Here is a 115,343-nt window from a genome sequence, read left to right on the forward strand (position 1 = left end):
GTCCAAAAGCGAAGATACCGTTCAAATGCTGAACACAGGTCTCTCCCCACTCAACATAGGCATGCAAGAGTACTTCCGTATCTGAGCATGTGCGAAAGCGATGGCCGTAGCTTTCCAGCTCGCATCGCAAGTCACGAAAGTTGTAGATTTCTCCGTTATACGTGATGGCATAGATTTTCTCTCCTTCTTGATACACCATTGGTTGTGCCCCGGTTTCTGGATCAATCACGATCAGGCGGCGGTGTGCCAGGGCGGCATGTGGAGCAAGCCATTGGCCTCCTGCATCCGGCCCACGGTGATTCAATGTATCCGCCATACGGTTTATTATTGTTCCCTGGCAGGTTAGATCATGCTGCCAATCAATCCATCCAACGATACCGCACATATGCTGTCTCCTTTTCTGTGATAATGCTTTCAACTGTTCTTAAATCATTGATTGTAGATACGCTGGTCGAGAATGACAGGTTTGTTAGCCTTCCCGGCGTCGCTTTTCTCTCGTGCGTCGCTATAAACAAGGTAACCCAATTTTCACGGGGAGACATCGGTGAAATAACGTATCATGGTACGTATTTTTTTGCCGGAGCCTGAGTGGCGTGGAAGACCTCTCTATTTTCTCCTACACAGAAAGCAAAATCATGCATACTGCTTCCCATCGATGTTTCTCGCCATCTTGCTGATCCCGGCGGATTGTGGCACAATAGGTTTACGGACATAAGGAGTTAATCATGCGTAAGATTGATGCATTCGCGCACATCCTGCCTCGTGCGTATCTCGAGCGGCTGGAGCGCCAGCTCGAGAAAACCATGGCTCCAGGCCAGCTCGACTACTACCGCCAGGGCGTCTTCTACTTCGATCCGGTGCTGACCGACCTGGACGCGAGGTGGCGCAAGATCGAGCCGTACGGTGATTATGCACAGGTCCTGGTGCTTGCCGTGCCGCCGCTGGAAGAGGTCGGGCCACCGCCGGTTGCGGCGGAGTTTGCGAGCATCGCCAATGATGAGATGGCGGCACTGGTCCAGCGATTTCCAGATCGCTTCGCCGGATTCGCCGCCGCGCTGCCGCTCTCGGACGTCGACCTGGCCTTGCGCGAGCTCGACCGTGCGCTGACGCAACTCGGCGCGCTGGGTGCGCAGTTCTACACCAACGTCCTGGGCATGCCGCTTGACAATCCGCGCTTCGAGCCCCTGTTCAGCAGGCTCGAGGATGCTGGCCGCGCCGTATGGCTTCACCCGACGCGGAGCGCGGCATGGGCCGACTATCCGGTCGAGAGTAGGTCCGACTTTGGCCTGTGGTGGTCAATCGGCTGGCCCTACGAGACTGCTGCCGCCCTGTCACGCCTCGTCTATTCCGGGCACATGGAGCGCCACCCGCGCCAGTTCGTGATTGCCCACCATGGTGGCGGCATGGTGCCACACTTCTCCGCACGACTCGCGATGGGTCCCGGCTACCGGCAGGTCAAGGACATCCTGCCGCAGCCGCCACTCGAGTATTTCCGCAGGTTCTATGTCGATACGGCACTTTTTGGCGCGCCACACGCGGTCCGCTGCGTCCTCGAGTTCTTCGGCTCAGGGCACGTACTCTTCGGCACCGACATGCCACTTGGACCCTCGAATGCGGTCGAGGCAACGATCGCGGATATCGACGCGGTCGGTCTTTCCAGCGAGGACATGGCTGCGGTCTACGCTGAGAACGCCATACGCTTGCTTGGGCTGAAGACTGGCTAACGGCCATTGCTTTTGTCCGCCGGGCGGCTGGTGTTCCCGGACGCCATCCGATTACGCGCGACGCGAATCCGACCGAGCAGACGTAGTCCCTGGACCGCAAAGCTCATCTAGAGGATGCATTCTTTTTTCCCGAGCCTTGAGAGGATATACTGAGAGAAAACTCTAGAAGTCGGGAAGGAGTGCCTCTGCATGAAACGTTCTTTTCGCGTGAGCAAGGTCGTGTTTCATCCCTCGACCCTGGCTGTGTTCTCTGGATTACTGGGTGCGGTCATCGGCTTTCTCCTCAACCTTGCCAGTGGAGGGAGAACCTCGCAACTGATCTGGATCGCGCTCATCTTTGCCATATTGTTTAGTCTGAGTATCACTGCCTGGCAAATGTACACGCAGGAGCAGACCGGGAAGCAATGGATGATGATGCTTCAGGAGATGGTCTTCCAGACCTACTTCCTCACAGTTCTGGCCGACAAGCCAGAGATCTCTCAGATTGCACAACAACGGCTGGGCCAGGTGTTGAAACCCTTGGCTGGCGAACAGCAGGTCAGTATGTTGAAGTTTTTCAGCCACAATGGCCTGTCCGCGACGTTTATCGGCGATGCCTTGCAAGGAAGCTCCGGCCTGATCGGAGCAGACCTCCAGCAGATTGAACTGCCTCAAATCCACTTAGAACAGGCGAATTTGAGTCGCGTGAATTTCAGGGAAGCCAATCTCCGGGAAGCCAATCTGAGCGAAACGATCTTATATCGTGCCGACCTCTCTGGTGCCAATCTATCCCAGGCTCGCCTCAACAGAACTGACCTGAGAGGGGTTAATTTACGGGGTGCCAATCTCACCGGTGCCGATCTGAGTCAGTCTCGCATGGCGATGGAAAAAGCAGCACGTGACGCTTCCAGCCTGCTGCAAGTAGGAGCTGTTCGCTATCCAGTTCTGAGGGCAAATCTGTCGCACGCTCTTCTCTCTGGTGCCAGGCTGCGAGATGCCAATCTCACCGGCGCTGATCTGAACGGGGCGAATTTGCAGGGCGTTGATCTTACCAGGGCCAATCTCAGCTATGCGAATTTGCAAGGGGTCGATCTCACCAGAGCAGTGCTCACGGGAGTTGCTTTGATAGGCGCGAATTTGCAGGGGGCTGATCTCACCGGTGCGACGCTGACCGGTGCGATCCTCGATGAGGCCGATGTGCGTGCCGCCAAAGTGACTGAAGAGCAATTGCAGGCGGTTCTCTCCGGGAGGAACGTGAAGCGAGAGCTTTGAACTCGAAGCTGATGTCAAGAGTGCAACGCGCTGGTGGAGTTTTGACCATTCTTCTCGCGAGAAAGTTTCCCCTCCTTGTGCTCCTGCCATCTCTCCCCCTTATTTACCTGCTTCACCTGATGCGCTCATGACAAAAGAACAGCGAGTTTATCAAACAAAGTATTGTAATCGAAATAGTACCTTGACAGACATAGTACTATGATGTATAATCCAACTACGAGGTGATGATATGAATGAAAACAAACTGACCTCCGACCTGCTACGTGGGCATACCGATACGATGATTTTGCGGCTCTTATCGGAAGGCGACCGCTACGGCTACGAGATTGTCAAGCTGATTGCTGAGCGCTCGGGTGGTGAATATGAATTAAAGGAAGCCACCATGTATTCTAGCGTGCGGCGGCTTGAGATGGACGGTGATATCGAATGGTATTGGGGCGATGAATCGCAAGGTGGAAGGAGGAAATACTTTCGGATTACTGAAAAAGGGAAAGCAACGTATGATCGCAACAAAAGCAACTGGGAGTACGCGAAGCGCGTGCTGGATAACCTCTTGTAAAGGAAAGGTGTTTTTATGAATGAGAAATTGACCGACTATGTCAACGGTGTTTTTGCTCCATACGAGGGGGTAAAAAGCGCCGCCGAATTAAAGGCGGATCTGCTCTCCGATTTGCAGGAGCGCTTCCATGAACTCAAAGCCGAGGGCAAGGATGATGAAACCGCCTTTGAGATGACCATTGAGAGTATCGGCGACATTGAGCAAACTGTCCAGGAGGTCGCCAACCTCACACACACACTGGAGCGCCAGGTATTGGTAAACCTTGGTGGGAGCAATTTGCCACACAGCGACTTTGCGGGCGTAATCGCGCATCAAGGAAAGTTTCATGGGAGCGCGTTGCAGGGCTCGGACTTTTCGGGCGCAGACTTGACCGGCAGCTCGTTTTATGGCAGTGACGTACGTGAAGCCAATTTTGACCGCGCCAATCTGACCGACTGCATCTTTTCCGCAAGTGATCTTGCGGGTGCGAGCTTCCGCGAATCAATCCTGGTGCGCACCACCTTCAAAACATCGGGGCTGGACGGAGCAAAATTCATCGGCGTCACGCTGACGGATGTCAAATTCGATGTGACCGACTTGCGAAAAACGACCTTTGAACGCTGTACCTTTCTCGGCGTGGACTTCCACTATTCCGACCTGAGCGGACAGCGACTGGATGGACAGACCTTTATCGGCATCACGTTTGGCATACCGTCACTGAGGGATGTGTCGTTTCAGGGCGCAACCCTTAAAAATGTGTCTTTCCGCCCGGTGGGTATCTGGTCTCAGAAGCGTGCCATCCAATCCATGCACTTTGACGGCGCGCTGATGGATAAGCTCACGTATGCCGCGCTCAAAGGCATAGGAGCCGATGTATCGAAGGTGACTGTGCTCTCATAAGGAGGAGAATGTGCAAACCATTTCAATTCAGGTAGCAGATCTACAAAAATCATACAAGGATCTTGCTGTCTTAAAAGGCGTGAATTTCAGCGTGGAGCGGGGCAGCATTTTTGCCTTGCTTGGCTCCAATGGCGCTGGCAAGACAACGATCATCAAAATTCTCACCACGTTGCTCAAACAGGACGGCGGAACTGCCATCGTCAACGGATTTGATGTGGCGTCAAGGCCAGACTATGTGCGGCAATCAATCAGTCTGACCGGGCAATTTACCGCCGTGGATGAGGTGTTGACCGGGCGGGAAAATCTGGTCATGATCGCCAGGCTCCGGCACATCAAACAGCCTCGTCAGGTGGCCGACGATTTGCTGACCCGCTTCGGTTTATCCGATGCTGCTAACCGCCGGGCGTCGACGTATTCAGGCGGGATGCGCCGCAGGCTTGACCTGGCGATGAGCCTTGTTGGAACACCGCCGATCATTTTCCTTGACGAGCCGACCACCGGGCTTGACCCAGAGGCACGCCTCGAGGCGTGGAAGGCGGTGAAGGAGCTTGCTAATGGTGGCATCACCGTCTTCTTGACCACGCAATACCTGGAAGAGGCCGAACAGCTTGCTGATCGCATAGCCATTCTCCACGAGGGAAAGATTATCGCCAGCGGCACGCTCGCGGATCTCAAAAAGCTGTTTCCACCTGCTCAGGTGGAGTATGTAGAAAAACAACCAACATTGGAAGAAATCTTTCTTGCCATCATTGGCAAAAAGGAGCAACAGTAAATGGAAATGATACAGAATACCTACTCAGAAACCCGGATACAGAACCACTTTTTCAGCGATCTGAGCGTGATGCTTGGTCGTTCCATGCGCCATATAGTCCGCAGTATGGATACCATCATCACAGTAACAATCATGCCGATTGCATTTATGCTGCTGTTCGTGTATGTGTTCGGTGGCGCCATTCAAACCGGGACAGCGAATTACGTCAATTACCTGTTGCCTGGGATCTTACTGATCGCGATTGCGAGCGGGATATCCTATACAGCTTTCCGTTTGTTTACCGATGTACAACGAGGGATCATTGAGCGATTTCGCTCCATGCCTATTGCCCCTTCTACCATACTATGGGGACATGTGCTGACCTCGCTGGTCTCCAACGCGATTTCAGTGGTGGTCATCATACTCGTCGCATTGATAATGGGCTTTCGTTCGTCGGCTGGCATCCTGTCGTGGCTGGCCGTCGCCGGCATCCTCGCGCTGTTTACCCTGGCGTTAACCTGGGTGGCAGTGATTGCCGGACTGACTGCCAAATCGACAGACGGGGCAAGCGCCTTTTCGTATCCGCTGATCTTCCTGCCCTTTATCAGCTCGGCATTTGTTCCCACCAAATCGATGCCGCTGGTCGTCAGGGTCTTTGCCGAGAACCAGCCAGTGACGGCGATAGTGGAAAGTATCCGTGCGTTACTGTATGGACAGCCAGTGTCTCAGGATATCTGGGTTGCGCTTGCATGGTGTGTCGGCATTCTGGTGGTGGCCTACATCTTTGCGATGATGGCCTATAAAAAGCGCGCGTGAAAAGAGGGCAGTCTCAGGGAATATGCAGGCATGCCACATCTTCTGCAATGAATACCAGTATGTCATGCAGCATCTATAAGCTATTCGACATCGGTAGTACTTTGCCAGGATGTGATATCTTGTGAGCGAACGATGAAGAGTGCTGTTCAGATTTGGAAGAGGTACTCACCCGGTCAGTTAGCGTGAGGAGTGTATCTGATGCAAGACATTTACCAATCAACCGAGTCACAAGAAGTGCATGACCCGGATATCCTTGCACAGGCAAGAGCTATCCTGGATGCCTGCCGCTCTCCCCAGGACATGCAGGAAGCGGTTCTGGCAGCTGTGACACGCAACGAGGAGTGGCGTGGCAGGCAATGCCTCAATCTGCTCGCACCAGAAGCGCCCACCAGCCCCACGGTTCGTGCGCTCCTTTCCTCAGAGGTGGGCATGCGCGCTGCCGAGGGTCATATTGGGCCGGTCAATCGCTGGTTTGCCGGAACCCAGCATATCGACGAGATCGAAGCGTTGTGTGTCGAACTACTGAAAAAGGTCTTTCGCGCCAGGTATGCGGATCATCGACTGGTCGCCAGTATGATCGGCAACCTGGCCGTCTACACGGCGCTCAGCGAACCGGGCGATGTCATTATGAGCCTCTCTCAGCCCTTTGGCGGCCACTCCAGCAATCGTAACGACGGACCAGCAGGCGTGCGTGGTCTGAAGATCGTGGACATCCCGTTTGACTCGGTTGAACTGGAAGTCGATCTCGACCTCTTCCGCAAACTGGCTCCCCTTGTCCGACCCAGGGTCGTTGCACTGGGCGCCTCGATGACGCTCTTTCCTTTTCCCTTGCAAGCCATGCAGGAGGTCGTCGCAGAGTGGGGAGGACGCATCTTCTTCGATGGCGCGCATCAGTTGGGGTTAGTGGCCGGCGGTCAATTTCAAGACCCGCTACGCGAAGGGGCAGCGGTGATGACGGGATCGGCTGGCAAAACCTTTAGTGGCCCACAAAGCGGCATCATCGTCTGGGATGATCCCAACCTTACCGTCCCCATTACCCATGCCATCTTTCCTGTGCTGGCAGCCACCCACCAGGTCAATCGCGTAGCAGCACTCGCCGCATCAGCAGCTGAGATGCTCGCTTACGGTCAGCTGTACATGGCCCAGATTGTACGCAATGCCCAGGCGCTGGGAGGCGCCTTACATCGTCGGGGCATTCCTATCCTTGGCGCGCACAAGGGCTACACGATGACCCAGCAGGTGATCGCCGATGTGCGTCAGTTTGGTGGCGGGTTGGAGGTGGCACAACAACTGGCACGTGCCAACATCATCACCAATAAGAACCTCATTCCGGCAGATCGACCGGAGCATTGGGATCGTCCGGGCGGGTTACGCATGGGCACCATTGAGATTACCCGTTTAGGCATGCACGAGGCCGAGATGGAGACAATCGCTGACTTCATCGCGCGTGTGCTGGTCGAACGAACGCCACCGGAAGCCGTGAGAGACGAGGTGGTGGCCTTCAGGCAAGCCTACCAGACGCTTTACTATTGTTTCGAGAACGGCTTGCCAGCTGAGAAAGAATCAGCACACGTGCAAGAGGTGTGACTACTCAATCACTGGCGTTTCACCTTCGTCTCGTTTGCCTTGGGGCATTGCTCCTGGGGCAAGAAACTCCAGCAAGGCTTCATACGTTTGCTCAGGCGCTTCTTCGGGTAGAAAATGGCCCCCGGGAAGCGCTTTCCCAGACACTTCGTTGGCTCTTTCACGCCACGTCTCCACAACATCATACGTGCGGCCGACCACCCCTCGCTCACCCCAGAGGACAAGCACAGGACAGGTGACCTTCCGCTCCAGGTCGGCTTCATCATGCTGGAGATCGATGGTGGCTGCGGCCCGGTAATCCTCACAAGTGGCATGAATAGTGGCCGGATTGCTGAAACAGCGGAGATATTCGGCCACCGCTTCGGGGGTAAAAGCCGTGGGATCGGCGCTCCAACTGGCCAGACATCTGCGCAAGTAGTACTCGGGCTGCGAGCCAATCAAGCGTTCTGGCAAGTCAGAGGGCTGAATCAAAAAGAACCAGTGGTAGTAAGCCGTCGCAAACGCTTTATCGGTACGCATGTACATCGTGTAGGTCGGGGCGATATCCAGCACGGCCAGCTTCTTCACACAGTGAGGATGGTCCAGGGCCATGCGATGTCCCACGCGGCCACCTCGATCATGGCCGACGACGAAGCACTCCTGATAGCCCAGGTGGTCCAGGATTTCGACCAGGTCTTGCGCCATGGCTCTTTTCGAATAAGGAGCGTGATCCGGCCCGCTATCTGGTTTCGAACTATCGCCATAGCCGCGCAAGTCGGGTGCCACCACCGTGAACTGCTCGGCCAGGCGAGCAGCAATGCGATGCCACATCACGTGGGTCTCCGGATAGCCATGCAGCAGCAAGAGAGGGAACCCCGTTCCCTGTTTGACCAGGTGGATGCTTGCCCCACTGGTCTCGATCTGCCTGTGTTCAAAGGTATCGAACATCCATATCCTCCTTTGCTCTCGTCATCCCTTTGCCCTTTATATGATCTTCGCGAAAATGATTCGTCCCAAAGTTGAAGCGGAATATCCCATCAACGCAAGGAAAACAGCAGACCGAGCCAGAGGAGCACGAGTCCCACACAGCAGAAAAGCAGGATCGTCAAACCAGATAGCCATGAGAAAACACCCAGTCCTATCGCAGCGAGAGCGACCAGAACAGTGAAAAGACGGACAACAGCGCGTTTGTTCAAAAGGGGAGCAGACTGTTCCTTTGACAAAGCTGGCATATCTCCATCCTCCGCCTGGGCCTCACCAGGAAACGGATGAGCCAGACCCATCCAGGGAGCAGAAGTAGTGTGCTGGGGGCTAGAGGTGAGTAACGCCTGCCAGAATTCCTCGACCGTCTGCCAACGGTCGGCAATTTGGACGGACAGCCCACGCGCAAGTACGTCAGCCACGCCTTCAGGGATATCTGGCTTGAGGAGATTGGCAGGCCTGAGCGGATCGGCTCCCTCGCTCCAACTTCTTGCGATGCGCGATGGCGCATCAATCGGCGCCACACCGGTGAGCAGGGCGTAGACCGTTGCCGCCAGGCCATAGATATCCGTCGCGGGCGTTGTGCCAGTGCGGTATTGTTCGGGAGCGGCATACCCGGGTGAACGGTGGGCGACAATGCTCGTAACCGCATCCGCCCTATATTCTTTGGCTGACCCAAAATCGACGAGCATAGCTTCACCGCCGCCATCAGGGATAATGATATTGGCCGGTTTGATGTCGCGATGCACAATCGGCGGCTCTTGCGTATGCAAATAGATGAGCGCGTTCGCAATCGGATGCAGCAAGGACAGCACCAGCGTCAAAGGAAAACACTGCTCTGGTTGCCTGTTGCGTAACGCTTCCAGATCCTCTCCCTTGATATAGTCCATTAGCACATACATGCGCATGAGTTTGTCATTTTCAAACACACGGTGAACGCGGGGCAGCGCCTTATGATGCAGTCGGGTGAGAACCTGTCCTTCAAAGACAAAACTTGCGCGTTCGCCTGCATTCGGATGAATCACCTCTTTGAGGGCAAACAGCTTATCCGCTTGCGCTCGTTCCCTCACCAGGTAAACCGCCCCCAATGCGCCTTTTCCCAGGACGCGTTCTATCACGAATTGCGTTCCTTGAGGATCCCTGATGACCACTCGCGGCGGTAAAATGAACTGGTCTTGTTGCAACGTTCATGAACTCCTGTCGCTGTTCCTCTGAGAAAATGTGCATCCGTAGTAGTCACGAGCGACGAGTTGACTGGAGATACAGTGTAGACCAGCGAAACGTTGATCCAGGTGGCGATGATGCGGCGGCTCGCCGCTCGTTTGGGGCAGAGCGGCTGACCTCTTCCCGAACTTTCACTTTGCGAACAAGAATTGAGCCGCCTGGAAAGACGCGCTTTCAGGTGGCTCAGGATGTGCTTCTTTATGGCTGTGGACAAGTCTCTGGCTATCAACATTGAGGCTCATTTTTTGCCTCTCTTTAGCCAGAAGAGAGATGCAGCTAACAATAGAATTCAGTGAGCGTGTGGTACATATCATCGGTGTGGGAGAAGTAGTTTCCTACTGCCCAGACATTGTTCGCCGAACTTGCTGCCACCGAATCCAGGAAGTTATCTGCTGAGGAGATGTTTGGACTTGAGACGACGTTCCATTGCTTGCCATCCCATTGTTCGATCAGCGTTTGTCCATTCCCGCTATTATCAGTGTAGTCGCCCACGGCCCACAAGGCGGCATTTGTACTGGGATTTGGGCTTGAGACGATCTTCCATGTCTTGCCGTTCCAGCGCTCGATAAGTGTTTGTGCGGAACTGCTCGAGTCGGGCTGATAGGAGCCAACCGCCCATACCTCTTTGGAAGAAGTGGCTGCGATGCCTTGCAAATCGTTGATGTTTGAGGGAATATTGGGGCTCTTGACGATGCTCCATTGCGTCCCATTCCAGTGTTCGATCAAGGTTACACTTGGGCCTTGCCCTGGAGTAGAGATTCCCACGGCCCACACATCGTTAGCCGAGACCGCTGCTACTCCAGAGAGGACGCTGATGATTGCCTGCGGCGGATTCGGGCTGGCCACAATGCTCCACTGGGTGCCATCCCAGTGTTCGATCAGTGTTTGCCCCATGCCATTAGGCCCGGAAGTGTTACCTACCGCCCAGATATCGCTGGTAGAGACGGCAGCGACCGCGTTCAAGACATTGGACACCGAGGGAACGTTCGGGCTGCTCACAATCTTCCACTGCTTGCCATTCCAGTGCTCGATCAGCGTCTGTGCGGGGCCGAGATTACTTTTAGATATATCACCTACCGCCCAGACATCGGCGGCAGACAGGGCAGTCACACCGAAAAGTCTAGTAAGCCCTGCATCCGCCCCGGGGCTCTTGGCGATGTTCCACTGGCCGCAACTCGCTGCGAGGGCCGCATTGGCTCCTGACGTTCGTAGTAACAAGAGAGCCAGCATACCGCTAAAGATGCCACAGAAAAGATGTGAGTTGAGGAGATTTCTGATGCTGCTCATGTGTTTTCCCCCTGGTATGGTTATAGATGGACAATCGACTGAGGAGACTTCCGCAATACTCCTCTCGTGTGGTGTGCCGCGGGTTCCCATGCTCTGGCCGAGAACTTCCCCTTGCTTCTCGTTGTTGCCGGCATCTCCTTTGAGTATACCTGGAGTGCAGCAATCCTTCCCTGCTTTATCCTGCCTGCTTCACCTTTGCCAGCCACGCTCGCATGTCGGGCTCGTGCTCTTCATGGAAGTGGCCGAAGATGAGGGCACCGCTGAGCCGCTCACCTTCGAGCCAGGGGAAGCGTTGGGGATCGTTGAGCTGTTCATCGCTCAAGGCGTTGATGGCGGCGACCAGTTGCTCGAAGACCTCGCTCGAATCGTTGAGGACCTCAGCGAGCGGGCGGTCTCGGTTGGTCTGGTAGATCCAGGCGTTGATCTGGTCAACGTCGTCGTTCTCATCCAATGCCCCCAGTTCTGCTGGCCAGGGTGGAGTCATGTCTATAGTAGGATCGAGCGCGGCTCGGAAGCGTAATACCGTTCGCTTGCGCCACCCGGTGAGGTGGGCAACGATATCCTTGATCGACCAGCCTCCTGCGACTTCCGGCTGCGTCATGTGCTCCTGGCCGATCTCATCGAGTAATGTCAACCATACCTCCTGCTCGCTCTGCATTTCAGCGAGGAGCTGCTTTTTGCTGATGGGCTGTATGGTGTTTGTGTGGTGGTCCGTCATCGATTTGCCTCCTGTTCTACGGTTCTTTACTCAGAGTTTACCATGAAATGCGGTTAGGATGCACCCTGATAATGGAGATTTCTTCCCGACTGGATTTTCCTCGTGAAAAACTCGTGAGGGGCTCCCTGCTGAGGAACGCTGTGTAAAAAGAGGCGATGGACAAGTGGGACGATGTATTCAGGTCCGATGACCAGGACGACGAACAGGTACAGTAAAGAAAGCTGTATTGGGACTGCAAACTGTAGATGAAGCTGTAAGGCAGAGGTTGAAAGGAATTGGCGGCGAAATAAAACCGCCTGGGAACTGTCTTCCCAGGCGGTCTGCGAGGTGGAGATGGGGGAGAGTCGAACTCCATTTGAGGGATTTTTAGCTGTTTTTCCCGCCGCTTCTCAACCTGGTCGAATCTTCTCCAACCTAAAGATTCCTCAGACTTTGGTGAGGTAATGCGGACACGCAATCATTGGCCCAACGCGTTTGGAAAGGTTCTGTGATTGCTCGCGGCTACTTGCCATGCAACCGAGCAGCCACAGGAGCAAAATTCTCGAACTGCCATTCCTGAACCTGGATATGCGAGAGGCCCAGATGTTCACGCCGCTCCAACAGGAAATCTCCTGCTTGTTCGGTGGTCATGAGCGCACTGATTGAACAAGTGCTGCAGATGGCTGGGCCATCAGTTTGTTGCTGGCCGACGCCCTCTACGCGGATGGACCGCGGTTGGCCTGGTTCAAGTACGACAAGGGCATTGATGCTCTAGTCAGCTTACTCCAGGATCGGCTGCTCTATCAGGACCTCAAAGAGCTTGCCGACGGACGGCTCCTGGACTGGACGCATCATCGCTATGTGCGCACGATCGGTAGCCACAAGCAGGTACGCGAGGTGGAGGTGACGGCGGCTGGGCAGCTGGCGAGTTGGGACGGCTTTACCGAGAAGGCTGCCAGTCCTTGGAAGAGGTTCTCGCCCTGCTGGGTGCTGCTCCGCGGGAGAGGCTGCTGTCCATTTTCGCCAAGCTATCTGCTCCTGACTCTCCCACCTCATTCCTTATCTCCAATTGTCTGTGCGGCGCCACAAAAACTTGACAGATTGTAATCGAAGCGACTATAATTACTGACAAGGTGATACATTCAGTCTGGTAGCCATTCTACCTCTGAAAACTTCTGAACATCACGTACATTCTATGGCGATGAGGCTCGCCTAACGCCAAGTGCTAATAGCCTCTACCACCGAAGAGCAGCATAACCCGGCTGGTAGAGGTCTTTTTCTGCCTATTGATAGCTGTTGTTGATCTAAAGATATCCTCATGCTCTCATGAAGTATCTCTACTAACCCCTACCTGCCGAGACGAGATTGCTCACACTATGCAGTTTGTTTTGTAGTGGTTCGTCTCTAAGGAGAGATCGACATGGTGCAACTGGCACTCTTTCAGGGGTTACAGATACTCACCGTTCTCATCTGTGCTCCACTGCTTCGTGGAATCATCAATCGCCTCAAGGCCATGGTGCAATCCAAACGCGGGCCAAGCATCTGGCAACCGTACCGCGACCTGTGGAAATTGCTCCGCAAGGGAAGTGTCGTTTCGGAACATGCTTCCTGGGTCTATCACGCAGCACCACTCTTCAGTTTCATTACGCCGCTCATCGTTGCCATGCTCATCCCGGTACTGACAGCCTATCCGCTGCCATATGCCTTCATGGGTGATATGCTGGCTGGGGGGTTCATCCTTTCGCTGGGCGGCTTCTTTACCTCGCTGGCTGCCCTAGACACGGCCAGCACGTTTGGTGGCATGGGGAGCAGCCGCGCTCGCGTAGTTTCCCTGCTGGCCGAACCGGTCGTGATCCTGATACTCTTCAGCGTCACGCTGATTGCCCAGGTCACCATTCCATTCGCCGTCAATCAGACGCTCATTTCGACGGCTTATTTATTTAATCCAGCCCACTGGTTGCTGGCCGCGGCCCTGTTCATGGTCATCCTGGCCGAAACGGGGCGCATTCCGGTTGATAATCCCTCCAGCACCTTTGAACTCTCGATGATCGAGTCGTCACGCACGCTGGAGTATTCCGGTCAGGAGCTGGCACTGATGGAATGGGGCGGCGCGATGCGCTTCTTCGTGCTGCTGACGATCCTGCTCAATGTGCTGACCGCGCCCTGGGGGCTGGCGCCTGATGGAGGTACAAATGCCCTTACCGTACTAATCGCGGTAGTCACATTGCTGTTCAAGATGCTGGTAATCTGCTGCGTGATAGTTGTCATCGAATCATCGATCGCCAAGTGGCGCTTTTTCCGCATCCCGGAATTTCTGGGTACCGCGGTCATCCTGGCTGCCCTGGCTATTGTCTTCTTCTATCTAACACGCCTGAGTTGAGGTAATCCAGGAAGGTTGGTATGAATATCTATTCCCAGACAAACACGATACGACAAAAGCATTCACATTCTGAGAGGAGTTAACAACATATGCATCCTTCCGCTTCACTCGTGCTGCTGGCAGCACCTGCCGGCATCTCTACGCAGGTGCTGCAAGTGCTCGGGGCATTACTGCTGCTGACCGCTTTCGCTACTGTAGCCGCGCGGCATATCAATGGAGCTATCGGAATCTATGCCATCCAGTCGTTTGCCCTGGCAATGGTAGCTGTGGTGGTTGGCTACTTCACAGGCAGCAGCGACCTGTACATTGTTGCTGTGCTGACAGTAATCGTAAAGTGCGGAGCGATTGCCTGGATTTTGCGTAATGTGACCAACCGGCTGCACCTGCAGCGCGAAGCACGCCCGTACCTCACTATTCCAGTCTCGCTCCTCATATGCGCATTGCTAACGCTGCTGGCCTTTTTTACTTCTCCGGCAGTGGTAGCGCCGGGTACCTTTTTGAATGAGCCGCCCCTGGCCATCTCTATCGCCATGGTACTCATCGGGCTGTTTCTCTTGAGCAGCCGTCGGCACGCGGTCATACAGGTCATTGGCTTGCTGACCATCGAGAACGGTCTCTTTTCGGGTGCCATTGCCATTGCCTATGGGATGCCGCTTATTGTTGAGTTCGGCATCCTTTTCGATATCCTGATTGCCGTCATTGTCATGAGCCTGCTGGTGACGCTCATCCAGCGCGAACTAATTACAGCTGATACTGCCAATCTGCAACGCCTGAAAGGATAGTACTACATGACACTTACGTTTTTATTGCTTATACCGCTGCTGGTCAGTGGGATATGCTTGATTGCCCCGGGTCGGCGCTGGATGGAAATAGTGACTGTCACGGGTACGGTGCTCATACTCGTCCTCGCCGGTTTTGCCGCGCGGCAGGTAATGCTTACCGGACACGTTGGTGAGCTTGCGAGCTGGCTCTATGCCGATGCCCTCAGCATCGTGACGCTGCTGGTCATCGCCTTCGTGAGCTTTACCGCCGCCCTCTATTCGGTTGGCTATCTACGTGAAGATATGCGCGAGCAGGATGTGACACGTGGCGAGGGATTGCATCACGTGAAGCGCTACTACGTGCTGTTCAATCTGTTCGTCTTTAGTATGCTCGTGGTGCCGGTCAGCGATAGCCTTGGTGTGCTGTGGATCGCTATTGAGGGGACGACGCTGGCCTCGCTCTTCCTGGTGAGCTTCAATAGAACGAGAGAGGCGTTGGAGGCAGCCTGGAAATATGTGATTGTCGGCTCTGTGGGTATTGCTCTCGCGCTTTTCGGCACTATCCTCGCCTACTATTCGGCAGTGCAGGTACTGGGAGCCAGCTATGACCTGAACTGGTCAGTACTGGCCCCGGTAGCGGCAACGTTGAATCCGAATATCATGCGCCTGGCTGTCGCGGCGCGCCCGCATCATTCAATCAGGCAATGTGAACCAGTATGTCGCCTACATCTTTCTCATTGTCCTGATCGTTCTGATCCTGCGAGCTATATAGGAAGGAGGGAGGTGTCATCATGTTTCAGCAATTGCTTGTGGTGCTAGATGGTTCTGAGGGCTCGCTGAGCGACAGATGCCGCTATTGACCTCGCGGGCCGTCTTGGCGCTCAACTGGATATTCTTCCTGCCGAAGAAACGGCGCCTCGGTGAACACGAGGGGCAGGTAATTCTCGACTACAGCAAAGAACAGCATTGCGATCTGCTGGTGCTGGGCCACCAGGGACATTCTGGCGTGTGGGGAGCATTTCTGGGCGGTACAGCAGATAAACTGATCAGCCAGGGTCCAGTGACAGTGCGACAAGTTATGCGGCCACGGCTCTTTGCGGTGACTCCCGCGGCTCCGGTGCTGGAGGCAGTTCGCATCATGTTGGTGCATCAGATCAAACGTCTCGTCGTAGTGGATGATGGTGGTAAGCCTTTAAAATTTGTAGACCGTCAACAACTCCTGCGCTCCTTGATCGAAGGGGCGCCGTTTTGATAGAAATCTGGAGGAGCTGAGAAGATGTATTGCTACGCGTGTTTCTTAGAAACGGGCTGTGATTCCAGTCCTGCCCTGGCTATCTGCCAGCGCTGCGGCGCCGGCATTTGCAGAGCGCATCTCGTAGAATTAACTGTGCCCCCGGTAATTGGCCCGGGAGGAGAAGCAAGGTCTATGCTCATCTGTCGCCGCTGTGTAAATCTCTCGATGACCCGGCTCTACGGGTCAAATAAGAGGTCAGATGAACAATGCAATTCATCACGACGGGGATGGTGGAGGTGGTTCCGGCAGCACCCGCCATCGCCACTGCCGACGCCAGAAGAAGCGGTGGAATCGGTTGAACAGTTTCTTCACCACCAGCAAAGCCAGTAGAAGTTTTTGCTGAGTATACAGAAGAGATACAGATAAGACGAAGGAGTGCTGAACATGGTAGAGCCTGGAACTACTCTGGTTGTCTATCACGGTCATTCTGAAAGAGTAGCTGCCCTGGCGTGGTCTCCCGATGGCAGGCACATCGCCTCGGGCTCCTGGGATAAGACGGTGCAGGTCTGGGAGGCCGCTACTGGAAAGCCTGTCTTCACCTATTACGGCCATTCCGAACGTGTCAATGCTGTAGCCTGGTCTCCTGCTGGAATATCTATTGTCTCAGGCTCCAGGGATACTACAGCGCAGGTCTGGGATGCAGCATCCGGCAGGAATCTCATCACTTATCGTGGGCATCCCAGCCCTGTCCTGGCCCTGGCATGGTCCCCCGATGGAACGCGCATCGCTTCCGGTTCCTGGGATGGTGTTGTGCAGGTCTGGGATGCCCATACTGGAAAGCCCATCCTCACGTATTATGGGCATTCCGAAAAGGTAACGACCGTAGCCTGGTCTCCTGATGGCAGGTACATCGCCTCTGGTAGCGAGGATCGCACCGTACAGGTGTGGGAGGTAGAACATGGAAAGCGCCTTTTCATGTATGGTGGGCACCGGGCCCAGGTAAACGCGCTATCCTGGGCCGCTGATAGCACGCATCTTGCCTCGGGCAGCCAAGACAAGACAGCGCAGGTCTGGCATGCCACTAGCGGACGCCCTGTTTGTACCTACCGTGGGCACCTCTGGAGTGTCAATGCCGTAGCCTGGTCGCCTGATGGTGCGCGCATTGCCTCTGGTAGTGACGATATGACGGTGCATATCTGGGACGCTTCAAATGCAACCAATCTCTTCATCTACCATGGTCATGCTCGTAGCCTGTATGCTTTTGTAGTAGCCGTGGCCTGGTCGCCTGATGGTGCGCGCATAGCCTCGGGCAACGAGGATTGGAAGGTACACGTCTGGACAGCGCCCTGATGATCCCAGATTCAGCGAACAAGTAGAACCGTGCAGGGGACATGCCGGCTCACCTTCTCGGCGGTTGTCCCCAGAAACATCATCCAGGCTCTGGAATGTCCACTACTGCCCAGCACCACCAGGTCGAATCCGCCTTCTCTGGTGAAGTCGACGATCGTGCGTGCTGCGTGACCGGCTCGAATCTCACTCCGTAGTTGAATGCCGAGCTTGAGCGCGCGCAGGTAGGCAACCGAGAGCGCTTCCTGATAGAAGCGATTGGCAAATTCCCTCGCCTCCTCTACCTCGTCAATAGTTGCGGCATAATGCGGCAGTCGCTCTTCGACGGCCAGCGCCCATAGCTCAGCGCCAGAAGCTTGAGTTAGTTCAAGGGCTACGTCTAATGCTCGCTTTGCCCCGGGCGAGCCATCGTAGGCCAACAAGATCTTGCGAAACATCTCATTTCTCTCCCCTTACAGTGTGGCAGGGTCGTTCATCGCTATCGATGTATTCGCCGGGAATAGCCTGTTGGCCTATGCTTTCCAGTATCCTTATCCTAACTCGGAGGTTACTTCCTCAGCCTCCTCAAGCATATCTGTTGCATCCTGAGATGAAGTCAGCTTTGCTTGCTTCGGGAGGAACCACGTCTGAGCGATAAAGGTAGGCACGATGGCTGAACCAATCACGACCGAGACCAGGATCGTGTATTGCGCCTGGTTGATAATGCCGTGTGTGAGTCCATACAGTGCTGAGATGCTGCCGAAGGTAAGACCAGTCGACATGAGCAATGTCGTATAGTTTCCTTCGCGTTTTGACATCTGGAAAGCACGTGTCAATGGCCAGATCCCGACGCATTTGGCGAGCATCTTGACCCCAAGCAACGCGATCACGAGCAGCAGCCCGGTAAGCAGGGCTGGCAGCGAAATCAAGGTTCCGGCTTTAATAAAGAAGAAAGGTGTCAACAGCGCGAAAGCGATGGTGCGCATACGATTGATGAGCACTTTATCGTGGCTGAAGACTCCGGCAATGACCAGGCCGATCAGGTAAGCGGGCAGGACAGCTTCGCTATTGGCGAGTGTCGCCATTCCTCCCAGGAAGAAGAGTACCACAAAGAGAAACTTCACCTCCAGTTCACTGACTCGTCCTCCAAACTTCGTGATAACCCAGCGCGTGATCGGTTGCAATTTCCAGAGGACGACAAGAAGGACTGCAACAAACACGGCCAGCCAGATAGTGAAACTGGCGAATAGCACCCCCAACGCAATGACCGTTCCAAGATCGTTGACGAAGCAGGCGGCAAGGATCAATTTTCCGAGTTCTGTATTGTTCAGCCCCGTCTCTACCATCACAGCATATACAACCGCTACGGAAGTCGTAGACAAGGCGATACCAGCAATTTCAGCGGCATGCAGGTTCCAATGTGTCACAAACAGAGCAAACGCAAATGCGCCCACAAATGGAAAGAGAAACCCAATCCCACCCATAGCCAGGCTAGGCTTGAGATGCTTTCGCAGCGAATCAGGATCGATTTCAGCGCCGGCAAGAAACGTCAAAAGGACGGACCCGAAACTGGCAAGAAAATCGATCCAGGGCGTGGTTTGAAAGTGAAGAAAGTTTCCACCAATCACCCCCAGACATATCTCGATCAAGGCGACCGAGATACCCACACGAATAGAAATGAGACTTGCGAGCAAGGCTATGCCCATCCAGGCAGCAGCAATAAACCAGATGTTCTCCACAAATTCCTCCTATGGCTTTCGATGAATCGCCCAGGTGGGAAAGAAAACAGGAAGCAAAAGAAAAGCTCCTGATTCACGCACCGGGCAGAATCAGGAGCCATTAGCATTGTCGCGGTTTGACCGGGAAAAAATTCCCTGCTGGTCAGGCGGACTCCATCGCCGTTTTGTTTTTAGACTACCAGAAGTATACAGCATCCCGGTGCTGTATGTCTAGCTGCCAAATTCCATCGTGGTACAGATGGTTGAGTGAAAATGTTCTCATTTTGAAATGGAACAGTTCCTTGCATACAATAGAAGTATGGGGTCAAGCTCTATCCTGACATGACACAGTTTTCATGAGGAAGGATAGAGCTTGACGAATTGCTTTGCAAATTGTTGCGCAAAAAAAGCTTCTACTGCTGTCACTCTACCGAAAGGTAGTATAGACAGAAAGTAGAAGCCATTAGCCGTAGCGGCTGTATGCGAGCCTCATCGCAAAACGCAATTCTTTACCTGAATGTAGTATACAAACTGGCATAGTGATCGTCAAGACCCCTCCGTACAACTTGACGCTGCTTGCACAGCATGGTATGGTTAGTGTGAGAACAGTACTTCATATAGCGATGAAGCTCGCGTGATTCGCCGTAACGAAACGGCTGATAGCTTCTACTCGGACAGGAAAACCACCTGTTGGATTATTGTCTGAGCAGAAGTTTTTTTCTGCTCACTTATGATCCAGCGACAGCGAAAGTGAGTGCAAGCAATGGATCAGCCAGATAATGCCGCGAAAAACACTGCCATCATTCAGGGAAGAGCCGTGCGTTCATGCGAACTGCGCCTGGAACGACGCTCAATGGATGCCAATGGGAGAGAACGTGTGGAATACATCTGTGGAGCAAGCGGGGGGCCTGAACAGGGATATATCTTAGCGGTTGCCGGAGATGATATCTCATCAATGGTGGCTATCTGCAACTCCTGCCCCATTCCCGACGCGCTCGCGGCTCCCCAGTCGTGTCTGACCCTGGTTCCAATCCGTCGTTTCTCTGCTGGAAAGCGCAGCCTGCCAGTAATTCAGGCTCATGTACAGCAAACCCAGGAAGATCAAGAGGACGTGCAAGCCGATGTCTTTTTCCCTTGCCGTTGGTTCTATACATTAGATGGACAAAATCAGCCACGGCATACCTATCGCTGCCGGGGCTGCCCATACTGGTTCCCGCGTCCTCCGCTTGAGCTTTTCACCGATTACTGGCCCATCACACAAAAGATGCTGCGTGTAGTAAACGGCGAAGAAATCATCGTAAGACCGCGTACCGGCTTTACCCCCTCGAACAGACAAACCACCAGCAAAACCTGGTGGCGGCGTCTCCTGCAAAAAATCTTCTTTTAACTGAAAACGACAGGGAAGACAGACGGTGAGCAATTATGACAAACGAAGAGGCGATGAGTTATCTTACTGCATCACTGCGTGAGGTTGCCCTGCTCCACTTGCAGCCGGGCGAAACAGTCTTGACAGCTATTTATACTCACCCTACCGATGCGCAAACCAGCAACAAATGGTTGTGGTTCACCTGGTATAAGCCGGTTCATCACCCGGCGCGGGCCTTTATCCTCACACCGCAGCGCGTGCTGGTCGTAGAGGACCCTACGGACCCCACCGTTTCTACTGCCGAGCGCCAGTACCTCTTTGCCTCCTGCCCGCTGGACCACATCATATTCTTCGAGATGCGTTCGCACCTGCTCGACTGTGCATTGACGCTTGTCATGGCGGGACCAACTGGCTTAGAGCGCGCCACCATCGATTATAATGGCGTCGCTGAGCATGCCTTCCTCGCAGCAGTGGCCTGCATGCGTGCCCTGATTGTTGGGCGGCCACTGCCACCCTACACCCGACCCGATGCAACCTATACCCGTGAGCGTTCAAACTCGATCAGCGATTGGCACGTGGCTCTCACCGGACTGCAACTGAGGCAGGAAAACGCCGTAATACATTACCTGGTGGCAGGCGAACAGGTGCGTGAATGGCTCAGTGTACCGGTAATCGACGAGAGCGTTTGGTGGCAACGATTCAGCATAGGGGCGCATGAACAGCCACCGACCGTCGTGGTACGCACTGATCGGCAAATTCTGCTGGTCAAGGAGGTGAAACGGGTAATACGCGGCCAGACCTCCTATGGAACCGAAGCCTGGCTTATGCCTCTGGAACGGTTGCAAGGAGCCAGAGCAGTCCTGGATCAACGCAATGAGGTCTGGCTGACCCTCAAACATATGGGGGTGACTGATGTAGTGCGTCTCCCACTTCCTACGGAGCTTACAGAACGTGCCTTAGCGCTCGTTACGCCGCCTCTTTTGAGAAGCGAACCGTGAAGTAACAGAGATGAAGAATACTGATTCCTTGCATCTCTCAACGCCTCTTATCGGGAGAAGCATGCCACTACTTCCAGGTCAGGCATTTGAACTCATCACAGACCAGGTCTACTGATAGAGAGCCTGATATTTGTACAATGTGTTCGTCGAACACTTCTTGCGCCAACGTCAGTACCTTGTCGATATATTCTAGCGTGTAGCGGGACGTCTGAAAGGCCTCACTCCACGCTTCTAAGGAGAGGTCGCCTCCTTTTTGCAGGCAATATAAGATCTGCCGTAAAAGTTCTGTTTTCAGCAAAGCTGCTTTCAGATACTCATTCATTGCTATCTCTGTTGCGCCAGCAGTTCCTACCTGCTTTTGCGGTGTTTCCTGCATGATCTTCTTCCTTTCGAGAACGAACGAGTTGCACGTCAGTACAGCAACCACTAAGGAATAGCTTATGAAAGCAAACTGCCATCGCATCAACAGTACCCGACCGGTCAATAATACAGTGACCGGAGTTTTTCAAGAGCGTTTTTAATCTCTTGCTCCACCCGTTTAGTGACAACTGGAGGACTCTTGAGTACTTCAAGCGCTTCCCAGCACCCCTTACGGGCGAGTGCTGCCAGCACCTCGACGATAGTCAGTGCTACCACAAGCCCACGAGGCTGAGCCAGCCGTTTTGTGAGTGCATCGACGGCCTGGCAATTTCCAAGTTCTCCCAGGGCTTTGCAGATAGCACAGAGTACCCCTATGTCGGTTTCTTCGGAGAAACGTGACATCAGGAAAGGAATGGCCTGCCTTTCTCGACGTTGTCCTAGCAAGATGGCCGCCAGTTCGCGCGTTTCAGGGATAGGATGCTGGAGCGCCCAGAGCAGTTTCTGATCAAAGAAGACCGGTTCATTTTGAGCAAACGATTCATTACATTGTTCACAGGTGGTCGCGTCGATCACATTCGCGGCCCAGCATTTGGGACAGAACTGCACGAGCGCCATAGATTTCTCCCTTTCGACTATATGCCCATAAAAAAAGCTTCTATAACACGCAAGACCGTGTTATAGAAGCTATCAACCCCGCGGGGTATCTTTCAAGGGCGAGCTTCATCACCCCTACTTATCTCTCTAGGAGTATAGCATATTTTCAGTAGTTACTGCTAGAATTCATCCTTGTGTCCTTGTGTTTTTCTGGACTCAGCAAAACAGATGTGATATACTTCCGAATAGAAAGAAAGCGGCGATGAAGCTCGCCCAACAAATGCCGCAAGGCTGATAGCTTCTATAACGCTTACCAGAGCGTTATAGAAGTTTTTTTATCTCAAGAGGATGAGGGGAAAGGGTTCTACGAAAAACGATGAATTCAGTACGGCCAATAGGAAGCGAGGCATTTGTATGCTTCAGGTAGATATTCCGCATTGGAGAGTTATCCAGCTTCAACACGCAGTATTTGACATCAATGGAACGCTGGCCATCGATGGAAACCCTTTTCCTGGGGTCAGGGATCGCCTTGGACAACTGGCCAACCACCTGACGCTCCATGCGTTGACGGCAGGGACTCATGGGAATATAGCCGAACTGCAGCAACTCCTGGATATTCCCATTCGCATTATCGGACTGGGAGAAGAGAAAGCGCGCTACGTGCAACAACTTGGTGCCGGGCATGTGGTCGCCATCGGCAATGGGAGAAACGATACCGGCATGCTTCGTGCAGCAGCTCTTGGCATAGCCATAGTAGCAGGGGAAGGGGCAGCAGCGGCAGCTTTGCAGGCGGCCGATATTATAGCATTGGGGCCAGTTGATGCGATTGATTTGTTGCTCAATCCAAAAAGGCTCATCGCCACGTTGCGCGGGTAGGTTCAGTCCAAATACGAGCCGGCCCCGGAGGTCCGTTCTTTTATCAGGAGAATTCCCTCCCAGGCGGGAACCTGCCCTTGCCGCCGTAGTTCAAGGATCAGCAGGGTCAGATAGAGATCCAGATAACCGGCAATGGCTTGCTCAAACGCCGCGCTATCCAGGTCGGCATAGTCCTTTCCCCAGAGATAGTGCTGAAACCACCTGGTTACATCCACTGAGAAGAGAAATTGCCCCAATTTGCTCAAGAAGCATGCCATGTGCAGTGTACATGAACGAAGTGCTGCCATCAATCGTATCCTGCCGTCATCGGAATGCAAGTTATCCTCTGCCTTTCGCATAGCGAGAGTATTACTTCTTCCACCGCGTTCAAGCGCCCGCTCAAGTAGAGCCAGCAGATGATGGCTCAGGTCGCTGGCACTCACGAGCAGGCCGGCCAGATCACGCACGTGTGTAAATATCTTTGTTCGCTCACCGGCAGTCGTTGTCCCACTCAGATCGCCTACCAGTGCCCTATGCAGATCGCTGGTATGAGCCAGAGCAAGAACTTGCAAGCGCTCAAGAACGGCGGCCAGAGTATGAGCAAGCGCGAATGACTGCTCAAGATCGCATCCCGTCAGGCGCTCGCGGGCCAGCAACAGGTGGGGAACCAGGTCTCGCTCAAGATCGCACGCAAGAAGGCGCGTCAGTTGATGAGCCAGACCTAGTGGACGAGCGAAGCCAGCAAGATCAGCGGAATGACGCGACCAGTCGCGAGCAACAAGCTCCTGCATTGTACTGTCCATCCTGGCCAGCATGGGTGGAAGGCTACCTTTCCACGTGGCGCCCGATTCCATATCAATCCAACAACCGCTACCTCCCGGAAGCACTGGTGTACCGAGGCAGGCTTCGCGATCTGCCGGCTCGTTCCACTCATCCGCGTTAGGGAGACGGTACTGCCATCCTTCCTGATCCTGTTCGGTCAACCAGCGGCAGAAGGCCCGTGCATCAGAAGCACGTACCCCAAGAACAACTCCGCGGCCCTGCCCCTCCGGCACAGATATCGATTCCCAATGATCTGGCTGGAAGAAACGTCCATAGAGGCGTTGGGCTTCGAGAAATAGCTGATATTCCGTGCAGGTCAGCAGCGAGCTATCCCTATAGCTTCCGTCCCTCAGAGCAATCATAGCATGCAAGCGCTTTCTCAGCCATATCTCCGCTGCTGTCTGTCGTTTTGCCGGATCAGGAGCATCCAGATGCTCCTCTATCAGGCGTTCACAGCGTGCATGCAGAGTAGGCTCAAGGACAGAACGGTGGTGTTCCAGGCAGTGACCGATCAGCGCAAGAACAGAGGCCGGAGTACCGGGATAGTCCAGGCAAGATTGAAGCAAGGAGTGGGCATCAGCCTGGGTACAAAAGAACCGGATGGTCTCATGCCACCAGCTATTGCCAATCTCATTCGCCAGAACCTGTTCCAGGCCGTGTTCTCTGGCATACCAGGCCGCAAAATACTCCTGGACGGCCCGGTGTGTAAAGCGATACCGCTGCCCCTCGCACCACAGAAGGACAGCGCCGCAGGCGCTGATCAGATCCAGGAATGTGCCAGCATGCGGGAAAAGAGAGTCCTGGGCGCTGTACTGAGCAAGAAGATGTTGGGCTTCGCCGGCGGAGATCTCCCTTTTCCCCGCCTCAAGCGCTGACCAGGCAAGAAGTCCCAGGACCTTTTGTAGCTGAGTGACACTACATTCCCACGTGCCGCTCAGCCCTTGTAGCTGATCCTGGAGAACGTATAGGATCTCCATAGCCAGTTGTTCCCATTGTGCTGGAAGCACCTGTCGATACTGATACACAGACAGCAGGAGTAGCAGATGAAGCGGATTGGAAGCAAAAGCGCGTAAGGATGGCGTAGCGCGAAGTTGCTCCAGTAACCCCTGCATCCGGCCTTGCCTGGAAGCTCGTAAAGGCTCTTTGCCCCAGGAATGGCCAGCCACATTGACATGAAACCATTGTTGCGTATACTGTTCGATCTGTTCCATGCTGAACGGGCAGATTTCCACAACTCCCGCCTGATCCACCAGCGTCTCATAGCCCTCCAGAGAACGTAGAGTCACGAAGAATCGATTCCGCCGGTACAGAGACATTTGTTGCTGTACCCAGGTGGTCATCTGCTTGCGCGTATGTTGGTCAGCAACGGCATCCAACCCGTCGAGCAAAATGACGCATTGAGCCGCGGCTACCACCTCTTCTACCCATGGTCGTGGCACTGTTTGATGCCACCATTCCTGCATCTGTTCGCAGATGGCATCAACGAGTGAAAAATCGTTGAGGCTTTCTACCAGAGAGGCATAGGCAGGCAGGGAGAGAAAAACAGGCAGCAGTTTGGGAGTGCCTCGTTGATGTATATCGTGCTTGCTGGCTAGAAGCGAGGCAGCATGGTGTAACAGAGTTGTCTTGCCGCTACCTGGCGCGCCAACGATCAGCCAATGCCGGATGCCAGATGATGCGGAAAGAAGCAATGTCCGAAGAGGCTGCCTCCCCATATAGTTCGACCCAGTTACCTCATCAGTTTCAGAGATGAAGCGCGGTACCGACTTCAAAGTGAGCTTAGGCTCGATAAAGATGGGCGCGAGTGCGAGCCGATCTCGTCTCCATATGTGCAGGAGACCTACTTTGATCGACTTCTTTCTTTGTCCTATGCTCATCTGTCGCCGGTAGCGTTGCCAGAACTTTCTTTGCTTCATCCCTGTTCCTCGTTGCCAGCCTGGACTCGATGCCTCTATCTGCTCCAGCTTCTCTCACCTCAGAAAACCGGTCATACATAAAAGAACATATATTGCGAGCAGGACACATACGTCCCCTAAACTTATCGCCGCTACACGGTTCTTTGATCGGCCATCAGCACACCACCGCGTGCTGCGCGCTCGCCTACCATGAGAACCAGGGCGCGCCGCCATGCATTTGACTCTTCCTGATTCAAGAGCCCACGACGCAGCGCGTCGCGTTTAAGTGTATAGCTATGCAAATCGTCGACAAGATTTTCGAGCCTTCGCACTTGCTCGCGCAGCAAAAACTCGGCGGCTGCGCGGCTCTCGATGGCTCTGATGCGGTTGTCTTCCGAGTGAGCGAGCGCGACCTGCAAATGGTGAAGGCAAAGCCCCGCCGAGGATGTGTAGTCTTCACGGCCTTCAGCAGTGGCCAGATGTGCGAGAAGTTGCTCAACCTGTACAGAGACCGTCTCGCGCATGAGACGGCATGCTGCGCACGACCCGGTACTCGCCAGAAGCTTCTCGACGTGCGCAGCTATGTCCTCAACTCTGGACTCGAGCAGACGTGCCAGCTCACGTGCCAGCGACTCTAAGAGTGGCGCGTACCCCTCACTGATCCCTTGTGGCGATGCCATCTCTTCCAACTGCCAGGTATGGACGGGGCACAGTCCATGCTCAATCGCGAAAGCCTGTTGGGCGGCAGGGTTCGTGGCAAGTAGATACTGCCATTTGGCGAAGAACGCGAACAGTACCTGCCCCAAAGTGGTACAGATCAGACAGGTGCCCGCACGGCTATGTGCCTGCCTGCGGCCAGCCTCTTGCATTGAAGATTGGCTCGCGGCAATTGCCTGCTCAATGACATGTGGATCAGCGGCTACCGGTTCTACTACCCTATGCACTGTAGCGAGCGGCGTTCCGATCAGTAGCGAGTTGCGCAAGGATTCCATGGACCGGCGTAACTCGACTATGTTCTGCTGGGACTCGCCATTGGTTCGGGGAGTGACGGGCGTGGGGTTTTCTGAAGCCAGAAGGAGCAAGGCCCGATCCAGGATAGAGACGAGAAAGGTACGTCCCTGTGCTCCGGCGAGAAATGTTGCCAGCGCCTGTTCGAAGTACGCAAGTCCGCTACGCTGGATGCCCACATCGTCGTGGGTCAGTTTCGCTTTGAGACCATCGCGAGCTGAGAGGGGAAAGAGATGTATTGCTCCCGTCCCCAAAAGCTGCTCCATGTGTGTTTGAATGTAGCCGAGTACTTCCTCGCGTTCCGTTTCACCGAGCAGGTCTATCTTATTCACCACGATGAACAATTGGCGCACCTGACCCCGAATGTCGAGAAGGAAGCGTTCCTCTGCTTCTGACAGCGGCGCCTCGACGCTCGTCACGAAGATGACTGCTGCCATTTGCGGAAGAAAGGCATAGGTGGTGGCGGTGTTCTCTTGCCGCGCTGAGCCGATGCCGGGAGTATCGATGAAGTGCAGGCCGCGCCGCAGAAACGGCAGCGGCAACTCAATGCGTGCTTCGATCAGCCCTTTCTCATTACCGGGATTGCCACGCTCGGTGATATATTCAGCCAGTTCCGTCATTGGAACCTCTTGCTCCAATGTCCATCCCTTGCGACGCAGCACCACCCGTTCTTTCGACCCATAGCAAAGTGTGGTGATCGCCGACGTTAAGGGCAGCAGTCCTGTCGGCAATAAATCGCTCCCCAACACCGCGTTCATCAAGGTACTCTTGCCACGCTTGAACTGGCCGACAACCGCCAGGTTGAAACGGTCTTCCGCAAGCTGAACCACCAGTTCCTGGCAACGCTCGACCTCTTCTTGCGCGCCATGTTCCTGGAAAAATTGCTTGGTGGCACGAACTGCTGCAGCCACTTCCTGCTTGACAAGCGTGTAGTGCCGTAGGGAGTCTTCCTCATCTGTACTAGTGCCTGGCAATACTCGCTCCACAGTATCACCCTCCTCCATAAACAAGAATCATTGCCTGCGTTTCTCGCGATAGGTTCTGAGAGGAGGAGCAACAAAAAAGCTCCTACCACCGCCTTCCTGCGCGAGGTAGAAGCCATTAGCCGCATACATATCTGGCTTGCGGCAATTTGGGCGAGCTTCATCGCCATGCGGGTTAAACCGCTCCTGGACTATTATTGTAGCACCTGTGAGCAATTTGCGTCAACGCCCAGTTTTCCCTTGACGTTCATAACGAGCGTTTCGTATACTATAACAAAAGACCATGATCCTGCGATGAGGCTCGCACAATGCCGCAAGGCTAATAGCTTCTACGCGCTGCTCAGCATCCTGTATTGCTGGTGCCAGCGGTAGAAGTTTTTTTATGTCCGCGAATCGCGGGTCAACCATCAGGGCCGTATCTTGCTAGCAGCAGAACGCAAATGCTCGTATAGCGGCCCAGGAGTTTCTACCATGACTTTCTCTAGCATTCTGTTTCAAAGAACTGAGGACGGCAGAAAAGCGGAAGCAGTTAAAAGGCCCGACTTTTTTGTTGATTTGAATCTCGATCAAATTATCGGTGTCATCATAGCTGGTAAAGAGGAATACAAGTTACAGCCCTTTTTCTCTACTCCCCTGCACGATATTGGCGCCATCACCTATCGTCATGAGATCATGCGCGATCTCGAAAATACGACGCTGTTTGGGCATATACAAGCATTTGCCCAAAAAATGCGTGCCATGCGCGAACACCTGACACGAGTAGAGAAGCTGCACTACCACTATCAGAAGGAACGCTGGTTTCTGGAAGCAGTCCAGATGTACTGTGATGCCGTAGCCGGCCTCGCCCACGATCTGTCCCTGGTCGAGCTACAATCGAGCGGTTTTCTGGCTTTTCGAGACTATGTGACGAACTATGCCAGTTCTGGCCCTTTTACGTCACTTCAGGCAGAAACAAGGAAGCTTCTGGCAGATCTATCGGCAGTAAAATACTGCCTGCTTATCAGGGGCAATAGTGTCAAAGTTCGCAAATACGATGCTGAGAGCGATTATAGCCTGGATGTCGAGGAAACCTTCGCCAAGTTCAAGCAGGGAGCGGTCAAAGATTATCGTGTTGCGTTTAAGCACTGGCAGGAGATGGATCATGTGGAAGCGCAAATCCTTGATCTGGTAGCCAGATTGTATCCCGATATCTTTGGCCACCTCGATGATTACTGCATCAGCAACAGGAAGTACCTGGATGAAACAATCGGTCGCTTTGACCGGGAAGTGCAATTTTATATCGCTTACCTGGAATATATCGCGCGTTTCAAACACAGTGGGTTGAACTTCTGCTACCCGCGTATTTCGGCTACATCGAAGGATGTCCGTGCCTCTGAAAGCTTTGATGTCGCCCTGGCCTATAAACTCATGAAAGAACGCTCGCCGGTGGTCTGCAATGATTTTGCGTTACAAGGAAAGGAGCGTATCATCGTTGTCACCGGCCCCAACCAGGGTGGCAAGACCACCTTTGCCCGCACCTTCGGGCAACTGCATTACCTGGCGAGCCTGGGCTGTCCCGTTCCAGGCCGGGAAGCGCAGCTTTTTCTCTTTGACCGACTCTTTACGCATTTTGAAAAGGAAGAAACCATCAAAGACCTGCGTGGTAAGCTAGAGGATGACCTGGTAAGGATTCATCGCATTTTAGATCAGGCAACCTCCAATAGCATTGTCATTTTGAATGAAATGTTCAACTCCACTACGCTGGATGACGCCTTGTTTTTGAGCAAAAAAATCATGGAAGAGGTACTTCGCCTCGATCTGCTATGTGTATGGGTCACGTTTATTGACGAACTGGCGTCGTTCAGTGAGAAAGTTGTCAGTATGGTCAGTACGGTGGTTCCCGACAATCCTGCGCAGCGCACGTTTAAAATCGTCAGAAAACCCGCCGACGGACTGGCCTATGCGCTGGCTATTGCCGAAAAATACCGGCTGACCTATACCAGTGTCAAGGAGCGCATACACGCATGAAAGCCTTCCTGCTCTATAGAGATCGCGATTTTGACATCCAGCGGCCATTGCCACCGAACGCACCGGCGCTCGTACAAGACCTGGAATTAAGCACCCTGTTCAAGGCCATGGCCCTTGGAGATACGTTTTTATTCGACGTGGTACAGAAAGTGATGCTCAACAGTCTCACCGACCTGGACGCGATCCGCTATCGCCAGGATATCCTGCAGGACTGCCTGAAAAACGCACCTATTATCCGGGAAATCTATACGCTTGCCATAGAAGCAATTGAGGGGGAGAGAAAAAATTATCTTGGCCTGCTGACCAATTATCCTTCCTGGGTTCTGAGTCGCTCGATTGAAGTACTCAAGATGTTTGTGGAACTGCTAAGAAAGCTCAGGCAGCTTGCCGGAGAACACGTGGCCCGCTTCGAGTCAGAGGGATTTACCACATTTTTCGCTATGCTGCAACGAGAACTGAGCGAGGATTATCTTGCCAGCGTCCAGGAGCATCTGCGGGCATTGAAATTCCCTCATGGAGCTCTGATCAGCGCCGAACTGGGGCAGGGCAACAAAGGTACCAATTACACCCTGCGCAAGCCGCCAGATCAGAAACAGAACTGGGTCGAGCGAATCTTCGCGGAAAAACCAACTACCTATGGCTTCACGATTGATGACCGTGATGAAAGCGGTTCCAGGGCATTATCAGACTTAAAAGATCGGGGGTTCAACCTGGCGGCCAATGCGCTCGCCCAGTCCGTAGATCACGTACTCAGCTTTTTTCAGATGGTGAAGACTGAATTGGCTTTCTACCTGGGTTGTATGAATCTCTATGCGCAACTTACCCAGATGGGTGAGCCGGTATGCTTCCCGGTGCCCCTGGCTGCCGGCGAACGCAGTCATGTCTTCCAGGGTTTGTACGATGCCTGCCTGGCGCTTACTATGAAACAAACGGTGGTAGGGAATGACCTGGAAGCCGCGGGAAAAGACCTCGTCATCATCACCGGGGCCAACCAGGGCGGCAAATCGACGTTTTTGCGCAGCATTGGCCTGGCGCAAGTGATGATGCAATCTGGCATCTTTGTTCCTGCTGAGTCTTTCAGTGCCAATGTCTGCGCAGCCCTGTTTACACACTACAAACGTAAAGAAGATGCCAGCATGAAAAGCGGCAAGCTGGATGAAGAACTGAGCAGGATGAGCGCGATCATCGACATGATCACGCCCAATGCCATGGTGCTGCTAAATGAATCATTTGCCGCGACCAATGAAAGAGAAGGTTCAGAGATCGCGCGGCAGATCGTAAGCGCGTTAGTGGAGAGGCGCGTAGAGGTATTCTTCGTGACGCACTTATACGAATTTGCGCATGGCTTTTACCAACAACGAAAAGGGAATGTCCTGTTCCTGCGGGCTGATCGACAAGCCGATGGCAGGCGGACGTTTAAATTAATCGAGGGAGAACCACTTCAGACCAGCTTTGGCGAGGATGTGTATCACAAGGTATTCGGAACAGCGAACTTGTCAGATTTCTCTTGACGTTGCCGGTGAGAGTTTCGTATACTATGAGGGAAGAGAAGAACACGATCCTGCGATGAGGCTCGCACAATGCCGCAAGGCTAATGGCTTCTACGCGCTGCTCAGCATAGTAAGTGCCGGCAGCGGTAGAAGTTTTTTTTGTGTCCGCAAGTCACAGGTCGGTTCGCAGAGCCGCATCCTAACCACCGAGTTTGAGCCATTAAAGGGGGATGCGACTCTGATCTCCTCCTACTTCTTACGGACTGATTGATTATAGCATGTAAGGGATGGACAAACCAGGAGGAGATGGGAGGGAGGGAGTATGCGAAAAGAGGAGGCGAAGATCAGCAATAGATGAGCAAGCATGACGAACTACACGAGGAGAAACAGCCGCGCCAGGAGGGGCAAAAGGTCGCTCAGCATATAGAGATCGAGGTGCGCGTCCGCCGGCCACGCTGTGATTGTCCCATCTACGAATGGGATCGCGAGCTTGAATGCATGCGCTTGAGCGGTGTCTATCGCGCGGAGCCAGGATTGCCTGCCGACCTCGCCACGCTCAGGTTGGAGGAGCAGTTGGACGTACCCGTCCTTTTACTGACCACCTATAGTTCTCCTCCTGAAACGATCGTGCGCGCCCGGCTCATTGGTGCGCTCCATTACATACCCGCCGGGGAAGCGCAGGCAACAGGACTACCGCTGGAAAACTCGGTCTGTATCGCCGCCACCTTGGTAGATACATCCCTATCCGGTTACTGCTCGCTAGAAATGCTACCCGCCTCACAACTTGCTTCCCTGAAGGCATATGTGCAAACAACAGGAGGCGAGGAGTTGCCGCAGGATGCTGTAACGATTGATATGCACAATGCGGAAGCCGCGGCCAGTTTGCTCCGCGAGACACGCCTGGCGCTGAAGAGAGAGCGACGTATGCAGCCGAAAGGCAAGCGCTGGTTCAAACGCGAGGAGGAAGAGCGACCGGTCGCATGGCGCGCTATCGAAGGATTATCAGAGGCGCTGCGCCTGCAAGTGCAGAAAGATGCCCTGCTGCAAGATTCCGGAACTGGCCCGCATGCCCAGGCCGAACACCTGATTCGTTTTGTACACCAGCGCTTTCAGCAGGCGCTGTCCGACCTCTTGCTTGACGATGAGCGCCTGCTGGCATTTGTGGAACGTCCCCTGTTGCGCCATCGTACCGGCTGGTTGGGGATACAGACCTGGCGCTCCAATGAAGGCATCTTGCTTGTCACGGACCGGCAGGTACTCTGGCTGCGCGACTTTCTCTCGCCGGGTAACAACTTCTTGTCTGGAGGGTACATTGCGCATACAGCTCCTTTAGAGCGGTTAGAGCGTATTATCGTCCTGCCCGCCGGCGATGCTCCCCCTGAACTTGCGCCACGCATGGAAACAAAGGATTCGCCCTATATGCGCCTGGTGATGGAGGTAGCCTGCTCTTGCGGCAGCGAACTCTTTGTCGTTGAGTTTCCGCAGCAACCCGAGCTAGAAAAAGCCCTGGCCAGCATCACGAGCATCTTGCGCGCCTTTCTGCCACGACCAGACGGATATGAGGACCGGCGTGTGCGCAGCCTGCCGCAGGTCGAACCATGGTTGCCCCTGGGCTCTGAAGCTGAGCAACTGGAAGGATTGGGTGGAATAGTTCCAGCATCTATTACGCAGCCCCTCGAACAGCGGTTGGCCCGCCTGCTAGATACAGCGGGAGAGGAACTTTTAGCCTCGGCCCTGGTTCCCGCGCTTGAAGACTATACCAGCCCACCACGCCTGGTTGCGCTGACACGCAAGGCTCTGCTTGTCATCGAACAACCACAGGAGAAGCATCGCCCTTTCATCTCTGGACGACCAGGTCAACACGAGCATGTGCGGCGCTACGAAGTGGTCTCTGTCTCCTCTGCGCAGCTTCGCTATTCGTTAGTAGGCTCGAGTCTGAGCATCTTTGTACCCGGCTCGGATGGACACGTGCAGCAACAGGTCGTTCCTTTCCACAGCCCGGCAATTGCCCGCTTTCTGCCGCTCTTTACCAGACTGCGGCTGCTCTTGAGCGAACCATATCAATTGCATTAAGTACATTCTTAATACACGATAGAAATGATGAAAGAAGAGGACATGTTCCATGTTGGGACACGGCAACGAACAACCAGGGAAAGAGGAGCAAGAAAGTCGATCCAGGGCAAGACTCCTCAGTGAAAACCACCGCCGGGTGCTGGCTAATACCCTGCGCCGGGTGGAGTTAGCGGCATGTCGCCTGGAGGAACAGCTCACCAGAGAGACAATGTCGCAGCTTACGCTTACTCGTTTTACGAACCCACCTACGCCGGAGCAGCGTGCAGCACTCCTGCAGCTCGTCAAACACATACGCCGGCAGGTAGTGCAACTTGCCGAGGACTACCATTTAGAGGTGGGGGAGCAGCACATGCTGCGCACCATTATGGGCGAGTTTACGCTCTTATGGTGCGATGTGGAAGACATACGCCCGCGCAAACTGCGGGCCTACGGTGAAGTCCATCCACAATTGCAGGCGGTACTTGATCCCCCACTGAAGCGGCTGATCGAGCTACTGCTTGCTGTTGATGGTGTTGCCAGTGGTACACTGGAGCCAGGACATGTGCAACCGAGCGGCGAGGAAAACAATCTATAGCAGAGAAGCATCGGCAATACATTCTAGAGCGCGCAAAACGAGGAGGTACCGAGCATGAGCTTACTACGGCAGGGCAAGGCACAGGCCCTAACGATCTACCTCGGCGAATCTGACCAATGGCAAGGAACGCCGCTGTATGTCGCCATCATCCAGTATTTACGCGAGCAGGGCTGCGCAGGAGCCACCGTCACGCGAGCCATTGCCGGTTATGGAGCGGGCTCGCGCCTGCATACGACGGAGGGGTTGCGATGGTCATCCGACGCCCCGGTCATCATTCAGGTGGTTGAGCAGCCGGAGCGCTTGCGGCGGCTTTTGCCTCATCTAGAGGAGATGCTACAAGGGGGTGTGATGACACTGCATGAGATCGAAGTACTCAAGTATACACATGCGCGACGCCACGGGTTACCGACGAAGCTGCCGGTGCGTCAGATCATGGAGACCTCCGTCATGACGGTCACTCCCGGGGCACCCGTTGCCCTGGTGATCGATCTGTTGCTGCAAGCGCCGTTCCGGGCGTTGCCCGTCGTCGATGACCGCGGACGTTTAGAAGGCATCATCAGCACAGGCGATCTGATCAATGCCGGCCTTTTACCGGTACGTCGCGGACTGCTACGCACAGCCCTGGAACTGGACAGCCAGACGGCAGAAACTGTTGAGGCCCCACTTGAACAGGCGCGCAGGAGTACTCTCACCGCCGGGGACATCATGAATCGGCAGGTGCGCACTGTGGGGCCTGACATGCCTATCCGCGAGGCGGCGAGAGTCCTGTTGGAGGCCGAATTGCGCCGTGTGCCCGTGGTCGAAACTGATGGTCAGTTGGTAGGCATGTTGACGCGAGCAGATCTACTGCAAGCGATTGTTACCAGTCCGCTCATGAGTCCGCAGGCGAGTAGCGCAACGCAGCCGCTGCAGCGCACGTCTCCCCTGACGGATGTGCCGCCACAGCAGTGTCCTGTCTCGGATTATATGCGTTCAGAGGTCTCCACGGTGGACGAACAGGCGCCAATGGATGAGGTCATCGATGCGCTGATTCTGTCGCCGCTCAAGCGTGTCATCGTCGTGAATGCCGGTCGCCAGGTGCAAGGCATCATCAGCGATGTAGATGTGATCTCGCGCATGCAGGAAGAGGCACGCCCCAACCTCCTCAATGCGCTGGCGGGTTGGGCACGCGGTAAACCCGCGCGACTCCCAACGGGCACATTGCAAACGCACACCGGCACGGCCAAAATTGCGGCCGATGCTATGAATCGCGATGTCGTGGTGGTTGAGGAAACAACCACGGTCCAGCAGACCATCGAGCAAATGATCGTAACGGGCCGCAAGGTGCTGCCGGTGATCGATGCCAAGGGACGGCTCGTTGGGGTGGTAGGACGATCTGACTTACTGCGCGTCTTGCTAGAGGGATGAATAGAGCTATGATCGAGAGAACTGAGAGACAACGCTTGCCCGCCAAAGGGTGCCGCCTGCGTGTTTTTATTGGGGAAGGGCAGCAGTGGCAGGGAAAACCGCTCTACCAGGCCATTGTGGAGGCTGCCTACCGACAGGGCGTAGCCGGAGCAACGGTACTGCGAGGGATCGAGGGCTTCGGCCCGGAGCATCACCTTTCGACGGAGCGTTTGCCGGACATCTCGGACAATCTGCCAATCATGGTAGAAATCGTGGAGAGCGAAGAGCGTATCCAGGGGTTGCTTCCGACCCTCGATCAACTGGTACAGCGAGGCATGATCACGCTCACACCGGTAGAGATTGTCTCTGGATGGAGGGCACAATGACGAGTTCGTCATTGATCCTCGCGCTCCTGGTCGGCCTGGCGGGCGCCTGTGGGGCAGTAGCGCGGTACACGCTCGGACGATCTATCGCGGAACGCTACGGCTCGCAATTTCCATGGGGTACGCTGCTGATCAACGTGACCGGGGCATTCTTGATCGGCCTGGTGTTTGCCTGTGCTGGGCATCATTTCATCAGCACGATGTTCCAGACTGTCCTTGCTACCGGCTTTTTGGGCGGGTACACTACCTTTAGCACGATGACCTGGGAAGGGGTGCAGTTAGCGCGTGGAGGCAGCACCCGCAGCAGCATACGCTATTTCGGCAGCAATCTTGTTCTCGGTTTACTCGCGGCGGCGCTCGGCCTCGCGCTAGGAGGGTGGCTGTAATGCCGGGATCACTTTCGGCCCGCAGGCGCATTCTGGCCGTTTCCGCCGGAGGCTTTTGTGGTACGCTCACCCGCTACCTGGTAAGCATATGCATCACGGGATGGCTTGGGAAGAGCTGGCCTTACGATCTCCTGCTGATCAATATCACCGGCGCCTTGCTGCTAGCGTTTGTGACGACCCTTGCCGATGCGACCTTCCTGGTTGGGCCAACACGACGCCTGTTTATCAACGTCGGTTTTCTCGGAGCCTATACCACCTTCAGCAGCTTTGCCCTGAGCAGCGACATCCTTTTGCAAGGGGGCGAGTGGCTCCCTGCTTTCCTTTTCCTGGTAGTGAGCCTCATCGGGGGAGCACTGGCCATCCTGCTGGGAGATCGAATGGGGTTCTGGTGTGCCAGCAAGGTGAGAGGGGCTATTGCGCGCCCACAAGTAACGCGCAAACTCACACAACCCCTCAACGTGCCGGTTGCTCAACAACACATGAGGACAGATCACCTGGATGTGCAAGATGATCTCCTCTTACCGGATGAAGATCATACACACCAGATCAGGCAAGGGCGTTCTGATAGATAGCAAAAGGACAGGGAAAGAACTACGACGACAGAGGAGATATCTAGGAGCGCTCTTTCTGTTTGGGTCACTTTCCGACCTGGTGGCAGATGAAGGGTTATTGCTGTTACATCTACCGTCTTTCTTCGGCAAATCAAGTTCCAGAGGTTAATTCTGTACATGAGCCTGCCGCATCCTCACTAGAATAAACAATGGGATGGCGACGAGTTCAATAACCAGGCAAAAAGCGATCACTCCCGGTAGTGAAATACCGTAGAGCATGCCGATCAACGCGCTGCCCAGGAACCAGAAGATTCCATAGCCGGCTGTAAAAAGGCCATAGGCCGAGGCACGCCGCTGTACAGGTACCATCGGAGCAACGGCAGCCGGGATGATCGATTCGTGGACGCCCATTCCTAATCCCCATAGCGCCACGCCAACCAGCGCGGCCCAGAAGCCACCGAGAAATACCAGCGGGGCAAATAAGGCCGAGAGCAACGTCAGGGGAACTAGAACGGCGATACCGAAGCGGTCGAAGAGACGCCCGAAAACGAGCGAGCCGATGCCACTCACGCCCATTGCTACCGAATAGAACACCGGTATCAAGACGGATGGCACAGTAGAGACACGGGTAAAGTGGTAGGCGATGAGCGGGAAATCGGCAAATCCTGCCGCGACCAGCACCGCTCCCATCAGATAAAGCCAGAAGACACGCGGAAGCCCGCTCGTCTTGATGTCCGGCGGATTTGCCTCTAATTCCTGAGGCCGCGGGTAGGTCAGGCGTGCGACAAGCAGAATGCTCAAGGTGATCAGTGCGGGTACAAGTAAAACGGCAAAGGCGGTGTGGTAATCGCCACGCAGCGCCAGCACTACGGCAACCACCAGCGGGCCGAATAATGCTCCAAACTGATCGAGCGCTTCATGCACGCCGAACCCCCAGCCATATCCCATCTCCTTGGCAGCATGGGAGAGCATGACATCGCGCGGTGGGTTGCGTGTAGCCTTGCCAACACGTTCGAGAATGATCAACAAGGCCGCGGTCGGCCAGTTTCCTGCCAGCGCCAGCAGTGGCACCGCGGACATCTGGACGATGTACCCGAAAATGGTAATCGGCCAGTACCTGCCGGTCGAATCGCTAAAACGCCCGGAGACCAGGCGCAGGCCATATCCCAGCAACTCGCCCAGGCCGGTAACGATCCCAATGACCGCCGCTCCTGCTCCCAGCAGCGCCAGGTACGGCCCGATAATGCTTCGCGCTCCCTCGTAGGTGAAGTCCGCGAAAAAGCTCATTACGCCGATCAAGAGTACAAATTTGAGTGCCGTCGATTTTACCGTTGCCTGTTTCATCGTTCCTTTCCTTCACTGCTTGCAATAACTGTAGGGACAGCGGCTGGCGCCTGTCCTCGTCCCCATCTAGGACAGGCGCCAGCCGCTGTCCCTACAATATTACCCCATTCGGTTGGCAAAATTCATCAGGGGATTCGAGATTGGGTACGCCGTTTCGGTGCATCCTGCATGGCCTTTCCTGTGAGCCGCCCTATCAGTCGCGGCACCCAGGTCTGTAAATAGACACGCTCCGGCTGATCGATGCGCTTGCCGCCATAGCGTTCCATGACGTAGGCATGCGTCAACTCCTTGAGAATCGCTGTATTCATTGCATCACTGCCGTTCTGAGCAAGATTCGACACGGACTGCATTTCACTTTCAAGATAGGCCAGCAGACGTGCTTCATACTCGGCAGGCGTTTCGGCAGGCTGGCGCGCCAGTCCACCGCGCGATGCGGCCACTGCCTGGAGAACCTCGCGATAGCGGGCGCGGGCCGAGGCTGGGTCAAGCGGCTCGAGGGCATGATGAATAGTTCTATGGTGGCGATTCCACCAGGCGCGCCAGCGCTCGCTCAGCAAGGATGACGCGTCTAAACCCTCGCGTATCTCCTCGACGCCCTGGTCATTCGCCCTGGTGAACCATCGCATCAGGCTGGCTCGGACGACAAAGAAGATCACGATGAGCGCGATGACCAGGAAGACCCAGCGCCCAATCGCGATCACTTCGGGCGAAAGTGTATGCGGACTGATTTTCTGCTGGAAAGGCGACTGAAAGCCCGCCTGCTGCTGTTGCTGCTGCTTGTTTCCATTGTGGGCGAGAAGCCCGAATACGAAAGAGAAAAGGTAATAGAGCGGCGTGAACACGACGATGATGAGCGCATAGAGAATCCAGCTCACTGCCACCCCAAGCGCATTCCATACAGGAGCGAGCGCCGACACGCCCATTTCCAAAACGGAAAAGGAGAAGACCGATTCGACGAGGAAGACAAGCGCCACGAGAATCACACCAAAGAGCGATAGTCCAAGCAACCAGGAACGTGTCGGATCGACCAGCGAATCATCAGAAGAGCGCCGCACGTGACGGATAGCGCCCAGGCGTACCAGCGAAAGTGTGACCAGTCCACTGAGAAAGAACAGTGGTAAGGAAGCGGTCAAATCAGCGCGCAAGGCCTGTAATTGAGGAAATGCGATTACAATCAGCAGTATGCCCAACATGACGCCGAAACTCACCTTGAAAGCGGTGGAAAATTGCTCATATTCGAAACCAGTCTGGGTACGGTGCATATTGCGCCGCCACAGCCACGTCACCAGGATCGTGAGCAAGAGCGAAGCAGGAATACGCTGCCACGTGAGGGTTGCTGGAAGAAAGTAGATGCCCATTGTCAGGCCAAGGACAACGAGCCATCCAATCACATGCAGCCATGCCAACCGCCTGCCCACCTGTGAATGCGAGATACGTGATTCCACGAACATGGCCCACCAGAGCAAGATCAGATTGATAAGCGTGATACCTGTCGTGCCAATGGGTGCAGCTGCGACATTCCTGGCAACCACAAAGGTAAGCAATGCGATCACCAGGGCAATTGGCTGCGCCTCCATGACGCTGATGGTTACAGGAATAGCATAGCGCTCAATCCAGGTAGAGGCTGGTCGAGCTTCGTCCGGCGCTGCCCTGGGTTTCATCGCTTGCGGAAGCAATGAGAGCATGCCACACCTCCCTTCCGCCTGCCCTGTGTACAGGCAAGTCATAGGTCTCTACGTCCACGTTTCTCTCCGGGTCTCCGGCAAGAACCAGGTGAACGGCCGCCCCATGCGACTGCAGATCAATCAAACGCTCAACGGTCGATGGATGCAGCGCCTGAGCAGAGCCAACGAACACCACGGTCGCTCCAAGCAGCAACTGGTTCTGTTCTTCGTCGATCAGCGCGTCCATCGACGAGCCGAAATACGGGATAAGCCGGCCCAACGCCGAGAGCAAGTACACGCTCTGACCGCTGTCGCTCGCCATTGGGACGCGCACGTGGTGCATGAATGTCCTGGTAGAAGTTGCCGACTGTGACTCGTTCTCATCCCCGGCAGGGCTTTCGCCCGCCAGTCCCATCATCAGGCTATTGGCGACCAGTCCAACCGCGTACTTTTCATCGAGCGCCCATAGTGCGATGGAGGCCGCTATCGTGATCGTCAATTCCTGGATATCCGGATCGAGTCCCATCCACGGCTCAACATAGCTATTGATATCTAACAGGATTAGCAGGCGATATTGACTGCTGGGTTCATAGACTTTGCTGCGCAATGCCCCGGCGCGAGCAGTGGCCTTCCAATGAATGCGGCGCGGGTCATCGCCCAGGACATACTCGCGCACGCCCGCAACACGGAGCGGGTCTTCTAATAAGCGACGCGGCGTGGTGTGCTCCCCAAAAGGGTGTCGAGCTGGCAATCCAAAGGCTTCGAGGGGCGCTACCAGGGGATATACGAGTACGGTCTCACGCGCGCTGGCACGCTCCTCGCGTACTAACCAGCCGAAAGGATCACCGGTGCGGAGCGTCGCCGGGCCAAAGGTATACACACCCCTGCCGGTGCAGCGAAGTCGATAGCGGCGTGTCACCCGTTGAAACGACCAGAGCGAAAATGTATGCACAAGTGCCAGCCGGTTGACCTTGTAGGTGGGCATCGCACGCCCTGTCAGCAGCGTCAATTGAACAGGAATTTCATCCTCGACTTCGAGCCAGGGCAAAGGCAGTAACTTCCTGTTCTCGATACTGAGAGAGAGCGCTATTGTCTCACCGAAGAAAGCCCTGTGCTGGCTGACCTGCTGCCGAATGGCGAGGTTGCGCAGGGCAAAACGGTACCAGATCTCGGGTACGATACCAATAATGAGCGTGAAGAGCGCAGCGAGAAAAGCGAGCGGTTGCCGTGTAATCACGCTGAGAAGAAAGAGCGCCACGGCCAGGAAATACCAGGGACGGCGGCTTATCAGCGTCTCGTCTCTAGTATGGTTGAAGGTATCCGTATCCATCACCATTACCTCTTCTGCGGCAAAGCGATTGTTTCGACCGGGACAGGTGTGGCCGCCATGATTTCCTCGATGATCGCTTCACTGGCACTTCCTCGCAGGCGCGCGCGAGTCGTCGTCAGCAGGCGGTGGGCAAGTACAGCCGGGGCCAGGCGTTTCACATCATCCGGCTGCACAAAGTCGCGTCCCTGCATCGCGGCATACGCTTCACAGGCCCGATATAGAGCCAGTGTGCCGCGCGGACTCACGCCTAATGTCACCGCCGGATGAGCGCGTGTGGCTCGCACAATCGCCAGCAGGTAGCGTTCCACTTCAGGCTGCCATTGCACCTGGCGAACCACCTTTTGCAGCATCAGCACTTGCTCAGCAGAGACGACCGGCTGCAAGCGCTCGAACGGCTCATCGTTCTTAAAGCGATGCAGCAGGGCTTCTTCCTCGTCTTCAGATGGATAGCCAACACGAACGCGCAGCAGAAAGCGGTCGAGTTGCGCCTCCGGTAGGGGAAAGGTGCCTTCTAATTCAACTGGATTCTGCGTCGCCAGGACCAGATGCGGCCTCGGCAAGGGCATCGTTTCGCGCTCAACCGTCACCTGCCGTTCAGCCATGGCCTCGAGCAGAGCCGATTGGGTTCGTGGCGTGGCGCGGTTAATCTCGTCTACTAGCAGGACTTGCGCAAAAATCGGTCCTGGCCGGAAGACAAATGCACTGTGCCGTTGATCAAAGAAGCTGACGCCTGTAATATCGGCTGGCAGCAGGTCGGGCGTCCCCTGTATGCGTTGAAACGTGGCCCCAAGAGAACGGGCAAGCGCCCTGGCCATCACCGTTTTTCCCATGCCGGGCACATCTTCGACTAAGACATGTCCATCGGAGAGCAGCGCCACCAGCAGGAGATCAATGACCTCGATCTTGCCAACAATCACGCGCGCAACATTGACACGCACGGCCTCCGCCAGACGCTGTACCTCGCTCAAAGAAAGGTGAGCGGATTCACCTGTCATCGTTATCCATCTCCCTCCTGTCTTCCGATCTCCACAACGGAATAAAAAAAGCTTCTACAACGCGCTCATGTGCGTTATAGAAGCCATCAGCCTTCCGGCATTTTCGGGGCGAGCTTCATCGCCTTGCAACAATGCATACGATCTCTTCTTCTTCTGCTCTAAGCATAGCACAGAATCGCCGGGTAATCCAGTGCTTGAGCAGATACCTCTCCGGCAGCGAGTACTTGCAAATATTGCATTAGCCGATCGCGCTTCGTGTAGCGAGCATGCAGGTCGGGATCCCGCTCCGCTGTATCTATGCGCGCCCGCACATGCTGCAAGCTTTACAGGCGTATAGGCGGCGCAAGCCCCTTGATCAAGAGCGCGAGCTACCCTCTCGGGTAGAGGAAGCCGGGGAACAGATCGAACACGAGGTAAAACGAGCGACCCTGTCTGCTCTCGTCGGGCTGATTTGAGTCTCACCAAAGATACTCAGAAAGTTTACATGCATCCGAACGTGGTTGGACGAGGTCTTAGCACACTCCCGCCGTCAACAACACATGCAGAGAAGTACTATCGAAGAGAAGTACCTGGTCAACATTGAGGCCCTCGCTGCTCAGTTGGACGCTTCCCCAGTGCATTTTCAAGAAAGGTAATTGGGAATGTGGTATACTGAGAGGTATGAGATTACCGATTTTTGTACGCCTTTGAGCGAAAGCGAACGCGAGCAGATCGAAGCGGGCTTGCGTTCGTCGCAAGCTTTTGCGCTTCGTCGCAGCCAGATTCTCTTGGCCTCCGCTCGTGGCGAACCCGTTAAGAGCATCGCGGCGGCTCTCAGTTGCGACGAACAAACGGTTCGCAATGCCATCCATGCCTTCAACCAACACGGACTCAAAGCCCTGCAAGCTGGATCGAGCCGTCCCCACCACCTCCCGACCGTTCTACGAGCAGATGTGACGGCCGAGATGTTCAAAACGGTGTTACATCGACCTCCACGCGATTTCGGCTTCGAGACCAGCTTGTGGACGCTCGACTTGCTCGTCAAGCAGTCGGTTCGTCTGGGCTGGATGGCTCGCCCCGTCAGCATCGAGACCATGCGCCAAACACTGAGCCGCTTAGGGATCAACTGGAAGAGAGCCAAGCACTGGATCACCGGTGTGCGCCGTGTCGGCGCGTATGAGATTTTCCGTGAAACACGGAAGAGGGAGAGAGTGAAGGCCTCTAGGGCAAGAGCTTACCCGGAGCCGAAAGGCAAAGGTGGACAGTAGCATGCTCGACAAGCGGAAGGCGGAAGAAGGCATGTATTTCGCAGATCTGCAAGCCCTGTGTGCATGGTGAGACTGGTCAATTGTCAAACCTCAGTTCCTGCATGATGTCTATCCACATCCGTCAAACCATGTCTAAGATGACGACATCGAAAAACCGCAACCGGGCTGATGTTGCGGCAAACAGGATGCCCCACAACCTGGCAACCTCACACTCTCTTCGATGTATGGCGGGTAATGAACCCGATAAGGAACAAACGGGCACCTAAACACACTACACACGTTTCATATGCGCAAAAGCGGGATCGCCTAAACGTTGCGAGACGCATGGCGACGGAACCCCCATAGTACGCAAAAAGGTATCACGCTCACGGACGTAATGATGATGCTGGAAAGCTGATTACAGTGAAAGCTGTACGATCAGTTTGGAGGGGGGCATTCGGATAAAGTACCGTTTCGGACGGCAACTCGCCGGGTGCCTACCCTACCCCGACCCCTTGTACCAGCAAAAAAAAGGGCTCGCGACCGCTTGCTGAGTTGGGCCTCGCAGGAGAAGCAGGCCGCCATCTGGGCCATTGGGTTTCTGGACGAGGTGTGGTGGAGTCGCTTTGCTTTGCCTCGTACTTATGCCTGACAGACGACTGATGACCCCGTTCGTTTGGTGGAACAGACCTGGCAGAAAGCCGACCCGGATGCCAAAGCCCTGGCTTGCTATGGTGTGCTGTGGCAACGTGGATCCGCTGAGACCCCCATTCGGGACCAAATATCCTTGCGCTTTGTCGATGGGCGTCCAGTCAGTGACATCACCACGCAATTTCTGGACTGGTGCTGCGCTCAACTGGAAGCGCAAGGAAAACGCGCTTGGCTGCTGATCTGGGATAATGCCTCCTGGCATTATAGTAAAACCGTGCGTACCTGGATCCGTGAACACAACCAGCAGGTGAAAACCTCGGGCAAGGGAGTGCGCATTCTGCCGTTGTTTCTGCCCAAACAGAGTCCCTGGCTCAATCCTATAGAACCCAAGTGGGTGCATGGCAAGCGCGCCGTCGTTGAACCCAACGGCTTGCTCTCGGCCAAGCAATTAGCCCAGCGCATTTGTGCCTACTATCACTGTTCCTATGAAGCTCATTTATCTCTCCAAGAAAAGGTCTCTTGAAAATGCACTAGAGACCTGCCCGTTCCACAAAAGTCAGCTAAAGTAAGGGTATGCCAGCAGAAGAAGAACTGACCCAACTGCGACAACAGAAGAGGTGGTTGCAAGAGCAAGTTGACGCGCAAGGCAAAACCATTCTCTTGCAGCAAGAACAGATCAGCGCCCTCATGAAACAGATGCAGGAGTTGCAAGCACGTCTGGCGAAAGACAGCCACAATAGCCACTTACCCCTTTCCTCGGATCGCTTTGCGCGCCAGCCCAGCCTGCGTAAGAAGAGCGGGAAGAAGCCAGGCGGGCAAGAGGGCCATCCCGGCGCGATGCTGACGTTCTCGCAGACGCCTGATGAGGTGATCGTGCATGCGGTGGAACGCTGTGACTACTGCCAGCACGACCTGAAGCACCTTGCTCCGGTCGCCGTGGAGCGGCGCCAAGTGATCGATCTGCCTCCGCTGCATGCTGGTGCGAGAACATCAGGCTGAGTCCAAGTGCTGTCCGCACTGTCAGCAGCGCACGTCGGCTCCCTTTCCCGCCGATGTACGTGCGCCAGTGCAGTATGGGGCGAGCATTGGAGCGCGAGCGGTCTATTTGTCGCAGCAGCAATTGCTGCCGTTTGCTCGCGTCTGTGAAGTGATGGAAGACCTGCTGGGCGTCGCGCTGAATGAGGGAAGCCTGCACGAAGTGATCGCGCGCTGCCAGCAGAACCTGGGGGAAGTGGAGCAGCAGATCAAGCAAGCCCCCAAGCAAGCCGAAGTCCTCCATCAAGATGAGACGGGGGTGTACGTCTGCGGCAAACGCCACTGGATGCATGTAACCGCGACCGCCAGGCTTACCCATTATCAGGTGCATGCCAATCGCGGGCATGAGGCCTTGGAAGCCATCGGGATTTTGCCTGGCTTCACTGGCATCAGCGTCCACAATGGCTTTGGCTCGTACTTTCTGTATGCGTGTGAGCATGCCATCTGCAATGTCCATCTCCCGTGGGAACTGACCTACCTTTCCGAAGAGCAAGGCTGGTGGTGGGCAGCTCGGCTCAAAGCCTTGCTCCTGGACAGCAAAGAAGCCACCGAGCAGGCACGCGCGCAAGGAAAGCGCTGGCTTGATCCGCTGGAAGTGGCCGATTGGGAAACACGCTTCCTGGAACTGCTCACCCAAGAGGATCGCGCCCATCCCCGTGCTCAGGCACCGCCTGGCCAGCGCGGACGAGTCAAACAAAGCGCCGCACGCAATTTGCTGGATCGCTTGGCCAAACACCAGTCTGCTATCCTGGCGTTTCTGGAAGACCTGCGTGTCCCTTTGATAACAATCAGGCGGAAAGAGATCTGCGCATGGTGAAAGTTCAGCAAAAGGTCTCTGGCTGCTTCCGAGCCTTCGCAGGCGCACAAGCCATTGCTCGCATTCGGGGCTACTTGTCCACCTTGCGTAAGCAGGGCATGCCTTTGCTTGCCGCCCTGGAGGCTACCTTGCCTGGCCATCCTGTCCTTCCCTCATTTCAGACAACCTGAGTAGCTACCAGTAGACAGCGAGGACACGAAGCCGAAGTCGAGGGGGCATATAGATATGCTATAGATGCCGGAGATGTTGCAGCCTACAATAATCTTGGACTCCTGCTTGCCAGACAGCCCGGTCGTAAAATTGAGGTAGAGCAAATATATAAATTAGCGATTAAAGCAGGTGTTAACAGTGCTTATATCAATCTGGGGAATTTACTCGCTAAGGAGAATGGGCGTGAAGCCGAAGCTGAACAGGTCTATAAAGATACTACCGCCGAAGGATTTGAGGCAGTTGGTTACTACAACCTCGGTCTGCTTCTGGAAAGACAGCTGGAACGCGGTGTCGAGGCTAAACAACTTTTTCGCATTGCGATTGAGTCTGGATACAAGACAACCTACTTTAGACGTGATACTATCTCTGGTGAAAGGCAGGAGTATGAAGATGAACCTGTGCATGCTTTTCAGGTAATAATAAATGCCGAAGAACAGAGAGATTACTATTATAGTCTCGATGCCCAAATCAGCAGAACTCGCATAGACATACTCGCTTCTACAAACAGGCATCTACTGGCTGCCTACCGTAAGTTCATAAGTGACCTCGGTGGAGAGCATTATTAGAATATTGATATATCACGGTCATACTACTATCTTTTAAGAATTCTCGAGGAAGAGCATTTCTGCAAATTCATAAAGCTCTTCATGAAAGGAGTTCTTCTGATTTTCTGAAAGCCACGAAGTTTTTAAACCTACTAGTCAAATTTACTTCTACTATGGTATATTTATTGTCAAGCATTCAAACACAGAACTAGTATCTGAAGTCTGGTGATTCAGGATACCCAATAAGCAGCCGTAAGAAGCACATATGCAGTCAGTGATAGCTGGTAGTGAAGGATTTTCGAGTATCAATGAGCAATTCTACGCCATTTCATGTAATCTTTCGCCCTCAGGCGCGTCTACTCTCGTTGCTCGGCGATCAAATGATCAGCGACCAGGCTGTAGGGCTAATCGAGCTGGTAAAGAACGCCTACGATGCGACTCGGATCGAAATAGAACTGCTGGGACTTGCCAGCCCTGAAACGACACGGGTGGTGATCCGTGACAACGGCTTCGGCATGACGCGCGAAGACGTCATGCAAAAGTGGTTGAGCCCCGCAATTAACCATAAGGAGCGGCAAAAGAAAGCCAGACAGCGCACGCCACTCGGTCGGCTCCCTATTGGAGAGAAGGGTGTCGGCCGTTTCGCGGCTCAGAAACTCGGTCATAAATTTCAGATGGTCAGTCGAGCAGCGCACTCATCTGAAGTAGTTGTGCAGATCCTGACTTCCCTGCCTACCAGAATATCAGTAACAGTAACATCCTGGACCGCGCTCATTATGTTTTCGCCGGACTGGTTTCGGAGGAAGGGGTGCTCGATTACGAATATTCCTGTCATCATCCAGCCGTTGCTGAACGAGAAGCTGTTGTAGACAACCATGATCTCATGCCGGCAGCAAAGGACGAGATGTCTTCTCCGGGTCACAATAGCGCCGGACCATTTTACCTGAACTTCTATGTGTGGGATCGCACGCAGGAGTTTCTCAATCAGAGCGGAGTATCGCGCGCAGACCTGGATGCACTGGCCGGGGTGTCCATATTTCGGGACGGATTGCGTGTCCTGCCTTATGGAGAGCCGGGGAATGACTGGCTGGACCTGGACAGAGAGCGTATCAATGCTCCATCAGAACGCATCGGCAATCAGCAAATCATCGGTTTCGTCGAAGTGTTTCAGGAGAACGCGCCGGGCTTACGGGATAAAACCAACCGCGAAGGGCTGATCGACAATGCCGCATTTCGTGACCTGCGAGCTCTGGTGAGAGCGGCCATCAACGTCTTTATCTCACAGTGGCTTCAGGGATCGACAGAAAGTGGGGAAACGGTCAAAGACCACCGAGCGAGAGCCTGCTGGAGATGCGCTACGCAAGGCTCGAGTGCTTGCCGAAAAGGTACAGGAAACAGCGCGAGATGATATCGTTGTCAGGATAGAAAAGCCAGCATTGCTGGTACCCGTCCAACCAGCGGGTCTCCAGATGGCATCCGCACCTCTAAAAACTGAACAAACTGAACAATCGTCACCAATATCACAAGCCAATGAGCCGCTTGCCAAGCGGGTCTTCCACTCCCTTGATGAGTTGGAACAGGTCCAAGCCGAGCGCTGTCGCTAGCGGCAAGCCCATCCTGAGTGCATTCGGGGGCGCACCTCCTTTCATTGGTGGCCTGCTTCTTTAGACACGACTTAAACGGATTTGATATAAGAGGCTGTGTGTAAAGGCTTTTCAAGCGGCGCGAGAATGTGCAATCGGCTTGCTGGCGGTATCAGGCGCTCGGGCAAGCCGTCTGAGCATGAGCCGGATCATAGCGAGATAAATCCAGACTTCTTCGCTGCTGGGAAGCACTTCGTAGTCCTTGGCCAGCCGACGCCAGGTGGAGAGCCAAGCGAAGGTGCGCTCAACGATCCAGCGCCATTTGAGGACATGAAAGCCACTGGGGCGGATCTTCTCCCAATCGATCACGGCATCTTTGGGTACCCAGACCGCTCGCAAGCCGCTCCAGGGATGTTGCACAATCTCCACTTTCCAGTCAGAAGCCTCCTTCACCCACTGCACAAAGCCCCCTTTGGCGTATCCGCTATCCGCCCAGATCAGCTCAAGTCGCCCAAAACGACCCTTGAGCGGTTCCAGCAGAAGCTTGCCCCCTTTGTGATCCTGGATGTTGGCCTCATGAACGAGAACTTGCATGATCCACCCATTGGTATCGACGAGCAGATGCCGCTTGCGCCCCTTGACTTTCTTACCACCGTCATAGCCACGCACTCCTCCTTTTTGACTCGTCTTCACCGATTGACTATCGATGATGGCGGCACTGGGAGTTGGCTCACGGCCTTGTTTCACACGCACCTGTTCGCGCAGAGTCGTATGGATGCGTTCCCAGGTACCATCGTTGCGCCATTGGCGGAAGTAGCTCCAGACGGTCGACCAGAGCGGAAACTCATGAGGCACGGCTCGCCATTGCGCACCCGTGCGATTCAGGTACAAGATGGCATTGATGACTTCGCGTATATCGGTCGTACGTGGATGTCCACCTGGCTTGGCAGGAGGAATGAGTGGTTCCAAGATCCCCCATTCCTCATCACTCAGATCACTGGGATAGCTTCTTCGCTTCATCTTCCCACCTCTCTTGCCCTTTTCCTCTTTAATGCCTCTTTTTCTCATTTCTCCCTCTATTCTATCATATTTCCTACTTGCTTATCGTGCCCCTTCCCAAGCCATTTTATGGCCTCCCCTGCTCTCTTTTGGCTTGTCAGGCCTTTGCACACAGCCTCTTAGTTATACTGCGCATTCTGGAAACCCTGGAGCCATCCGTTCACCCCCAGACTGCCGGAGAACAGTGTAAAACCTGATAAGAACGCTTTGCAAGCGAACGAGATATATTAGAATAATCGGCAACGCAGCCACGATTCTCAAGAAGAGTCGATCCTTTATGCCCCATAGTACACGAAAGCAGCCCAATGCCTGGCCGTTTCCAGATAGTCCTCCATGGCTCTCTCCCTGATCTTTTCTCCACCATCACCACCTACATTACCGCTGTCCTCAATTTGCACTACAGCGTCATCTTGCAAACCGTTCCGTTGATTCGACTCATTCAGAGAAAGTTCCGAAGCTTGCAACACCTCACTCACCTCTGGACCCGAAGCAGCATGCCGTGCGCCCACAGCACGGCAATCTTCGCACCAGCCCGGCAGCTGGCGGAGCCAGCGTTGTGCTAACCATAACGCTTCCGCCGGGTCCAAGCGGTCAAACAGGTGCAGTTCGTAAAATTTTTGCATCAACGCGAGCGTCATTCTATCGCTCACCGGCCACAGGCTGGCTACGACCCCTTTTGCCCCTGCTTGCAGCCAACCGGCAGGCAATCCAACGATCTCATCAAGCAGCTCTAATCCTGGCAAGGCCGTTTGACAGGCTGAGAGAACCACAAGCAGTAATTGTTCCAGATACAGAGGGTCGGAATCGAACAGGTGGCGGATCATTAAACGTGCGCCATAGGCAAGTAGCAGGCCAGAAGATTGTGGATCAGCGAGGTCCACGAGTCCGTGGCAGGCAAAATGAATGTGCGTCAGCGTCCTCCTTTGCTTTTTTAGCACATCAAGTACATTGAGAAAAGTAGCGAGTTCATCAGAAAAGGCATGCACATGACTTCCTTCTTTACTAGAGAGAAGGCCGGTGAGAACAACTCCTTCTTCTCTCGCCTGCAACAGCGGACGAACTTCGGGTTCCTGCGGCTGTGGATTGGCTACTACCAACGCAGTAAGTACCTCGTTACCAGTGGAGGGCTTTTTACGCTCGCGGCACACCGCCCAGATATGCGCGCTCGGCGCATAATTCACCTGGACAATATCGGTAAATAAAGCCATCTCCTCATCATCGGGTCCTGTAGACACAAGTGCTATGTGGAGGGGAAGCAGGCCGAACGGCCCGCAAGGAACGACGATCAATCGGCGTATTGCTGAGGCACGACAGAACAGAGCCAGATGCGCCATCACTCCCCCGGCTATTCCCAGTGTTTGCATTACTTCACGTAGTGCCTCGCGCATTTCTGCATGATAGCGGGCACCCGGTTGAATCGTGAGCAGGCCGCCAACACCCGTTTCGGCTTTCCCATCGTTCTCCTTGAGGGAATGTATCAGTAAGCCTCCTAGACGCACATTCGTTAACTTCTCGTCCCACCAGGCCTTGACCTCGGCAATTGCACTGTCCTCACTCGAACCCTGTAGCACAACCGCTATAGCTCCCAACGCCGTACTGGCAACATAGGCCAGACATTCATCAGCCTGGAGTACTCGCTTGACTGCCCCGGCGATTGCTTCTTGCCGCAAAAAGTCCGGTAGAATCTGGCGAATACGCGCCACGATTGTATTGTAGGAGGCGCGAGCGGCTCGGGCCTCTTCGTAGCCAACAAGCGAAGCCAGTAATGCTTCTTTCGCTACCTGCTCATTGACATGGGCATTCTCTTCTCTATCCGCCCCTTCGCCAGGCACCTCCGCGTCTTCAAACCTGCTCGGTGTAAGAGAGGTGCTACTCTCCTGCAATGTGGAAGTGAGCAAGCGGCTACTTGCGCTACGAAAAGCTTCCAGCAGTTCGGGGGCAAGTCGTTCGGCAACGGCAATTTGTGCTTCCTGGCGTGCTATAGCTTCGCCTGTTACTCGCGCCCGGCCTCGCTCAAGAACCTCTGCCGCCTGTATGGCCGCTTCCTCTCCTCGCGACCGGATAAGTGCATACGCGAGGTAGGCATTGAGGCTACGACTCATTCCCAATTCGGCCTGACGCCCATGCAACGTTACCTCCGTTGTGAAAAGCTCATCCAGTGCTTCGAGTGCAGAGGCGAAAAAAGGAATAGCCTGTTCCCACAACTGCTCGCGAAAGAGGATTGATCCCGCCAGCTGGGCGATCATACGATGGTTTCCTGGCAACACCTCTTTTGTATAGACGTGCAGCGCATTCGAATAAGCATCAATACATTGCTGCACTACTTTCTGACGCTCTGAGCCATGCAACCCATCAATCAGTGTGTGGAAAGCATCTCCCCGATTCGCTTCTACCAAAGCCCAATCAAGTGGAGTTTGTTCGCGAGTGAATACCGTTAGCGAGGCATCACAACAGGTAATCGCAGATTGCAACGCCTCATCACGTGCTGCACCTTCGAGTAATTGTGCCAGAGCGATCAAAGCCTTACTCTTGTTGTTTTGTGTGAGGGCCCAGCGGTTCGGCATGCTCTGAGAAGAGAAGAGCGAGAGAACAGCATCATAACAGCTGAGCGCCTGCTGAAGTTTCTCCTTCTGCTCATCTCCGTGCAAGAGACGGGCCAGCGCCAGAAGAGCATTTCCCTTATTATTTTGTGTCGCGGCCCAGCTGACCGGAGCGTCCAGTTGAGACCGCTCGAGGAGGGCAGCATCGTAGCAGGCAATGGCGGCCTGCAATACCTTTGCTCGCTCGGCATATGCTACCACAGCCGCGAGTTCAACAAGGGCTATCCCCTTATTATGCTGCATTCTTGACCATGCCTGGGGCCTACTTTCGCGGGTATATACGTGAGCAGTGGCATCGAGGCAGACAAAGGCCTCGCGTAGTTTTTCGGCTCGTTCCGTACCGGTCAGGAGTAAAGCCAGATTCTGCAAGGCATTACCTTTGGCACTCTGCGTGGATGCCCACTCCGACGGATTGCTTTCGTAGTGGCGCTCAAGTAAAGCCTGATCATAGCAGGTGATTGCTGCTAGCAGTGTTTCTTCACGCTGCTTTCCACCGAGTATTCTTGCCAGATCACGCAATGCAATTCCTTTGTTATGCTGTAAGGTAGCCCAGTAAGGAGGATTGATTTCGCGAGTACAGAGGGCCAGCGCATCGTCATAGCAAGCAACGGCAGCCTGAAGCGTTTTTGCTCGCTCCTGAGTTTCCAATGTGTCTGAGAGATCATGCAGAATCACCCCTTTATTGCTGAGCGTTATGGCCCGGCTATCTGTCCGGCTTTTTACGGTCAGCGCGTTCTCGTAACAAGCGAGGGCTCCGCGCAGCAGCCTGGCACGCTCTACGCCTGCTGCTAATTTTGCCAGCCCATAGAAGGCTGCTCCTTTGCCTTCCTGTGCCATGGCCCAATTTTCAGGAGTTTCCTCGTAGTGATACACGCCCAGTGCTGCGTCATAACTGGCGATAGCTTCCTCTAGTGTCGCAGGTTGCTCACTCGCTCGCAAGAACTCTGCGAGATCAAACAACAAGACGCCGCGATTGTGCTGTGCCGCGGCCCAATCAAGCGCGGACTTTGTGCGATCTCGTCCGCGTATTGCGGTCTCGCAGCAGGCAAGAGCCTCGCGTAACAGTTCGACTTGCTCTGATCCAGAGAACATCGTCGCCAGGTCGCGCAATGCGATCGCCTTGTTATACTGAGACATGGCCCAGTTTGCTGAATCGACCAGCTGATACTCTTCCGAGATGAGGGAGTCATAACAGGCGATGGCGGCTCTCAGGCCTTCTTTTTTTGCTTCTCCGGTACGTAACCCGGCCAGATACCATAATGCGACCCCTTTACTCAGTTGCGTCTTGCCCCAGTATGCAAGATCCTCTTCACGAGCATAGACTGAGAGGGCAGCATCGAAGCAGGCAAGAGCGCGACTCAGTTGTGCCTCCTGATCGCCCCACCGCTTTTGCATCAGTGCATTTCCCAGAGCAAGTTGAAGCTGCGCCCATATATCAGGATCATCTTCTTGCGAGGTCCGGCTCAGAGCGTATTCGAGAAGTATATGCCGTTCTGGAGTCCCTTGCGACAGGTCTAATGATTCGGCAGGGATACGTATTTCCCATGTTCGCCGTGAGGGTATCTTTTTGTTATTGTCGTGCGGCTGCTCATCAGGTCTGTTTTTCAATGCTGGCTCCCCAACGTCGCAAAACTGCTGGCGTCATATCTATTACTGTCTCCAGTATAAAGCATTCCTCAGCTTGAGTATACCTTTCAATTTTTTTGGGCCTGCCCGTTCAAGTGAGCTGCGTCTATCTATTGTCTATCATTTTTTGCTCTGCTATACTCTTGTTCTATAGAGTATAGTGTACCAAACGCATACATGGGAGCATGACACATGGAGGACAAACAGTATTCTATGGTCTCGTTTGCGTTCAAGAATGAGAATGGCTGGATTCCCCCTCACATTGAGGAGCCGTTTGAGGAGGAAGATGAGAACACGCGGGGTTTTATTCCCACGGTAGAGGAGCATTGCCCAAGATGCAAGAGTTCTTGCCTCGAACCATATACCACAAAGGATGGGCTGAACATCCTTCATTGCAAAGGATGCGATTCATTACTCTGCCCAAGGTGTACCAGTCTTTTGTCTGACTCTCATGCTGATGATGGACGTAAGGTGCTTCGTTGTCCAAAATGTGGAATACTCTCGTAGGGTACATCACAACGCTTCTACAAAAGAAAAAATGGTATCTGGCATACCTCGGACTTTTCTTGCTCGTCTGCCTCGGGCTGCTGCTCTGGTATCGATGGAAACAAAAAGAAGAGGGGCAGGCTTCTGTATGGAGGAGGCGAAGGATGGATAGCAACATGCCTGTGCAGGGACGCAGCATAGCACTCTATGGATTATGGAATCGATCCCCTCTTCTCCCGGAGCATTTGCTGCGGTCTGCTGATGTATGGGAGAGACATCGCTCCCTGGGCCTCTGGTATGCGACCCACCTTGTCTGGCTGCCAGATCGACAGGGAAACAGTCAGCACTGGCTAACGGCAACAGAAATCCTTGATGCATTCAACATCTTGCTTAAGCGCCTCAACGAGCTTGAAGCAGCCAACAGGCAGGACCCTCCAACCGGAACAACGCCCCCTTGCCTGGTCTATCGTATTTTCGTGCTAGAGGAAGTGAAAGCGCAGAAGCTCCATCTATACCGGTTTCATCCATTCTGGCAAGGAAAGCAGATGAAACAGGCGGAATTCGATGTGCAGGAGGCTTTTGTGGAGGAGTTACAGCGTCAATTTGGTCTTGTAGGAGAAGACCCGCAAACGGGCTGGGCCGCCAATCGCTTCACTCACTTTGATCGCTACAATCGACGCAAGGGCTGGCTCGTCGTTCACCCCCAATGCGCCCTGGTCGCGGGAGTGGGTGCTACAGAGGCGCGCACGCTTGCCAGCCTGATTCATAGGCGGGACATCGACTGCGTAGGCAAGCAAAAAGGCATTCTTGCTGATCGCTATGAGGATGCCCTGGGACGTATTGCCACGTGGAATAGCACCCAAGACATCGCTGAGACCGTGAGCCAGCTTGAAGACCTCGTTGAAAGCGGAAAACGAACGGTTGATGGACAATTTTTCATCAGCATTGCACTGGCGACGATTGGTGTGCTTCTGGCTCTCTTTGCCTATCCTCACCTCAATCCCTGGCAGGTAGCAGGATTGATCCTGCTGGCCGGAGCAACGGGAGCCTTCTGGCTGCATACACGGTACAAAACCCGGTTCTGGATATGGTCTGGTCTATTGCTGATTCTTGCTGCTCTGGTCGCTGTTTTTGCATCTGCTTCGGTGCTCTCATGGTATCAATCCTTCTTGCAGTTTATACAGGCTCATTTCTAGCGATGATAGGTTTCAGATTGGAGATGCATGAGAATGGATGTGCTTGAGCTGTCGATCACCCTTACTTCACCTCCATCAGATGCACCCGCCAACTGCCTTGCCAGTCTGGTTCTCTCCTGCGAAACACTGGAACTCTCATGCGAGGGTATCTTTCTGCCTGACCCACTGACACGGCAGGAACGTAATGACTTACGCTGGTACCTGGAAGAATACTGGTTGTGGCCCTATGAGGGGTTTGCTCAACGAGGCAAGGAGGTCGAGGCACTGCTTACTGATGTAGGAAAGCGGATGTATCGCATCGTTTTTGGTAGCACACAGGCACTGAGTGTTTTGCAAGCCTGCTGCTCCCAGCCCGACCAGCCACTCCAGATCAGCATTGTCAGTGATATTCCCTCGGCCCTGAGCCTTCCCTGGGAACTGCTCCATGATGAAGAATACTTCCTTACGCTGCGCCATCGTCATCCTATCTCAATTGTGCGCCGTTTGCCTCTCAGCAAACAGTCCGAACGCGAGACGACGTTTACCCCACCCTTGCGTATTCTTCTGATCACGGCCCAGCCTGAAGGAACCGGCTTTGTCGATCCACGCAGTATTGCCCGCGAACTTTTAGATGAACTGGGCGGCCAGATCGAAGCGGGAGTAATTGAACTGGAGTTTCTTCGCCCTCCAACATTGTCGGCCCTTCAGACTCGCCTCAAAAAGCGGAGGAGGCCAATTCATATCCTGCATTTTGATGGTCACGGCACCTTCGGGTTGGGTACAGTCAAGCAAGGCATGCTCGCCTTCGAGGATCAAGAGGGACAGCTTGACCCGGTGACTGCTGAGGCGCTGGCAACAGTTTTACGAGACAGTGGTGTGCGACTCGTTGTTCTGACTGCTTGTCAAAGTGCAATGAGTTCTGAAGAAGATCTTTTCAGCAGTATAGCGGCTCAGTTAGTCAGTTGTGGAATTGATGCGGTGGTTGCCATGAGCGCGAATGTGCTGGTCACAAGCGCCACCCGCTACGCGGAAGCCTTTTATCATGCGCTCGCCGCAGGTATCTCCGTTTCAATGGCCCACGAGCAAGCTCGGCAGGCTCTCCACGACGACCCACGCCGTCACTTTCATCACCGACGGCGAGATGAGGAGGGGATGCCGGTAGAGTTGAGGGATTGGTGGATGCCGCATCTCTACCTGCAACATCCTGTTTTACTCCAACCAGACCGCCCGGTGCAAAGGCGTAAAAGGTTGCGAACCTCTTCCTCCTTATCTCGTATGAACGAGGACATGCCTGGCGAACCTCGTTATGGTTTTTCCGGGCGCGCCCGCGAACTCTTGAGGTTGGAACGCTGGCTCTTGCAGGGCAAGGTAGTGCTTCTTTCGGGCTTTGGCGGGATTGGCAAAACATCTCTTGCGCGTGAAACTGCTTCCTGGCTTACCCACACAAAGATGTATGATGCCGCGTGCTTTGTGTCTTTTGAACACGGTGGAGATGCCGCTCTGCTGTTGAGCGCCCTGGGTCACTTCCTGGGCGTGTATGATAGTTCCTACGACCCCAATGAGATCAAAACAGCTTTTGCTCGTCTAGAAACCGCCTTCAAGAAGAAACGTACACTGATTATTGCCGATAACCTGGAGAGTATCCTACCTGAAGGAGAGGCTCCTCTCGAACCAGAACTACGCAGCCAGTTACGGAGCCTCATTCTCGCACTTGCGAAGATGGGAGCTGGAGTGCTGCTGACCAGCCGCGATGGCACCTTTACAAAAGAAGCAGCGCCTGGTTCTCAGGTTGCCCATCTCTCGCTACAAGGGTTACGCCCTCACGACGCTTATATACTTGCCACTCATCTGTTACATAGATTGGGTATAGATCCACTTCGCGCTCCGTACACTGAATTGCGCAATCTCTTATCCCAGCTTGATCATCATCCACTCGCCATCCAGCTTGTACTCCCCACATTACGCGATATGCCAATCTCAGTGATCCGCACGGAATTTAGCATGTTGCTGCCAAAATTTCTTGATGAGGGAGAGACAGGGCATAACCGCTCTTTGTTGGCTTCGCTAGACTACTCATTGCGAAGGTTGAGCGAAGAGCAGCGCGGCCTCCTGCCACAACTTGTACTCTTTGTAGGTGGAGCAATTGAAGACAATCTTCTAGCAATTACCCGGATTCCAGAAGACGCATGGGCAAAATTGCGCCAGGCGCTTGAACAGTCGGCATTGCTGAGAGTAAAGCGGGTGCATCGAGATAGCTCTGTCGTGTTCTTACAATTTCATCCTGTCCTCATGCCATTCCTCCGCCGGGGGCTTGAAATAGTAGATGCCACTTTATTTGGACGATACATGCAGCGATACTATGATCAGGCCCGTTTCCTGTATACGGAAGATAAGAGCTCTCCTGAGGCTGTCAGAGTACAGGTTCTGTATGAACTGCCTAACTTCCGCCAAACCCTGGATTTTCTCCTGCAAACAGAGGAGTGGGAAGCGGCCTCCTACCTGTCTATATGCCTGACCGAATTCCTGGAAAAATTGGGGTTCTGGCGAGAGCGGACTGAACTGCGCAGAAAAGTTGTGGCGGCCCTCGCCACAGAAACACAAGAGAACCCGCTACTGACAGAAGCAGAATGGCTCTATGAGAGCGGGCGAGGTGATGACGAGTATCAAAATGGAGATATACTGGCCGCTCTTGCGAGATTTCAATCACTCCTTGTACGGATTGAGGCCTTGTCGGAGGATGTGCCTTTCGGTCGAAATTCTTACCAACACTGTGTCACCCTCCATCGACTGGCTCGCTGCTTCAAAACGAATCAGCAACCAGATGTTGCCGAAGAAAAGCTAAACAAGGCATTGACTATCATCGATGCCTTAATAAGCAGACAGCCTGATTACAGGCTCTATCTTCGTCAGAAGAGTTTGCTTCTGGGAGAGATGGGTGATATCGCTCTTCTTCAGGGACACTATCCGCAGGCGCGAGAAGCATACGAGGCAGCTCTGGCAATCGTTACTCCACTGAGAGACACACATGCCCAAGCCGTCCTCATGGGACAACTGGGAATACTGGCAAGCGAGCAAAGGCGCTATGCCGAGGCACGATTACACCTGGCGACTGCACAAGAGATCTTTCATACACTCAACGAACCGGGTACAGAAGCAAATATCTGGTACCAACTGGGTCGCGTAGCAGAAGAACAGGATGAATGGGACGAGGCTAGGCGATGCTATCGCGAAAGCCTCTCCTTAGACGAGCAGCTGGGAAATCTGACAGGGGTAGTGAACACCTGCAATCAACTCGCCCTCGTTGCCCACTATGCAGATCGACCGACCGAAGCCGAAAGCTGGTATAAGCGGGCGATGGAACTCGAAGAACAGATGCGCTCCAGCGATCATTTGTATGCAACCCTTCTGAATAATCTGGCCAACCTTTTATTGAGCGAGGTATGGGAAAGGCGAGCCCCTTTATCGCGGCTTGCTGAAGCCAGAGCGTATGCAGAGCGAGCACTCGCCCTTGAGGAAGGTTTCAGCAACTCCTCGGAAGTATGGACGACTCTGTACATTCTTGCGGTAATTGCCTCCATGGAAGGTCAAGTAGAGAAGGCACAGGCCTATCATCGCCGTGAGCGAGAGGCATTTGCCGCTTTCCCAGGTAACCGCTACCATATTGAGCGTCAGCTCGGTTCCCTGATCGCTGCTGTTGCAACAGCAATGGACAATCCAGATATGCGAGCAGTAGTAGAAGAGGCGCTGCAGCGGATTGAAGCAAAGGGCTGGCATATTACTACTGCTGTACATCGTATCTGGGAGGGCGAGCGAGATTGGCATCTTTTAGCTGAGGGGTTAGACAGACAAGATGCACTGGTGGTACTACGTATACTGGAGACGTTAACATCATCCGCTGGCCCACAACCTGTTGGAGAGCAGGATAAAGTGTAGAAAGAAAGCTTAGACATGTCTCATGAACGACTGGACGAGACCTCTTCTTCAGAACCTTTTGTGCTTGATCAGCTAGTATTACAATTAGAAAGACTGAGGCAATCGAACGGCGTTCCGGCTTATATCTCTCTGTTACAGCAGATACTTCAGCTTCTCGCGCGCGAGGATGATCCGTCCTTGTGGGCAGCCCTACAATTTGCACTTGGGAATGCCTTGTATGAGAGCCAGGAAGGAGATAGGAAAGTTCTGCTTAGCGAGGCTATAAGTTGCTATGATGCAGTTCTTACCGTCTATACTCCTGGGCTTAACGTGGCCAACTATATTGCCGTACAACAGTACAAGAGAAGTACTCTCAGCGATTTAGCAAAGTTGCAGGAAGGCCTGGAGGGCCTGGAAACGCTCCAATCAATTGTTGCTTGTTGCGATACTATCCTTGTGCTATGTACTCGTGAGATGGCTCCAACCAACTGGGCTGTAGCGCACTATCATAAAGCCGCAGCACTCGCTGAAATTGCCGAGGGGTTGAGAGGAGGAGAACGTTTCAAGCTGCTAGAAGATTCTTGTTCTTGTTATGATGCCGCCCTCACAGTCTATACTCGTCAAAACAACCCTATTGAGTGGGCTACTGCAGAAAACGGCAAAGGAACAGTTCTCTATAGGATTGCTCAATCAGGTGAAGGAAAGAATCAGCTGGCCCTCTTCCATGAAGCCATCGCCTGCTACGACAATGCTCTCCAGGTCTTTGATATTGAAGGTAGCAGGCTGTATCATGCCGCTGTGCAGCATAATAAAGGCACCATCTTACTTGATCTTGCAGAGACCGTAGAAGGCCCTTCCAAGCGCGAACTAGTGCAGCAGGCGCTTGTGTGCTTTGAAGATGCTCTCGCCTTCTATCACCGGCACAATGATAGTACTACAGTGCCACTTAGGGCGGAAACGTGGTAGACTGCTTCGGAAGGGTGAAGCAGATGACCACAGAAGAATGACATGACGAACACGAAGCGAACGAACTCAACATAGCGCAAGCAGGGGTCGAAGTGCTGGCTGAAGTCCACGAGCGCATTGGGCCGCGCTTTGGACGAGCCGAGGTGCGAAGCCGGGTGCATCGCTTTTTGCAAGGCTTATTGGCACCTCTCGAGCGCAAGAACGGCTGGCAGCTAGCAGAAGACTTGGGAGAACACGGTCCACGTGGCGTACAACGGTTGCTGGGGGAGGCGGACTGGGATGAGGATGCGGTACGCGATGACCTGCGAGCTTACGTGATCGAGCATCTGGGTGAGCCGCATGGCATGCTGGTGCTCGATGAGACGGGCTTCATCAAAAAGGGCAAGAAATCGGCCGGGGTAGCGCAGCAGTACAGTGGGACGGCCGGGCGGCGTGAGAACAGCCAGATCGGCGTCTTTCTGCTGTATGCTTCCGATGCTGGAGCCGCTTTTGTGGACCGGGAGTTGTACCTGCCGGAAGAATGGACGAGCGACCGGGTGCGCTGCCAGGAAGCGGGGATTGCTGAAGAGGTGGGATTTGCTAGCAAAGGAGAGTTGGCGCAACGCATGCTGGCGCGGGCCTTTGCGGCTGGGATGCCAGTGCAGTGGGTGGGAGGTGACACCGTCTACGGCTACGATGAGATGCGTAGTTGGTTAGAGGAGCAGGGACGCAACTACGTGCTGGCCGTGCCCGAGACGCACGCCATCTGGATAGCCGGGCAGTCCCAGCCGCTCGGGCTGGTGGCGGCCCTCCTGCCTCCAGAGGCCTGGACAGTGCTCTCCGCCGGAGAGGGCCGCCAGGGGCCACGCCTGTACGAGTGGGCCTGGCTTGCGCTGTCGGGGGAAGACGAGGCCCACTCGCAAGGTCGTGGGGCGTGGTTGCTGATCCGACGCAACCTCTCCGACCCAGGCAAGCGCGCCTACTATCGCGTCAGTGGGCCAGGCTCCACGATACTTGAGGAGGCCGTGCGGGTCGCAGGAGGTCGTTGGAGCATCGAAGAGGGGTTGGAAGAGGCCAAAGGCGAGGTGGGACTGGATCAGTATGAAGTGCGCGGCTATCGCGCCTGGTATCGCCACATCACCCTGGCCTTGCTCGCCCATGCGATCCTGGTGGTGACGCGGGCCCAGGAAAAAAAACGGGAAGAGACGAGCAGGCCGTTGAACTGAGTGTGCCGGAGTTGCGTCGCTTGCTGCATCTGCTCGGGGAGTCCGAGGAGCAACAAGCCAGGCATCTCTGGTGGTCGCGCTTCCGACGCCGACATCAAGCGGGAGCCAAACGAGCTCATATGGCTTGGCGAGCCGCCCAACGTCCGGTCGCTGCTCTCCAGCCCTCGTCTGCTCAGCAGGTGATGGGGCTGAGGCCACTCAGCGATGAGCAATGAGAGGGGCTGCAACCCCTGTTCGCGGTTCCACCGCACACTCCTGGACGCCATGAGGCGGATTATCGGCTGATCGTCGAAGGCATCCTGTGGCTCATACGCACTGGCTCGGCCTGGCGTAGTCTGTCGACGCGCTTCGGGGCGTGGTCCAAGGTCCTCTACTAGTAGCGGCCAGGGAAAGCGGATGGCCGATGGGCACGAGTCCTCCAGGCCTTGCAAGGTCAGGAGGTTCCTCTCCGCTCATCGGCTTGAGGAAGTGTCACTGTAGTACTAGAGCCTGTTAGTAATTCAAGCTCAAAAGGTGGTAAAATGAAGGATGACTCCATCACGAAACCCCTATACGACCGATGTGAGCGACGAAGAATGGGCCCTCGTTGCTCCTTACTTGATGTTGTTGCCCGAAGATGCGGGGCAACGCCCGCATGGTCTACGCGAAGTGTTTCATGGCTTGCGCTGGATTGTACGAGCAGGTGCGCGCCTCTCGTATGATGCCCAATGATTTGCCACCCTGGTACGTTGTCTATCAACAATCGAGAGCGCTCGGTTGGCCGCCGGCCGCTTTACTGCTCTGGTTGCTGATCTGCGCTTATTGCTGCGAGAAGCCAAAGGGCGCAATCGGCAGTGATCGCGCGGCCAACTTTGAGAGTCGAACCTTGCAATCGACGCCGCGACCCGTGGCAACTATGCGGGTTATGATGGAGCCAAGAGACGCAAAGGCAGTAAAGTGCATGCAGCCGTCGATACGCTGGGCAACCTGCCTCGCGTCTATTGGTGACTCCTGCCAATGAGCAAGACCGTGCTCAAGTGGGTGAGCTTGCCCAAGCGGTTCAAGAGGCCACCGAACATTCGGTCGAAATTGCCTTCGTCGATGCTGGCTACACGGGTGATGCTCCGGCTGAGGTAGCCAAAGAACACAGGATCCGACTGGAGGTCGTCAAACTTCCAGAGGCGAAACGAGGCTTTGTCCCGGCTTTCGCTACGATGGGTGGTCGAGCGCTTGCACGCGTGGATCAATCGCCCTCGGCACTTATTGGTGCGTTGGGAGAAACTGGATTTCACCTATCAAGCCTTCTGACATCTGGCCTGTGCCTTCATCTGTTTTCAGCACTGTGATCGCTTGCGTTCTCTTCAGGTTACCGGCTAAGCTTTTAAGGGGTATATGGCGGCGCCCCTGTTGGCCGATACTCTAGAAGCAGGACGCGCCCATCAAGAACCCTGGATGAGAGCAAGTCGAAGCCGGTGTCTGGCAATCCTTCAAAGATCGCCTCAAGGCCGGTTTGCGGCAGAACCAGGGGGCAGACGACGAGTTTGAGGCGGTCCACCAGGCCAGCCGCGAGCAGTTGCCGGACCAGCGACAGACTGCCCAGGGTCCGCAACTCGGGACCGTCAGTGCGCTTGAGTTGGCGCACAAAGCCCACCACGTCATCGCGGACGATTGTCAGACCCGGCCAGTCTGTCGCCTCTAAGAAGCGCGAGAACAGCCAGCCCGGCGTTGTGGTCGTCCGTTGCCATCCTTCGTCCCGCACTTCGGCCGGGAGTCCCTCCAGAGCTTCGTAGGTCCGACGTCCGATGAGCATCCGATGCGGAAACGCCGTGTTGGTCTTGATCCAGTCGGCAAAATCGGGACCAAAATAGCCATAATAAGCAGGTGAACGCTGCCCTCGGGCAAAGCCGTCGAGACTGAGGATGAGTTCACACACAAGATCTGGCATGTGTTTCCTCCATAGCAGTATAACCATGCACGAGTCGACCAGCGACCTTGGCATTCAACAGTACAGAGCGGAGCCATTCATCCGCCACCTGGTTGCGTTTCGATGCCTAAAACCTTCTTCGGAAACTGAAAGTGTTTGGTTTTCCTCTCAGTAAATCACATGGTTTCCGAAGAAGCTCTTAGGGGATGAGAATGTTAGGAATTGATCTATTTTATTTCACCTCACTGGCGAGAATGTAATCTTCATCTTCACGTGGAGGTTGCCAATACATCAGATACGTATCCAACATTTCTCGGCTAATCTGAAACGAGTCTTTCGTGAGCGTATTGTTTCTTCCCACAACCCTTTCTCGTATCGTTTCTATCGGCGTCTCAACATAGTACAGTACCGCCTGAGCACCAACTGTAGTTGTTCTTCTTCTCATCTCATCTCGTTGTTCTTTTGCCCAAAATCCCTCGTCAATAATGACATCAATACCTTTCTCAGCAAGATAGAATGCAAAATCCCTTGATAACCCGATGATCTTAGTATCCCATTCCGCATATCCATCGATTGTGGGATCGTTTCCAATTAAACTGATTGACCACTCATCCTTCGTGATTCTTACTGCACCAGTTTTTTCTTCTAGCTTCTTGGCAAAAGTAGTTTTTCCAGCACCGATAAATCCACAAATGAGATAAACGATAGGTTTTCTTTTCATAAGCGTTATTATACCAGATTCTCAATCAAATGAAGCAACTACGCACAGGCGTTGAGGCTCATTGAGGCTAAAAAATATGTGCTCCCTGACCAGGCTTCGAAATTGAATCACTAACAGACTCTTGCCTTTTTTCTGTTGTAATGCGGGCCAGTTTCATCAAATTTACGTTTTGCTGTCAACCCAGCTTTATGGTCTTTGGTGTACAAAACAAAGCCGCCTGGGAACTGCCTTCCCAGGCGGCATGAGTGGTGGAGATGGGGGAGAGTCGAACCCACTTTACTGCCTCAAATTGGTGTTTTTGGGTATTCTTGGTTGTTCTCTTACCTCTTCTCTCCTGGCTTCACTGCTATTTCATGTTGCCGTTGTTCGTTCGTATTCGTTGGCGTTGCTACATCGTTGCTACATGTAGCAATGGCATTGCAAGCTGCCGAAAGGGGACTCAACCTTTCTTGTCTTCTGCCATCCGTCTTGTGTTACCCTGTGCTTGAAAAGCCGCTTTCTTGTCTATATTGTACCATTATTTTCGCTGCGTGTTGTCGGTGTTGCTGCCTGTTGCTCCGCCCAATCTATGATGCTTGTGTTTGTTTCCATACTCTTCCAACCTTTCGCTCTCTTGTCACAGATTTTCCCACAGGCTGATCAGAACACGGGCTTCGATACCGGCGAGCTGTGCTATTTCATCCCGGCCATCCATGCTAGTTACTTTTACGTGTACCTGGACAGGACTGATACCCAATCCCTCAGCAATGTTGTGCTGCATCTCTGGTAAGCGTTTTTTCATGCGCGGCTGCTCTCCGCACAGAACCGTCACGTCAACAGTTCCTATGAAAAGTTGTCTGGCTTCAATCAGGCGACGGCGCATTTCAGGTAGATAATCGATTGATCGAACCCCCGTTTCGCCAACATCGGGAAACCAATCATCAATATCACCAGTATTGGTGGCTCCGGCTAAGGCCATGACAATGGCATGAGAGACTACGTCTCCGTCGCTTCTCTTCGTGTTTGGTCCCTTGGGGAAGTTCTCAAAAGGTACGCCTGCCAGCACCAGCGTTCGGCCCTCGGCAAACGCGTGAAAGTCTGAAGCAAAAGCCAAGCGCTGCTTCTTTGCTAATGTAAGGGCTATTTCCCGTACTAATTCATCTCTTGTGGTTTTATCGATGGTTGTCATTTGCTTGCCTCCTCATCAATGTCGTATGTATAAGTGAATTCGTGTAAAGCGGCATTCGCCACAATATGACGATACCCGTGTCAGTTCTTGTGATTTTGCTCGACCCGCCGAAGAAAGTCTCTGACTGCCTGTATGTAGCGTTCTGTCTCCTCAAGATGTGGCATATGGGCGCTCTGCTCGAAGATGACTATTTCTGACTGAGGAATCAGGCGATGGTACCAGGCTGTCGTCTCTGGGGTGGCTTCGTCATAGCGACCACATGTGAAGAGGGTAGGGTTGGCTATTTCAGTCAGGTGAGGAGTGCAATCATAATCTAAGAGGTTTCCCGTCATATAAAACTCGGTCGGCCCCCACATGGTGTTGTAAACCATGGTTCCTTCACCGGCGAATGTTCGTTCCAAGGGTTCTGGCCAGGGATGAAGACGACAAAGATAGCGTTGGTAGAATTCCATTGCTGCTTCTTGATAGTGTTCGGAATCAGTCGTGCCGTCGCTTTCATGCTCCTGAAAAACTCTCTGTACTTCAAGAGGGAGGCTCTGCCTGTAGTGTTCCATGTCTTGAAGCCAACGAGGAATAGAAAGCGCGGGACTGGCAAGAATAAGACCTCGAATTCCCTCTGGTTGAGTAAGAATATAATCAACCGCTAACATGCTCCCCCAGGAGTGTCCAAAAAGGTGAATTTGATCGAGATCGAGCGCTTTTCGGATTTGGCTTAGCTCTTCAACAAAGCGCTTCCGTTGCCAAAGGCTAATGTTATCTGGCCTCTCTGACTTGCCGCAGCCTAACTGATCGTAGAAGATGACAGGCCGCTCATCTGCTAGTTGTTCGAGTGGTTCAAGGTAATCGTGAGGAGACCCTGGACCGCCGTGAAGTGTGAGAAGTGGAATACCATTCCCTGGATTCACGATTTTGTACCAGACAAGCCCGCCAGTTACTTGAACGTATCCTTCTTGTATATGATTGATTTGTTCTAGCATGAGTTCTCCCGACTTTGTGTGTGCAGTTACGATGTACTTGCTTCTCGTTCCTTCAAACAGTCCTGGTACGCTTTTATGAGCTTTGATGGGTTCATTTGCAGTGGGTCAAGTTCAAAAGCCTTATGCCCTATATCATATCTCGGCGCAAAAAACAGGTGCTTGATGAGGTTCCATCCTTCATCGGTTTCTGCATAGGCGTAGACTTTGGTGATCCTGATTTTTGGGTATTGCTCACACCAAAAATTGAGAACACTATTGATAAGCGTTCTGAGAGCTGTGTGATGTTCTGATTTGATGACGATTGCATTGACGTAGACGGTATACGCCTTATTCTCTTCATAGGTAAAAATATGATCTGTTCGGATATCTCGCTCATGCATCTCACGGCGGAGCAATTTGAAAATTGTTTCTTCCGCCATAGGAATCATGGTGACATATCCCCATATATCCTTTCTATCCTCGGCGTTATAGAGGACGCGGCACATATAAGGGTTCTTTTTCCACCAGGTGTGCGTGATCGTCAGGTCTACCGCTTCATCGATTCCAAACATCTCATAGTCCAGGGCAAGCAAATAGGGAAGATCGCCTGCTTGAACCCAATCGGTTTTGCCCTGCTCTTCTTTTTTTGTGCGGATGGCTTCTACTCGACGTTTTCTTTTCAGGCGATGAAACTCTATGACTTTGCGAATGTCCTCTAAATTGTAGAGCGCATCTCTTTGTCTCCCCTGTGGCAAAGATTTCCTGATGCGGCCTTCTCTTGCATGGCGGTAGAAAGTGTTTTCTGAAATTCCTCCTTCTGTGTAAAGCCTGATTCCTTCTTCTGAATCAACCCATTTTTCTTGCATGCTATTGCTTTCCTCTGTAGGTGACTTTCATTTATGACAGTTATTGTAACATGGTTGCTTTCAATTGACAAAAGTTGTTATTTCATCTTGACATTAGAAACCGTTGTTAGTTATAATATTATATGATAGTTAATAAAAGTTATTTGTTAGTTATCGCTAGTTATGTTTCCATGATGGTGATCTGGGCCAGGTACACGCAGAACATGAAGCGGTTGTGAAGGCGAAGTAAGCAACAGAGCTTCCTGTTCGGTACTCAATGACAAAGGGTAAATATGTCGGGTGTGTTCCGACTCCTTTCATATCCTACAAACGCGCCTTTCTGAGTAACTACGGAGACTATGTTGGCGGAGAACAGGTAGGACACTTGAGTAGAGAGTTCCGAGCCGCATAGGAGAGAGTGCAATTGTGCGTAGCCGTTCGGGAGAACGCTAGGCCGTGTGTCGCGTGACTTGTCTCCGCGATGCATGTACAGATGAGGGAAGGGAGTAGGAACCCGCGAACCGGCCAATGCCAGGGAAGGAGGGTAGCACATGGCGCTGTCTGGTTTTGTGGGAGCATCGTTCAACCACTCACGGTTGATCCTGCCTGCTCTCGTTCCAACGAGGGAGGGCTGAGCCGGTGAGCCCTTTCATTGGCTTGTGTTGTTCGGTGGTGTGTCTTTGTTGTGCGTTCTTCGTAGTGCTCTGTGTAAAGTCGTCGTTTAAACGCGCATTTTGTGAGGTGTGCCATGGAACAACCGGAACTCGTCGTGTATCGGGAAGCGTGGCTACAAGGGGCGGCTGCCTTTCTGATGGACTACCTGGTCGAGCGAGACTTACCACGTGTGGAGGTACGGGTCTCGTGTGGCTGGCCGGTGCGCGGTGGTGTGAGTCGGCGCAGGACGGTCATCGGGCAGTGCTTTCCTCCCACGGCAAGCCGGGACGGCAAGCCTCAAATCTTCATTTCTCCCCTGCTCTCCGACAGTCTTGATGTGCTTGGGGTGCTGTTGCATGAACTGATTCATGCCTGTTTTGGCTGCCGCTTCGGCCATGGCAAGGAGTTCTCGCAGGCGGCGCGGCGTGCTGGCCTGGCCGGTCCTCCCACGGCTACCACGGTGGGTGATGCCCTGCGTCCGGTGCTGGTTGCCTATGTCCAGCAGGTTGGCTCCTATCCGCATGCGGCGATTACGGTCAAGCCGAAAGAGAAGGTGGGCAGTCGGCTGCGCTTGTACCAGTGCAGTTGTGAGCCTGCCGTCAAAGTGCGCGTTGCCAGTGACCGCTTTCAAGCGCGGTGCTTGGTCTGTGGTGTGCTCTTTGAGCAGGTCATCAAGGACGAGTAGACAGGGAGGAATGAACGATGTCGAGTCTCTGCCAACAACTTGGGCATCAGTGGGTCCCTACTCTGTCGGTGGGGTGGTTTCGCTGTAGCCGTTCAGGCTGTGATGTCTTCGGCATCTGCGTCCAGTGCGTTACTCGCCTGCCTCAACAGGCGCTGCGGATGTGTTGCCTGAGATATCGCTAAAGAGGAGGTGTGATGTATCGTTTGCCGTCGTATTGGAAGACCTTGGCGTTGGTGCTGTTGGTGCTCGTGCTGGTGTGGGTGCTGCTCAATGTCCAGTATGGCAGCCTGCCCCCGTTTCGTCTTCCCTTGTAGTCATGCGTTCTGCCTCTGAAAAGTCACTGTTTAAACGCTCACTTTTTAAAGAGGTGTCTGACACTTGGAGGTAGGGTTGAGACTCCCATCTTTTACCCATGTCTGCATTTACTGTGAGAAGCCTGCCCTGTATCGCTGTGCAGTGTGCGACGCTCCCTTGTGCTCACGGTGTGTGTTGCGTCTCGGGCGGAAGCTCTACTGTCGTTTGTGTGGAAACGCCCGTCGAGGGTCGGGGCGTACATCGTAGGTCGTACTTGTAGGGTGCTGGCTCCTGTCTGCAACACAGAAGCCAGCCGTTGAGTTCCTTGGTTTCCATTGCTGGATGTTGCCAGGTCTCGCCTGTATTGTGGCGTGGGCGGGCCTGGCTGTCAAGTCTTCTCACGCCGCAAGAAGGAGTTACTCACATGGCTGCAAAGTTAGTTGGTATTGTGATGGGTATGCGTGAAGTCGAGGGCGTGACCAAAGAGGGACCCCGCAAGGGCGAAAGCTGGCGCTTCCTCTCCATCGAAGTCAATGATGTGCGCTTTGGACACGTCTGGTCCTGCCAGGTGCGTCATGACGACAATCAGTACCCGGACCTGGTCAATCAGGACCTGGTTGGGCACAAAGTCCAGATGGTCATTAAATCGCAATCAGCAGGTGAGCGGCAGTTGCAAGATGGCCGCAAGGTGATGCAAATTCGCTCTCAGGTGACCAACCTGCGCGACCTGGGTGTCCCTAACGAGGATGAGGACTAAGCCGCATGGCTGCGCCTCGTTCTCCATTCGTGGGTCGGGATGACTCTGTTTCATCTCGACCCATTTCTGTTTTTTGGGGTGCTTTCCGTCAGGCATGAGGAAAGGGTAGCCACGATGTTTGATGCGCAGCTCTACCCGTCCCAATGGCGTGCTATTCGACGGGACAAGCTCCGTGAAGCCAACTATTGCTGTGAGGAATGCGGTGTGAAGCATCTCTCTGAGCGACACAATACCCGCACGGGTGATCGCTATATCGTCTACTTGTCCATCGCACACAAACAGCAATACCAAACTTGGAAGAAAGATGCCGACACCATGGTGTTATGCCAGCGCTGTCACCGGCGCTATGATCGGCAGTTCCGCCGCAAGGGGTTGGTCAAGTCCTATACCCCGGTCGGCTATGCCAAAGTCTATATCGAGTCCGAGGGGAAAGAGGTGTTAGCCGGGATGCCACGCACCTTTGCCGAATTAGTCGATGTCGTGGGGGCCTTGCCGCTTGATGCCCAGTTCTCGGTCCACCTGGTGATGAATGGCGCGCTGGTGGGCCAGGGCCGCTATCGCAAAATGGCGGACGGTATTGAGGTGCTGGCCGAATACGGCGCCTGTCAAGGGCTGCCGTTCTAATCTGTCTCTCCATGAAAGGATGGTGTATATGGGATTGCGAACCTGGCTGGTTGAGCGGCTCTCAACCGGTCGTGACATGCAGGTACCAGGTGCCGGTGGGCCTGGTGCAGCTGCTTCCTGCGAGTTGGTGAGCGGGGAGGTCTTCGAGGATGACCTGATCGACATCGAGCAGACACCGGCCTCGCACGCCTCGCACTTTGAACGCTACCGCAAGTTGATTGATTCCTTTGACGAAGATCGCGAATCGCCCTTTGAGAAGCTGGTGCGCTGGCTTTTTCTCCTGCTGGCGTATACGCTGCCGTTGCTGGTGGCGTATGCGATGGGCAAAGAGATCGGCGATGCCTACGGGGGGCGCTTCGACTGGAATAGCGGCTGGTCGCTGGGCACACACACGGTGGCGCTGGCAGGGGAGTTTGCGCTAGCGATGATGACGCTCTCGGCGGCGACGGCGCTGCGGCGCATGGCCTCTGATGCCAGTTCTGCGCCCAAGTTCTTTGGCTCGCTGGTGTGCTTCCTGCTCTTCTCGCTGGCGTCCGGCCTGGCGCAATGGTTCATTGCCTCGGCGCACATTGTGCCGCGTGACACCAGTGGCATTGCGGCGCTGGTCTTCCGCGTGGCGATGGTGCCGGCGGTCGATATCGCGTCCTTGTTGTTCCTGGCGGTCATGCAGTTCAAGTCGCTCAAGAAGTTCGTGGCTGATCAACGCGTGCGCGCCCAGGCGATACGTGAGATTAACGAGGCGGAACTGGACATCCAGCGCGCCCAATCGGCGGCGGCCCGGCGCGAAACGGAAGAGCGGCAAGACCTGGCGATGAAAGAGCAGCGCAACCAGGTGTGGCTCGAGCTCGACCGGTTGCACGCCCAAACCATGATTGCCGATGCCAAACGTCGCGCCCTGCCCGCAGCTGGTGGCTCGCCGGAAGAGACGCAAAGTGAGGTCAAAATTCGGCGCATTGAGCGCGCTGGCTCCTAGCTCTTTGTGCGCCACGCGCCACGCGCCAGGCTCATGGCTTGCTATGTGCGTGAGGTATGCTGGCTGGTCGAGATGCAGGAAGGAGTGGTGTCGATGATCGAGCGTTCGGTGCTGCTGGCCTTCGCCCGGCGCTTCATCGGGCGGCGCGATGATTACGCCGTGCAACAGCAGAGCGGGCGCTACCGGCGGGTCGGTGCTGCGCTGACGGCGACGGCGCTGGCGCGTCACCTGGCCGGCCAGGACACGCTGGGCACCTATGTGATCGATGAGGCGGGCCGCTGTCGCTTCGCCGTCTATGATGCCGATACGCCAGATGGCTTGGCGCTGCTGGCAACGGTGCAGGCTCGCCTGGCGTCGGATGGTATCCCGTCGTTCCTGGAAGCATCGCGACGGGGCGGACACCTGTGGGTGCTGTTCGCGCCGCCGCTCTCTGCGCTCTCGGTGCGGCGCTGGCTGCTGCCGTACTGCCCGCCTGGGGTCGAATTCTACCCCAAACAAGAGGCGGTGGCAGCGGGCTACGGGTCGCTCATCCGGGTGCCGTTGGGCATCCACCAGAGGAGCGGACGGCGCTATCCCTTTGTCTGGTGGCAAGGGGAAAGGGTGGTGCTGGTGGCCGCTTCGACCTCGGCGCAACTGGCCTGGTGCTGTTCGCTGGAGCCGATAGTCCCCCCGGATGAGGACGCGCTGCTCTCGCCTCAGAGCGCTCCGGGTGTGGCTCCTGCGACCGCATCGATAACAAAAAAAGGTGCCACTGCTGCCACTCCCTCGCAGTTCACTTCGATTGCCGCCTGGTGCGCGGCGCAAGACCCGTTCTCCCTCATTGGCCGCTATGTACGTCTGGACGAGCGCGGCATGGGGCATTGTCCCTTTGGAGAACATCACAGCGATGGGGTCGATCAGCATCCCTCGTTGCGGGTCTACCGGCCCAGCGTGCTCGGTGGCTGTTGTTGGCACTGCTACACCTGGGGGCGTGGTGGCAACGTCTTTAACTTTGTAGCGCGCTATCATCGCCTGGACGCCAAGACCCTGTGGGCACGCATCCGGGCCGGTGGCTCATTCTGATGACAAAGCATGGCTCTCAGCTCCACTCGCAACGTGACCGAGAGCCATGAGCAGGAAGGTCCCGCTGTGGAAAGTATACCACGGCTGGGCGCTTCCTGCGGAAAGGAAGGTCCCTATGAAAACACGTCATTCCTTTAGTAGCATCGTCTTGTTGCTGACCGCGCTCATCTGTCTGCTGTTGGCCCTACTGCTGTACGGGGGCAAACGGTTCTCCTCGCTCTCTGGGCAAAGTCCGCTCAACAGTTTTGTGCAGGTCCAGGGGTCCTATGCAGTCGATGGCCCTCCCACGCTGTCGGTCGGCTTCCTCAACCGTGTGCTCTCGGCCTCTCACTCCCCGGCGGCAGGGCTGGGACAGGCGCTCTACGATGGGGGCGTGCGCTACGGGATTGACCCGGCCTATGCGCTGGCCTTCTTCCAGCATGAATCGAACTTTGGCAGAACCGGGTGGGCCGCCGTGAACCGGAGCCTGGGCAATATTCGCTGTTCGGCGGGTTACGCCTGCCAGGGTGGCTATCGCTCCTATACGAGTTGGCAAGCCGGGTTTCTCGACTGGTATCACCTCATCCGTACCTTGTATATCGACCAATGGCACCTGACGACGGTGGCGCAAATCATCCCGGTGTATGCCCCGGCCAGCGATGGCAACAATGTGGCCGCCTATATTCAAGCCGTTGAGCAGGCAGTGCAACGCTGGCGAGCAGGGCAGGTGGTCTGATGGAGCCGCTACAGGCAGCCAGTAGCAGGATACTGCATTTTCCCTTGGAAGGCGCGCTCCCACCGGGGCATGTGCTGGCGGTGGCCTACCCGCTGGGACTGGTGGCGCATCTGGGGTGTGAAGAGGGTCTGCCGTGCCTGCTGGGAGCAGCCCTCTTCACGCCGACCGAACTGCTGGTGCTGGACCCCGTGGTGGAGTCTTACCCGCACTATTGCCCCTACGAGGTGCTGCTGGCCCGTTTGGCGGGTGGCTCCTCCTCTGATGAGCAAGCGGTGGCACGTGCCAGGCAGCAGCTGTATGAGGCCTATGACGAGGGCCGCGGCGAGGTGCTGCTGCGCCCGCTGCGTAATGTGCTCTCGCGGGTCCGGCTCAAGCTGCATGTGCTGGGCCTGGATGTAGTGGCGATGGTGGAAACGGGCTACCTGCTGCGGGCGGTCAAAGCGAGAACGGGGTCGTCATCAGGTGCCGGGTGTCGCAAGTAAAGCACACCCGGCAAACTACATTTCTCTTTGGTTGGTTGAGTGTTTTTGGTGAAGGTTCTTCGATTTCACTGGTTGAAGCTTGCTTGTTTAGCGTACCGATTGATACACAGAAAGGAAGATGAGCGATGGCTGATTTTCGCCTCCATTTGACCGAAGAACAGTACAACGAATTAGCACAGTTCTGGCATGAGTACATGGTACTTGGCCCGCCTCATCGTGACATGGGGCTTGATCGGACTGGGATTGCTATGAACTTTAGCCAATGGATTGATGTCGATGAGGACGAGCCACGCTATGGCTTGCCAGAGATCATAGCATTCTTTGACGAGAAAGCACGACGCGAAGGAACAGCGGTTACAAATGAATAGTTGAGTCAACCAGTGAAAACGGAGAACCTTGGTGAAAAGGAGGGCACGATGAGCGAGCAAGAGGTCTTCAAGCGGTTGCAACGGATAGCCAGCGAGTTCGGCTATCGGGTGACCATCTACGCGGATTACGTGAATGTGATGCGGGACAGTCGCATCCAGGACGGGAAAAGCTGGGCGAATTTTACCCGTTCGCAGCATGGCTATGAACGGGCGATTGCCTGGTTACAAGCCAAAGCCCAGCGAGGTGAGCTATGAACGAGGAAGCACCCATGGTGCAAGCGATGCATGTGCTTGGCCGTGGCCTGGATACGCTGATTGTCAACGTGTATCCGACCGATCACGAGGGCGAGACGGTCAAGGAACGCTTGCCAGAAGCCTTGGAACAGGAATTGACGCGCTACAAGGAACGGGCGCAAGCCGAAGATGAGGAGGTACCGACCCGCTGGGTCTTTGAGGGGGAAACCCTGTTTATGAAAGACAAGGGCGGGTCGCATTTCAAGTGGATACTGACCTGTCATCAATTCAGCGTGGCGGTGAGTCGAGGCATCAAGATAGCCTTGTGGGGACAGGTGCGCTTCTCCTCGGAATACCTGTGGAAGTGGAATAGTCATCCAGCGAAAGGCATCTCGGACGTGTTGCTGTTCCTGACCAACATCTTCGGGGCCAATATCGCCTTTCAAGCCAGTGAAGTGCATCTCGCGCTGGATTTCACGGGATGGGATATCGGTGCCTGCCAGGTCAAAGAGCACTTCATCCATCGAGCAGTGCAGACGGCTCCTGTGCCTCAGACGGTTGATGCCACGGTGATCGCTGGCCCTGAGCAGGTCATTGAACGCTGGAACCGCGTGACGGGTTTGCCCTTTGGCAAACACACGTCGGCGGTCTCCTGCCTGATCTATGACAAGACACATGAAATCAAGTACCACAGCAAAGAAAAAGGCTGGTTTCATGAGCTGTGGCTTGCGCAAAAGCAGGCGGATGGGTCACCTGCCTGGGATGGGGAAGCGCCGGTGTGGCGGGTCGAGTTTCGTTTCAAGCGTTCGGCTTTAGGGGAGTTCGACCTGGAAAATGTGTACGAGGTGCTTGAGCATGTGCCTGATCTATGGGCCTATGCTGCCGGGCATGTCGGCGGTGCAGATGGCTTGCCGGATGGGTGGTTGCGCTATGTGATGTCATCTGAGGATACTAACCGCTCGCGTTGGCCGGTGCATCCCTGCTGGGAGGTGATACAAGGCGCGTTCTTGCCTTCCGCTCCTGTGCCTGCGTCGGTTGATATGCAGCCATTCCAGCGCAAGTGCAAGCGCACAGTCAACATGATGCGGGCGTTTGCGGCGGTGGCTGGCTATAGCTCCACGGTGGAAGCCTGGCGGCGTGGCTATGCCGATGAGAGGAAGCACGAAGAACCGGAGATCGAGCCAGACATCTCTGACACCTTCCATTTCCTCTACGAGAATGTGCAGGCCTATATCGAGGATACCGGGCGTGATTTCACGCACCTGGTCAAGAAAAAGCGCGTGCTGTATCGATTAGCAGCGGCATCGGCGGCGTAAACTCGGCGTTGAAACGCTGACTTTTAGGAGTGGAGAACATGCAAGAGACAGTACAACCCTTGCTTATTACTATTGAGGAAGCAATGAGACTTCTACGCATTGGGCGTACTAAGCTGTACAGATTGATTAACCAAGAGGGCTTGCCGGTGCATCGCTTTGGGCGTCGGGTGCTGATTGATCCCAATGAGTTGAGGCCCTGGTTAGCACAGCGTAGACAGCAAGCAAGCTAGTTGATTTTGTTAGCTAGCTGTTTTTAACATCTGTAGAATTGAACCGCTTATCTTTTATCGGATAAGCGGTTTTATTTGCCTAAAGGAGCTTATCGGTATGGCAAAAAGAGGCAATGGCGCGGGTTCTGTCTATCGGCGTAAATCAGATGGCAAATGGGTAGGCAGCATTACCCTCGAGAATAGCAAGCGCAAGGTGTTTTATGGTAAGACGCAAAAAGAGGTACAGGATAAAGTAAACGAGGCTCTCTACCAGCAACAAAAGGGAACGCTCGTAACTGCCCCTAATGAGCCTCTAGAAGATTACTTGAGACGCTGGCTAGAGGACGTGTGTATGCCTCCTAATTTGCGGGTGAGTACATACGTGAAGTATAAGAAAACCATTGAAACGTATATAATCCCTGCTCTTGGTAAAGTTCCGTTGCAGAAACTTGAGCCGCTCCATGTGAAGCGACTTTGCAATAATCAACAGAAACGGGGCCTTTCACCCAAGATGGTCGGTGAGATACACGGTTTGCTGCATAAGGCGTTAGACGATGCTGTAAAGTGGGGATTGCTTGCGCGTAACGTTTGCGATTTGGTAGATCGTCCACGTGTCGAGAAAAAAGAGATACCTGTTTTAGATAAAAATCAGGCGCTTGCTCTATTAGAGTCGGTGAAGCAACATCGATTAGGCGTGCTGCTCCTGGTCGTTCTGACGACGGGTATGAGGCGAGGTGAACTGCTGGCGTTACGATGGGCGGATGTGAACCTGGAAAAGGGGGCACTATTCGTGAATAAGACAGTCGATTATATCCCTCACTATGGATATGTTGAGAATGGGCCAAAGTCAAAATCAGGGCGGCGTACAATCAAGATCGCTGCGTTTGTTGTTGAGATACTCAAAGCACATCGAGAGAAACAGCAGGTCTTGAAAGCGAAGGCAGGGTTGAGGTGGGTTGAGAAAGACTTGGTGTTCTGCGGGTTGACTGGCGATTATTTCAATCCGAACTACCTGTTGAGGTTGTTTAAAGAGGTGCTAGTTGAGGCTGGTTTACCTCATATGCGTTTCCACGATTTGAGGCATAGTGCAGCAACCATCCTGTTAGCTATGGGCATTCATCCCAAAGTGGTACAGGAACTTCTGGGGCATAGCTCGTTTCTGATTACGATGAACCTCTACGGCCACGTGTTCCCGTCGATGCTGGATGAGGTCGTAGAGAAGTGGAACAGAGAGTTTAATGCGGAGTAGAAAAAGGCGGTTGTTAGACGGTTGCTACACAGTTGCTACATTTGGAGATATCGGAACAAAAGGGGGCTAAATAAAATGAGGCTATAGGCGCTTCTATAGCCTCATGAGTGGTGGAGATGGGGGAGAGTCGAACTCCCCGTCCAAACGGACCCATCGAAGAATGTACTACAGGTTTAGTCAGTGTTTTTGCTTTGCGCTTCGGACTCCCACCGACCGGATTCCTCAGCGCTGGCCCTCTGGTCTTAGATGACGATTAGAAGGCGGTCCTCGTCATAGCGTCCCGCGTGTGTGACGCCCTGATCTGACCCCACGGGAAAAGGTCAGGAGGACGACGCTTTACTGTTTCTTAGGCAGCGAGAGCGTAAGCAGGTGCCTGTTTGGCATCTATTGTTTGTCGGTTGTTTAACGAGAGTGCATACCGACACCTCGACCTGCAATTCTCCAACCTGTTCGTCTGTCGAAACCCGACATCCCCAGGTAAAATGGAGTTGCATCAAGCTCTATCCATGCCTTGACGCACCTTTATGATACCATATATCTTATCAGATAGCAAGGGAAAATTGGCAGGTTCCGGGGCGATTGAATACCTTTCTGTATCAGTCTTTATTTGTTGTGATTCAAGCGTATTTCAGCTCCATTTCAGAGAGGCAGGTTATAGTTGCTGGAGAAAACAGGTAGGCCAATGATGGTCATCAAATATGGAGTCGTGCCATTGATGCCAGTCTTGATCAAACACCGCAGTTAGTCAATGGGATAATTTACCTCATGACGACAGCGATCTCTTATGAAACTTCTAATACGCCGAGACCGGGAAACTCGCCACAATTCATGTCTATTGGAACACTTGTGTGGCACTACCTTACACAAATCAATTTCTGATCTTTGGATCGGGCTATGAGCGGGAGGATGCAAAACTGTGTGTCCTCCCGTTTTCAATTCGCGGTAATTTTGAATGACCTGCGCGCGGCTATGAATAACAAGAGGCACGTAATCAACAGGATCAAAGCATCGCGTACCGCAATCACCCCGTAATATTTCTCGATATGCGGCAGGTCAACGTAGATGATGGGAAAATCAATTAGCGTCAGCAGGCAAACAACTCCCCAGCTAAGCAGCCAGCGCCAGTTAGCCTTGCCTACATAAGCGATCAGGGGCGTCACCCACATCAGGTATTGAGGGCTGAACACCTTGCCCATCACCATCACTACCAGCAGCGTCATCAGGCTGGCGGTAAAAATATCCAATTTTCCGCGCCATTGCAACCACCATGTGAATAGCAAACCGGCAACTAAAAGACCCGTGCTCAGCAATGATACCTTACTTGATAACGAACTGGTAAAGTTAAGCGACTGGTAGATGAAGGTGTATTGCACCGGGCGACCCGCGAAATTGCCGAGCCACAACAAGACACCGGGCAACGACTCTACCTGAATGGGCCGGTTGAGAAAATAGCTGAAAGGAACCAGCGTATTGGCAACATTCAGCACAAGCGAAATGGCCGTTAGCAGCACGCAAATTCCTACAAATAGCCCCAAAGCCGACCACCTGCGCCAGGCTGTCCATTTTTCGCTGTATTGCACCTGTTGCGCGATGAGGAATGGGATAACAAGCACTACCGGGTAAAACTTGAGCATGGTCGCAAGAGCTAGCAGCGCGAAAGCCCAGTTCCATCTTGCTTTAGCCGCCAGGATCACTGCTCCTAAAGTCAATGCGGCAGTAATCAGATCGAAACGTGTTTCCGCCAGCGCCCAGCTACCGAGCGCCAGGTAAAAGGCGAACGCGATAGCGGCTCCTGTTGAGCGATTGAATTTGATGACGAAATAAATCAGACCTGCTACGAGCGCCATTAAGATTGCGAAGACTACCTGGTACAATGAAAAGGGAGCAAGCAAGGGCAGAGAGAATGCGACCAGGGTAAGGAATGGGTATTCCGGTGGCAAGGCATGGAATGGCTGTGTGGTGGATTGCGATTTCACCAGTGTAATCAGGAAATTGGGGAAGTGCCTGGCCTGCAATTTTGCCGCGAGCGTGGCGGATGAACTATTATCGAGGAAGGCACACTGGCTCTTTGAGTTGGCATCCAATCCCAGCGCGTCAATACCGGCCTTTCCCTGCCAGAAAGCGATGGCATAGCACTGGTAGCGCGTCGCATCGTTATAGTGGTTAGAGAACTGGCTGGTGGCGCCCCAGAATAAAATAGCCCCCATCACCACTACGATACCGATATCTAGCAAATACTTCCAGGAAAAATTTCCTATAGCCATAGGTCTGGCTGTCTGTTCAGTATGCTGCTTGAGTTTTTCCGCGTCCGAACGCGCATGGGCATCATTAATCTTAAACATAGGTCATTCCTGAGATTGCATTCATTTCCTATCAAACAATCAGGAGCCACTCTTCATAAAACGATCCAGGTTGACAATAAAGCGCTCGTGCAGACCTTCGCCGATTTTTCTCTTCTCGTCATAAGCTTCGACCTGAAAAACGAGGCGGCGTCCATCGATCTCAATCAACTTCGCGGTGGCACGCACCTGCTGACCGAGTGGTGTGGCGGCAAGGTGGCGCACGTTGACTAATGTCCCGACCGTCACATATCCCTCATCCAGGTGATCGGCAACTGCTCGCCAGGATGCGTTCTCCATCAAGGCAATCATCATGGGAGTCGCGAATACCTCGACTCCGCCCGCTCCTACATATGCCGCCGTGTTTTCATGCACGACCGTCGTCGTCATCTCTCCCGTCAAACCTAGCTCAAGTGCCATGCTCAAATCATCCTTTCTGTTTTTGCTCGCTGCTTCCTGATGGCATACTATACTACAATGTGGCTTGCGTGGGAAGAAACGGGGTTCTCAGTACTAATGGTCAACCTGATGAGCAGGGGGAACTTTGCTATGATGATACAAATCGGGTTATAGTTTCGTTCAGTACTCAGGACGACGCGAACTTGCAATCGGATGCGGAAATTCATAGTATTATCCAGCATTGAGGAGAACTTATGGCTCGTCATATACAAAAGGTAGCACACCGTGGGGGTGCTGCACTTGCGCCGCAAAATACGTTAGCCGCATTTCGTAATGCCCTTAAGCTACCTATAGATACTATTGAACTTGATGTGCAGATGTCTCGCGATGGACACGTCATCGTATTTCACGATAACACTGTTGAGAAGCTTACCGATGGTTCCGGCAATATACTTGACCTCGATTTTGCCTACCTGCGCAATCTCAATGCGGCGGCTCATTTTCCTGGTGGTTGGCCGGAACCACAGCAGATTCCAACACTGAGAGAAGTCCTCGATCTCGCGAAAGGCCATGTTGGAGTCTATATCGAAATCAAATTCAGTGAGCGAAATGGAGTGTATGGGCGCTATCCTGACATCGCGGAAGCAGTCGTGGGCGAGGTACGAGCCGCCGGTATGCTTGATCAGGTGCTGATCATCTCTTTTGACTGGAAGATACTACCCATCGTCAAGGCGTTGGAACCGGCATTGCAGACCGGAGCCATCGTTTCAGACGATGTCTGGAATCCGCATGCCGAGCATGCGCTGCAAACCCTCATTAATGATGTTTCTTCTCTTGGATGCAACTGGATCAATATGGATAGTCACCTCTTTATGCATGATATGTCCGGAGCCGCACACAAGTATGGATTGCAACTTGGTGTCTGGACGGTCAATTCCATCGCTGAGATGCGCAGTTTTGCAGCGGCAGGGGTAGACTCAATCACCAGCGACCGTCCTGACCTCTTTGCGCAACTGCCACTCCTGATGGATTTTGACGATCGGCTCGAGTAGTCCTGTAGGGACAGCATTTCCAAAATCTTTACCAGGATGTTCCTCAAGTTTTGTTGACCCAAACTACCTAATTCGTCCAAATTCGTGTCCCTTCGGGCATGTTGTGCGTTGTATTAGTGAGAAAGTAGATGCTTTCTCAATAAGGCGTGAGGTATCTACATGTCCTGCATCAAGAGTATGATCTGGTACTATTTTGTGCTGTTCTCGAAGGAGAGTATGCTATAATTGGCGGCAATTGAAGCCCTTAGGCGAATGGAGATATAAACGGCTCCGGTTACTGTATGGAGTATAGTGACAATGTTACAGACGGAAATTTCATCATTACCTGCCCAGAGCGAATTACCAACTTCTGTTGAACCCGAAACTCTTCTAACCTCTTCCTCGCCGCAAGAGGTGGCGATTTCGTTCGTCATACCCGTTATGAACGAGGAAGAGAATATACGACCGTTATATGACAAGCTATCGTCGCAGCTCGATGCCCTTGATCAGAGCTATGAAGTCATATTTGTCGATGATGGCAGTACAGATAAAACGTTTCTTGAACTGAAGAAATTACATGCCGAGCATCCTGGCGTGGTGCGCGTGATTCGTTTCCGCAAGAACTTCGGCAAAACTCCGGCACTGGTGGCGGGCTTTAGCCGCTGCCGCGGTGAAATCATTTTCACCATGGATGGCGACCTGCAAGACGATCCTGAAGAGATTCCGAATTTCCTGGCGAAGCTCGATGAGGGATATGATCTCGTGTCGGGTTGGAAATTCCCGCGCCTTGATCCTATCTCGAAGACGTTCCCGTCGCGCATCTTCAATGGCATGGTCAGCAAAATGACCGGCGTGCATTTGCATGATATTAATAATGGCTTCAAGGCATACCGGCGCGAGGTGATCGAGGATAGCCATATCAAACTGTATGGCGAATTTCATCGTTTTGTACCCGTCATGGCCCACTGGCGCGGGTACAGTGTCACGGAAATCAAGGTAAAGCATCATCCACGCATCCATGGTGTCTCGAAATTCGGTGCTCGCCGTTTCGCACGAGGCCTGATAGACCTGTTGAACGTACTCTTCCTTACTACCTTTTTGCGCATGCCCTTGCGACTCTTTGGGCCACTGGGGTTCTGGACGTTTTTGCTCGGTGTGATAGTAGACCTGTACGTGGTCATACGCAGCTACTTTTTCACCTATGAGCCGATTCACAACCAGCCTATGCTCTTCGTGGGTATCCTGTTGATGATCTTTGGCGTCCAGTTTATTCTCACGGGCCTGCAAAGCGAGATGATACGGCACTATGCTTTCCGCTCGGATGAAGAATACAGTATTCGGCAGGAACTGGATTAATGCAGAAGTCTACTCTGGTAAAAATCGGCAAGCGTGTATTGCAAATTGGTTTGCCCATCGTCGTTCTGGCCTCGCTCCTGTATAAATTGCGCGATTGGGGAAATTGGAATGCGCTGCTTGTCAGTGCTCACTCGTGGAATTACTGGCTGCTGGCCCTGGCATTTTTCGGTTTTGTGCTGCAAGAGTTATCCTTTGGCCTGATCTGGAAGGCAGTGCTGGCCCGTCTCGGTTTCACCTTAGATCTGCGTGCCAGCCTGCGCATCTACCTGGCCTCAGAATTTGTGCGCTACATCCCGGGCAATGTCTGGCATGTTCTCACGCGAATTCTTTGGGTTGGTAAATATGGCGCCTCTCGCACGATTGCTTTTGCCAGCATGACTATCGAACTGATTACCAAGCTGGCTGCCGGAGCATTCATTTTCGCCTTGAGCCTGATTTTCTGGGGAGATATCGGAGCCATTGGTTCTCTGTTCCACGGCTCCCTTTTCATCCTGGTTGGGGTTGCCATATTTCTGGCATTGCTCGTTCTCATCCATCCTCGCATCCTCAACGGTTTGCTTAATCTTGCCTTGCGCGTGTTAAAGCGCGAACCGGTGGTATTGACCGTGAGCTACAGGGATATTCTGCTGGTCACGCTGGCGTGGTGTGGAAGCTGGTTTATCGCAGGCAGCGGATTTTTCGTGCTTTTATTAGCCCTCTGGCCGCACACAACCCTGGCGATGCTCCCTCTCTGTATCGGTATCTACGCGATAGCCTGGGATTTTGGGTTTGTCACCTTTATCACGCCCAGCGGCCTGGGATTTCGAGAACTGGCGATTACCGCGCTCTTTGCCCTTTCTTTACCATCCGTGCCTGTTCCCCTGGTCGCTATCCTGGCGCTGCTCTCGCGCGCCGTCTCCACACTGGCCGAACTCCTCTGTGTCAGCGTCGCCTATCTGAGTGGCGGCCGGGCTGCACGTTCGATACAGCAAGAACAAGAGGCAGATCAACCCCCGCTTGCGAAAGAGGCAAGGCAAGAACAGCAAGAGAATATTTCAGATGAGACTCCGGCAGGCGTCTCTGCTGAAGGAGGGAATGTGGGTGACTAGCACGACCTGGCGTAAACGTTTCGCGGTATGGCGGAGTCGCCTCTATCTCTATCCGCCGCCCGAACCCATGCCCCGTACGCGCGTATTTTGGATTTCAATGGGGCTTGTCGCTCTTCTGGCGGCGGCGTTCTCCGCCTTTTTCATCGCATTTCTCACCAGCCGTCATAATGCATTCCTGACCGGTGCCGAGGATATGGGCATCATGGATCAGGCGGTCTGGGGTATTTTACATGGGCAGCCGCTCCACATGTCTATTTGCAATATCGTAAGCGATACTAATTGTTATAGCTCTGCTGGAGTCTCGCGTTTTGCCATTCATTTCGAGCCGATTCTTTTTCCCATTTCGCTATTATATATTTTCTGGCCCGGCCCCAATACCCTGGTAATTTTTCAAACGTTGGTAGTGGCGAGTGGAGCTTTTCCAGCTTTCTGGCTGGCGCGTTTGCGTTTGCGCAGTAACCTGGCGGCGGTGCCTTTTGCTCTTCTCTACCTGCTTTACCCGGCGCAGCAACAGGCCACCATCTTTGAATTTCATGCTGTTGCCTTGACTGCGGCGCTCCTGCTCTTTGCCCTTTATTTCATGTATACACGCAAAACGGTGTGGCTCTTCGTCTTTGCCATCCTCACTATGGCCTGCAAAGAGGAGCTTCCTGCCGTAATAGCTTTGCTCGGCCTGTGGATGATTCTCTTCCAGCAGCGCTGGCGTGCCGGCCTGGGATTGGTTGTGCTTGCGTTTGGCTGGCTGGGAATTACACTGCTCAGCTATCATTTCTCCAGTCCCACGGGGCATCCACTCCTGGTGTCACGCTATAGCTATCTTGGCAACAGCCCCGTGCAGATTGTGCTGCATGTGCTGCGGCATCCCATCAGCATGTTTAAACAGCATGTCTGGGAGATTCGCCACCGCGCTTATCTGGAGTTATTGCTTGCTCCCGCCGGTTATCTACCGTTGCTTGCTCCCTGGGTACTGGTACTTGCCGTTCCTTCGCTGGCGCTTAACCTGTTTAGTTCTGATCCTAACCAGTATGTGGGCGTTTTCCAGTATAGCGCGGAGATTGTTCCCATTCTTATCTTTGCGACCATCGAAGCTATGGTATTTATCATCTGGCTGGTCCAATGGTATATCAATTATGTGCAAGAGATGCGTCCAAAGGTTCAAGCGACTGAAGCTGTAGCTACCACGGCTGGCCCTATTCGTTTGTTGCGTTCCTCGCGCTGGTTGCACCCTGTCTTGTTGACGGTCTTGATCGTTTTCGCGCTGGCGAGTGTGGTGAATCAGGATTTCACCTATGGTTCGTTGCCGTTTTCACAGGGTTTTCAATGGCCGCAGGTCACCGATCATGACAAGGTGGCGCAGCAACTCATCGATATGATTCCTTCTTCGGCGTCGGTGTCGGCACAATCGAACCTTGTACCACATATCAGCGAGCGCTCGAATATCTATATGTTTCCTTATCAAGACAATTCAGCTGATTACATCTTCCTGGATGTGACCAACAATACGTATCCTCTCTATTCCGACCAGTATACTACGGATGTGAATACTATTCTGCTGGGCGGGAATTATGGGATTGTAGCTGCACAAGATGGTTACCTGTTGCTCAAGCGGGGGCTACCTTCTCCAGGCATTGCTCCTTACTCACCGGCTCAGTCCGGTCCTAATGTTATACCGAATCTGCCGGATAGCTTCTGTTCTTTTACTCAAGTACCGCAACAGCAGGTGACAAACCCGCTGCAGGTCAATTTCACCGCAACTGATGGTTCTAACGATAGCTTGAGCCTGGTTGGCTATAGTTTTTCGCCGCCGGATTCGTTTACTGCCAATGCCAATACCCGTTATATGCAGGTGAATACGTACTGGAGAGTGAATACACCGGTTCTGCCTGCTCTGCGGATACAGGTGCGGCTGGCGAATCAGTCCAACAAAGAAGAGTATTCCAGCACTGATTTTCCGGCCCTGACGTGGTGTCCTACTACTACCTGGAAGCCGGGAACTATCATACTGGCGGCCAGCAGAATCCTCTACATTGGTAGTGTACCAACAGGGTTGGCACATGTATCGATAGCCCTCTTGCCTTTAACTGTTCCGTTAGGTACAATAGCAGCGCAACAGGATAGACTACCGTTACAAATTGTGAACGCTCCTGACACTATTGTTCCTGCACCGGGGACAAATGCCGTGCAGATAGCCACATTCACGATTACCTGAAGATTTCTCCTGGAGAGAGGCCTGAAATGAAAGGGGTGTTGGTATGGGCATTTATCTGAGTCAACTGCCGCCTGCCGAACTTGCGCGCCTGAAAGCTGAATTAGCGGAGACCCTGATAGCCAATTTTTGCTATCCCCGCTTTTTTGATTATCGCACAAATTCGCTGCGCATGCGACCGGTAGATCGCGCGAAACGCCAGGAGGTCTGGCTTTTCCTCGGTAACATGGATTTTACCGCCTGGAATCGCATAGACTTGCTCTCCCCAGAATTTCAGCGCCAGGTTGAGCGCCTGTTTATTCATTTCGTGCAGCGCAATCGGAATTTCTTTGGTGAGCAGGGTCGCAAGCGAATGGCAGATGTGAGGATGCTCATCAATATCTCTTCACAGGCAGTCACCGAAGGATTTCGCGGTCACCTGACCCGCCGTCAGACAACCAATCCTCCTTTCGGCAGCCCGCGTCCTATTTCATCCTGGTCTACAACAAACGCAAGCGGCCAGGCGGAACTGAAATGGGAACAGATTGTCTCCAGCACCATGTTATTGCAGCAGCAATTACAAGAAGCGCGAGGGGAAATCAAACCATCTCTACCCGGCGAGGCGCACCCGGCTGTAGCTGCCCCCAAACGAACACCTCGCGGTGGAACGACGGCAAATGGCCATACAAGTCATGCAAATGGAAGTGTCGAATCTGAGGCGCGTCCTGCTACCGGCCAAAAAGCTGCCCATCTTCCCCAACCGCAGCAATCTCCGGTATCTCAGCTTGCCTCTTTGCAGAAAATCGAAGCACGAGCTGCGGAAGACAACAAAATTGTAACGCCAGCTGCTCCAGGTCCGAAAACGACCAATCCTTTAACTCCGCCATCAGGACCTCTCCATGCAGCTCCTGCTATTCCTGATGTTCCGACTCGCCCGGCAGTTGAAAGTGTCGGGTCGCCGGTTGTAGCTGATCTTCAAAGTCCACCAAAGCAGCAAGACAATCACGTCATCGCGGTAGCCAATACTCCTCTACTAGATGCACCGGTACACAGTGTGGCAAGCGCAACTCCGCCTATTCCTCAGACCCGGCCGGTCGAGGCGTCGCATTCTCCTGCCACGCAAGAACAAGAAACGGTGCGTGAAGTCTCGCGGACGCTTCAACCGGCGCCATCTTCCGTCGTAGAAGTACCCTCAAAACAACCTGAAAACGCTACAGTTATTTTGAGCGATGAGGATATCGTCATTTTTGAACAACTGAGCTACCAGCTTCTTACATGGCTGCGTATTGAGGCAGTACATGCCGGTTTAGAAATCTCCGGTCAAGGGGCCGGCCAGCTTCTTGAGATGCTGAAAGAACAGGGCGAGTCGGATGATACGCACTTGCAAGTCGTCTCCACCTTATTAAATATCTGCAACCAGGTCATTGCCAATGGCCATGCCAGCCTTCTCGACTACAAGCAGGCGATGATGTTTTATTTGATGCACACTCGTCGTCACCACTGATATATCGGTGCCTCTTAAAAATCCATTAAGAATAGTTGTAAGGGCCTAAATTGCCTTACTAACTACTTCCAAACCTGTCTATAGGTATGATATAAACATAAATGTGAATCCGGCAGATTTCCTTCAATCACTTTTGGTTTTTATCTTAGCTAACCGGTTTAGTCTGTTTTGACCCCTTGGTGGATGAGTAGTGCTCAGAATAACAAAGCGTATCACAATTTAGGGGGTATATTGTGCAATGGCAAAAGGCAGAGATTTAACTGCTGAAAGTCTAAAGGATGTACTTGAAGTGGTCCGAGCAAGGCGACAAAGTGGCTCGTTGAGCATAGAGCATATACAGGGAGGTCGGATTGAGGAGGGGGAGATATATTTCCAGAATGGACGTGCTATCCATGCGCAGGTTGGGCAATTAACCGGTCAGGATGCGATAAACTGGCTCCTGACCTGGCATAATGTACGTTTCGCCTTTACAAATGACGCGCCAGAACCATCGGCCAGCGCTGCCCCTGTTACCGGGCCAATCACCACCCCATCGCGCCTCACTCGTCAAGACATAAGTGGTGTTCCTGAAGTGGTCAATGGCAGTTCTTCTAGCGCGGTTATACGCACCTCGCCCGCTCCTTTCCTTCCATCCGCGGGAATGGGACGTATCGTTCCACAGAAGAGGCGGCTGGTGGAAGATGTGTCATCTCTGCCGCTTACCCGCCGCCAGCGCTATATCTACTTCCTGGTTGATGGGCGTCGTTCCATCGCAGACCTCTCTCGCACGACGGGCAAGAGTATTCAGGAAGTGGAGCTGATCCTGCGCGAATTGCAAGAACAGGGACTGATCGCCATTTAATGCCTCGCTGTCAGCGTTCAAGCCGCCGTCGTAATCGCCGGCAGCAATTCGCGCAGTTGCTCCATCCAGTTGGTACCCAGCAAGCGCCGTGGGATGCGGATAACGCCTTGCTGAACGCGCGCCTCGTTGCGGAATCGCCTGTAGAGCACAATGCGATTGGGTACAATCGTGCGTCTCACTGTCAGCACGAATTCATTATCGCGCGCGGAGATGGCCTCGAAGCCAAGCCGAGCAGCTTCTACCTTGAGGCGTACCATCGCCAGCAAATTTCGCACCTGCAAGGGGGGGGGGCCGAATCTGTCTGTCATCTCTGCCTCCATCGCCTCGACCTGTTCAGGCGTACTGAGGTTGGCCAGTCGCTGGTAGAATTTCACTTTAAGCGTGCGATCTCCAACGTACTCGTCTGGCAGGTATGAATCGAGCGGCAGGTCGATAGAGACCGTGGGTGTGACTGTTTCCACGCGCTTGCCCTGCATTTCCTCTACTGCCTCCGCGAGCAGCTTGCAATACAGGTCGAAGCCGACAGAATTCATAAAGCCGGATTGTTCCGCTCCCAGCAGATTGCCTGCGCCGCGTATCTCTAAATCCTTCATAGCGATGCGGAAGCCTGCCCCTAATTCGGTCGCCTCAAAGATAGCGCGCAAACGCTTCTCTTGAGTGGGCGTCAGCTTCGTATCCTTGTTGTAAAGGAAGTAGGCATAGGCCTGGTGCGTGCCTCGTCCAACACGCCCGCGCAGCTGGTATAGTTGCGCCAGGCCGAACAGGGCAGCGTTATTCACGATAATGGTGTTGGCGTTTGTAATATCCAGCCCATTCTCAATAATTGTGGTCGAAACCAGCACATCGTACTCGCCGCTGGAAAAATCTAGCATTACCCGTTCCAACTGGTCTTCGGGCATCTGCCCGTGTCCGATGACGATACGAGCTTCTGGCACGAGTTTTTGCAGCTTCTGCGCAATTACCTGGATGCCATGCACGCGGTTATGCACGAAAAACACCTGCCCGCCGCGATCAATTTCGCGCAGGATGGCCTCGCGAATCAGTTTCTCATCGTACTCGCGAATGGTAGTGCGAATCGGCAGGCGCTCCTGTGGCGGCGTCTCGATCACGCTCATATCGCGTATATTGACCAGCGACATGTGCAGCGTGCGCGGGATAGGCGTGGCCGTCATCGTCAGCACATCGATCTCAGTGCGCAGTTCCTTGAGCCGTTCCTTATGCACGACGCCGAAGCGCTGTTCCTCGTCCACGATCAGCAGGCCAAGATTGAGGAAGACGACATCTTTCTGCAACAGGCGATGCGTCCCGATCACAATATCCACTCTGCCCAGGGCCAGGTCTTCCAATACCTGCTTCTGCTCTTTCTCTGAACGGAAGCGGCTTAATAGTTCAACCCGCACCGGGTAGGGCTTCAGACGCTCTTTGAACGTATTGAAGTGCTGGAGCGCGAGGACGGTGGTGGGAACCAGGATAGCGACCTGGCACTGATCCAGCACAGCCTTGAACGCGGCCCGCAGCGCCACCTCAGTTTTGCCGTAACCAACATCTCCGCATACCAGTCGATCCATTGGCCGCGGGCGCTCCATATCGGCCTTGACTTCTTCAATGGCGCGAGCCTGGTCTGGTGTTTCTTCGTAGGGAAAAGCGTCTTCCAGTTCTTGCAGCCAGGGCTGTTCGGAATCGGGTGGGAACGCGTGCCCCTGGCTTGCCTCGCGCGCGCTATACAGGCGCAGCAGGTCGCGCGCGATGTCCTGCACATTCTCTTTGACCTTCGATTTGGCGCGTGTCCATTCCGACGTGCCTAATTTGCTGAGTGCCGGAATCGAGTCGCCCATGCCGATGTAGCGCGTCACCCGGTCAAGCTGGTCGGTTGGAATATAGAGCCTATCGGTGCCGGCGTAGTGGATCAGCAGGTATTCACGCTCGACGCCCGTGCTGTTCAATTTGACAAGGCCCTCGAAGCGCCCGATACCGTATTCCTGGTGAACCACATAATCCCCTGGATTGACATCGGCCAGGAACGAGGCTGGTGTGACTACTTTACGTCTCTGCGCTCCTCGACGGCGCGACCAACCAAAGATCTCAGTATCCGTATAGACCTGCAATGCCAGTCCGTGCGATTGCCACCCCTCTGGCAGTTGTCCTTGAATGAGCGTCAGGCTACTGCTCTCCGGCAATTCATTGATGTTTGTCCCCGGGCTGACGTGGATCGTCGCCTTATTCAGAATGGATTCGTCACTGAGGACTTCGGCCAATCTGCGTGCCTGGACTGTGACGATGACGATCCGTTCGCGGTGATCCAGCGCCTTACGGCAGTCCAGCACAAATGCGCGTAGTCGACCGCCGTAGGAGTTACTGGCGGTGAAAGCTGGCACCAGGTGTTCCGTACCATGCTGCCCGGCATCGAAATCGCTTTCATCTGCCGAAAGGATATCGGCGAAACGGAGCTGGCGGCGCTGGTGTAACTTTGGTTCCAGCTGATCCCAGCCAATATGCATGGCCCGCAACTGAGTGGGATTCTCGCGTTCACGTTCAAAATGCTCTTTCATCTCCTGGGCCTGCGCGTCCAGTTCAAGGATGCGATTCTGGATGCCTTCGGGATTGTCGAGAACTACCAGCCCTTTTGAACGCAGGTAGTCCAGAATGCTGGCCTGCGCGTGCAGGTAGGGCAGGTAAAAAGTAATATCGTCAAACGAGTGCCGTCCTCGTAATGCTTCCAGGTCGCGATTCCAGCGCTCCTCGGCATCGCGATGCAGCATCGAACTGTTCAATTGGGCCAGTTCTTTCGCGGCCTCGGGTCCGCGCAGTGGCAATGCTTCGCGAGCGGGACTGACCACGCAGAAATCAATGGCATTCAGCGAACGCTGTGTCTCCGGGTCGAAGGTGCGCAATGATTCGATTTCATCGCCGAAGAATTCGATACGCACAGGGCGGGGCAACGTAGGTGGGAAGAGATCGACAATACCACCACGATGGCTGAACTGCCCCGGCTCCTCAACCTCAGTTACCGGCTCATAGCCCAGATTATAGAGGTGTTCGAGCATCAGCGTGAGATCGACTTCCTGCCCGGGTTTCAGGTCATAGAGTGAGGCCAGTAGTTCTTGTGGAGGGATGACAGGCTGGGTAAGTGCTCGCGCTGAACAGACAATAATGGCGTTACGTTCACGCTCGGCCAGGCAAATCAGAGCATTCATGCGCTGCTGGGTTGTTTCGGCATCGCTAATCAAGCGTTCATAGGGTAGCGCGTCGCGGTCGGGCAATAAAAGTACATCCTTTGGATCTTCAACCAGTACCTTCAGCGTGTCTGCTATTTCGTTCGCCTGTTCCTCATTCGAGACAACCACCAGCAATGGCTGTTTGAGGCTCGAAGCCAGAGCCGCAAGCACATAGGGACGTGCTGACTCGGTGATTCCTGTCAGGGCAGGGACTCCTTCAGCATCACGCAGTCGTTGTATCAAGCGGCGAAACTCTGGCCGCTGTGTTAAAAGTGCAAGTAAACCCTTAAGTGTCACTCAATCCTCCAAAATGGGCATAACGAAGCGCCGCCTCTGGAACTGTACCCTCTACTGTCCAGGGTGGCACCCTTTAAATATACCCTTGCCCACAAACCATTGTCGCGATCTCTCGCGTCCTCATTCTGGCCTGTGCGTTTGTTATTCTACCGCATCCACACACTTACTTCAACACTTCGCACATATTTTCTTATTCCACCGAGAGGAAGGCAATAGCGGCAATACCCAGCGCCAGCCCAATTATTTGATACGGACTTACCTTTTCATGATACACGAACAACCCGATCACGACTGCTCCAATACCCGAAAGTACCGAGAACAGCACCGCACCGCGGCTTAACTCGGCACCAGTGCGCAAACTGATGAGCCAGGCAGTATTGGCGGCAATAAAGCCCAGGATGGAGAGAACCGCGAAGACAAATTTGCCACTTACCGCGAACTGTTTGGCCAGGATATCGGCCACCAGTTCGAACGCGACGAGTAGCAGCAAAAAATACAGCCATTTGGGAGGCAACATACGTGTGATGATCCTTTTCCTGACAATTTTTTCGTGAGAGCAAAGTAATAGACGAATTTACTTACGAGGGAGTTTTGCGCGCGCAAGTTTGAAGGTTACTTGATCCTGTTCACGAGACCACATGTAATCAAGATTGAGGGAGGCAGCAATTGGCGCGTAGATATCCCAGATGGCATCTACTTCATCCCTGCTGAGACCCAAAAATTTTAAGCGGTCAGAAGGGGGTAGGTGAGTAAATGTAGCATATGCCATCTCGTCATCTCCTTCCATCGCCACCAGGGTTGCTCCTAGCGAGACGGCATGCAGGGCAAGCATTTCTATAACCACTTTGGGTCCATGTCCTTTGAGATGTTGCCATTCAGGTACAAGAGTTTTGCCGACAAGAGCAAAGAACTGCTGAGGAGAACGGGCCTGCTGTTTGAAGAACACGACGGCGGCCAACAGATAACCAAGTGCGTTCTCCTGGGCTTGATGGCGAATCTGCTCATAAGTGTATTTGGGTCCTGCCACGTTTTTCCTTTTTAGTAGTCATGGTAAGTGAAAACGAACGCAATGTATCACTTCCAATTGTAAGCGCAAAATATCTCCGGTTCAAAGACATGAATTTACCGGGGATATTTTGCATAAACCGCCCGCTACCGTTCAAGTACCTTAAAAGCAAGGTGCCGTCCCTTTTTCTGTCCGATGGCAAGGGCAAACCATATTCCCGTGATACCATCGACAATGCCTACCTGACTAACTCCACCGAGGTAGACGGGCCGCAGCCCAACCGCGGAGATCAACTGCTCAACTATAGGGCGTGAGTCATCATCAGGCCCGCAGTAGAAGAGATCTGCCTGGACGCCATGAAATTCTGGGTTGGCGAAATTCTCGAAGCCATAGGTGTTGAAAGCACGATAAATATGAGCATTTGGGGTATGCTGCTGAAGCGCGGCAAAGCTGTTCATCGTGCTTGCACCCATTCTGTTTGCCGAATCGATAATGATCCTCCCATCAAGCTGGGAAGCGTACTGGGCAATTGTCGGCTCCATCGCTGTGCCAGGAATTGCCATCAGTACAACGGCCGGGTTGCTGTTCAAAGCATCGGCTATCGTGCCAATCTGCGCGCGATCACCCAGCTCGCCACGTAGAGCCTGGGCATTTTTGCCGTTCACGTCGTTTACTCCAAAGATGACCTCGTACCCAGCGTTGATCCATTTGCGTCCGATTGAGCCGCCGATATTACCCGCTCCGAGAACAGCGATAGTTGGTTTCTCTGTTGCCATGAGTTTTTTCTCCTGTCATTCTGAAATACTACGCCAGACTTTGTGCATAGCATATAAAATCTTCCGTTCTTGCTCATCACTTCGCCCAGGTTCTCAACGCCAACCAAAAAACCTGGTACCCGTGTTCACGCCGATTGCTCACCGGTCAATTTGGGAATGGCCTGCCTGTGTACCACCTGCTCGTGGGCGGGCCTTTTCACTGTATCTGCCTCGCTCGATGCCGGGTCATCACAGATCGACGTGTGCGAGGTAGGCACCGGCAGGGTGAACTGACATCTGATCAGTGGCCTGGAGAGCCTCCCAGGCATTGACCAATTCATTCTGTCATATGATCTGTTGCGCTTTCATTCTTCTTTCACCGTTGGAGAGTGTGAAGGATAAAGAAATCTTCCTGGATTGATGGACCTATAATGCAAAACGTATGAAGCGCCTCGCTCATAACAGAGGCACACCCCAGCGAAAGCGATATGCCGGAGACAATATCACAGGTCCCCTTCCCACCGATTTATTTCTAACTCCTTTCCCAATTTGACATTTTGCCTTTTCATACATTAATATTTCAATAGTTGTTGAAATGCTGATATGAATAGGAGGCTTGCAGTGCCTGGTATGCAAGAGGCGTACAAAGCCATTGCCGATCCGACGCGGCGGCGCATCTTAAAATACCTGCGGGGAGGAGAACGTACAGCGGGTGAACTGGCTGAGTATGCGGGCGTTGGACGTACCGCGCTCTCACATCACCTTCTGGTCTTGAAACTTGCCGATCTCGTGCGTGTTGAGCGCCGGGGTCAGTTCCAGGTTTATTCGCTCAATACGACCGTCTTTCAGGATTTGCTCACGGAAATTTTAGGCTGGCTTGGAGGAATGGACGATTCCTCTGTTCAAGAAGGCGCTCCTACACAAGAAAACTTGTCCGAAGAAACATTCAATGGCTGACTGGAGGGATATTATGAATCCATCGGAGAGTAACAGCGATAAAATTACACCGCAGTCCACTTTTTTTACGCCCGCGACTCTTTTTGCGCTAGCTGTAATCGCAGCGCAGATTCTTATCTCGCTCATTACCTATCCTTTTCTGCCTGATACAGTACCCACTCATTGGAATTTGGCCGGGCAGGTTAATAGCTATGCGCCTAAGTGGGTCAATGCCATTCTGTTTCCGCTTATCAGCATAGGCTTGTTTGTGCTGATACGATTCCTGATCGCGGTAGGTCCGAGGTTAGGCTCTCAGAATGCGCGACGAGCCAACCAGGAAGTTGTAAACCTCATTATTAATGGCGTGCTGCTACTGCTGCTGGTGTTGCAGTTGATGGTGACGGCAATCTCCCTTGGAATGAAATTGGATATCAACTTTGTCATGATTCTAGCCGTCTCAATACTATTCATCTTCATCGGCAACTACATGGGCAAATTGCGCCGCAACTTCTGGGCGGGCATACGTACTCCCTGGACTCTTACAAGCGATGTCGTATGGGAACGAACGCATCGTTTAGGGGGTTGGTTGTTCGTCATTGGAGGTCTACTCGGTGTCATCGTAAGTTTTGTCCCATGGCTACGTATCTGGGGATTCATGGTCATCCTGGTTGTAATAATTGCCATTCCCGTCGTGTATTCCTACCTTGCTTATCAGCACTACACTGTCGAGGGACGCGAGCCGCTCTCTCCGCCATTCGACAATAGTGGTCGTGGGTAGTGAAATGTAAAAAATACGAGGAAAAAAGGATTAAAAAATGCCAAAGTTAGTTGGAAGTACTTTGCTTTTGGTCTGTTGATTTTCCTGATCTTCCAGGTACTGACGCGCGTGCCAGCAGTAACCGTTCTTGGGCGAGTACTTGCGCCCGAACTCAACGCTTCAACTGCTTTCCTCTATACCTGGCTGGCAATCCTGGCGTTGACAGCGGGATTGTTTGAAGAAATTGGGCGCTACCTTGGATATCGCTGGTTCATGGGGAAAGAGGAGAAGACCTGGAGCCCTGCTCAAGCTTCCAATTGAGTGTTGGTGGCCAATCATAGTCATAAGCAGCAAAGAGTCCGCCTGGTCGCAGGATACGTGCAATCTCGGTCAGGGTCGAAGTCGGTTCCATCCAGTGAAATGATTGCGCGCAGGTGACGATATCGGCACACCCGCCGGGCAGACCAGTCCGGTGGGCAGCTCCCTCTCGATATTCGATATGTGCCGCGTGTGGATGATGCTCGATCTTGCGTATAGCCTGGGTACGCATGTCTGTATTGGGTTCGATCCCAATCACGCGCTCGGCCCGCTCGCCCCAAATTGCGGTTGACAGCCCGGTACCACTGCCCAGATCCACCAGCAGCGTGGGATGCGGCATGCCAATCAACTGTGTCAGTAGATCGAGCAAAGCCGCTGGTGGTGTGGGGCGGGCCTGGTCGTACCTGGTGGCTTCACCGGTCCAGATTTCACTGGCTTCTGTCATGTTGTTTCTCCGTCGCCCTGTTCCACTTGCCGACGTTCCTCTTCTTCGCGGCGCAAGCGTTCGCGTTCCTGGCGCTCTTGCAGGTGGCGCAGGCGTGCGGCTTCCTTGCGTGCGGCCTCTTCCGGGTCAGTATTGGCCGCGTTCATCGCCCGTTCCAGACCCTGGGTGATCGCCATCTCTATCGCTTCTACAGCTCTATCTTCGCCTGTTTCGAGCAAGATGCGCTCATCTCCAGATGGAGCGCTTAACACGTGGTCTCGTCCCTGTATACGGCTACTTTTAGGATGACCAATACCAACGCGCAGGCGTGGAAATTCTTCAGTATGCAGGTGGCCGATGATATCTCGCAGCCCATTGTGTCCGGCAGCGCTGCCCCTGGCACGCAGGCGTATTTTACCAGTTGGAAGATCAAGTTCGTCGTACACGACCAGAATGTCCTGTGGCGATAGCTTGTACCAGCGCATGAGTTCGCCTGCGGACTGGCCGCTGAGGTTCATGAAGGTGAGTGGTTTAGCGAGTACAACTCTCTCGGAGCCTATCATGCCGCTGGCAAGCACAGCGCGACTACGCCGTTCATTCCACTTCCAACCGTGCTTTGCCGCCAATTTGTCTACTACGCGGAAACCAACATTATGTCGTGTGCGTTCATATTCAACGCCTGGATTGCCCAGGCCAATTACTAATTTCATAACAAAGACCGGTTAGCGACCATAAGCCAGGCGCACCGCCAGGTAGTGTGGCAGGCCCGCTTTTATGATCTTCTCCTGTGTTTTCTCGATTGCGTAGGGGACACGATAAAATTCAAAACCGCGTTCGGTGTCATAGATCATAAACGCAGCTCGCGGATCGTTGTCGCGGGGCTGGCCAACTCCTCCCGGATTAATAATGGCCCGGTAGCCGTGCGGAGCTTCCCAGTGACCCTCCGGCGGCGTAAGCATCTCGTTTGTCACCTGAATCATGCTCTGGCTCAAACCGAGCAGCGCCAGCAGTTCCTCGATCTCGCTGTTCAGACGATCTTCATCAATAACGGCAGATTCTGGCGTAATCTCGCCACCTTCTTCCTCTTCAGGGCCACCATCTTTCTTATAGCCAGAATTATCAGCATCTTGCTGGTCGTCCGAGGCTTCTTCGTCGAGATGGATGTCTTCTTCTTCAACGTTTGTCTCTGTTACTGCGGTCAGCTCTGCTTCTGTGGGCGTTTCATCTTCATTGGATGTATCATGCTCATTTGTAGGATGGTCTATGATGTTAGCGCCTTTTGATGTGGGTGGCTCAGCTTCGGATGCTGTCATTTCTTCGTTGTTCGCGGGTGCATCAATCGGAGCTGTTCCTGAATCAGCCAGGATGTGGTTCTCATTCTCCGGTGTATTCACTTCAGATGGGCTGCTGATCCTGGTTTCATGGTCTGCTTCATTTGCGGTGGTATCTACGGCAGAACCTGTTGCATCTGGAGTGTTCAGATGGCTTTCTATGATTGCGTTTGCCTCTGCCTCGGAGACCGTCAAACCGCTTTCGGGGTCTCTGTAGGCGCTGGGTGCTTCTTGCACCAGTTGAGCGGCAAGCATGGATTGTTGGGGAGAAGGATGGACGGTTACTGTTTTTTCTCCCTCATCGTCCTGGTCAGCAGTATGGTTTTCAACGCCGTTAGACTGGATGGGGAGAACTACGTTCTGTTCTGTGTCTGCCAGGGGAAGAGTTGGTGTGTTAGCGATAGTATCCGGTTGTTGAAAAATTACCGGGACATGCGTATGTCCGACAAAACAGTAACGGGTGCTAAAGTATTGAAAGCTGCGTTCCGCCAGCACTTCGGAAGTTAGATATTCCCAGAGCGGACCGAAAGGGCTGCCGTGTACCAGCGTGACCTCGCCTTTGATCAGGCGTTCGGGCAGATTCGCCAGAAATTCGCGGTGTTCAGGTGTGAGCCGTTCCGCCGTCCATTCTGCCGAGATGCGGGCGTGCGCGCTGAAATCTTCCAGGTCGATCTTGCCTACGGCTGCCCAGTCATGATTTCCGGCAATGATGACACCGGTACGTTCGCGGAGTTTGAGGATGCATTCATTCGGGTTCGGCCCGTAGCCTACGAGGTCACCGAGGAACCAGATTTCGTCAATTGGTTCTGTCTGGGCAATCTCGTCTATTTTTGCAAGGACTGCCTCTAGAGCTTCCAGATTGGCATGTATATCGGTAAAAACGGCGTAACGCATATGTTATTAATCCACTCAATTCATACGAAAATGCATTCAGGTTAGTGTGGCTATTCTATCATGTTTATGCTAAGGTTGCTAGTAGGATGAGACGAGAATTGCTTTCAGGTGATTTTTCCTTTCCCACGTAGTATACTGAGTAGCATAGATAATAACAAGAAGGAGCAAAAAGACTATGGCAGCACCACGTGAGGAATTTCCTATAGAGCAGCGCCTGCGTAAAGATATTCAAGATGCGCAGCGCGCGCGTGACCAACTTCGCCTGGATACCCTGCGGATGGCGCTCGGAGCGATCCACAATCTGGAGGTTGCCAGAACCGACCGCAAAAATGCTGAATACGGGCAGCCCTTGACCGAGGCAGATGCATATAAGGTGTTGGAGCAGGAAGTAAAAAAGCGCACCCAGGCTATTGAACTGTATAAAAAGGGTGGGCGCAACGACCTTGCAGAAAAAGAACAGAAAGAAATGGATATCCTGCAAGCCTATATCCAGGGTGCGCAGATGAGCGATGACGAACTGCGCTCTGTGGTATCGAGGCTGATTGCGGAGAACGGTAAAGATTTCCGGCGTGTTATGCCTCTTGCTATCAAGGAGACCAGGGGGCGTGCCGATGGAGCGCGCGTGCAGCGCGTTGTGAGGGAGATGACAGAGTAGTGAGCCGGTGCCATTTTCAGGATGATCTGGCTCAATCCGAAAATGACCCCGGTTCGCATTCCTACAAAATTAGTGACTCAGCTATATTCGCCTTGACAAAAGCTGATATTGTCTCATACGATATGAGATAGAATGCTTGTTCTTTCAACAAGTTGCTGAGGACGAAAAAGCTGCGATGAAGATCTACAATACCCTGACCAGAACAGTTGAAGAGATTATCCCCATCGAGCCTGGCAAGATCAAGATGTATTCGTGCGGTCCTACCGTCTATCGTTATATTCACATTGGCAACCTGCGTACCTTTACGATGGCCGATTGGATACGACGCGCTTTTGAGTATCGTGGTTATGAAGTGCTGCACGTCAAAAATATCACCGATGTCGGTCATATGCGCCAGGAGATGGTTGATCGTGGCGAGGATAAGATACTGGCCCAGGCCCGCAAAGAAGGCAAGACCTCGGCACAGATCGCCCAGTTCTATACTGAGGCATTTCATGCCGACGAGCGCAAGCTCAATATCGAACCTGCGACTATCTTTCCCCAGGCCACTCAGCATATTCCGGAGATGATCGAGATCATTCAGGGCTTGCTGGAAAAAGGTATCGCCTATGAAGTCAACGGCAATGTGTACTTCGATATCAAACGCTTCCCCGATTATGGCAAGCTTTCGGGCAATCAGCTTGAAAACATGCTGGCGGGCGTGCGCGAAGGAGTAGTGGCCGACCGGCGTAATCCTGAAGATTTTCCCTTATGGAAAGTGGCTGAACCGGGACGCGAGATGGCATGGGATAGCCCCTGGGGCCGTGGATTCCCCGGCTGGCATATTGAGTGCAGCGCTATGTCTATGAAGTATCTGGGGCCACATTTCGATATCCATACCGGCGGCGTCGATAACATCTTTCCCCATCATGAGGACGAGATCGCACAGAGCGAGGGATACACAGGTGAGCCTTTTGCCAATTACTGGGTTCACGCGCAGCATCTATTGGCCGATGGGCAGAAGATGGCTAAGTCCACTGGCAATGCCTATACCTGTTCCGAGATTGAGGCGCGTGGCTTCGATCCCATGGCTCTGCGGTATTTTTATACCACGGCGCTCTATCGCAGCCGCCTGAATTTCACCTTCCGCGCCCTGCAAGCTGCTCAAACTTCGCTCGAGCGCCTACGAGACTATGCCTACCTGCTTTACATGCAGGCCGATAAATCGGCGATGGCCGCGATCAATCGGGCCCTACAGAGTACCGGTGAAGGAGATAGTCTTCCACAAGAGGCTCTGGTTCGTTCCTGGCAGGAAGCGTTTCTAGCAGAGGTTGAAAACGATCTCAATATTCCACGCGCCATGGCGGTTGTGTGGGACATGCTACGCGATGGTGAGCTTGAGCCAACGACCAGAGTAGCGCTCCTGCTCGATTTTGACCGTATCCTGGGCTTTGATCTCAAGGGCTATCTTGAAAGTGATCGCCCGCGGCGAAAAGCCGATGCCCAGACCTACCTGGCCGCGGTTCCTGCCGATATTGCTGAGAAAGTGCGCGAACGCGAATCACTTCGCAATCGCGGTGAATATGCCCAGGCCGATTCTCTGCGCGAAGCAATCGAGGCAGCGGGGTATACGATTCAAGACACTGATCATGGGTCGCTGGTGCAGCCGCGCCGCCTGGAAGACGAATTCACCGTGCTTTCAAGTTCCAGCGATGCACCTGATAACACACGTGCTCCTGATCTATATGAGTTTTCGGTCAATCTGCTGGCGCATAATAGCCGTGGCGACCTGGAACGTTGCATCTTGAGCATTTGTCGCCACACCTACCAGCGCTCAATCGAACTGGTCATCGTCGATAACGGTTCGACAGATGAGACGTTGCCCTATCTGCAGGAACTGGCGCGTCATGGCGACCTGACGGGTGAAAGTGGCCAGCCCATCGGACTGCAGGTCCTGTTTGCCGATCATAATATGGGATTCGCTGCCGGTCGCAACGCCACCATGCGTACCAGCCGCGGCCACTATGTCGTTCTTATGGATACGTCGATTGAGGTCAAGGGCAATGTCTGGGAACCCTTAGCATTGGCTCTGGCAGATCGCAACAATGGTGTAGTGGGCCCTTATGGGTTGGTGACCGAAGACCTGCGCGAGTTTGCAGAAGCCGCAGGGCCAGACGTGGATGCCATCGAGGGCTATCTCATGGCGTTCCGCCGCGAACTGCTGTCAGAAGTGGGCTGGATCGATGAGCGCTTCCGGTTCTATCGCCTGATGGATATCCATTACAGCTTTTTCTTCAAGACCTCTGGCTATCGTGTCCTGACTGTTCCAGAGGTTGCTGAACGCGTCGAAAAGCACCCGCATCGCGAATGGTTCAGCCTGAGCGAGGATGAACGCGCCACGAAAAGTAAGAAGAACTACGATATCTTCCGTGATCGCTGGCACCACGGTCAGAGCCTGCTCGTCGCCAACTATCGTGCCGAGAACATGTGGCGGGGTCACGATCACCCACACCATCTGGAAGGAACGCATACCCATGCCCCGGATGAACTACCTCCTGCTGGCGCCATGCATACCCATATCCACCAGCACTGGCCCGATCACTCGCATGAACATCCTCACTATCATGAGATCCGGCCAGCGTAAGCAAGCAGTTCATCTATTCATCATAAACTCACGTATCCTAAATAGGGTGGTGCGGATGTGTGTTCACAAAGTGATCAGGGAAACAAACTGAGTGCAGGGAAGGCGCTCATAGCTATTGAGTGGCCCGATTTGTTTGCCTGTGTCGTCATACTTGAAATAGCTCATCATAGTCATCAGGAAAAGCACGAGTGCGAACCATGGCACTCGCAACAGGAGACACAACTTGCTCGAAGACGTACAATTGTTCACCACTTCGGACCTACAGCGATTGCACCACCTCGCATCGGATCGTGTCGTCGTGCTGAATGGAGATATTGGACCGCTCACTATTGAACAAGAAGAGGCTCTCTGTGCATTCATCGCGCAGGGAGGTGGGCTGGTGTGTGTAGGTGATGCGGCAGAAGCTTACCATGAAAACCCGCTACTGGGCGAGGTATTAGGCCATATTCATGGGTTCTGCACGCCGCGTACCGAGATTATTGCTCGCGTAGCCACATCCGATCACTACCTGACCCGTCGTTTTGACCCATCCTTCACCGTATTTGAAGCAGTCTACATGCTGGATAGTGTTCCGCCGGATGCCGAGATTCTCTGGCGTAGCTCCTGGCACTATGCGACACACGTCCTGGCCTATGCCCGTACATATGGCCGGGGACGTGTTTTTTGCACCACGCTGGGCAGCGCTCGTGAAACGCAGGAACTGCCAATTTTCCAGCAGATGCTTAACCGGGCGATGCGTTATGCCTCTGGCGTGGAGACGGAGGAGCAGGTCAAACGCGTAGCGATGATCGGCTACGGCGCGATTGGCTTCGAACACGGCACCGCCATCAGCGAAGTACCAGGATTAGCATATACCCTGATCTGTGATCGCAATGAGGAGCGTTTAGAGGCAGCGCGAAAGGCTTTTCCGGGCGTGAGTACCTGCACCGATCTATCCCAGGTGGCGGCAGACCCCAGTATCGATGTGGTCATCATTTCCACGCCGCCCAATACACACGCCGAAATATCCATGCAGATGCTACGAGCGGGCAAGCATGTGGTTTCAGAAAAGCCATTTTGTTTAACAACGTCCGAGGCCGATGCAATGATTCAACTGGCGCAGGAGAAGCAGCTGGCTCTGACAGTGTACCAGTGCCGGCGCTGGGACCCGGACTACCTGGCAATTCAGAAGGTACTCAAGCAGGGAACGATTGGCCCCGTGTTTCACATGGAAACATTCATCGGTGGCTATGCCCATCCTTGTGATTACTGGCATTCACACGAGCCGATCTCTGGCGGCGTGTTCTATGATTGGGGGTCGCATTACCTGGACTGGATTCTGCAGCTGATTCCTGATAACGTGGTGAGCGTGCGTGGCATCGAACACAAGCGTGTCTGGCACGATATCACTAATGCAGACCATTCGGTCGTCTACCTGCGCTTTGCGGGTGGGCAGGAAGCGGAATTTATGCACTCGGATATCGCAGCTGCGATGAAGCCGAAGTGGTATATCCTGGGCGAACGGGGAGCGATTGTAGGACACTGGCGGCAGGAAATCGTGAAAACACGACGCTGGTCCGGTGATCTGATCGAAGAGCGACTGGCGCCATCGGAGGCGTTACCTGAAGTGTTTGTCTATACCCGTGAAACGAGCGGAGCAATCCACGAGCAGCGCCTGATGTTGTCCGAAGCGCCCCGTTATGCCTTTCATCGCAACCTGGCAAACCACCTGCATTGTGGTGAGCCGCTGGCCGTGCTGCCAGAAGAATCGCGCCGCAATATTGCGGTAATGGAGGCGGCCAAGAGGTCAGCTGAGCGCGGCGGGGAGACAATTGCCCTGGAGTGCTAACCCTTCGCTTACTTGTTCGATCTTCATTTTTTCGTTAAGCTATGGTAAGAGATCTGTAGGGACAGCGACTCGTCCTTGTCCTGGTGCAGTTGATATAAAAGGGAAGTGTGTGCCGTAGAAGTAACGTTCGATGTAGAAGTAGGATGATGTTCTTCGTTGCGATAAGCCTCAAGATGGGTCCTAATCATTAGGAGGTAGATTATGGCACTTGAGTTACCCTTGTTCCCGCTGAATGTTGTACTCTTCCCCGGTGCAGAACTTCCCTTGCATATCTTCGAGCCGCGCTATCGACAGATGATTAACGAGTGCTACGAAAAGGCAAAACCCTTTGGAGTAGTGCTGGTGCAGCCGGAGAGTACGCTTTACGAGGAGGAGCCGTATACTGTCGGCACGATGGCCGAGATAGAGGCCCTTGATCGATTACAGGATGGGCGCATGAACCTCATTGCTAAAGGTACGCAGCGCTTCCGTATCCTGAGGCAGCACCGCGAGAAGCCCTATCTTTCAGGGATCGTAGAACTCTATAGAGATGTGGCCGAACCGGAGCAAACATTGCTCAGATATGCTAACTATGCGCGCAATCTTTTCGAATCCTACCTGCAAATTTTGCTTGAAGTGGTTGGTAAGGAGGATATAGAGTTCAATCTTCCTGCCGAGCCAGAAGAGCTTTCGCATTTCATTGCCTACTTTCTTGATGTGCAGGATGAGCAAAAGCAGCGCTTCCTGGAATTGACTTCGACAGTGCAGCGTTTACAAGAGGAAGTACATGTTTTGCGCAAAGAGGTAGCATTCATGCGTGAGATACTGACCATGAGCAACCGCTTCCATACTGATGCTCCCGATCGCAGCATGTTAAATTGAAGCTGTCTCTATTACGCCATCAGATTTCGATCAATTGCAACTCCTTGAGCCTCTGGAGTGACATGTAGACTTCGGTCAGAGAACGCCGTGTAAGCTGGATCAAATCGGCAACTGTGCGCTTATCGTTGATGAGAAGGAAGATGGTTCGATCATAGCGGGTAAGGTTCGTGATTGGGTAGTTCCTTGCCTGTTTGGTGAGAAAGGGGATATGTTTTTCAGGCCCGGCGCTGGCGAGATCGTTCGCCCCTGGAGCCTCTGCTGGCGGCTGTTTAGCGATATCTGAAGAGGGAACGGTGTATGCAATGCCATCCTCATGCACGCTCTGTGTGTAGGGGCTCTCTTCTGGCAGTGGTTTTCTAGTGATAGAACTGGTTGGCATGCTCGCCCGGATAGCGGGAATTGGCCGTGTTATTGAGGATGATGGAATTTGAGCATGAGCCTGTGGATTCTGGTTGCCAGACGGGGTATTTCTGGGAGGTGGTAACTGCCGTTGAGCTTCTTTGGCATAAAATATAAAATGAATCTCGCCCCAACCATTCATCCACCTCAAGATAGATTCGTTCGCATCATCCTCGTAGGTTCCCCAACGCACCCGCACAGGCTGGCCATGCACGATAGCCAGACTCGCTTCTTCTTTACGCGTGCTGCTGGCCCGTCGCACTATGAGTACCCCCGTGAGCCGGTACATCATCAGGTGCCTGATGACAGCTGCCAGTGAGGGTGCAGAATAGATATGGGCCATGGCTTAGGACTCCTCGTCTAGTGTATTTGCACTTGACGTTTTCGGTTTTGGCACCTATACTACTCCCATCAGAGGCGGCAGGGGCCATATCGTTTTCCTTAGCCCGTATAGGGGATTGAAACCTGATTACATCCTGCAACAGACTTGCCGCCCCATATTACCTGAATATGATACACAAGTATATCCTACTGAATTGTATGCATCTACTGCCCATCTGTCAAGAACCGGCTGCTTGAAGATGACTCTTGGGTAATTGCAAAATTAGCTCTGCTCCTCTTCGGAGAGGCTATACATCCCTGGCTCAAGAACATCGGGTCTGTAAATCTCAGTTTCCTCTTCGTTCGGGTCTATAAGTCCTACAGTGTAGGTATCGGAGAGATAGCCCTCTTTAGCAAGCGCCGAAAGCGCCGGAAACAGCGTTGTGAGCGTCTGTTTGAAGTGTTCGGTATCCGTACAACTCCATTCCAGGCCTATATCTGTTCCTGCCTTACTGCTTGCCGGTGTGTATATCTCAACAATGCAAGCGTAGTTTTTGCTCCCATCATCGGAAACGATAATTTTAGGATTAAAGGTCATCGTTCCGCTCCGTTTGCCTTGATTCATCATGCTTTTACCTGCCGTGGCATTGAGTCGCTGTACAACTTTGAAGACTTCCGCGAACATCAGTTCACCTGCCGCGCGATCATTGATAGGTTTTTGAGGAGTTGCCATAGTTTGAATATCCTTTCTCTGTGACATATTTACTTTCTACTTCATATCACATGCAAGCAAACCGGAGCGCAGGTGTAGGGAATTCTCCCTAGACAGGGGTTCGGCCTGGTTGGCTCGCACACCTATGCCCAAACGGGAACCTATACCGTGACCCTGCTGGTAAGCGATCAGGGCGGTAGCCAGGTAAGCAAAACGGTGAGCGTCACTGTCAACTAATGCAAGACCTGGCAGATCGCCATCCGGCCTTTCCATAGAAATGCAGGGTGGCGTCTGCCAGGAGCGAACAGCAGAGCGACATGGAGAAACTATAGAGAAGTGTACACCAGAGGTCATATTGCTGCCGCGTGAAAGAGGATATACTATGGAAGTTGAACAAATGCGATGGGCGCCAGGCAACGGCTGGGAACGTACTCTACAATGAAACGGCAAGCAAAACGATTCAGCCGCTGAAATGTAGAGGCACTCCTTGCGGTGTCATTAGCATACATACATGCGACCTACAGGAGAAAAACGATGGGAATCAGCAACGATGGCCTGTCCTACTGGCAGGCCGAAAGCGGGGGAATTGATCTTCTTGACATGACGATTGGGGATCTGCTTGATCGTCGCGCAAACGAGCATCCTTCGCAGGAGGCGGTCGTCTTTTCGTGTCAAACTGGATTTGAGGGAAGCTCTGAGCTACGCTGGACTTACCAGGAGTACCGCGAACGAGCTAACCAGGTCGCTCGCGGCCTGATGGCCCTGGGACTGGACAAAGGCGAGCATATCGCGGTATGGGCTACCAACCTGCCCGAATGGCTCTTACTGGAAATGGGCGCAGCCAAAGCGGGCCTTGTGTTGGTCACGATCAATCCCGCCTACCGGGCGCAGGAACTGGAGTACGTACTCAAGCAAGGTGATGTGTGTGCGCTCTTCTTGATGGCAAGCGTGCGCGACCATAATTGCCTGGCGACACTGCGCGCACTGGTGACTCCTGGTGAGCAGAACGGCCAGGTGAGTAGCACGCGCTTGCCCATGCTGCGTTCGGTCTGCCTGCTCGGTCCAACCCCAGAAGATGCATTCGGTCAGGAGAAGTGGCGTCCACTTCTCTTTGAGGAGATGGTTGCTGCCGGTTCGCAGATCGACGAGGATGTACTGCGTGCGCGGCAGGTCTCAGTTAATCCGCGGGACGCGGCTCAGATTCAGTATACCTCTGGCACGACCGGTTTCCCCAAGGGTGCGATGCTGCGGCACCACAGCATTCTCAATAATGCCATGATCGTGGCGCGAGAGTGGGGGCTTGACCAGGGTGATCGCTATTGTAATCCCATGCCTTTCTTTCATACCGGTGGTTGCGTCATCAGTGTGTTGGGACCACTGGCGGCTGGCGCAGTTGTGCATCCCCTGCTGTCCTTCCATCCCCTGACTGCATTACAGGTCATCAGTCGCGAACGCTGCACAACCCTGCTTGCCGTTCCTACTATGCTGCTCGCCATGTTGCAACATCCTGACTTTGAGCGGTACGATCTCTCCTCGCTTGTGCGGATCGGTACGGGTGGCGCGTCTGTGCCCGTTTCCCTGATCGAACAGGTGACTGAGCGCATAGGGGCCAGCGTCTGTAACTTCTATGGCCAGACCGAGGCGAGTCCGTTTATTACCAAAACGTTACCGGATGATCCGTTTGAATTGCAAGCCACGACGGTCGGTCTACCGCTGCCACATAGCGAGGTCAAGCTGGTCAGTCCGGCGAACGGCGGAACTGTACCGCTTGGAGCGCGCGGCGAATGCTGCTGCCGGGGTTACCAAGTCATGGCCGGTTACTACCAGATGTCGGAGCAGACCAGGGCGGCCATTGATAGCGAGGGCTGGCTGCATACGGGTGACCTGGCGACCATGGATGCCCGCGGCTACCTCAGCATCGTGGGGCGCCTCAAAGAGATGGTCATTCGCGGCGGCGAAAATATCTTTCCGCGCGAAATCGAGGAGTTTTTGCTGCGCCATCCCCAGGTAGGCGAGGTCTATGTCGTCGGTGTGCCTGACGCCTTCTTTGGCGAGGAGCTACTGGCCGTGGTGCGTCTCAAGGAAGGAGTAGCAGTCACGGAGCAAGATCTGCGTGCCTTCTGTAAAGGGCAGATCAGCCACCAGAAGGTGCCGCGCTACTTCCAGTTCGTGGACGCCTTCCCAATGACGGCCAGCGGAAAGGTGCAAAAATTCATCCTGCGCGAGCGGGCTATTCAGGCCCTGGGATTGCAAGAGGTCGCAAACAACACAAAGGCATAGCGATAGACTGATATTGAAAGGGACAGGTGATGCGATGTCAACACTAGAACTAGAGACGATGCGTTGTGAAGTCAATGGCCTGCTGGCAAGGCTACGACTCAATCGACCGGAGGTACTCAATGCTGCCAACCGTGCCTGGGTTCAGGACCTGGTCACGGTGACCGATTTTTTGACCCACGATGTCCAGGCGCGGGTGGTGCTAGTGAGTGGAGAAGGGCGGGCCTTTAGCAGTGGGATGGATACGAAAGAACTGGCCCGCGAAAACATCACGATCGATTGGTTCGAGACCTGGGAGCGCGGCGTGACGGCACTGGCCGAACTGAATGCCATCACTATAGCAGCCATTCAGGGCTATTGCCTGGGCGGCGGGCTACAACTGGCGCTGGCGTGTGACCTGCGTATTGCCAGCAGCGATGCTATTTTCAGTATTCCTGCCGTTAAAGAGGGTGTAGCGGCCTACATTGCCACAGTGCGCTTAGCTCGATTGATTGGGGCAGCCGCTGCCAAAGAGCTGTGCCTGCTGGGTCGCCGTTTTAGCGCCGAGGAAGCCCGGGCGCTACGACTTGTCACGGAAGTGGTTCCTCTCACCATGCTGGAAGAACGGGCGCTTGCTATGGCGCAAGAACTGCTCAGCATTCCTTTCCCGGCACTTCTCTATACCAAACGCCAGATCGATCGCGCGTTTAGCCAGGATATCGCACTGTTTCAGCACGAGATGACTGCTGTATATGAGGACTGCCTGCGTTCAACCGAACATGCCGCTGTTAAGGCGGAACTAAAGGCGCGTGAGAAAACCCCATAGCCATTTAGTAGAAAGGGGCACTTGTTATCATGCCAGCAAACATTTTTGTATTGCTACACAAGATATCCGCTTCCATATAGAACTTTCTTCCTATATTCCTATTCCGTTTTCCTGTTCCAACTATGGGTAACTCCAGGTTCAATTGATACGATTGTGAGACTGGTAACGCATCCTGATACAGGGATATCTCCTTGCCCGGAGTATTCTCATGCGTGGTATATTGGACATTGGAAGCGGTGATTTCAGACATCTCGCTTCATAATTTAAATTAATGTATATAACAATAATGATTGCCAACAGTAGAAAATACTTTTGGCTCAAGGAGAGACAACCTATGAGCAAATTTATACCAGGGCGCCAGTTGGATAATAATCCTGGCGATCTCAGCGTTCTTGATACCCGGCCTATGCCTCGTGTAGTTCAGGGCTTGAGGAAGGTTCCGGAAATTACGATCTATTTCTGGATCATCAAATTGTTGACTACCGCCATGGGCGAATCAACCTCTGATTATCTGGTTCATGCAATCGATCCGGTGATTGCTGTGGGACTCGGAGGTATTGGCCTGCTGATCGCTCTGATACTACAGTTCTACGTGCGTCGATATGTCGCATGGATCTACTGGTTAGCGGCTCTTATGGTCGCTGTATTCGGCACCATGGCTGCCGACGCTGTGCATATTGTGCTGGGAGTGCCATATGTAGTCTCGACTGTTTTCTTTGCGATTGTACTGGCCATTATCTTCGTTGTCTGGTATAGGAGCGAGAAAACGTTGTCCATCCACAGCATCACTACGCGCCGCCGCGAGCTGTTTTACTGGGCTGCGATCATGGCGACCTTCGCGCTGGGTACCGCTACCGGTGATTTGACTGCCTTTACTTTCAACCTGGGCTTCTTCCCTTCAGCCGTGCTGTTTATGATAGTGATCGCTATACCCGCGATTGGCTACTTTCTGTTCGGCCTGAACGAGATTTTTGCTTTCTGGTTTGCCTATATCATCACGCGCCCGCTCGGCGCTTCATTTGCCGACTGGTTTGGGAAACCGCGCGACGTGCGTGGGCTTGGCCTGGGCGATGGAGTGGTTAGTGTAGTGCTTGCAATTTTGATCATCATCTTTGTAGGCTACCTGACAGTCACTCGTAAGGATATAAAAAGCGACCAGCAATAGCCTCCCATAGCATGGTATAATCTAATCCATAAATTACAGCATGGTTGATAAATAGTGACTTGCACGGGGGAGTTGTTTTATGAAAAACACCTATGCAGCGGCATTAGTGTTCATGGCCATCATTGTACCCATCCCTCTACTCGCAGCGTTCGTTACAGCCATCTCTTATATCATCCTGGGCCAGCAATTCGGTTCGACTACCTGGCTCAACTGGGTAGCATTAGTATCTGGCCTGGGCATAACGCTCCTTGTCTGGCTTATCGCTGCTATCTTCTGTAGAAGGCGTGCCACGGCTCAATATTCAAATAGAATCAGCTATGATGCGATTGTGCAGGAATTAACGCGACTGAAAATCAACTACGACCATATTGACATGAACAACGTCGATGAAGAGCTTGAGGGGAAAGAAATTGTCGAAGCTCTTGTAGCCGGTCAGGCCGTTGAAGTTGTCGATGCTGTGAATGCTGGAGAAACGGCCATAGTTGCACCTGCCGTTGGATCTGCTGGAGTTGCCAGGGCGAACGGAGCGACCGAATCTCCGCAACAGAATAGTGACAACGCGGCGCTTGAGAGGGCCTATGCCGATCTGTATGGTGAGCAGGATGACGATAGTATTGAGGGCCAATTAAAAAAGAATGGCATACAATGGGTACTTGGCAGTGGCTACATCGACATATGGAACAGGCTCCAGGCCGCCGATCAAGAAATGATTGCCGTGCTTCCCAAAGAGACGCTTGTGGCCGATGCAGACTATGATCTGCTGCGCCTGGATGGCTCAACCATTCCCAATAGCCAGCACTGGATTGACGTTATCAATAAGGCAAAAGCAACGCTTGAAAGGGTCGATAAGCAAAAAAAGGCGCAAAAAAAGCCTGCTGACCATACCCAGCAAGTTGCGTCAGAGCAACAACTATTGGGGCAGGCGTTGCTGGATTTGATCAAGGCTACCGTTTCCTCGTCCAAATTGCCACTGGACGATGCCAATATTCCCACAAGTTTGGGGCCGGCGCTCTTCTCACTCCTCAAAAACGCTTTTACGGACCCACAGCCAGAAGTGCAAGAGACTGAGGCACAGGCGCGGGAAGGTCTCCGCCAGGCGCGCATCGCCATCAACTCGTATATTACGAATCGCTGGGCCGGGTTGATAGAGTCCCGTAACCGGCTCATGGGAAGCTCGTTTTTCGCCTCGACCTTCATTTTGATCTTATTTGTTATCGCCATTCTTGGTAATGCGCCGGCGTCATCGCTACTTGCCGGCCTGGTCTTCTTTTTTGTCGGCGCAGTGGCAGGACTTTTTCCACGCCTTACCCCCCAGATGGTTGTGAGTCGTCAACCTTCTGGGAATAATAAATTGTCTTCCAAAGCTAACAATGCATCTGGTAGTGCCGGTGCCCACTCGGCTAAAGCTGCCGGTCAGTCCAACGGCGCCAGGGCCAATGGCAATGGAAAATCAGCGGCTCAAAATGGAAGTGCGCGTTCGAACGGCTCATCGAGCGATGACAGGCCGCCAAGCGATGATTATGGACTGACCATAGCAAGGGTTCTAGTCACCCCCGTTTTCTCCGGCCTTGCGGCTCTGATTGGTGTGGTGCTGGCCAGTATGCTTTCAATTGCGCTCGTTTCCCTCACACCTGTGCAATCAAGCAATAATGCGGTGACCCCAACCCGTTCGGCTGTTGTCGCTACCGCTACTCCGACAGCAGCGTTGGGACCGGCTACGGCCCCGGTTAATCGTGTAGTTCCGAATTATCCCTCACTCGATCAGGTATACAGCCTCACTACGAACGTGCAGGGAGTGATTTTCGCGGCGATCTTTGGCTTTTTACCAAGTCTTGTGATAAACGCGCTGCAAAAGGAGGCAGCACTGATCATGGGCCAGTTGAAGAGTACCGATCCGGGCGAGGATGGTCACGGCTGATACATCCAATAATTTCCGTAAGTTCACGTTTTGGCCTTTATACCGCTTTAAGTTGCTAAGACCCCATTGAAAAATCGTTGCAATCGTCGTTCTTAGTAGGAAGTCGATGAAGAGTGAGTTCCATCGAACTTGCTGATTCTGATCGTCCAATATTAAGAGTGTGAAAAAGGGGTCTTTTTATGAGTATGCCGGGGTATCCATCGGGCCGCTCTGCCAGTCCTGCTATAAGAGGTCGCGTTCTCTCTTTCATCGCAGTATTACTTATCATCGTGCAAATTATCTTCTCGGTGATAACCTACTTTCTTTTTCCTGGCATAGTACCTTCTCATTGGAATGCAGCCGGGCAAGTCGATAGCTCTATACCAAAATTGGGCTTTATACTTATATTCCTGGGCATCAGTCTTGGAATGTATATCCTGTTGCAACTCATTAAGGCCTTAACCATGCTGGACAACGACCCGCAAAAAAGGCAGGCAGCAGCTCTCATTCTTGGTCTCATCAGCATCTTTGTGGTACTTGTTGGGCTGGTTACTCAAGTTATCACAACATCGGTAATCCTTCACTGGTAATAGCCTGTTAAAGGTCGCTGGCTACTCCTTTGACAAGATATGCCAGCGTCCTCATATCCCCTACCATAAAGGTCTCTTTCACTCGACTGGGGCGTCCCCAGCCCTGTCGATTCACCCACACCGTCGTGTATCCCAGCTTCTTTGCAGGCACAATATCGTACTTGAAGCCGAATCCGGCGTGCCATATCTCCTTTACCTTCAATCCTAATCGTTCCCTCGCCAACAGAAAACCCTCGTAGGCCGGCTTATAAGCTTTTGCCTGCTCTGCTGTGATGATATCATCGAACTTGACCCCGATGGTTTGTTCTGTCTGCGCGATAATCTCATCATCTGTATTCGTAATCAGCACAACTTTGACCAGTTTCTGTAGCTCGATGATTGCCTCTCTCGTATCGGGAAATGGTTTCCAATAGCCCATTGATTCGACGAACTCGTCGACTTCTTCCGGGCTGGTGGGGATAGAGTATTGCGCGAATGTCATTCGTAATGTATCGGCCAGCACCTGGCGGTAGGGGCGATATTTCTCTTGAATATAACGAAACTGGATTTCCTCCCAGTCCTCCTGTAGCGTTCGCGGGCTGACAGTGCCATATCCTTTCATACTCAGACTCTCGGCGAAAAACTGCTGAATACCTTTTTCCCAATCGATCAGCGTGCCGTAGCAATCGAAGGTGATGGCTTTGGGAAGTGCAATCATTGAGAACCTCCAGACCTCAAGAAATGTGTGTTGAACAAAACGTCGAATACTGATATACTACACCATACCAACGAAGCAGGATGGGCGTATTGCATAGCTTTTCAGCCTGAAATAGCATAAATACCCTTTAATTTGCGTGGGGTTGCAGATGATTCGTTTCGCTACCTGTTATTTGCACGGATCGAATCATCGCTCGCGTGCTCCTAATCATCTTCCTGAGCGTAGTCGGATGCGACAAAACGCAATAGGCTTAGAGAAGATGGATAGGTGCTAAGATTATCAGGAGGATAGAAGGTTTTATGAAGGTCTATACCGCGGAACACATTCGCAATGTCGCATTGATTTCCCATGTTGGAGCAGGCAAAACGTCTCTGGTGGATGCAGCTCTCTACGATAGCAGCGCTGTCACACGACAGGGTAAGGTAGATGAGGGCACCTCGATCTCCGATTACGACCCTGATGAATTAAAACGCCACATGTCGCTGAATGCCAAAGTTCTCCCCGTTGAATGGAAGAATACCAAGATTAATTTTATCGATACCCCAGGCTATGCTGATTTTGTGGGTGAGGTGAAGGCTGGGCTGCGTGTAGCCGATGCAGCGCTGGTCGTTGTGACGGCTGAAAAAGGCGTGGAGGTTGGCACCGAACTGACCTGGCAATATGCAGATGAGCGCAAATTGCCACGCATGGTCTTCGTCAACAAACTTGATCGTGAGAATACCTCGTTCGATAATGCCCTGGAGTCGCTGCGCAAACAATTCGGCCTCAAGGTCGTTCCCCTGCAGCTTCCCATCGGCGAACAATCCGCCTTTCGAGGCGTCGTCGACCTCGTATCTCAGAAGGCATATACCTTTGAGGGCGGCAACAAGGTACAGGAGATTCCCGTTCCTGCCGAATTGAAAGATCGCATCAGCACCTATCGCGAACAACTGATTGAGTCAGCCGTTGAAAGCGATGACGCGGTGATGGAGAAGTTTCTTGAGGGTGAAGAGCTGAGTGACGAAGAGATACTCTCCGTGATCAAACAGGGAACGCGTACCGGCCAGCTGATTCCGGTGTTATGCGGAGCTGGCAGCAAAAATATCGGCGTGCAGACGCTGCTCGATGCCATCGTCGACTACCTGCCGAGCGCGGCGGAAGCGCTACCTGAAGATGCGAAGGCTTTCGGCGATAATCTCTCGTTGTTCGTCTTCAAGACCGCGGCTGCGCAGGTGGGTATAATCAGCACATTCAGGGTCTACTCTGGAACACTGAAGCCCGATAGTCATGTGTATAACGTCCAGACAAAAGCAGATGAGCGCATAGGGCAGTTGATTATTCCACGCGGCAAGATGCAGGATACGGCAACGGAACTTCCTGCCGGCGATATTGGCGCGGCAGCAAAGTTCTCCAATACGCATACGGGCGATACTCTTGCCGGCAGCAAGGATATTAGCGAGGCACTGGCCCCGATTAACTTTCCGGAGCCGTGTTATACTGTGGCTGTCTTCCCCAAGAGCCAGGCTGACCTCGATAAGATGAGCAATGCCCTGGCGCGAGTCGTTGAAGAAGATCGCACGCTGCGTGTCACGCGTGATCCAGAAACGGCGGAAGTGCTGCTTTCCGGTATGGGTGAGTCGCATATTCAGATCACTATCGAAGGTATCAAGCGCAAGTACGGCGTTGATCTTGAAGCGCGCGATCCACGCATCTCCTATCGTGAGACTATTCGTAAGAAGGCGCGTGCTAATGGGCGCCATAAGCGTCAAAGTGGTGGCCATGGGCAGTTCGGCGATGTATGGCTGGAGATTGAGCCACTGCCGATGGATAGCGAGGAAACCTTCGTCTTCGAAGACAAAATTGTTGGCGGTGTGGTGCCAGGCCAGTATATTCCGGGTGTTGAAAAAGGCGTGCGCGACTCGCTGAAGCGCGGTTTCATCTCCGGCAATCCAATGGTGTATGTCAAGGTGGCCCTGGTCGATGGCAAATATCACCCGGTTGACTCTTCCGCGCAATCCTTCGAAATTGCTGCTTCGCTCGGTATGCAAGAAGCTGTGCCGCTGGCCAGCCCTACCATTCTGGAACCCATTATGACGGTCACTATAACGGTGCCCGAGGGCAACATGGGTGACGTGATGAGCGATATCAACACCAAACGCGGGCGAGTTCTTGGTATGGCTTCCCTTGGAAACGGTATGCAGCAGATTACTGCCAACGTGCCGCAAGCCGAGATGCTGCATTATGCCACCGACCTGCGTTCTATCACGCAGGGGCGCGGCTCGTTCAAGATGGAGTTCTATCAATACGAAGAGGTGCCTGCCAACATACAGCAGGAGATTATTGCCCAGTATAAGAAGTCTCAGTCTGAAAAGTAAGCGGAAAAGGGCGGCCACAAGGGTGCGCCCCTACCCTACACGAGCTTATCAAGCCACTATGTGTAGGGTAGGGGCGCACCCTTGTGGCCGCCCTCCCATCATGGTAAGGGCGTACCACGTGCTGGACCAATCCGCACCCTACCGGTCGCCCTGGTTCCTCTTCCATCGCCTTTTGTTAAGAATTCAATAATGCATCCCAGTGTTCATGAGCCTGCCGAAGCAGCCTCTTCCGGCGCTACATTAATACCTGTTCGCTGCGGGAAAAATGGGCGCAGGATGAGGAAGATGATGATGCTCACTACTGCCCCAAGCAAGTAGCCCAGGCTGGTGCTGGCAAAGATGCCGGTTGCCAGTGGGCCTGTGAAGAAAGAGGATTGCGTAAAGAGCAAACCTACGACGACTCCAACCAGCCAGGCGATACAGGCGGGAATATTGAATCCGCCAGTATAGTAGTAGATGCTGTTGGGACTCAGGTCGACCAGGCTCCGGCTATCATAGCTGCGTCGCCAGATCATATCGACCAGGAAGATCGCGGCCCATACGGTCAAACCGTCGGCCAGTACCAGTAAGAAACTGGTCAGCGCGCCCTGGAAATCATTGCGGATAAGCAACACATAGATGGAGCCTGCGACCATCAGCACGCCATCGATCAGCACAGCATACTGGCGCTTGAGACGGACTCCCATAGCGAGCAGATTCAGGCCGGAAGAATAAATGTCGAGGGCAGCTCCGGCCAGCAGGCCACCAATAGCCGTCAGTAGGTAAGGAACAGCAAGCCAGGCCGGTAGAGCCTCTCGAATGGGTGCCAGCGGGTCGGAAGCCGTCAGCACGTTGGGTTTGAACGAGGCCAGCAGGACACCTACAATCATCAGGATATAGAGGGGGAAAGTACCGCCAAAGACGGTCCAGAATGTAATAGCACGCCCGGAGCTGCGACGCGGCAGATAGCGGGCGTAA

General features: G+C 53.6%; 106 protein-coding genes, 1 other RNA gene, 1 pseudogene and 4 riboswitches (2 of these 112 running past the window's edge). Of the genes and pseudogenes, 69 read left to right on the forward strand and 39 right to left on the reverse strand.

Features of this window, described 5'->3' with window-relative positions; translation table 11 throughout:
• Positions 1-385, reverse strand: partial view of an asparagine synthase (glutamine-hydrolyzing) gene (asnB, locus tag VFA09_15735; GenBank protein HZU68729.1) — the 5' portion only. The gene continues 1,445 nt to the left of window position 1, outside the view; the window shows 385 of its 1,830 coding nt (coding positions 1-385); it begins with the start codon at positions 383-385; its stop codon lies beyond the left edge, outside the window.
• A gap of 340 nt (positions 386-725) precedes the next feature.
• Here asnB and VFA09_15740 point away from each other — a divergent pair, with 340 nt between their 5' ends.
• From VFA09_15740 to VFA09_15770, 7 genes are all read left to right on the forward strand, one after another.
• The gene (locus tag VFA09_15740; protein ID HZU68730.1) at positions 726-1,724 is read left to right on the forward strand and encodes an amidohydrolase family protein; all 999 of its coding nucleotides are present in this window, start codon (positions 726-728) and stop codon (positions 1,722-1,724) included.
• Between the two features lie 189 nt (positions 1,725-1,913).
• Positions 1,914-2,975: a pentapeptide repeat-containing protein gene (locus VFA09_15745; protein ID HZU68731.1), complete on the forward strand. Its 1,062-nt coding sequence runs from the start codon at positions 1,914-1,916 to the stop codon at positions 2,973-2,975.
• Positions 2,976-3,204: 229 nt separating this feature from the next.
• Positions 3,205-3,534: a PadR family transcriptional regulator gene (locus VFA09_15750; protein HZU68732.1), complete on the forward strand. Its 330-nt coding sequence runs from the start codon at positions 3,205-3,207 to the stop codon at positions 3,532-3,534.
• A gap of 15 nt (positions 3,535-3,549) precedes the next feature.
• Positions 3,550-4,413, forward strand: coding sequence for a pentapeptide repeat-containing protein (locus VFA09_15755; protein HZU68733.1), 864 nt, complete (start codon positions 3,550-3,552; stop codon positions 4,411-4,413).
• Between the two features lie 10 nt (positions 4,414-4,423).
• Positions 4,424-5,185 carry an ATP-binding cassette domain-containing protein gene (locus VFA09_15760; GenBank protein ID HZU68734.1) on the forward strand — a complete coding sequence of 254 codons (762 nt, stop codon included), beginning with the start codon at positions 4,424-4,426 and terminating at the stop codon, positions 5,183-5,185.
• On the forward strand, positions 5,186-5,980 hold the full coding sequence (locus VFA09_15765) for an ABC transporter permease (GenBank protein HZU68735.1): 795 nt from the start codon (positions 5,186-5,188) through the stop codon (positions 5,978-5,980).
• Between the two features lie 198 nt (positions 5,981-6,178).
• Entirely contained in the window at positions 6,179-7,567 is a 1,389-nt protein-coding gene (locus VFA09_15770) for a serine hydroxymethyltransferase (GenBank protein HZU68736.1), read from the forward strand.
• On the opposite strand, the gene VFA09_15775 is transcribed toward VFA09_15770, so the two are convergent.
• The 6 genes from VFA09_15775 to VFA09_15800 all read right to left on the reverse strand — a co-directional run bounded on the left by VFA09_15775 (position 7,568) and on the right by VFA09_15800 (position 12,383).
• The gene (locus tag VFA09_15775) at positions 7,568-8,491 is read right to left on the reverse strand and encodes an alpha/beta hydrolase (protein HZU68737.1); all 924 of its coding nucleotides are present in this window, start codon (positions 8,489-8,491) and stop codon (positions 7,568-7,570) included.
• An 89-nt stretch (positions 8,492-8,580) separates the two neighbouring features.
• Entirely contained in the window at positions 8,581-9,642 is a 1,062-nt protein-coding gene (locus VFA09_15780; GenBank protein HZU68738.1) for a serine/threonine-protein kinase, read from the reverse strand.
• Positions 9,639-9,980 (reverse strand): hypothetical protein, encoded by a 342-nt coding sequence (locus tag VFA09_15785; protein ID HZU68739.1) that lies wholly within the window; start codon positions 9,978-9,980, stop codon positions 9,639-9,641. The genes VFA09_15780 and VFA09_15785 overlap by 4 nt, the downstream gene beginning before the upstream one ends.
• A 44-nt stretch (positions 9,981-10,024) precedes the next feature.
• Positions 10,025-11,035 (reverse strand): hypothetical protein, encoded by a 1,011-nt coding sequence (locus VFA09_15790; protein ID HZU68740.1) that lies wholly within the window; start codon positions 11,033-11,035, stop codon positions 10,025-10,027.
• Between the two features lie 175 nt (positions 11,036-11,210).
• Complete coding sequence (locus tag VFA09_15795; GenBank protein HZU68741.1) at positions 11,211-11,753, reverse strand: ClbS/DfsB family four-helix bundle protein; 543 nt, start codon at positions 11,751-11,753, stop codon at positions 11,211-11,213.
• Between the two features lie 501 nt (positions 11,754-12,254).
• Positions 12,255-12,383 carry a hypothetical protein gene (locus VFA09_15800; protein ID HZU68742.1) on the reverse strand — a complete coding sequence of 43 codons (129 nt, stop codon included), beginning with the start codon at positions 12,381-12,383 and terminating at the stop codon, positions 12,255-12,257.
• Between the two features lie 45 nt (positions 12,384-12,428).
• Between VFA09_15800 and VFA09_15805 the strand changes: the two genes are divergently transcribed.
• The 7 genes from VFA09_15805 to VFA09_15835 all read left to right on the forward strand — a co-directional run bounded on the left by VFA09_15805 (position 12,429) and on the right by VFA09_15835 (position 17,457).
• Positions 12,429-12,839, forward strand: a complete 411-nt coding sequence (locus tag VFA09_15805) for a hypothetical protein (GenBank protein HZU68743.1) — start codon at positions 12,429-12,431, stop codon at positions 12,837-12,839.
• A gap of 313 nt (positions 12,840-13,152) precedes the next feature.
• The gene (locus tag VFA09_15810; GenBank protein HZU68744.1) at positions 13,153-14,112 is read left to right on the forward strand and encodes an NADH-quinone oxidoreductase subunit H; all 960 of its coding nucleotides are present in this window, start codon (positions 13,153-13,155) and stop codon (positions 14,110-14,112) included.
• 89 nt (positions 14,113-14,201) lie between these two features.
• Positions 14,202-14,894, forward strand: a complete 693-nt coding sequence (locus VFA09_15815) for an NADH-quinone oxidoreductase subunit K (protein ID HZU68745.1) — start codon at positions 14,202-14,204, stop codon at positions 14,892-14,894.
• 6 nt (positions 14,895-14,900) lie between these two features.
• Positions 14,901-15,692 carry a proton-conducting transporter membrane subunit gene (locus tag VFA09_15820; protein HZU68746.1) on the forward strand — a complete coding sequence of 264 codons (792 nt, stop codon included), beginning with the start codon at positions 14,901-14,903 and terminating at the stop codon, positions 15,690-15,692.
• A 28-nt stretch (positions 15,693-15,720) separates the two neighbouring features.
• Positions 15,721-16,125, forward strand: a complete 405-nt coding sequence (locus tag VFA09_15825) for a CBS domain-containing protein (protein HZU68747.1) — start codon at positions 15,721-15,723, stop codon at positions 16,123-16,125.
• A gap of 24 nt (positions 16,126-16,149) precedes the next feature.
• Positions 16,150-16,497 (forward strand): DUF2180 family protein, encoded by a 348-nt coding sequence (locus tag VFA09_15830; protein ID HZU68748.1) that lies wholly within the window; start codon positions 16,150-16,152, stop codon positions 16,495-16,497.
• Between the two features lie 54 nt (positions 16,498-16,551).
• Positions 16,552-17,457, forward strand: a complete 906-nt coding sequence (locus tag VFA09_15835; GenBank protein HZU68749.1) for a WD40 repeat domain-containing protein — start codon at positions 16,552-16,554, stop codon at positions 17,455-17,457.
• A gap of 11 nt (positions 17,458-17,468) precedes the next feature.
• Here the strand turns inward: VFA09_15835 and VFA09_15840 are convergent, their stop codons facing one another.
• A complete protein-coding gene (locus VFA09_15840) occupies positions 17,469-17,891 on the reverse strand; it encodes a universal stress protein (GenBank protein HZU68750.1) in 423 nt (140 codons plus the stop codon).
• A gap of 93 nt (positions 17,892-17,984) precedes the next feature.
• On the reverse strand, positions 17,985-19,172 hold the full coding sequence (locus VFA09_15845) for a cation:proton antiporter (protein HZU68751.1): 1,188 nt from the start codon (positions 19,170-19,172) through the stop codon (positions 17,985-17,987).
• Between the two features lie 84 nt (positions 19,173-19,256).
• Positions 19,257-19,342, reverse strand: a riboswitch (Fluoride riboswitch).
• A 572-nt stretch (positions 19,343-19,914) separates the two neighbouring features.
• Between VFA09_15845 and VFA09_15850 the strand changes: the two genes are divergently transcribed.
• Positions 19,915-20,538: a hypothetical protein gene (locus VFA09_15850; protein ID HZU68752.1), complete on the forward strand. Its 624-nt coding sequence runs from the start codon at positions 19,915-19,917 to the stop codon at positions 20,536-20,538.
• Between the two features lie 35 nt (positions 20,539-20,573).
• Complete coding sequence (locus VFA09_15855) at positions 20,574-21,515, forward strand: hypothetical protein (GenBank protein HZU68753.1); 942 nt, start codon at positions 20,574-20,576, stop codon at positions 21,513-21,515.
• Between the two features lie 67 nt (positions 21,516-21,582).
• Here VFA09_15855 and VFA09_15860 read toward each other — a convergent pair whose 3' ends face one another.
• Together VFA09_15860 and VFA09_15865 are read right to left on the reverse strand one after the other, a co-directional pair.
• Positions 21,583-21,891 carry a hypothetical protein gene (locus tag VFA09_15860; GenBank protein ID HZU68754.1) on the reverse strand — a complete coding sequence of 103 codons (309 nt, stop codon included), beginning with the start codon at positions 21,889-21,891 and terminating at the stop codon, positions 21,583-21,585.
• Between the two features lie 104 nt (positions 21,892-21,995).
• A complete protein-coding gene (locus VFA09_15865) occupies positions 21,996-22,490 on the reverse strand; it encodes a HEAT repeat domain-containing protein (GenBank protein ID HZU68755.1) in 495 nt (164 codons plus the stop codon).
• 228 nt (positions 22,491-22,718) lie between these two features.
• Positions 22,719-22,780: riboswitch (Fluoride riboswitch) on the forward strand.
• Positions 22,781-22,883: 103 nt separating this feature from the next.
• Here VFA09_15865 and VFA09_15870 point away from each other — a divergent pair.
• Complete coding sequence (locus VFA09_15870; GenBank protein ID HZU68756.1) at positions 22,884-23,345, forward strand: hypothetical protein; 462 nt, start codon at positions 22,884-22,886, stop codon at positions 23,343-23,345.
• Positions 23,346-23,347: 2 nt separating this feature from the next.
• On the opposite strand, the gene VFA09_15875 is transcribed toward VFA09_15870, so the two are convergent.
• Both VFA09_15875 and VFA09_15880 read right to left on the reverse strand, forming a co-directional pair.
• Positions 23,348-26,062, reverse strand: coding sequence for an NACHT domain-containing protein (locus tag VFA09_15875; protein ID HZU68757.1), 2,715 nt, complete (start codon positions 26,060-26,062; stop codon positions 23,348-23,350).
• A gap of 131 nt (positions 26,063-26,193) precedes the next feature.
• On the reverse strand, positions 26,194-28,035 hold the full coding sequence (locus VFA09_15880; protein ID HZU68758.1) for a dynamin family protein: 1,842 nt from the start codon (positions 28,033-28,035) through the stop codon (positions 26,194-26,196).
• A gap of 99 nt (positions 28,036-28,134) precedes the next feature.
• A riboswitch (Fluoride riboswitch) is annotated at positions 28,135-28,209 on the reverse strand.
• A gap of 294 nt (positions 28,210-28,503) precedes the next feature.
• Here VFA09_15880 and VFA09_15885 point away from each other — a divergent pair.
• The 8 genes from VFA09_15885 to VFA09_15920 all read left to right on the forward strand — a co-directional run bounded on the left by VFA09_15885 (position 28,504) and on the right by VFA09_15920 (position 36,903).
• Positions 28,504-30,039, forward strand: a complete 1,536-nt coding sequence (locus VFA09_15885; GenBank protein ID HZU68759.1) for a hypothetical protein — start codon at positions 28,504-28,506, stop codon at positions 30,037-30,039.
• Positions 30,036-31,550 carry a hypothetical protein gene (locus tag VFA09_15890; protein HZU68760.1) on the forward strand — a complete coding sequence of 505 codons (1,515 nt, stop codon included), beginning with the start codon at positions 30,036-30,038 and terminating at the stop codon, positions 31,548-31,550. Before VFA09_15885 ends, VFA09_15890 begins: the two co-directional genes overlap by 4 nt.
• 333 nt (positions 31,551-31,883) lie before the next feature.
• On the forward strand, positions 31,884-33,602 hold the full coding sequence (locus VFA09_15895) for a hypothetical protein (protein HZU68761.1): 1,719 nt from the start codon (positions 31,884-31,886) through the stop codon (positions 33,600-33,602).
• Positions 33,603-33,651: 49 nt separating this feature from the next.
• On the forward strand, positions 33,652-34,176 hold the full coding sequence (locus VFA09_15900) for a hypothetical protein (protein HZU68762.1): 525 nt from the start codon (positions 33,652-33,654) through the stop codon (positions 34,174-34,176).
• A gap of 54 nt (positions 34,177-34,230) precedes the next feature.
• On the forward strand, positions 34,231-35,583 hold the full coding sequence (locus tag VFA09_15905) for a DUF190 domain-containing protein (GenBank protein ID HZU68763.1): 1,353 nt from the start codon (positions 34,231-34,233) through the stop codon (positions 35,581-35,583).
• 8 nt (positions 35,584-35,591) lie between these two features.
• Positions 35,592-35,948, forward strand: coding sequence for a DUF190 domain-containing protein (locus VFA09_15910; protein ID HZU68764.1), 357 nt, complete (start codon positions 35,592-35,594; stop codon positions 35,946-35,948).
• Positions 35,945-36,331, forward strand: a complete 387-nt coding sequence (crcB, locus tag VFA09_15915; protein HZU68765.1) for a fluoride efflux transporter CrcB — start codon at positions 35,945-35,947, stop codon at positions 36,329-36,331. The genes VFA09_15910 and crcB overlap by 4 nt, the downstream gene beginning before the upstream one ends.
• Positions 36,331-36,903, forward strand: coding sequence for a CrcB family protein (locus tag VFA09_15920; protein HZU68766.1), 573 nt, complete (start codon positions 36,331-36,333; stop codon positions 36,901-36,903). The genes crcB and VFA09_15920 overlap by 1 nt, the downstream gene beginning before the upstream one ends.
• A 144-nt stretch (positions 36,904-37,047) precedes the next feature.
• Here VFA09_15920 and VFA09_15925 read toward each other — a convergent pair whose 3' ends face one another.
• The 4 genes from VFA09_15925 to VFA09_15940 form a co-directional block, all read right to left on the reverse strand.
• Positions 37,048-38,226 carry an MFS transporter gene (locus tag VFA09_15925; protein HZU68767.1) on the reverse strand — a complete coding sequence of 393 codons (1,179 nt, stop codon included), beginning with the start codon at positions 38,224-38,226 and terminating at the stop codon, positions 37,048-37,050.
• A 125-nt stretch (positions 38,227-38,351) separates the two neighbouring features.
• Positions 38,352-39,911 carry a DUF4129 domain-containing protein gene (locus VFA09_15930; protein HZU68768.1) on the reverse strand — a complete coding sequence of 520 codons (1,560 nt, stop codon included), beginning with the start codon at positions 39,909-39,911 and terminating at the stop codon, positions 38,352-38,354.
• On the reverse strand, positions 39,835-41,220 hold the full coding sequence (locus VFA09_15935) for a DUF58 domain-containing protein (GenBank protein HZU68769.1): 1,386 nt from the start codon (positions 41,218-41,220) through the stop codon (positions 39,835-39,837). The genes VFA09_15930 and VFA09_15935 overlap by 77 nt, the downstream gene beginning before the upstream one ends.
• 5 nt (positions 41,221-41,225) lie before the next feature.
• Positions 41,226-42,215 (reverse strand): MoxR family ATPase, encoded by a 990-nt coding sequence (locus VFA09_15940; GenBank protein ID HZU68770.1) that lies wholly within the window; start codon positions 42,213-42,215, stop codon positions 41,226-41,228.
• Positions 42,216-42,285: 70 nt separating this feature from the next.
• A riboswitch (Fluoride riboswitch) is annotated at positions 42,286-42,347 on the reverse strand.
• 134 nt (positions 42,348-42,481) lie between these two features.
• Here VFA09_15940 and VFA09_15945 point away from each other — a divergent pair.
• The 7 genes from VFA09_15945 to VFA09_15975 all read left to right on the forward strand — a co-directional run bounded on the left by VFA09_15945 (position 42,482) and on the right by VFA09_15975 (position 48,107).
• Positions 42,482-42,670, forward strand: a complete 189-nt coding sequence (locus VFA09_15945) for a hypothetical protein (GenBank protein ID HZU68771.1) — start codon at positions 42,482-42,484, stop codon at positions 42,668-42,670.
• A 186-nt stretch (positions 42,671-42,856) separates the two neighbouring features.
• Positions 42,857-43,462 (forward strand): helix-turn-helix domain-containing protein, encoded by a 606-nt coding sequence (locus VFA09_15950; protein ID HZU68772.1) that lies wholly within the window; start codon positions 42,857-42,859, stop codon positions 43,460-43,462.
• 658 nt (positions 43,463-44,120) lie between these two features.
• The gene (locus VFA09_15955; GenBank protein HZU68773.1) at positions 44,121-44,615 is read left to right on the forward strand and encodes a transposase; all 495 of its coding nucleotides are present in this window, start codon (positions 44,121-44,123) and stop codon (positions 44,613-44,615) included.
• A 50-nt stretch (positions 44,616-44,665) separates the two neighbouring features.
• Positions 44,666-45,091, forward strand: a complete 426-nt coding sequence (locus tag VFA09_15960; GenBank protein HZU68774.1) for a DUF6444 domain-containing protein — start codon at positions 44,666-44,668, stop codon at positions 45,089-45,091.
• Positions 45,072-45,944 carry a transposase gene (locus VFA09_15965; protein HZU68775.1) on the forward strand — a complete coding sequence of 291 codons (873 nt, stop codon included), beginning with the start codon at positions 45,072-45,074 and terminating at the stop codon, positions 45,942-45,944. The genes VFA09_15960 and VFA09_15965 overlap by 20 nt, the downstream gene beginning before the upstream one ends.
• 1,063 nt (positions 45,945-47,007) lie before the next feature.
• A complete protein-coding gene (locus VFA09_15970; protein HZU68776.1) occupies positions 47,008-47,568 on the forward strand; it encodes an ATP-binding protein in 561 nt (186 codons plus the stop codon).
• Positions 47,508-48,107, forward strand: coding sequence for a hypothetical protein (locus VFA09_15975; GenBank protein ID HZU68777.1), 600 nt, complete (start codon positions 47,508-47,510; stop codon positions 48,105-48,107). The genes VFA09_15970 and VFA09_15975 overlap by 61 nt, the downstream gene beginning before the upstream one ends.
• A gap of 307 nt (positions 48,108-48,414) precedes the next feature.
• Here the strand turns inward: VFA09_15975 and VFA09_15980 are convergent, their stop codons facing one another.
• Both VFA09_15980 and VFA09_15985 read right to left on the reverse strand, forming a co-directional pair.
• Positions 48,415-49,302, reverse strand: a complete 888-nt coding sequence (locus VFA09_15980; protein HZU68778.1) for an IS5 family transposase — start codon at positions 49,300-49,302, stop codon at positions 48,415-48,417.
• A 314-nt stretch (positions 49,303-49,616) separates the two neighbouring features.
• Positions 49,617-53,549, reverse strand: coding sequence for a CHAT domain-containing protein (locus VFA09_15985; protein HZU68779.1), 3,933 nt, complete (start codon positions 53,547-53,549; stop codon positions 49,617-49,619).
• 668 nt (positions 53,550-54,217) lie between these two features.
• Here VFA09_15985 and VFA09_15990 point away from each other — a divergent pair.
• The 7 genes and pseudogenes from VFA09_15990 (at position 54,218) to VFA09_16020 (ending at position 62,598) form a co-directional block, all read left to right on the forward strand.
• The gene (locus VFA09_15990; GenBank protein ID HZU68780.1) at positions 54,218-55,249 is read left to right on the forward strand and encodes a hypothetical protein; all 1,032 of its coding nucleotides are present in this window, start codon (positions 54,218-54,220) and stop codon (positions 55,247-55,249) included.
• Positions 55,250-55,282: 33 nt separating this feature from the next.
• A complete protein-coding gene (locus tag VFA09_15995; protein ID HZU68781.1) occupies positions 55,283-59,161 on the forward strand; it encodes a CHAT domain-containing protein in 3,879 nt (1,292 codons plus the stop codon).
• Between the two features lie 15 nt (positions 59,162-59,176).
• The gene (locus tag VFA09_16000) at positions 59,177-60,106 is read left to right on the forward strand and encodes a hypothetical protein (GenBank protein ID HZU68782.1); all 930 of its coding nucleotides are present in this window, start codon (positions 59,177-59,179) and stop codon (positions 60,104-60,106) included.
• 71 nt (positions 60,107-60,177) lie between these two features.
• On the forward strand, positions 60,178-61,311 hold the full coding sequence (locus tag VFA09_16005; GenBank protein ID HZU68783.1) for an IS701 family transposase: 1,134 nt from the start codon (positions 60,178-60,180) through the stop codon (positions 61,309-61,311).
• Positions 61,312-61,839: 528 nt separating this feature from the next.
• Positions 61,840-62,022: a transposase gene (locus tag VFA09_16010; GenBank protein HZU68784.1), complete on the forward strand. Its 183-nt coding sequence runs from the start codon at positions 61,840-61,842 to the stop codon at positions 62,020-62,022.
• A complete protein-coding gene (locus VFA09_16015; protein ID HZU68785.1) occupies positions 62,009-62,311 on the forward strand; it encodes a hypothetical protein in 303 nt (100 codons plus the stop codon). The genes VFA09_16010 and VFA09_16015 overlap by 14 nt, the downstream gene beginning before the upstream one ends.
• Positions 62,312-62,502: 191 nt before the next feature.
• Positions 62,503-62,598: pseudogene (locus VFA09_16020) on the forward strand (IS5/IS1182 family transposase).
• Between the two features lie 73 nt (positions 62,599-62,671).
• Here the strand turns inward: VFA09_16020 and VFA09_16025 are convergent.
• The 5 genes from VFA09_16025 to VFA09_16045 all read right to left on the reverse strand — a co-directional run bounded on the left by VFA09_16025 (position 62,672) and on the right by VFA09_16045 (position 66,925).
• Positions 62,672-63,100, reverse strand: coding sequence for a dihydrofolate reductase family protein (locus VFA09_16025; GenBank protein HZU68786.1), 429 nt, complete (start codon positions 63,098-63,100; stop codon positions 62,672-62,674).
• 346 nt (positions 63,101-63,446) lie between these two features.
• A complete protein-coding gene (locus VFA09_16030) occupies positions 63,447-63,935 on the reverse strand; it encodes an ATP-binding protein (protein HZU68787.1) in 489 nt (162 codons plus the stop codon).
• Between the two features lie 616 nt (positions 63,936-64,551).
• Positions 64,552-65,103 (reverse strand): 2-C-methyl-D-erythritol 2,4-cyclodiphosphate synthase, encoded by a 552-nt coding sequence (locus VFA09_16035; protein ID HZU68788.1) that lies wholly within the window; start codon positions 65,101-65,103, stop codon positions 64,552-64,554.
• An 80-nt stretch (positions 65,104-65,183) separates the two neighbouring features.
• On the reverse strand, positions 65,184-66,080 hold the full coding sequence (locus tag VFA09_16040) for a proline iminopeptidase-family hydrolase (protein HZU68789.1): 897 nt from the start codon (positions 66,078-66,080) through the stop codon (positions 65,184-65,186).
• A 26-nt stretch (positions 66,081-66,106) separates the two neighbouring features.
• The gene (locus tag VFA09_16045; protein ID HZU68790.1) at positions 66,107-66,925 is read right to left on the reverse strand and encodes a hypothetical protein; all 819 of its coding nucleotides are present in this window, start codon (positions 66,923-66,925) and stop codon (positions 66,107-66,109) included.
• Between the two features lie 727 nt (positions 66,926-67,652).
• Between VFA09_16045 and VFA09_16050 the strand changes: the two genes are divergently transcribed.
• From VFA09_16050 to VFA09_16105, 12 genes are all read left to right on the forward strand, one after another.
• A complete protein-coding gene (locus VFA09_16050; protein HZU68791.1) occupies positions 67,653-68,243 on the forward strand; it encodes a hypothetical protein in 591 nt (196 codons plus the stop codon).
• A gap of 718 nt (positions 68,244-68,961) precedes the next feature.
• Entirely contained in the window at positions 68,962-69,294 is a 333-nt protein-coding gene (locus VFA09_16055) for a hypothetical protein (protein ID HZU68792.1), read from the forward strand.
• 315 nt (positions 69,295-69,609) lie between these two features.
• Positions 69,610-69,918 (forward strand): hypothetical protein, encoded by a 309-nt coding sequence (locus VFA09_16060; GenBank protein HZU68793.1) that lies wholly within the window; start codon positions 69,610-69,612, stop codon positions 69,916-69,918.
• Between the two features lie 28 nt (positions 69,919-69,946).
• Positions 69,947-70,891 (forward strand): hypothetical protein, encoded by a 945-nt coding sequence (locus VFA09_16065; GenBank protein HZU68794.1) that lies wholly within the window; start codon positions 69,947-69,949, stop codon positions 70,889-70,891.
• A 93-nt stretch (positions 70,892-70,984) separates the two neighbouring features.
• Entirely contained in the window at positions 70,985-71,953 is a 969-nt protein-coding gene (locus VFA09_16070) for a hypothetical protein (protein HZU68795.1), read from the forward strand.
• A 115-nt stretch (positions 71,954-72,068) separates the two neighbouring features.
• Positions 72,069-72,668 (forward strand): glucosaminidase domain-containing protein, encoded by a 600-nt coding sequence (locus VFA09_16075; protein HZU68796.1) that lies wholly within the window; start codon positions 72,069-72,071, stop codon positions 72,666-72,668.
• 188 nt (positions 72,669-72,856) lie between these two features.
• Positions 72,857-73,150 carry a hypothetical protein gene (locus VFA09_16080; GenBank protein ID HZU68797.1) on the forward strand — a complete coding sequence of 98 codons (294 nt, stop codon included), beginning with the start codon at positions 72,857-72,859 and terminating at the stop codon, positions 73,148-73,150.
• Between the two features lie 125 nt (positions 73,151-73,275).
• On the forward strand, positions 73,276-73,518 hold the full coding sequence (locus VFA09_16085; GenBank protein ID HZU68798.1) for a hypothetical protein: 243 nt from the start codon (positions 73,276-73,278) through the stop codon (positions 73,516-73,518).
• 48 nt (positions 73,519-73,566) lie between these two features.
• The gene (locus VFA09_16090) at positions 73,567-73,773 is read left to right on the forward strand and encodes a hypothetical protein (protein ID HZU68799.1); all 207 of its coding nucleotides are present in this window, start codon (positions 73,567-73,569) and stop codon (positions 73,771-73,773) included.
• Positions 73,770-75,068 carry a hypothetical protein gene (locus VFA09_16095; protein HZU68800.1) on the forward strand — a complete coding sequence of 433 codons (1,299 nt, stop codon included), beginning with the start codon at positions 73,770-73,772 and terminating at the stop codon, positions 75,066-75,068. The genes VFA09_16090 and VFA09_16095 overlap by 4 nt, the downstream gene beginning before the upstream one ends.
• A 38-nt stretch (positions 75,069-75,106) precedes the next feature.
• Entirely contained in the window at positions 75,107-75,298 is a 192-nt protein-coding gene (locus VFA09_16100) for a helix-turn-helix domain-containing protein (protein HZU68801.1), read from the forward strand.
• A 97-nt stretch (positions 75,299-75,395) separates the two neighbouring features.
• A complete protein-coding gene (locus VFA09_16105; GenBank protein HZU68802.1) occupies positions 75,396-76,526 on the forward strand; it encodes a site-specific integrase in 1,131 nt (376 codons plus the stop codon).
• 108 nt (positions 76,527-76,634) lie between these two features.
• On the opposite strand, the gene ssrA is transcribed toward VFA09_16105, so the two are convergent.
• The 3 genes from ssrA to VFA09_16120 all read right to left on the reverse strand — a co-directional run bounded on the left by ssrA (position 76,635) and on the right by VFA09_16120 (position 79,285).
• Positions 76,635-77,001, reverse strand: a transfer-messenger RNA (tmRNA) gene (gene ssrA / locus VFA09_16110).
• A 457-nt stretch (positions 77,002-77,458) separates the two neighbouring features.
• The gene (locus VFA09_16115; GenBank protein ID HZU68803.1) at positions 77,459-78,868 is read right to left on the reverse strand and encodes a glycosyltransferase family 87 protein; all 1,410 of its coding nucleotides are present in this window, start codon (positions 78,866-78,868) and stop codon (positions 77,459-77,461) included.
• Between the two features lie 39 nt (positions 78,869-78,907).
• The gene (locus tag VFA09_16120; GenBank protein ID HZU68804.1) at positions 78,908-79,285 is read right to left on the reverse strand and encodes a thioesterase family protein; all 378 of its coding nucleotides are present in this window, start codon (positions 79,283-79,285) and stop codon (positions 78,908-78,910) included.
• A 233-nt stretch (positions 79,286-79,518) separates the two neighbouring features.
• On the opposite strand from VFA09_16120, the gene VFA09_16125 reads away from it, so the two are divergent.
• The 6 genes from VFA09_16125 to VFA09_16150 all read left to right on the forward strand — a co-directional run bounded on the left by VFA09_16125 (position 79,519) and on the right by VFA09_16150 (position 87,269).
• The gene (locus VFA09_16125; protein HZU68805.1) at positions 79,519-80,316 is read left to right on the forward strand and encodes a glycerophosphodiester phosphodiesterase; all 798 of its coding nucleotides are present in this window, start codon (positions 79,519-79,521) and stop codon (positions 80,314-80,316) included.
• A gap of 297 nt (positions 80,317-80,613) precedes the next feature.
• Entirely contained in the window at positions 80,614-81,651 is a 1,038-nt protein-coding gene (locus VFA09_16130; protein HZU68806.1) for a glycosyltransferase family 2 protein, read from the forward strand.
• Positions 81,651-82,739, forward strand: coding sequence for a lysylphosphatidylglycerol synthase transmembrane domain-containing protein (locus VFA09_16135; protein ID HZU68807.1), 1,089 nt, complete (start codon positions 81,651-81,653; stop codon positions 82,737-82,739). The genes VFA09_16130 and VFA09_16135 overlap by 1 nt, the downstream gene beginning before the upstream one ends.
• A complete protein-coding gene (locus tag VFA09_16140) occupies positions 82,732-84,948 on the forward strand; it encodes a DUF2079 domain-containing protein (protein ID HZU68808.1) in 2,217 nt (738 codons plus the stop codon). The genes VFA09_16135 and VFA09_16140 overlap by 8 nt, the downstream gene beginning before the upstream one ends.
• 43 nt (positions 84,949-84,991) lie before the next feature.
• Positions 84,992-86,428: a hypothetical protein gene (locus VFA09_16145; protein ID HZU68809.1), complete on the forward strand. Its 1,437-nt coding sequence runs from the start codon at positions 84,992-84,994 to the stop codon at positions 86,426-86,428.
• Between the two features lie 238 nt (positions 86,429-86,666).
• Positions 86,667-87,269, forward strand: coding sequence for a DUF4388 domain-containing protein (locus tag VFA09_16150; protein ID HZU68810.1), 603 nt, complete (start codon positions 86,667-86,669; stop codon positions 87,267-87,269).
• A gap of 17 nt (positions 87,270-87,286) precedes the next feature.
• Here the strand turns inward: VFA09_16150 and mfd are convergent, their stop codons facing one another.
• From mfd to VFA09_16175, 5 genes are all read right to left on the reverse strand, one after another.
• Positions 87,287-90,781 (reverse strand): transcription-repair coupling factor, encoded by a 3,495-nt coding sequence (gene mfd / locus VFA09_16155; protein HZU68811.1) that lies wholly within the window; start codon positions 90,779-90,781, stop codon positions 87,287-87,289.
• Positions 90,782-90,971: 190 nt separating this feature from the next.
• Positions 90,972-91,298: a hypothetical protein gene (locus VFA09_16160; GenBank protein ID HZU68812.1), complete on the reverse strand. Its 327-nt coding sequence runs from the start codon at positions 91,296-91,298 to the stop codon at positions 90,972-90,974.
• Between the two features lie 57 nt (positions 91,299-91,355).
• Complete coding sequence (locus VFA09_16165) at positions 91,356-91,808, reverse strand: hypothetical protein (protein HZU68813.1); 453 nt, start codon at positions 91,806-91,808, stop codon at positions 91,356-91,358.
• Positions 91,809-91,933: 125 nt separating this feature from the next.
• Entirely contained in the window at positions 91,934-92,563 is a 630-nt protein-coding gene (locus tag VFA09_16170) for an NAD(P)-binding domain-containing protein (protein HZU68814.1), read from the reverse strand.
• Between the two features lie 125 nt (positions 92,564-92,688).
• Complete coding sequence (locus VFA09_16175) at positions 92,689-92,871, reverse strand: hypothetical protein (protein ID HZU68815.1); 183 nt, start codon at positions 92,869-92,871, stop codon at positions 92,689-92,691.
• Positions 92,872-93,172: 301 nt separating this feature from the next.
• On the opposite strand from VFA09_16175, the gene VFA09_16180 reads away from it, so the two are divergent.
• Both VFA09_16180 and VFA09_16185 read left to right on the forward strand, forming a co-directional pair.
• Positions 93,173-93,499: a metalloregulator ArsR/SmtB family transcription factor gene (locus tag VFA09_16180; protein HZU68816.1), complete on the forward strand. Its 327-nt coding sequence runs from the start codon at positions 93,173-93,175 to the stop codon at positions 93,497-93,499.
• Between the two features lie 13 nt (positions 93,500-93,512).
• A complete protein-coding gene (locus tag VFA09_16185) occupies positions 93,513-94,256 on the forward strand; it encodes an SdpI family protein (protein HZU68817.1) in 744 nt (247 codons plus the stop codon).
• A 250-nt stretch (positions 94,257-94,506) separates the two neighbouring features.
• Here VFA09_16185 and VFA09_16190 read toward each other — a convergent pair whose 3' ends face one another.
• Genes VFA09_16190 through VFA09_16200 form a run of 3 tightly spaced genes read right to left on the reverse strand, consistent with a single transcriptional unit; the run spans position 94,507 to position 97,202 of the window.
• A complete protein-coding gene (locus VFA09_16190) occupies positions 94,507-94,998 on the reverse strand; it encodes a class I SAM-dependent methyltransferase (GenBank protein ID HZU68818.1) in 492 nt (163 codons plus the stop codon).
• Positions 94,995-95,687 carry an aminoacyl-tRNA hydrolase gene (gene pth, locus VFA09_16195; protein HZU68819.1) on the reverse strand — a complete coding sequence of 231 codons (693 nt, stop codon included), beginning with the start codon at positions 95,685-95,687 and terminating at the stop codon, positions 94,995-94,997. The genes VFA09_16190 and pth overlap by 4 nt, the downstream gene beginning before the upstream one ends.
• Before the next feature lie 12 nt (positions 95,688-95,699).
• Complete coding sequence (locus VFA09_16200; GenBank protein ID HZU68820.1) at positions 95,700-97,202, reverse strand: metallophosphoesterase; 1,503 nt, start codon at positions 97,200-97,202, stop codon at positions 95,700-95,702.
• Positions 97,203-97,377: 175 nt separating this feature from the next.
• Here VFA09_16200 and VFA09_16205 point away from each other — a divergent pair, with 175 nt between their 5' ends.
• The 4 genes from VFA09_16205 (at position 97,378) to VFA09_16220 (ending at position 103,169) form a co-directional block, all read left to right on the forward strand.
• Positions 97,378-97,857 carry a GatB/YqeY domain-containing protein gene (locus VFA09_16205; GenBank protein HZU68821.1) on the forward strand — a complete coding sequence of 160 codons (480 nt, stop codon included), beginning with the start codon at positions 97,378-97,380 and terminating at the stop codon, positions 97,855-97,857.
• A 175-nt stretch (positions 97,858-98,032) separates the two neighbouring features.
• Entirely contained in the window at positions 98,033-100,480 is a 2,448-nt protein-coding gene (cysS, locus tag VFA09_16210) for a cysteine--tRNA ligase (GenBank protein ID HZU68822.1), read from the forward strand.
• Positions 100,481-100,703: 223 nt separating this feature from the next.
• On the forward strand, positions 100,704-102,308 hold the full coding sequence (locus VFA09_16215) for a Gfo/Idh/MocA family oxidoreductase (GenBank protein ID HZU68823.1): 1,605 nt from the start codon (positions 100,704-100,706) through the stop codon (positions 102,306-102,308).
• Between the two features lie 201 nt (positions 102,309-102,509).
• A complete protein-coding gene (locus VFA09_16220; GenBank protein ID HZU68824.1) occupies positions 102,510-103,169 on the forward strand; it encodes an LON peptidase substrate-binding domain-containing protein in 660 nt (219 codons plus the stop codon).
• 19 nt (positions 103,170-103,188) lie between these two features.
• Here VFA09_16220 and VFA09_16225 read toward each other — a convergent pair whose 3' ends face one another.
• Entirely contained in the window at positions 103,189-103,911 is a 723-nt protein-coding gene (locus tag VFA09_16225; GenBank protein HZU68825.1) for a hypothetical protein, read from the reverse strand.
• A gap of 261 nt (positions 103,912-104,172) precedes the next feature.
• On the reverse strand, positions 104,173-104,622 hold the full coding sequence (locus VFA09_16230; GenBank protein ID HZU68826.1) for a hypothetical protein: 450 nt from the start codon (positions 104,620-104,622) through the stop codon (positions 104,173-104,175).
• 513 nt (positions 104,623-105,135) lie between these two features.
• Here VFA09_16230 and VFA09_16235 point away from each other — a divergent pair.
• The 5 genes from VFA09_16235 (at position 105,136) to VFA09_16255 (ending at position 111,335) form a co-directional block, all read left to right on the forward strand.
• Positions 105,136-106,881, forward strand: a complete 1,746-nt coding sequence (locus VFA09_16235) for an AMP-binding protein (protein ID HZU68827.1) — start codon at positions 105,136-105,138, stop codon at positions 106,879-106,881.
• Between the two features lie 34 nt (positions 106,882-106,915).
• Positions 106,916-107,683, forward strand: coding sequence for an enoyl-CoA hydratase/isomerase family protein (locus VFA09_16240; protein ID HZU68828.1), 768 nt, complete (start codon positions 106,916-106,918; stop codon positions 107,681-107,683).
• 334 nt (positions 107,684-108,017) lie between these two features.
• Positions 108,018-108,848: a hypothetical protein gene (locus VFA09_16245; protein ID HZU68829.1), complete on the forward strand. Its 831-nt coding sequence runs from the start codon at positions 108,018-108,020 to the stop codon at positions 108,846-108,848.
• 79 nt (positions 108,849-108,927) lie between these two features.
• Positions 108,928-110,766 carry a hypothetical protein gene (locus tag VFA09_16250; protein HZU68830.1) on the forward strand — a complete coding sequence of 613 codons (1,839 nt, stop codon included), beginning with the start codon at positions 108,928-108,930 and terminating at the stop codon, positions 110,764-110,766.
• A gap of 179 nt (positions 110,767-110,945) precedes the next feature.
• Entirely contained in the window at positions 110,946-111,335 is a 390-nt protein-coding gene (locus VFA09_16255; GenBank protein ID HZU68831.1) for a DUF1648 domain-containing protein, read from the forward strand.
• 7 nt (positions 111,336-111,342) lie between these two features.
• Here VFA09_16255 and VFA09_16260 read toward each other — a convergent pair whose 3' ends face one another.
• On the reverse strand, positions 111,343-112,032 hold the full coding sequence (locus tag VFA09_16260; GenBank protein ID HZU68832.1) for a haloacid dehalogenase type II: 690 nt from the start codon (positions 112,030-112,032) through the stop codon (positions 111,343-111,345).
• 299 nt (positions 112,033-112,331) lie between these two features.
• Between VFA09_16260 and fusA the strand changes: the two genes are divergently transcribed.
• Positions 112,332-114,386 carry an elongation factor G gene (fusA, locus tag VFA09_16265; protein HZU68833.1) on the forward strand — a complete coding sequence of 685 codons (2,055 nt, stop codon included), beginning with the start codon at positions 112,332-112,334 and terminating at the stop codon, positions 114,384-114,386.
• A gap of 203 nt (positions 114,387-114,589) precedes the next feature.
• On the opposite strand, the gene VFA09_16270 is transcribed toward fusA, so the two are convergent.
• Positions 114,590-115,343, reverse strand: partial view of a cytosine permease gene (locus VFA09_16270; protein HZU68834.1) — the 3' portion only. The gene runs 707 nt beyond the window's last position; 754 of the gene's 1,461 nt are visible here — the last part of the coding sequence; its start codon lies off the right edge, out of view; the stop codon is at positions 114,590-114,592.

It is taken from the genome of Ktedonobacteraceae bacterium (genome assembly GCA_035653615.1).
In the GTDB taxonomy this organism is placed as follows: domain Bacteria; phylum Chloroflexota; class Ktedonobacteria; order Ktedonobacterales; family Ktedonobacteraceae; genus DASRBN01.

Excerpts from the sequence above, each read along its gene's own strand:
- VFA09_15740 (HZU68730.1), top strand. The coding sequence starts at position 726 with ATGCGTAAGATTGATGCATTCGCGCACATCCTGCCTCGTGCGTATCTC.
- VFA09_15745 (HZU68731.1), top strand. The coding sequence starts at position 1,914 with ATGAAACGTTCTTTTCGCGTGAGCAAGGTCGTGTTTCATCCCTCGACC.
- VFA09_15750 (HZU68732.1), top strand. The coding sequence starts at position 3,205 with ATGAATGAAAACAAACTGACCTCCGACCTGCTACGTGGGCATACCGAT.
- VFA09_15755 (HZU68733.1), top strand. The coding sequence starts at position 3,550 with ATGAATGAGAAATTGACCGACTATGTCAACGGTGTTTTTGCTCCATAC.
- VFA09_15765 (HZU68735.1), top strand. The coding sequence starts at position 5,186 with ATGGAAATGATACAGAATACCTACTCAGAAACCCGGATACAGAACCAC.
- VFA09_15770 (HZU68736.1), top strand. The coding sequence starts at position 6,179 with ATGCAAGACATTTACCAATCAACCGAGTCACAAGAAGTGCATGACCCG.
- VFA09_15775 (HZU68737.1), bottom strand. The coding sequence starts at position 8,491 with ATGTTCGATACCTTTGAACACAGGCAGATCGAGACCAGTGGGGCAAGC.
- VFA09_15785 (HZU68739.1), bottom strand. The coding sequence starts at position 9,980 with ATGTTGATAGCCAGAGACTTGTCCACAGCCATAAAGAAGCACATCCTG.
- VFA09_15790 (HZU68740.1), bottom strand. The coding sequence starts at position 11,035 with ATGAGCAGCATCAGAAATCTCCTCAACTCACATCTTTTCTGTGGCATC.
- VFA09_15795 (HZU68741.1), bottom strand. The coding sequence starts at position 11,753 with ATGACGGACCACCACACAAACACCATACAGCCCATCAGCAAAAAGCAG.
- VFA09_15800 (HZU68742.1), bottom strand. The coding sequence starts at position 12,383 with ATGACCACCGAACAAGCAGGAGATTTCCTGTTGGAGCGGCGTGAACAT.
- VFA09_15810 (HZU68744.1), top strand. The coding sequence starts at position 13,153 with ATGGTGCAACTGGCACTCTTTCAGGGGTTACAGATACTCACCGTTCTC.
- VFA09_15815 (HZU68745.1), top strand. The coding sequence starts at position 14,202 with ATGCATCCTTCCGCTTCACTCGTGCTGCTGGCAGCACCTGCCGGCATC.
- VFA09_15820 (HZU68746.1), top strand. The coding sequence starts at position 14,901 with ATGACACTTACGTTTTTATTGCTTATACCGCTGCTGGTCAGTGGGATA.
- VFA09_15825 (HZU68747.1), top strand. The coding sequence starts at position 15,721 with ATGCCGCTATTGACCTCGCGGGCCGTCTTGGCGCTCAACTGGATATTC.
- VFA09_15830 (HZU68748.1), top strand. The coding sequence starts at position 16,150 with ATGTATTGCTACGCGTGTTTCTTAGAAACGGGCTGTGATTCCAGTCCT.
- VFA09_15835 (HZU68749.1), top strand. The coding sequence starts at position 16,552 with ATGGTAGAGCCTGGAACTACTCTGGTTGTCTATCACGGTCATTCTGAA.
- VFA09_15840 (HZU68750.1), bottom strand. The coding sequence starts at position 17,891 with ATGTTTCGCAAGATCTTGTTGGCCTACGATGGCTCGCCCGGGGCAAAG.
- VFA09_15850 (HZU68752.1), top strand. The coding sequence starts at position 19,915 with ATGGATCAGCCAGATAATGCCGCGAAAAACACTGCCATCATTCAGGGA.
- VFA09_15855 (HZU68753.1), top strand. The coding sequence starts at position 20,574 with ATGACAAACGAAGAGGCGATGAGTTATCTTACTGCATCACTGCGTGAG.
- VFA09_15860 (HZU68754.1), bottom strand. The coding sequence starts at position 21,891 with ATGCAGGAAACACCGCAAAAGCAGGTAGGAACTGCTGGCGCAACAGAG.
- VFA09_15865 (HZU68755.1), bottom strand. The coding sequence starts at position 22,490 with ATGGCGCTCGTGCAGTTCTGTCCCAAATGCTGGGCCGCGAATGTGATC.
- VFA09_15870 (HZU68756.1), top strand. The coding sequence starts at position 22,884 with ATGCTTCAGGTAGATATTCCGCATTGGAGAGTTATCCAGCTTCAACAC.
- VFA09_15875 (HZU68757.1), bottom strand. The coding sequence starts at position 26,062 with ATGAAGCAAAGAAAGTTCTGGCAACGCTACCGGCGACAGATGAGCATA.
- VFA09_15885 (HZU68759.1), top strand. The coding sequence starts at position 28,504 with ATGACTTTCTCTAGCATTCTGTTTCAAAGAACTGAGGACGGCAGAAAA.
- VFA09_15890 (HZU68760.1), top strand. The coding sequence starts at position 30,036 with ATGAAAGCCTTCCTGCTCTATAGAGATCGCGATTTTGACATCCAGCGG.
- VFA09_15895 (HZU68761.1), top strand. The coding sequence starts at position 31,884 with ATGAGCAAGCATGACGAACTACACGAGGAGAAACAGCCGCGCCAGGAG.
- VFA09_15900 (HZU68762.1), top strand. The coding sequence starts at position 33,652 with ATGTTGGGACACGGCAACGAACAACCAGGGAAAGAGGAGCAAGAAAGT.
- VFA09_15905 (HZU68763.1), top strand. The coding sequence starts at position 34,231 with ATGAGCTTACTACGGCAGGGCAAGGCACAGGCCCTAACGATCTACCTC.
- VFA09_15910 (HZU68764.1), top strand. The coding sequence starts at position 35,592 with ATGATCGAGAGAACTGAGAGACAACGCTTGCCCGCCAAAGGGTGCCGC.
- crcB (HZU68765.1), top strand. The coding sequence starts at position 35,945 with ATGACGAGTTCGTCATTGATCCTCGCGCTCCTGGTCGGCCTGGCGGGC.
- VFA09_15920 (HZU68766.1), top strand. The coding sequence starts at position 36,331 with ATGCCGGGATCACTTTCGGCCCGCAGGCGCATTCTGGCCGTTTCCGCC.
- VFA09_15925 (HZU68767.1), bottom strand. The coding sequence starts at position 38,226 with ATGAAACAGGCAACGGTAAAATCGACGGCACTCAAATTTGTACTCTTG.
- VFA09_15930 (HZU68768.1), bottom strand. The coding sequence starts at position 39,911 with ATGCTCTCATTGCTTCCGCAAGCGATGAAACCCAGGGCAGCGCCGGAC.
- VFA09_15935 (HZU68769.1), bottom strand. The coding sequence starts at position 41,220 with ATGGATACGGATACCTTCAACCATACTAGAGACGAGACGCTGATAAGC.
- VFA09_15940 (HZU68770.1), bottom strand. The coding sequence starts at position 42,215 with ATGACAGGTGAATCCGCTCACCTTTCTTTGAGCGAGGTACAGCGTCTG.
- VFA09_15945 (HZU68771.1), top strand. The coding sequence starts at position 42,482 with ATGCAGGTCGGGATCCCGCTCCGCTGTATCTATGCGCGCCCGCACATG.
- VFA09_15950 (HZU68772.1), top strand. The coding sequence starts at position 42,857 with ATGTGGTATACTGAGAGGTATGAGATTACCGATTTTTGTACGCCTTTG.
- VFA09_15960 (HZU68774.1), top strand. The coding sequence starts at position 44,666 with ATGCCAGCAGAAGAAGAACTGACCCAACTGCGACAACAGAAGAGGTGG.
- VFA09_15970 (HZU68776.1), top strand. The coding sequence starts at position 47,008 with ATGAGCAATTCTACGCCATTTCATGTAATCTTTCGCCCTCAGGCGCGT.
- VFA09_15980 (HZU68778.1), bottom strand. The coding sequence starts at position 49,302 with ATGAAGCGAAGAAGCTATCCCAGTGATCTGAGTGATGAGGAATGGGGG.
- VFA09_15990 (HZU68780.1), top strand. The coding sequence starts at position 54,218 with ATGGATAGCAACATGCCTGTGCAGGGACGCAGCATAGCACTCTATGGA.
- VFA09_15995 (HZU68781.1), top strand. The coding sequence starts at position 55,283 with ATGGATGTGCTTGAGCTGTCGATCACCCTTACTTCACCTCCATCAGAT.
- VFA09_16000 (HZU68782.1), top strand. The coding sequence starts at position 59,177 with ATGTCTCATGAACGACTGGACGAGACCTCTTCTTCAGAACCTTTTGTG.
- VFA09_16010 (HZU68784.1), top strand. The coding sequence starts at position 61,840 with ATGACTCCATCACGAAACCCCTATACGACCGATGTGAGCGACGAAGAA.
- VFA09_16015 (HZU68785.1), top strand. The coding sequence starts at position 62,009 with ATGATGCCCAATGATTTGCCACCCTGGTACGTTGTCTATCAACAATCG.
- VFA09_16025 (HZU68786.1), bottom strand. The coding sequence starts at position 63,100 with ATGCTCATCGGACGTCGGACCTACGAAGCTCTGGAGGGACTCCCGGCC.
- VFA09_16030 (HZU68787.1), bottom strand. The coding sequence starts at position 63,935 with ATGAAAAGAAAACCTATCGTTTATCTCATTTGTGGATTTATCGGTGCT.
- VFA09_16035 (HZU68788.1), bottom strand. The coding sequence starts at position 65,103 with ATGACAACCATCGATAAAACCACAAGAGATGAATTAGTACGGGAAATA.
- VFA09_16040 (HZU68789.1), bottom strand. The coding sequence starts at position 66,080 with ATGCTAGAACAAATCAATCATATACAAGAAGGATACGTTCAAGTAACT.
- VFA09_16045 (HZU68790.1), bottom strand. The coding sequence starts at position 66,925 with ATGCAAGAAAAATGGGTTGATTCAGAAGAAGGAATCAGGCTTTACACA.
- VFA09_16050 (HZU68791.1), top strand. The coding sequence starts at position 67,653 with ATGGAACAACCGGAACTCGTCGTGTATCGGGAAGCGTGGCTACAAGGG.
- VFA09_16055 (HZU68792.1), top strand. The coding sequence starts at position 68,962 with ATGGCTGCAAAGTTAGTTGGTATTGTGATGGGTATGCGTGAAGTCGAG.
- VFA09_16060 (HZU68793.1), top strand. The coding sequence starts at position 69,610 with ATGGTGTTATGCCAGCGCTGTCACCGGCGCTATGATCGGCAGTTCCGC.
- VFA09_16065 (HZU68794.1), top strand. The coding sequence starts at position 69,947 with ATGGGATTGCGAACCTGGCTGGTTGAGCGGCTCTCAACCGGTCGTGAC.
- VFA09_16070 (HZU68795.1), top strand. The coding sequence starts at position 70,985 with ATGATCGAGCGTTCGGTGCTGCTGGCCTTCGCCCGGCGCTTCATCGGG.
- VFA09_16075 (HZU68796.1), top strand. The coding sequence starts at position 72,069 with ATGAAAACACGTCATTCCTTTAGTAGCATCGTCTTGTTGCTGACCGCG.
- VFA09_16085 (HZU68798.1), top strand. The coding sequence starts at position 73,276 with ATGGCTGATTTTCGCCTCCATTTGACCGAAGAACAGTACAACGAATTA.
- VFA09_16090 (HZU68799.1), top strand. The coding sequence starts at position 73,567 with ATGAGCGAGCAAGAGGTCTTCAAGCGGTTGCAACGGATAGCCAGCGAG.
- VFA09_16095 (HZU68800.1), top strand. The coding sequence starts at position 73,770 with ATGAACGAGGAAGCACCCATGGTGCAAGCGATGCATGTGCTTGGCCGT.
- VFA09_16100 (HZU68801.1), top strand. The coding sequence starts at position 75,107 with ATGCAAGAGACAGTACAACCCTTGCTTATTACTATTGAGGAAGCAATG.
- VFA09_16105 (HZU68802.1), top strand. The coding sequence starts at position 75,396 with ATGGCAAAAAGAGGCAATGGCGCGGGTTCTGTCTATCGGCGTAAATCA.
- VFA09_16115 (HZU68803.1), bottom strand. The coding sequence starts at position 78,868 with ATGTTTAAGATTAATGATGCCCATGCGCGTTCGGACGCGGAAAAACTC.
- VFA09_16120 (HZU68804.1), bottom strand. The coding sequence starts at position 79,285 with ATGGCACTTGAGCTAGGTTTGACGGGAGAGATGACGACGACGGTCGTG.
- VFA09_16125 (HZU68805.1), top strand. The coding sequence starts at position 79,519 with ATGGCTCGTCATATACAAAAGGTAGCACACCGTGGGGGTGCTGCACTT.
- VFA09_16130 (HZU68806.1), top strand. The coding sequence starts at position 80,614 with ATGTTACAGACGGAAATTTCATCATTACCTGCCCAGAGCGAATTACCA.
- VFA09_16135 (HZU68807.1), top strand. The coding sequence starts at position 81,651 with ATGCAGAAGTCTACTCTGGTAAAAATCGGCAAGCGTGTATTGCAAATT.
- VFA09_16145 (HZU68809.1), top strand. The coding sequence starts at position 84,992 with ATGGGCATTTATCTGAGTCAACTGCCGCCTGCCGAACTTGCGCGCCTG.
- VFA09_16150 (HZU68810.1), top strand. The coding sequence starts at position 86,667 with ATGGCAAAAGGCAGAGATTTAACTGCTGAAAGTCTAAAGGATGTACTT.
- VFA09_16160 (HZU68812.1), bottom strand. The coding sequence starts at position 91,298 with ATGTTGCCTCCCAAATGGCTGTATTTTTTGCTGCTACTCGTCGCGTTC.
- VFA09_16170 (HZU68814.1), bottom strand. The coding sequence starts at position 92,563 with ATGGCAACAGAGAAACCAACTATCGCTGTTCTCGGAGCGGGTAATATC.
- VFA09_16175 (HZU68815.1), bottom strand. The coding sequence starts at position 92,871 with ATGCCTGGGAGGCTCTCCAGGCCACTGATCAGATGTCAGTTCACCCTG.
- VFA09_16180 (HZU68816.1), top strand. The coding sequence starts at position 93,173 with ATGCAAGAGGCGTACAAAGCCATTGCCGATCCGACGCGGCGGCGCATC.
- VFA09_16185 (HZU68817.1), top strand. The coding sequence starts at position 93,513 with ATGAATCCATCGGAGAGTAACAGCGATAAAATTACACCGCAGTCCACT.
- VFA09_16190 (HZU68818.1), bottom strand. The coding sequence starts at position 94,998 with ATGACAGAAGCCAGTGAAATCTGGACCGGTGAAGCCACCAGGTACGAC.
- pth (HZU68819.1), bottom strand. The coding sequence starts at position 95,687 with ATGAAATTAGTAATTGGCCTGGGCAATCCAGGCGTTGAATATGAACGC.
- VFA09_16200 (HZU68820.1), bottom strand. The coding sequence starts at position 97,202 with ATGCGTTACGCCGTTTTTACCGATATACATGCCAATCTGGAAGCTCTA.
- VFA09_16205 (HZU68821.1), top strand. The coding sequence starts at position 97,378 with ATGGCAGCACCACGTGAGGAATTTCCTATAGAGCAGCGCCTGCGTAAA.
- cysS (HZU68822.1), top strand. The coding sequence starts at position 98,033 with ATGAAGATCTACAATACCCTGACCAGAACAGTTGAAGAGATTATCCCC.
- VFA09_16220 (HZU68824.1), top strand. The coding sequence starts at position 102,510 with ATGGCACTTGAGTTACCCTTGTTCCCGCTGAATGTTGTACTCTTCCCC.
- VFA09_16225 (HZU68825.1), bottom strand. The coding sequence starts at position 103,911 with ATGGCCCATATCTATTCTGCACCCTCACTGGCAGCTGTCATCAGGCAC.
- VFA09_16230 (HZU68826.1), bottom strand. The coding sequence starts at position 104,622 with ATGGCAACTCCTCAAAAACCTATCAATGATCGCGCGGCAGGTGAACTG.
- VFA09_16235 (HZU68827.1), top strand. The coding sequence starts at position 105,136 with ATGGGAATCAGCAACGATGGCCTGTCCTACTGGCAGGCCGAAAGCGGG.
- VFA09_16240 (HZU68828.1), top strand. The coding sequence starts at position 106,916 with ATGTCAACACTAGAACTAGAGACGATGCGTTGTGAAGTCAATGGCCTG.
- VFA09_16245 (HZU68829.1), top strand. The coding sequence starts at position 108,018 with ATGAGCAAATTTATACCAGGGCGCCAGTTGGATAATAATCCTGGCGAT.
- VFA09_16250 (HZU68830.1), top strand. The coding sequence starts at position 108,928 with ATGAAAAACACCTATGCAGCGGCATTAGTGTTCATGGCCATCATTGTA.
- VFA09_16255 (HZU68831.1), top strand. The coding sequence starts at position 110,946 with ATGAGTATGCCGGGGTATCCATCGGGCCGCTCTGCCAGTCCTGCTATA.
- VFA09_16260 (HZU68832.1), bottom strand. The coding sequence starts at position 112,032 with ATGATTGCACTTCCCAAAGCCATCACCTTCGATTGCTACGGCACGCTG.
- fusA (HZU68833.1), top strand. The coding sequence starts at position 112,332 with ATGAAGGTCTATACCGCGGAACACATTCGCAATGTCGCATTGATTTCC.